The organism is Flavobacterium collinsii (assembly GCF_902804485.1).
GTDB classification, from domain to species: Bacteria; Bacteroidota; Bacteroidia; order Flavobacteriales; family Flavobacteriaceae; genus Flavobacterium; species Flavobacterium collinsii.
Window position 1 is genome coordinate 1 of the sequence record NZ_CADCST010000072.1, and the last position, 115343, is coordinate 115343.

Annotated in this window: 107 protein-coding genes and 2 tRNA genes (1 of these 109 running past the window's edge); 63 read left to right on the forward strand and 46 right to left on the reverse strand. The window is 35.4% G+C overall.

Annotation, left to right across the window (positions count from 1 at the left end; translation table 11 throughout):
* The 3 genes from FLA105534_RS07535 to FLA105534_RS07545 all read left to right on the forward strand — a co-directional run.
* Positions 1–2068: T9SS type B sorting domain-containing protein (locus tag FLA105534_RS07535; RefSeq protein ID WP_173965410.1), on the forward strand; the 2068-nt coding region annotated here is incomplete at its 5' end.
* A gap of 49 nt (positions 2069–2117) precedes the next feature.
* Positions 2118–3023 (forward strand): PorP/SprF family type IX secretion system membrane protein, encoded by a 906-nt coding sequence (locus FLA105534_RS07540; RefSeq protein WP_173965411.1) that lies wholly within the window; start codon positions 2118–2120, stop codon positions 3021–3023.
* An 11-nt stretch (positions 3024–3034) separates the two neighbouring features.
* On the forward strand, positions 3035–4975 hold the full coding sequence (locus FLA105534_RS07545; protein ID WP_173965412.1) for an OmpA family protein: 1941 nt from the start codon (positions 3035–3037) through the stop codon (positions 4973–4975).
* 363 nt (positions 4976–5338) lie between these two features.
* On the opposite strand, the gene FLA105534_RS07550 is transcribed toward FLA105534_RS07545, so the two are convergent.
* Complete coding sequence (locus FLA105534_RS07550) at positions 5339–5668, reverse strand: hypothetical protein (protein WP_173965413.1); 330 nt, start codon at positions 5666–5668, stop codon at positions 5339–5341.
* A gap of 1088 nt (positions 5669–6756) precedes the next feature.
* On the opposite strand from FLA105534_RS07550, the gene tnpA reads away from it, so the two are divergent.
* The 17 genes from tnpA (at position 6757) to FLA105534_RS07635 (ending at position 28184) form a co-directional block, all read left to right on the forward strand.
* Positions 6757–7209: an IS200/IS605 family transposase gene (gene tnpA / locus FLA105534_RS07555; RefSeq protein ID WP_173965414.1), complete on the forward strand. Its 453-nt coding sequence runs from the start codon at positions 6757–6759 to the stop codon at positions 7207–7209.
* 710 nt (positions 7210–7919) lie between these two features.
* Positions 7920–8345, forward strand: a complete 426-nt coding sequence (locus tag FLA105534_RS07560; protein ID WP_173965415.1) for a CBS domain-containing protein — start codon at positions 7920–7922, stop codon at positions 8343–8345.
* 159 nt (positions 8346–8504) lie between these two features.
* Positions 8505–10796, forward strand: coding sequence for an NADP-dependent malic enzyme (locus tag FLA105534_RS07565; protein ID WP_173965416.1), 2292 nt, complete (start codon positions 8505–8507; stop codon positions 10794–10796).
* A 77-nt stretch (positions 10797–10873) separates the two neighbouring features.
* Positions 10874–11455: a Holliday junction branch migration protein RuvA gene (gene ruvA / locus FLA105534_RS07570; protein ID WP_173965417.1), complete on the forward strand. Its 582-nt coding sequence runs from the start codon at positions 10874–10876 to the stop codon at positions 11453–11455.
* A 24-nt stretch (positions 11456–11479) separates the two neighbouring features.
* Positions 11480–18697, forward strand: a complete 7218-nt coding sequence (gene sov, locus FLA105534_RS07575; RefSeq protein WP_173965418.1) for a T9SS outer membrane translocon Sov/SprA — start codon at positions 11480–11482, stop codon at positions 18695–18697.
* Between the two features lie 86 nt (positions 18698–18783).
* A complete protein-coding gene (gene gcvH / locus FLA105534_RS07580; protein ID WP_173965419.1) occupies positions 18784–19164 on the forward strand; it encodes a glycine cleavage system protein GcvH in 381 nt (126 codons plus the stop codon).
* A gap of 4 nt (positions 19165–19168) precedes the next feature.
* Positions 19169–19540 carry a VanZ family protein gene (locus FLA105534_RS07585; protein WP_246253190.1) on the forward strand — a complete coding sequence of 124 codons (372 nt, stop codon included), beginning with the start codon at positions 19169–19171 and terminating at the stop codon, positions 19538–19540.
* A gap of 397 nt (positions 19541–19937) precedes the next feature.
* Positions 19938–20681 (forward strand): deoxyribose-phosphate aldolase, encoded by a 744-nt coding sequence (gene deoC / locus FLA105534_RS07590; RefSeq protein WP_173965564.1) that lies wholly within the window; start codon positions 19938–19940, stop codon positions 20679–20681.
* Entirely contained in the window at positions 20682–22823 is a 2142-nt protein-coding gene (locus tag FLA105534_RS07595) for an energy transducer TonB (RefSeq protein ID WP_246253191.1), read from the forward strand.
* Positions 22824–22982: 159 nt separating this feature from the next.
* Positions 22983–23885, forward strand: coding sequence for a heme o synthase (gene cyoE, locus FLA105534_RS07600; RefSeq protein WP_173965421.1), 903 nt, complete (start codon positions 22983–22985; stop codon positions 23883–23885).
* Between the two features lie 2 nt (positions 23886–23887).
* Entirely contained in the window at positions 23888–24487 is a 600-nt protein-coding gene (locus FLA105534_RS07605; RefSeq protein WP_173965422.1) for a cytochrome c oxidase subunit 3, read from the forward strand.
* A gap of 42 nt (positions 24488–24529) precedes the next feature.
* Positions 24530–25516, forward strand: a complete 987-nt coding sequence (locus FLA105534_RS07610; protein ID WP_173965423.1) for a cytochrome c oxidase subunit 3 — start codon at positions 24530–24532, stop codon at positions 25514–25516.
* An 18-nt stretch (positions 25517–25534) separates the two neighbouring features.
* Positions 25535–25885: a cytochrome C oxidase subunit IV family protein gene (locus FLA105534_RS07615; protein ID WP_173965424.1), complete on the forward strand. Its 351-nt coding sequence runs from the start codon at positions 25535–25537 to the stop codon at positions 25883–25885.
* 78 nt (positions 25886–25963) lie between these two features.
* Positions 25964–26605 (forward strand): hypothetical protein, encoded by a 642-nt coding sequence (locus FLA105534_RS07620; RefSeq protein ID WP_173965425.1) that lies wholly within the window; start codon positions 25964–25966, stop codon positions 26603–26605.
* A 10-nt stretch (positions 26606–26615) separates the two neighbouring features.
* A complete protein-coding gene (locus FLA105534_RS07625; protein WP_173965426.1) occupies positions 26616–27305 on the forward strand; it encodes an SCO family protein in 690 nt (229 codons plus the stop codon).
* 2 nt (positions 27306–27307) lie between these two features.
* Entirely contained in the window at positions 27308–27889 is a 582-nt protein-coding gene (locus FLA105534_RS07630; protein ID WP_173965427.1) for a DUF420 domain-containing protein, read from the forward strand.
* Entirely contained in the window at positions 27882–28184 is a 303-nt protein-coding gene (locus FLA105534_RS07635; RefSeq protein WP_173965428.1) for a hypothetical protein, read from the forward strand. Before FLA105534_RS07630 ends, FLA105534_RS07635 begins: the two co-directional genes overlap by 8 nt.
* A 73-nt stretch (positions 28185–28257) precedes the next feature.
* Here the strand turns inward: FLA105534_RS07635 and FLA105534_RS07640 are convergent, their stop codons facing one another.
* Positions 28258–29664: a DUF4403 family protein gene (locus FLA105534_RS07640; RefSeq protein WP_173965429.1), complete on the reverse strand. Its 1407-nt coding sequence runs from the start codon at positions 29662–29664 to the stop codon at positions 28258–28260.
* Positions 29665–29844: 180 nt separating this feature from the next.
* Between FLA105534_RS07640 and FLA105534_RS07645 the strand changes: the two genes are divergently transcribed.
* The 7 genes from FLA105534_RS07645 (at position 29845) to tsaB (ending at position 37678) form a co-directional block, all read left to right on the forward strand.
* A complete protein-coding gene (locus tag FLA105534_RS07645) occupies positions 29845–30546 on the forward strand; it encodes an ABC transporter ATP-binding protein (protein ID WP_173965430.1) in 702 nt (233 codons plus the stop codon).
* Complete coding sequence (locus FLA105534_RS07650) at positions 30539–31783, forward strand: ABC transporter permease (RefSeq protein ID WP_173965431.1); 1245 nt, start codon at positions 30539–30541, stop codon at positions 31781–31783. The genes FLA105534_RS07645 and FLA105534_RS07650 overlap by 8 nt, the downstream gene beginning before the upstream one ends.
* Before the next feature lie 2 nt (positions 31784–31785).
* A complete protein-coding gene (locus FLA105534_RS07655; RefSeq protein ID WP_173965432.1) occupies positions 31786–33051 on the forward strand; it encodes an ABC transporter permease in 1266 nt (421 codons plus the stop codon).
* Between the two features lie 40 nt (positions 33052–33091).
* Complete coding sequence (locus tag FLA105534_RS07660) at positions 33092–34207, forward strand: efflux RND transporter periplasmic adaptor subunit (protein ID WP_173965433.1); 1116 nt, start codon at positions 33092–33094, stop codon at positions 34205–34207.
* 81 nt (positions 34208–34288) lie between these two features.
* Entirely contained in the window at positions 34289–35671 is a 1383-nt protein-coding gene (locus tag FLA105534_RS07665) for a TolC family protein (protein ID WP_173965434.1), read from the forward strand.
* Between the two features lie 6 nt (positions 35672–35677).
* Positions 35678–36970: an efflux RND transporter periplasmic adaptor subunit gene (locus FLA105534_RS07670; protein WP_173965435.1), complete on the forward strand. Its 1293-nt coding sequence runs from the start codon at positions 35678–35680 to the stop codon at positions 36968–36970.
* A gap of 33 nt (positions 36971–37003) precedes the next feature.
* Positions 37004–37678 carry a tRNA (adenosine(37)-N6)-threonylcarbamoyltransferase complex dimerization subunit type 1 TsaB gene (tsaB, locus tag FLA105534_RS07675; RefSeq protein WP_173965436.1) on the forward strand — a complete coding sequence of 225 codons (675 nt, stop codon included), beginning with the start codon at positions 37004–37006 and terminating at the stop codon, positions 37676–37678.
* Positions 37679–37685: 7 nt separating this feature from the next.
* Here tsaB and FLA105534_RS07680 read toward each other — a convergent pair whose 3' ends face one another.
* The 3 genes from FLA105534_RS07680 to FLA105534_RS07690 all read right to left on the reverse strand — a co-directional run bounded on the left by FLA105534_RS07680 (position 37686) and on the right by FLA105534_RS07690 (position 40055).
* Positions 37686–38498 (reverse strand): mechanosensitive ion channel family protein, encoded by an 813-nt coding sequence (locus FLA105534_RS07680; protein WP_173965437.1) that lies wholly within the window; start codon positions 38496–38498, stop codon positions 37686–37688.
* 87 nt (positions 38499–38585) lie between these two features.
* Positions 38586–38993 carry a YtxH domain-containing protein gene (locus FLA105534_RS07685; protein ID WP_173965566.1) on the reverse strand — a complete coding sequence of 136 codons (408 nt, stop codon included), beginning with the start codon at positions 38991–38993 and terminating at the stop codon, positions 38586–38588.
* A 162-nt stretch (positions 38994–39155) separates the two neighbouring features.
* Positions 39156–40055: a NifU N-terminal domain-containing protein gene (locus tag FLA105534_RS07690; RefSeq protein ID WP_173965438.1), complete on the reverse strand. Its 900-nt coding sequence runs from the start codon at positions 40053–40055 to the stop codon at positions 39156–39158.
* Positions 40056–40198: 143 nt separating this feature from the next.
* Between FLA105534_RS07690 and FLA105534_RS07695 the strand changes: the two genes are divergently transcribed.
* Both FLA105534_RS07695 and FLA105534_RS07700 read left to right on the forward strand, forming a co-directional pair.
* Positions 40199–41188: a PorP/SprF family type IX secretion system membrane protein gene (locus FLA105534_RS07695; protein ID WP_173965439.1), complete on the forward strand. Its 990-nt coding sequence runs from the start codon at positions 40199–40201 to the stop codon at positions 41186–41188.
* 9 nt (positions 41189–41197) lie between these two features.
* Positions 41198–41716, forward strand: a complete 519-nt coding sequence (locus FLA105534_RS07700; protein WP_173965440.1) for a gamma carbonic anhydrase family protein — start codon at positions 41198–41200, stop codon at positions 41714–41716.
* 86 nt (positions 41717–41802) lie between these two features.
* Here the strand turns inward: FLA105534_RS07700 and FLA105534_RS07705 are convergent, their stop codons facing one another.
* The 5 genes from FLA105534_RS07705 to FLA105534_RS07725 form a co-directional block, all read right to left on the reverse strand.
* The gene (locus FLA105534_RS07705) at positions 41803–42519 is read right to left on the reverse strand and encodes a LytR/AlgR family response regulator transcription factor (RefSeq protein WP_173965441.1); all 717 of its coding nucleotides are present in this window, start codon (positions 42517–42519) and stop codon (positions 41803–41805) included.
* Positions 42520–42686: 167 nt separating this feature from the next.
* On the reverse strand, positions 42687–43793 hold the full coding sequence (locus FLA105534_RS07710; protein ID WP_173965442.1) for a sensor histidine kinase: 1107 nt from the start codon (positions 43791–43793) through the stop codon (positions 42687–42689).
* Entirely contained in the window at positions 43794–44126 is a 333-nt protein-coding gene (locus FLA105534_RS07715; protein WP_173965443.1) for a DUF4907 domain-containing protein, read from the reverse strand.
* Positions 44116–45120 (reverse strand): Kelch repeat-containing protein, encoded by a 1005-nt coding sequence (locus FLA105534_RS07720; RefSeq protein ID WP_173965444.1) that lies wholly within the window; start codon positions 45118–45120, stop codon positions 44116–44118. The genes FLA105534_RS07715 and FLA105534_RS07720 overlap by 11 nt, the downstream gene beginning before the upstream one ends.
* Before the next feature lie 16 nt (positions 45121–45136).
* Entirely contained in the window at positions 45137–45979 is an 843-nt protein-coding gene (locus FLA105534_RS07725) for a DUF6268 family outer membrane beta-barrel protein (protein WP_173965445.1), read from the reverse strand.
* Positions 45980–46211: 232 nt separating this feature from the next.
* On the opposite strand from FLA105534_RS07725, the gene FLA105534_RS07730 reads away from it, so the two are divergent.
* On the forward strand, positions 46212–47540 hold the full coding sequence (locus tag FLA105534_RS07730; protein ID WP_246253192.1) for a DUF4270 family protein: 1329 nt from the start codon (positions 46212–46214) through the stop codon (positions 47538–47540).
* Positions 47541–48776, forward strand: a complete 1236-nt coding sequence (locus tag FLA105534_RS07735; RefSeq protein WP_173965446.1) for an aromatic hydrocarbon degradation protein — start codon at positions 47541–47543, stop codon at positions 48774–48776.
* Between the two features lie 4 nt (positions 48777–48780).
* On the opposite strand, the gene murI is transcribed toward FLA105534_RS07735, so the two are convergent.
* From murI to FLA105534_RS07775, 8 genes are all read right to left on the reverse strand, one after another.
* Entirely contained in the window at positions 48781–49557 is a 777-nt protein-coding gene (murI, locus tag FLA105534_RS07740) for a glutamate racemase (RefSeq protein ID WP_173965447.1), read from the reverse strand.
* Between the two features lie 1354 nt (positions 49558–50911).
* A complete protein-coding gene (locus FLA105534_RS07745) occupies positions 50912–51415 on the reverse strand; it encodes an OmpH family outer membrane protein (RefSeq protein ID WP_173965448.1) in 504 nt (167 codons plus the stop codon).
* Positions 51416–51430: 15 nt separating this feature from the next.
* A complete protein-coding gene (locus FLA105534_RS07750; RefSeq protein WP_173965449.1) occupies positions 51431–52447 on the reverse strand; it encodes an OmpH family outer membrane protein in 1017 nt (338 codons plus the stop codon).
* Positions 52448–52491: 44 nt separating this feature from the next.
* Positions 52492–55239 (reverse strand): BamA/OMP85 family outer membrane protein, encoded by a 2748-nt coding sequence (locus FLA105534_RS07755; RefSeq protein WP_173965450.1) that lies wholly within the window; start codon positions 55237–55239, stop codon positions 52492–52494.
* Entirely contained in the window at positions 55172–55912 is a 741-nt protein-coding gene (locus FLA105534_RS07760; RefSeq protein ID WP_173965451.1) for an isoprenyl transferase, read from the reverse strand. Before FLA105534_RS07760 ends, FLA105534_RS07755 begins: the two co-directional genes overlap by 68 nt.
* Positions 55913–55917: 5 nt before the next feature.
* Complete coding sequence (gene porG / locus FLA105534_RS07765; protein ID WP_173965452.1) at positions 55918–56607, reverse strand: type IX secretion system protein PorG; 690 nt, start codon at positions 56605–56607, stop codon at positions 55918–55920.
* A gap of 173 nt (positions 56608–56780) precedes the next feature.
* A complete protein-coding gene (locus FLA105534_RS07770; RefSeq protein WP_173965453.1) occupies positions 56781–57668 on the reverse strand; it encodes an NAD kinase in 888 nt (295 codons plus the stop codon).
* A 114-nt stretch (positions 57669–57782) separates the two neighbouring features.
* Positions 57783–58442, reverse strand: coding sequence for a CBS domain-containing protein (locus FLA105534_RS07775; protein ID WP_173965454.1), 660 nt, complete (start codon positions 58440–58442; stop codon positions 57783–57785).
* 116 nt (positions 58443–58558) lie between these two features.
* Here FLA105534_RS07775 and FLA105534_RS07780 point away from each other — a divergent pair, with 116 nt between their 5' ends.
* The 8 genes from FLA105534_RS07780 (at position 58559) to FLA105534_RS07815 (ending at position 65585) form a co-directional block, all read left to right on the forward strand.
* A complete protein-coding gene (locus tag FLA105534_RS07780) occupies positions 58559–59272 on the forward strand; it encodes a pyridoxine 5'-phosphate synthase (protein ID WP_173965455.1) in 714 nt (237 codons plus the stop codon).
* 162 nt (positions 59273–59434) lie between these two features.
* On the forward strand, positions 59435–60199 hold the full coding sequence (locus FLA105534_RS07785) for an alpha/beta fold hydrolase (RefSeq protein ID WP_173965456.1): 765 nt from the start codon (positions 59435–59437) through the stop codon (positions 60197–60199).
* Positions 60200–60238: 39 nt separating this feature from the next.
* The gene (locus FLA105534_RS07790) at positions 60239–60730 is read left to right on the forward strand and encodes a YdcF family protein (RefSeq protein ID WP_173965457.1); all 492 of its coding nucleotides are present in this window, start codon (positions 60239–60241) and stop codon (positions 60728–60730) included.
* A 39-nt stretch (positions 60731–60769) separates the two neighbouring features.
* Positions 60770–61114, forward strand: a complete 345-nt coding sequence (locus FLA105534_RS07795; RefSeq protein ID WP_173965458.1) for a phage holin family protein — start codon at positions 60770–60772, stop codon at positions 61112–61114.
* Between the two features lie 118 nt (positions 61115–61232).
* Entirely contained in the window at positions 61233–62555 is a 1323-nt protein-coding gene (locus FLA105534_RS07800) for a trigger factor (RefSeq protein WP_173965459.1), read from the forward strand.
* 237 nt (positions 62556–62792) lie between these two features.
* Positions 62793–63467, forward strand: coding sequence for an ATP-dependent Clp endopeptidase proteolytic subunit ClpP (gene clpP, locus FLA105534_RS07805; RefSeq protein WP_089054473.1), 675 nt, complete (start codon positions 62793–62795; stop codon positions 63465–63467).
* Positions 63468–63641: 174 nt separating this feature from the next.
* The gene (clpX, locus tag FLA105534_RS07810; protein ID WP_173965460.1) at positions 63642–64874 is read left to right on the forward strand and encodes an ATP-dependent Clp protease ATP-binding subunit ClpX; all 1233 of its coding nucleotides are present in this window, start codon (positions 63642–63644) and stop codon (positions 64872–64874) included.
* Between the two features lie 105 nt (positions 64875–64979).
* Positions 64980–65585: a murein L,D-transpeptidase catalytic domain-containing protein gene (locus tag FLA105534_RS07815; RefSeq protein WP_173965461.1), complete on the forward strand. Its 606-nt coding sequence runs from the start codon at positions 64980–64982 to the stop codon at positions 65583–65585.
* Between the two features lie 162 nt (positions 65586–65747).
* Here FLA105534_RS07815 and FLA105534_RS07820 read toward each other — a convergent pair whose 3' ends face one another.
* The gene (locus FLA105534_RS07820) at positions 65748–66713 is read right to left on the reverse strand and encodes a GlxA family transcriptional regulator (protein ID WP_173965462.1); all 966 of its coding nucleotides are present in this window, start codon (positions 66711–66713) and stop codon (positions 65748–65750) included.
* A 169-nt stretch (positions 66714–66882) separates the two neighbouring features.
* Here FLA105534_RS07820 and FLA105534_RS07825 point away from each other — a divergent pair, with 169 nt between their 5' ends.
* From FLA105534_RS07825 to serB, 6 genes are all read left to right on the forward strand, one after another.
* Entirely contained in the window at positions 66883–67287 is a 405-nt protein-coding gene (locus FLA105534_RS07825; protein WP_173965463.1) for an SRPBCC domain-containing protein, read from the forward strand.
* Positions 67288–67340: 53 nt separating this feature from the next.
* Complete coding sequence (locus tag FLA105534_RS07830; protein ID WP_173965464.1) at positions 67341–67745, forward strand: SRPBCC family protein; 405 nt, start codon at positions 67341–67343, stop codon at positions 67743–67745.
* Positions 67746–67836: 91 nt separating this feature from the next.
* Positions 67837–68244, forward strand: a complete 408-nt coding sequence (locus tag FLA105534_RS07835) for a VOC family protein (protein WP_173965465.1) — start codon at positions 67837–67839, stop codon at positions 68242–68244.
* A 1-nt stretch (position 68245) separates the two neighbouring features.
* The gene (locus FLA105534_RS07840; protein WP_173965466.1) at positions 68246–68683 is read left to right on the forward strand and encodes an SRPBCC family protein; all 438 of its coding nucleotides are present in this window, start codon (positions 68246–68248) and stop codon (positions 68681–68683) included.
* A 32-nt stretch (positions 68684–68715) separates the two neighbouring features.
* The gene (locus FLA105534_RS07845) at positions 68716–69156 is read left to right on the forward strand and encodes a VOC family protein (RefSeq protein WP_173965467.1); all 441 of its coding nucleotides are present in this window, start codon (positions 68716–68718) and stop codon (positions 69154–69156) included.
* 252 nt (positions 69157–69408) lie between these two features.
* Positions 69409–70638, forward strand: a complete 1230-nt coding sequence (gene serB / locus FLA105534_RS07850) for a phosphoserine phosphatase SerB (protein ID WP_173965468.1) — start codon at positions 69409–69411, stop codon at positions 70636–70638.
* A 214-nt stretch (positions 70639–70852) separates the two neighbouring features.
* Here serB and FLA105534_RS07855 read toward each other — a convergent pair whose 3' ends face one another.
* The 4 genes from FLA105534_RS07855 to FLA105534_RS07870 are packed head-to-tail and all read right to left on the reverse strand — an operon-like array spanning position 70853 to position 73885.
* On the reverse strand, positions 70853–71098 hold the full coding sequence (locus FLA105534_RS07855; protein WP_173965469.1) for a redox-active disulfide protein 2: 246 nt from the start codon (positions 71096–71098) through the stop codon (positions 70853–70855).
* 45 nt (positions 71099–71143) lie between these two features.
* Positions 71144–71734, reverse strand: a complete 591-nt coding sequence (locus FLA105534_RS07860; RefSeq protein ID WP_173965470.1) for a matrixin family metalloprotease — start codon at positions 71732–71734, stop codon at positions 71144–71146.
* Positions 71731–72336: a hypothetical protein gene (locus FLA105534_RS07865; RefSeq protein WP_173965471.1), complete on the reverse strand. Its 606-nt coding sequence runs from the start codon at positions 72334–72336 to the stop codon at positions 71731–71733. Before FLA105534_RS07865 ends, FLA105534_RS07860 begins: the two co-directional genes overlap by 4 nt.
* 40 nt (positions 72337–72376) lie before the next feature.
* The gene (locus FLA105534_RS07870; protein ID WP_173965472.1) at positions 72377–73885 is read right to left on the reverse strand and encodes a GH3 auxin-responsive promoter family protein; all 1509 of its coding nucleotides are present in this window, start codon (positions 73883–73885) and stop codon (positions 72377–72379) included.
* 249 nt (positions 73886–74134) lie between these two features.
* On the opposite strand from FLA105534_RS07870, the gene FLA105534_RS07875 reads away from it, so the two are divergent.
* Positions 74135–74929: a DUF2797 domain-containing protein gene (locus tag FLA105534_RS07875; protein ID WP_173965473.1), complete on the forward strand. Its 795-nt coding sequence runs from the start codon at positions 74135–74137 to the stop codon at positions 74927–74929.
* A gap of 242 nt (positions 74930–75171) precedes the next feature.
* Positions 75172–76251 (forward strand): glycosyltransferase family 9 protein, encoded by a 1080-nt coding sequence (locus FLA105534_RS07880; protein ID WP_173965474.1) that lies wholly within the window; start codon positions 75172–75174, stop codon positions 76249–76251.
* Between the two features lie 46 nt (positions 76252–76297).
* Here FLA105534_RS07880 and FLA105534_RS07885 read toward each other — a convergent pair whose 3' ends face one another.
* The 3 genes from FLA105534_RS07885 to sppA all read right to left on the reverse strand — a co-directional run bounded on the left by FLA105534_RS07885 (position 76298) and on the right by sppA (position 81784).
* Positions 76298–78892 (reverse strand): AsmA family protein, encoded by a 2595-nt coding sequence (locus FLA105534_RS07885; RefSeq protein ID WP_173965475.1) that lies wholly within the window; start codon positions 78890–78892, stop codon positions 76298–76300.
* A 173-nt stretch (positions 78893–79065) separates the two neighbouring features.
* Positions 79066–80013, reverse strand: coding sequence for an alpha/beta hydrolase (locus FLA105534_RS07890; RefSeq protein ID WP_173965476.1), 948 nt, complete (start codon positions 80011–80013; stop codon positions 79066–79068).
* A 13-nt stretch (positions 80014–80026) separates the two neighbouring features.
* Positions 80027–81784, reverse strand: a complete 1758-nt coding sequence (gene sppA / locus FLA105534_RS07895) for a signal peptide peptidase SppA (protein WP_173965477.1) — start codon at positions 81782–81784, stop codon at positions 80027–80029.
* A gap of 202 nt (positions 81785–81986) precedes the next feature.
* On the opposite strand from sppA, the gene FLA105534_RS07900 reads away from it, so the two are divergent.
* Positions 81987–83177, forward strand: coding sequence for a carboxypeptidase-like regulatory domain-containing protein (locus tag FLA105534_RS07900; protein ID WP_173965478.1), 1191 nt, complete (start codon positions 81987–81989; stop codon positions 83175–83177).
* Between the two features lie 58 nt (positions 83178–83235).
* On the forward strand, positions 83236–84375 hold the full coding sequence (folK, locus tag FLA105534_RS07905) for a 2-amino-4-hydroxy-6-hydroxymethyldihydropteridine diphosphokinase (protein WP_173965479.1): 1140 nt from the start codon (positions 83236–83238) through the stop codon (positions 84373–84375).
* A gap of 91 nt (positions 84376–84466) precedes the next feature.
* Here the strand turns inward: folK and FLA105534_RS07910 are convergent, their stop codons facing one another.
* Positions 84467–85003, reverse strand: coding sequence for an RNA methyltransferase (locus tag FLA105534_RS07910; protein ID WP_173965480.1), 537 nt, complete (start codon positions 85001–85003; stop codon positions 84467–84469).
* Positions 85004–85080: 77 nt separating this feature from the next.
* Positions 85081–85503 carry a DUF1573 domain-containing protein gene (locus FLA105534_RS07915; RefSeq protein ID WP_173965481.1) on the reverse strand — a complete coding sequence of 141 codons (423 nt, stop codon included), beginning with the start codon at positions 85501–85503 and terminating at the stop codon, positions 85081–85083.
* A 156-nt stretch (positions 85504–85659) separates the two neighbouring features.
* Between FLA105534_RS07915 and mutS the strand changes: the two genes are divergently transcribed.
* The 4 genes from mutS to FLA105534_RS07935 all read left to right on the forward strand — a co-directional run bounded on the left by mutS (position 85660) and on the right by FLA105534_RS07935 (position 89096).
* Entirely contained in the window at positions 85660–88266 is a 2607-nt protein-coding gene (mutS, locus tag FLA105534_RS07920; RefSeq protein ID WP_173965482.1) for a DNA mismatch repair protein MutS, read from the forward strand.
* Between the two features lie 151 nt (positions 88267–88417).
* A tRNA-Gly gene (locus FLA105534_RS07925) sits at positions 88418–88490 on the forward strand.
* Positions 88491–88504: 14 nt separating this feature from the next.
* A tRNA-Leu gene (locus FLA105534_RS07930) sits at positions 88505–88590 on the forward strand.
* Between the two features lie 131 nt (positions 88591–88721).
* On the forward strand, positions 88722–89096 hold the full coding sequence (locus tag FLA105534_RS07935) for a DUF1508 domain-containing protein (RefSeq protein WP_173965483.1): 375 nt from the start codon (positions 88722–88724) through the stop codon (positions 89094–89096).
* 158 nt (positions 89097–89254) lie between these two features.
* Here the strand turns inward: FLA105534_RS07935 and FLA105534_RS07940 are convergent, their stop codons facing one another.
* Together FLA105534_RS07940 and FLA105534_RS07945 are read right to left on the reverse strand one after the other, a co-directional pair.
* Complete coding sequence (locus FLA105534_RS07940; RefSeq protein WP_041517585.1) at positions 89255–89467, reverse strand: PG1828 family lipoprotein; 213 nt, start codon at positions 89465–89467, stop codon at positions 89255–89257.
* A gap of 348 nt (positions 89468–89815) precedes the next feature.
* Positions 89816–91045, reverse strand: coding sequence for a 3-deoxy-D-manno-octulosonic acid transferase (locus FLA105534_RS07945; RefSeq protein WP_173965484.1), 1230 nt, complete (start codon positions 91043–91045; stop codon positions 89816–89818).
* A gap of 135 nt (positions 91046–91180) precedes the next feature.
* Between FLA105534_RS07945 and FLA105534_RS07950 the strand changes: the two genes are divergently transcribed.
* The 4 genes from FLA105534_RS07950 (at position 91181) to FLA105534_RS07965 (ending at position 93993) form a co-directional block, all read left to right on the forward strand.
* On the forward strand, positions 91181–92314 hold the full coding sequence (locus tag FLA105534_RS07950) for a DegT/DnrJ/EryC1/StrS family aminotransferase (protein WP_173965485.1): 1134 nt from the start codon (positions 91181–91183) through the stop codon (positions 92312–92314).
* A 44-nt stretch (positions 92315–92358) separates the two neighbouring features.
* Positions 92359–93372, forward strand: coding sequence for a UDP-glucose 4-epimerase GalE (gene galE / locus FLA105534_RS07955; protein ID WP_173965486.1), 1014 nt, complete (start codon positions 92359–92361; stop codon positions 93370–93372).
* A 118-nt stretch (positions 93373–93490) separates the two neighbouring features.
* On the forward strand, positions 93491–93688 hold the full coding sequence (locus tag FLA105534_RS07960) for a hypothetical protein (RefSeq protein ID WP_173965487.1): 198 nt from the start codon (positions 93491–93493) through the stop codon (positions 93686–93688).
* Positions 93676–93993, forward strand: a complete 318-nt coding sequence (locus FLA105534_RS07965; protein ID WP_173965488.1) for a hypothetical protein — start codon at positions 93676–93678, stop codon at positions 93991–93993. Before FLA105534_RS07960 ends, FLA105534_RS07965 begins: the two co-directional genes overlap by 13 nt.
* Before the next feature lie 92 nt (positions 93994–94085).
* On the opposite strand, the gene fabD is transcribed toward FLA105534_RS07965, so the two are convergent.
* Complete coding sequence (gene fabD, locus FLA105534_RS07970; protein WP_173965489.1) at positions 94086–94961, reverse strand: ACP S-malonyltransferase; 876 nt, start codon at positions 94959–94961, stop codon at positions 94086–94088.
* A 71-nt stretch (positions 94962–95032) separates the two neighbouring features.
* A complete protein-coding gene (locus tag FLA105534_RS07975) occupies positions 95033–95395 on the reverse strand; it encodes a DUF983 domain-containing protein (RefSeq protein WP_173965490.1) in 363 nt (120 codons plus the stop codon).
* A 185-nt stretch (positions 95396–95580) separates the two neighbouring features.
* On the opposite strand from FLA105534_RS07975, the gene FLA105534_RS07980 reads away from it, so the two are divergent.
* Positions 95581–96444 carry a helix-turn-helix domain-containing protein gene (locus FLA105534_RS07980; protein ID WP_173965491.1) on the forward strand — a complete coding sequence of 288 codons (864 nt, stop codon included), beginning with the start codon at positions 95581–95583 and terminating at the stop codon, positions 96442–96444.
* A gap of 139 nt (positions 96445–96583) precedes the next feature.
* On the opposite strand, the gene FLA105534_RS07985 is transcribed toward FLA105534_RS07980, so the two are convergent.
* The 4 genes from FLA105534_RS07985 to FLA105534_RS08000 all read right to left on the reverse strand — a co-directional run bounded on the left by FLA105534_RS07985 (position 96584) and on the right by FLA105534_RS08000 (position 100187).
* Positions 96584–97117, reverse strand: coding sequence for a YceI family protein (locus FLA105534_RS07985; RefSeq protein ID WP_173965492.1), 534 nt, complete (start codon positions 97115–97117; stop codon positions 96584–96586).
* Between the two features lie 258 nt (positions 97118–97375).
* On the reverse strand, positions 97376–97606 hold the full coding sequence (locus FLA105534_RS07990; protein WP_173965493.1) for a (4Fe-4S)-binding protein: 231 nt from the start codon (positions 97604–97606) through the stop codon (positions 97376–97378).
* Positions 97607–97780: 174 nt separating this feature from the next.
* Positions 97781–98497 carry a pirin family protein gene (locus FLA105534_RS07995; protein ID WP_173965494.1) on the reverse strand — a complete coding sequence of 239 codons (717 nt, stop codon included), beginning with the start codon at positions 98495–98497 and terminating at the stop codon, positions 97781–97783.
* Positions 98498–98705: 208 nt separating this feature from the next.
* A complete protein-coding gene (locus tag FLA105534_RS08000; RefSeq protein ID WP_173965568.1) occupies positions 98706–100187 on the reverse strand; it encodes a helix-turn-helix domain-containing protein in 1482 nt (493 codons plus the stop codon).
* Between the two features lie 197 nt (positions 100188–100384).
* Here FLA105534_RS08000 and aceB point away from each other — a divergent pair, with 197 nt between their 5' ends.
* Positions 100385–101986, forward strand: coding sequence for a malate synthase A (aceB, locus tag FLA105534_RS08005; protein ID WP_173965495.1), 1602 nt, complete (start codon positions 100385–100387; stop codon positions 101984–101986).
* 119 nt (positions 101987–102105) lie between these two features.
* Positions 102106–103386 (forward strand): isocitrate lyase, encoded by a 1281-nt coding sequence (gene aceA, locus FLA105534_RS08010; protein ID WP_017497777.1) that lies wholly within the window; start codon positions 102106–102108, stop codon positions 103384–103386.
* Positions 103387–103494: 108 nt separating this feature from the next.
* Here the strand turns inward: aceA and FLA105534_RS08015 are convergent, their stop codons facing one another.
* The 7 genes from FLA105534_RS08015 to FLA105534_RS08045 all read right to left on the reverse strand — a co-directional run bounded on the left by FLA105534_RS08015 (position 103495) and on the right by FLA105534_RS08045 (position 109471).
* Positions 103495–104070, reverse strand: coding sequence for a Crp/Fnr family transcriptional regulator (locus FLA105534_RS08015; RefSeq protein WP_173965496.1), 576 nt, complete (start codon positions 104068–104070; stop codon positions 103495–103497).
* Positions 104070–104387 (reverse strand): DUF6370 family protein, encoded by a 318-nt coding sequence (locus FLA105534_RS08020; RefSeq protein WP_173965497.1) that lies wholly within the window; start codon positions 104385–104387, stop codon positions 104070–104072. Before FLA105534_RS08020 ends, FLA105534_RS08015 begins: the two co-directional genes overlap by 1 nt.
* Before the next feature lie 2 nt (positions 104388–104389).
* Positions 104390–105550 carry a formate-dependent phosphoribosylglycinamide formyltransferase gene (gene purT, locus FLA105534_RS08025; RefSeq protein WP_173965498.1) on the reverse strand — a complete coding sequence of 387 codons (1161 nt, stop codon included), beginning with the start codon at positions 105548–105550 and terminating at the stop codon, positions 104390–104392.
* Between the two features lie 201 nt (positions 105551–105751).
* Entirely contained in the window at positions 105752–107626 is a 1875-nt protein-coding gene (locus FLA105534_RS08030; RefSeq protein ID WP_173965499.1) for a peptidase U32 family protein, read from the reverse strand.
* 138 nt (positions 107627–107764) lie between these two features.
* Positions 107765–108229, reverse strand: a complete 465-nt coding sequence (locus FLA105534_RS08035; protein ID WP_173965500.1) for a hypothetical protein — start codon at positions 108227–108229, stop codon at positions 107765–107767.
* A 55-nt stretch (positions 108230–108284) separates the two neighbouring features.
* Positions 108285–108830: a dihydrofolate reductase family protein gene (locus FLA105534_RS08040; protein WP_173965501.1), complete on the reverse strand. Its 546-nt coding sequence runs from the start codon at positions 108828–108830 to the stop codon at positions 108285–108287.
* Positions 108831–108970: 140 nt separating this feature from the next.
* Positions 108971–109471: a nuclear transport factor 2 family protein gene (locus FLA105534_RS08045; protein WP_217427693.1), complete on the reverse strand. Its 501-nt coding sequence runs from the start codon at positions 109469–109471 to the stop codon at positions 108971–108973.
* Between the two features lie 322 nt (positions 109472–109793).
* Here FLA105534_RS08045 and FLA105534_RS08050 point away from each other — a divergent pair, with 322 nt between their 5' ends.
* Entirely contained in the window at positions 109794–110852 is a 1059-nt protein-coding gene (locus tag FLA105534_RS08050; RefSeq protein ID WP_173965502.1) for a serine hydrolase domain-containing protein, read from the forward strand.
* A 57-nt stretch (positions 110853–110909) separates the two neighbouring features.
* On the opposite strand, the gene FLA105534_RS08055 is transcribed toward FLA105534_RS08050, so the two are convergent.
* Positions 110910–112100, reverse strand: coding sequence for a pyridoxal phosphate-dependent aminotransferase (locus tag FLA105534_RS08055; RefSeq protein WP_173965503.1), 1191 nt, complete (start codon positions 112098–112100; stop codon positions 110910–110912).
* A 68-nt stretch (positions 112101–112168) separates the two neighbouring features.
* Entirely contained in the window at positions 112169–113263 is a 1095-nt protein-coding gene (locus tag FLA105534_RS08060; RefSeq protein WP_173965504.1) for a fatty acid desaturase family protein, read from the reverse strand.
* Between the two features lie 107 nt (positions 113264–113370).
* Between FLA105534_RS08060 and rsmG the strand changes: the two genes are divergently transcribed.
* On the forward strand, positions 113371–114000 hold the full coding sequence (gene rsmG / locus FLA105534_RS08065) for a 16S rRNA (guanine(527)-N(7))-methyltransferase RsmG (protein ID WP_173965505.1): 630 nt from the start codon (positions 113371–113373) through the stop codon (positions 113998–114000).
* Positions 114001–114066: 66 nt separating this feature from the next.
* Here rsmG and FLA105534_RS08070 read toward each other — a convergent pair whose 3' ends face one another.
* On the reverse strand, positions 114067–114798 hold the full coding sequence (locus FLA105534_RS08070) for a hypothetical protein (RefSeq protein WP_173965506.1): 732 nt from the start codon (positions 114796–114798) through the stop codon (positions 114067–114069).
* Between the two features lie 477 nt (positions 114799–115275).
* Here FLA105534_RS08070 and FLA105534_RS08075 point away from each other — a divergent pair, with 477 nt between their 5' ends.
* Positions 115276–115343, forward strand: the start of a protein-coding gene (locus FLA105534_RS08075; RefSeq protein WP_173965507.1) for a sensor histidine kinase. The gene runs 988 nt beyond the window's last position; the window shows 68 of its 1056 coding nt (coding positions 1–68); the start codon lies at positions 115276–115278; the stop codon falls past the right edge of the window.

The window sequence follows — 115343 nt, forward strand, 5'->3', positions numbered from 1 at the left end:
AACAGCAGCCAATACCAGTGTAACCCCAATCAAAACAGGTCCATTGAGCATTGATGCAGACGGAGTATTAACCTTAGATCCAAACACTGTATCGGGCACGTACCAAATCACTTATACTATTTGTGAAGACGGTGCAACCCCTGTAAATTGTTCAACCACTACTGCTACAGTTGAAGTTAAAAATCCAATCGTAGCCAACATTGACAATACCTACCCAGTTCAAACACCGGGTACAACAACGGCAACGACAGTTGGAAATGTAACAGCAAACGATACCCTAAACGGACAGCCGGTAACAGCAGCCAATACCAGTGTAACCCCAATCAAAACGGGTCCATTGAGCATTGATGCAGACGGAGTATTAACCTTAGATCCAAACACTGTATCGGGCACGTACCAAATCACTTATACTATTTGTGAAGAGGGTGCAACCCCTATAAACTGTGCAAGTGCTACAGCGACAGTTATAGTTGGAAATGGAGCGATTAAGGCATTGACGGAAACTACACTTTCGGTAAATGGAAGTATAGGAGGAACTACAGCTTCATTAATAAATAATGATACTTTGAATGGAAATCCGGCAATAATCAAAAATAATGTTGGAGGAGTAATCTTAAAGGCAATAAATGTTCCGACAGGATTGACTTTAAATGCAGACGGAACTGTAACCGTAAAAGCGGGAACTCCGATAGGAAGATATGAAGTAGAATATAGTATTTGCGAATATCTAAATCCAACAAACTGTGCGACTGTAAAAAGTTATGTTCCGGTAACAGGTGCAGTTATAAAAGCAAATAATGATAATGCCGGAACTGTTGACAGCAGTAAAGGACAAAGTTCTCCAACAAGTATTTTTCAGAATGATACTTTAAACGGTGTGTTATTGAATCCTTCGACTGTTATCTTAACTACCATTGTTCCAAATCCGAATTTAATTTTAGAAGCTGATGGTACAATTGAAGTAAAACCAGGAACGGCATCAGGAACTTATGAATTAACCTATCAAATTTGTGAAGCTTTAAACCCAACTAATTGCAGTCAGGCTGTTGCGAAGATTACAGTAATTAACGTTGTAGATCCAGATCCTCCAATACCTTTTGTGAAGATTGTGATTGTAAATGATGGTATTATAAATGTCGATGGTATAAATGGTTCTCTCGAATTTATCAATGTTTTGGACAATGATTTATTGAAAGGTTCACCAATTAATCCTTCAGAAGTTACATTTACCGATCTTTCAAAAAGTCCTTATTTTGAATTTAATTCTGACGGAACCGTAAATGTAAAACCAAACACTCCTGGCGGAAATTACACCTTAAATTATCAGGTTTGCGAAAAAGCACATCCAACTAATTGTGGTACCGCTACGCTAACTATTTTTGTTGAAGTTCCTGCTATTGCAGTAATTAAAACAGCAGTATTTAATGATGAAAATGGAAGTGGATTTGCAAATGCAGGTGAAACTATTACATACAAATTTAAAGTAACCAATACTGGAAACGTTCCATTAACAGGTGTTATGATTTCTGATCCTTTACCAGGAGTTGTAGTTTCAGGACAGGCAATTGATTTAGATGTAAACGAATCTGATGAACACAATTTTACCGCTACTTATAAAATCACACAAAATGATATCAACAAAGGTAGCGTAAGCAATCAGGCAAGCGTTCAGGGACGAAGTGGTAAAGGAGTTGTGGTCGATGATATCTCCGATGATGAAAGTAATCTGGAGGACAAACCTACCTTATTGCCTTTAACCGGATGTGTTATAAAAGTCTTTAATGCATTCTCACCAAATGGAGATGACAAAAATAGCAGATTCTATATTCAGGGCTTAGAATGTTATCCAAGCAACACGGTTGAAATTTATAACCGTTGGGGAGTTTTGGTATTTGAAATGGACAACTACAATAACGAAGATCGTGTTTTTAAAGGTTTCTCTGAAGGTCGTACCACTATAAAACAATCTGAAGGATTACCGGTAGGAACTTATTTCTACATTCTGAAATACAAAGACAACGCATCAAATCCGCATGAACAATCGGGTTATTTATATATCAACAAGTAAAAATTACGGCGGCCTGGTACTTTCGGGCCGTTTCTTAAAAGCCATTTAAATGAAAAAGATAATTTTAATGTTCCTGTTTTTTTCGGTTGTGTGTTCTGCTCAGCAAGATGCTCAATACACACAATACATGTACAATACCATCGCAATAAATCCTGCTTATGCGGGCTCTCGTGGTGCATTAAGTGTTTTTGGGTTGTACCGTACACAATGGATTGGACTGGACGGAGCACCCGAAACAAGTACTTTCTCCATCAATACACCTCTAAACAACAGTAATTTAGGATTAGGAGTTTCTTTGGTAAACGATAAAATTGGCCCTACCAACGAGAACACTTTATCAGCCGATTTGTCTTATAGTGTTCCAACCTCAGAAACTTTTAAGCTTTCTTTTGGAATAAAAGCCACAGCGAATCTTTTTAATCTGGACATCAACAAATTGAATCCAGAAAATCAAGGCGATCCGCAGTTTCAGAATCTAAACAATAGAATTACCCCTAACATTGGAGCCGGGGTTTATTGGCATTCTGACAAAGCGTATTTGGGATTGTCAATTCCGAATTTTATCGAAACCAATCGTTTTAATGATGATGATACGGCTATTTTTAAAGATAAAATCAACTACTATTTAATGGCAGGCTACGTTTTTGATCTGAATTATTACATCAAATTCAAACCGGCAATATTGACTAAAATGGTTCAGGGAGCACCTTTACAAGTAGATGCTTCTGCTAACTTTATGTTCGATGATAAATTTGTCGTTGGACTGGCATATCGTTGGAGCGCCTCGCTTAGTGCAATGGCTGGTTTTCAGGTAACAGATGGTTTATATATTGGTTATGGCTACGATCATGAAACCACTAATTTAAGAAGATACAATTCCGGATCACATGAAATCTTCCTGCGTTTTGAGTTTCTTAATAATTATAATAGAATTACCTCACCAAGATTCTTCTAAAACGTTCCTCTATGAAAAGCCAAAAAATACTATACACCTTATCATTTTTATTTCTTTTTTTTAATACAATTGCACAGACCGGCAGAATAAATTATGCCGATACCAAATACGAAAAGTACGCTTATATCGATGCCATAAAAATATACGAAAATGTGGCTGACAAAGGATATAAAGATGAAAAAATGTTTCAGCGTCTTGGGAATTCCTACTATTTTAACGGGGAGCTGGTAAAAGCTTTAAAGTGGTATGATGAATTGTTTGCAATGAAGGAACAGCAAGAGTCGGAATATTTGTACCGATATGCACAATGCCTTAAAGCTGCCGGAAATTATACTAAAGCAGATGCGACATTAGAAAAATTCAATCAAAAACTGACATCCGATAAAAGAGGGATTTTATTCGAATCCAATAAAAATTATTTGAACGAGATAAAAGCAAATTCAGGACGATTTGAAATTGCCGATGCCGGAATAAACTCTAAGTATTCAGATTATGGGAGTACTATTTTTGATAATAAACTAGTTTTTACATCTGCACGAGATACTGGCGGAGTCGCAAAGAAAAATTTCAAATGGACCAACAGCTCCTTTACCAATTTATACACTGCGGAGATGCTTCCGGATGGCAGTATAGGAACGCCAGAACGTTTTCAGAAAAAAGTAAATACAAAATTTAACGAATCAACACCTGTTTTTACAAAAGATGGGCGAACCATGTACTTTACCCGAAATAATTTTTTAAACGGAAAAAGAGGTAGAAACGATAACAAGGTCACCTTATTAAAGCTGTACAAAGCAAATTTAATAGAAGGAGAATGGAAAAATATCGAAGCACTTCCGTTTAACAGCGATCAGTATAGTGTAGCGCATCCAACTTTAAGTGTAGATGAAAAAACACTCTATTTTGCTTCAGATATGCCGGGAACGTTAGGACAGTCGGACTTGTTTAAAGTTGCCATAAATGACGATGGAACTTTTGGAAAACCTCAAAATTTAGGGGTAGGAATCAATACAGAAGGAAGAGAAACCTTTCCTTTTATTTCCGAAGATAATGAACTTTATTTTGCAACAGATGGAAGACCCGGATTGGGCGGACTTGATGTATTCGTAGCAAAAATAAATAAAGAAGAAACCTTTGAAGAAATACAAAATATTGGAGAACCAGTAAACAGCCCACAGGATGATTTTGCTTTTATAATAAACAGTAAAAACAGAAACGGATTCTTCTCTTCCAACAGAGATAATGGCCACGGACTTGATGATGTTTACCGATTCACAGAAAGAAGAAAACTGAATTGCGAGCAGGAATTAATAGGTACTATAACCGATTCGGAAACCAACACAGTTCTTTCAAATACGAAAGTAGCATTGTTCGATGAAAATTTCCAGGCTGTTGCAGAAGTTGTTTCTGATGAGAAAGGAAATTATATTTTTCCGAATGTAAAATGTGGTAAAAATTATTCTGTTCGAGCTTCAAAAATGGATTATGAGAGCAAGGAAACTCCGGTAACAATAAAAAGAAATTCTGGAAAAACGACTTTATTGATTCAGCTGGAAAAGAGAATTAAACCCATTGAAGTGGGAACAGATCTGGCAAAGACACTTGACATTCCTATTATCTATTTTGATCTCGACAAAGCCACTATTAAAAAAGAATCCGCTTATCAGTTAGAGAAAATTGTCGAAATTCTAAAACAATACCCAGCCTTAAAATTGGATATCCGTTCCCATACAGACAGTCGACAAACCTTGCAATACAATCAGGTTTTATCCGACAAGAGAGCCAAATCAACCCGAAACTGGCTGATTCAAAAAGGAGTAGACCCAGCCCGATTAACCGCAAAAGGATACGGCGAAACCCAATTGGTAAACCAATGTTCTGATGGAGTAAAATGTACCGATGAAGAACATGAACGCAACCGAAGAAGCGAATTTGTAATCACCAATTTGTAAATAAAAAGTAATAGTTTAAAGCTCTTTTCTAAATTTTAGAAAAGGGCTTTTTTCGTTGTTATCAAATTATTCGCAATCTTGTCATCCCGAGGAACGAGGGATCACACTAGTAATTCGACAAAGATTGAAGCAGGTTATATTCGCAATCTTGTCATCTCGAGGAACGAGGGATCACACTAGTAATTCGACAAAGATTTACGATATTAAGAATAGAGTTTAGAATGTATTTACTTCGTCAGTCGTTATCGCTCGAGTTTCCTTCGTCAAAAGGACCAAACGATGCGTAAAATACAAATTGGTACCAAACAACCCACAACAAAAACTTTGCACCTTAGCGTCTTTGCGAGCAAAAAAAATAGTAATTTATTCATTGGCAGGGTGGGAATTCATAGCAACCATCGGGCTAATTTCACTTAAAAAATCAAATTCATCCACGGGAAATATCTGGAGAACAGTTTCTAAAATGAGACCTACATTAATGCCAGTCTCTGAATTTTCATATCGATTCTGATTCAATGCGAGAACGCATAATTTAAGCATTTCGGTAATCACACTGCCTAACTCAGAATAATTTGCAAACTTAATTTGAGCCATACTGGTTTCTGCATTATCATTGGCCGATTTTAGAGTGTGGAAATATCGGGCGGTTAGTTTTTGTAGTTGCTCTAGATTTTTAAATTCATTTGTTTCCATGATAGCATCTTTGATATATTAAGTTCTGTTTTTTTGCGAAATAAATGTATTAAACTATTGGCGTAAATAGCACGACACTTATGTCGTGTTAATAAAATATTGTACTCTTTCTAATCTTAAGTAAGTTGGGTTTATTATTTTTTAGGTTTTTTCTTATGAAAAATAACTAGATTTGCGATTGTAAATAGTTAGGAGTTAAAAAAATGGGCTGAAAGCCCCTAAAGCATTAGCGTAGTGCATCGCACTACGATTAAATAGACAAGTACCGCCCTGAAAGGGCAAAAGCAAATTAAAAAACGTAGTTCCAAAGAAGAGTTGGGGGCATTTTTAAATAAATATCATGTAGCTTATGATGAACGTTTTCTATGAGATTAGTGCTTTCGCCCTTTCAGGGCTTAGAGAGGCAATCGTTTTTATATTCGTAGTGCGATGCACTACGCTATTGTTAAGGCTCTTTCAGAGCATGTTCGGGACGTTTATGATTTGAGGCCCTGTTTATAGTAAACTAAAATATTTTTAAGTGATATTCATAATCATAGATTTATAATGATAAGTACTTAAAGTCTATAAAAATGGGCTGAAAGTCCAAAAGCATTAGCATAGTGCGTAGCGCTATGAAATTAGCGTAGTGCGATTAATTAGACAATGAGTACCGCCCTGAAAGGGCAAAAGCAAATTAAAAAACGTAGTTCCAAAGAAGAGTTGGGGGCATTTTTAAATAAATATCATGTATCTTATGATGAACGTTTTCTATGAGATTAGTGCTTTCGCCCTTTCAGGGCTTAGAGAGGCAATCGTTTTTATATTCGTAGCGCGATGCACTACGCTATTGTTAAGGCTCTTTCAGAGCATGTTCGGAACGTTTATGATTTGAGGCCCTGTTTATAGTAAACTAAAATATTTTTAAGTGATATTCGTAATCATAGATTTATAATGATAAGTACTTAAAGTCTATAAAAAGGGGCTGAAAGTCCAAAAGCATTAGCATAGTGCGTAGCGCTATGAAATTAGCGTAGTGCGATTAATTAGGCAATGAGTACCGCCCTGAAAGGGCAAAAGCAAAAGACAACAGTAAATAAAAGAGCATTATGCCACAATCATTATCAAAAGTATATGTTCATTTAGTATTTAGTACTAAAAGACGTTATCCCTTTATTGACAATGTCATACAAGAGCGTTTATGGGAATATCTTGGCGGAATTTGTAAAGGATTAGAATGCAATCCAATTCAGATAGGAGGCTATCAAGATCATGTACATGTACTGTGTTTACTATCTAAAAAAGTCACCCAAATGAAATTGGTTGAAGAAGTAAAAAAGCAATCCTCAAAATGGATAAAAACAATAGACGATCGTTACGCGAAATTCTATTGGCAGGATGGTTATGGTATATTTTCTGTCAATCCATCAGAGCTAGAGAGAGTAATACATTATATTAAGAATCAGGAAGAGCATCATAAAAAACGTGGCTTCAGAGAAGAGTTGGTGGCATTTTTAAATAAATATCAGGTAGTTTATGATGAACGTTTTCTATGGGATTAGTGCTTTCGCCCTTTCAGGGCTTTGGTGATAATCGTTTTTATATTCGTAGTGCGGTGCACTACGCTATTGCTAAAGCTCTTTCAGAGCATGTTCGGAACGCTTATGATTTGAAGTTCCTTTATTATAAAAACAAAATATATTTAATTGATTATTCATAATGATATATTTATAATGATAAGTACTCAAAGCCTTTAAAAAAAGGACTGAAAGTCAAAAAACATTAGCTTTCAGGGCTTAAGGTAGGAGTCATTTTTTATTTGTAATGGTAGATTGCGCTGTTACTAAGCCTCGTTTATTATAAAACAAAACACATTTAATTGATTTATTCATAATCATAGATTTATAATGATGAGTACTTAAAGTATGTAAAAAAGGGCTGAAGGCTCAAAAGCATTAGCATAGTGCGTAGCGCTATGAAATTAGCGTAGTGCACCGCACTACGATTAAATGGACAATGAGTATCGCCCTGAAAGGGCAAAAGCAAATCTTCAACAGATTTTTTTATTTAGAATAAATCTGACAATCAAAAAAACAATGCGCTTTTCGTAAAAAAAGATTAGAATTCGATCCTTTCTTTAAACTAAAATTTATAAAACATAAAATATTAGTTATTTTGCTTAAAATGAATGTTTTATGGTTTTAAAAAACTGTTTTTCATTGTGGTGTATCTACATTTTTTTCTAACTTTATAAATCTAAAATTTTTCAGATATGACTGTAGATCAAATACTAAACACAAAAGGGAAAAATGTTTATTCAGTTCTTTCAACGACAACGGTTTATGAAGCCTTAAAGGTGATGGGAGAGAAAAACATAGGAGCCATTCTTGTTATTGATGGTTCCGATTTAAAAGGAATATTGTCTGAGAGGGATTATGCTCGAAAAATTGTTTTAAAAGATAAATCATCGAAAGAAACCTTTGTGCATGAAATTATGGAAAGCAATGTTTTCTCGGTAAAACTTTCAAATAAGATTGAAGATTGTATGGAACTGATGAGTACCAAAAGAATCAGGCATTTACCGGTTTTAGAAGATGGAATTGTAGTGGGAATTATATCTATAAGTGATGTAGTTAAGGCCATTATAGAAATTCAGAAAGATACTATTAATCATTTAAACTCTTATATTTCGCAATAAAACAACCGAAAAATAAAACATATTAAAAAAATGGTCCAAATTATTTTGGGCTATTTTTTTTTCGTCCCGAATTTTATTTTTAAGAAAAGAAACTGGTAAAAATATGCCATTTTAAAACAAGACTTATATCTTTGTAAGCTAGAATAAAAGCTAAAATAAATGAACAAAGAGAGTAAAAGAAGAGAAGCGTTACTGTACCATTCAGAACCAACTCCAGGAAAAATTCAGGTAGTTCCAACAAAAAAATATGCAACCCAAAGAGATTTATCTTTGGCTTATTCGCCGGGAGTTGCAGAGCCATGTTTAGACATTGCAGCAAACGTAGAAGACGTTTACAAATATACAGCAAAAGGAAATTTAGTTGCCGTAATCTCAAACGGTACCGCAGTTTTAGGACTTGGGGACATTGGTCCTGAAGCTTCTAAGCCTGTAATGGAAGGAAAAGGATTGTTATTCAAGATATTCTCTGACATTGATGTTTTTGATATTGAAATCGGTACAAAAGATATTGAAGAATTTATTCAGACCGTAAAAAACATTGCCCCAACTTTTGGAGGGATAAATCTGGAAGATATTAAAGCACCGGAATCTTTTGAAATCGAAAGAAGACTGGTAGAAGAATTAGACATTCCGGTAATGCACGATGATCAGCACGGTACCGCAATTATTTCGTCAGCGGCTTTAATTAATGCACTTGAATTAGCAGGAAAGAAAGCAGAAGATGTAAAAGTTGTAGTTTCGGGTGCAGGTTCTGCCGCGATTGCTTGTACAGATTTATATGTTTTGTTGGGAGTTCAGGTTAAGAACATCAAGATGTTTAATAGTAAAGGACTTTTAACAAAAGATAATTCTTCACTATCAGAACTGCAATTGAAGTATGCTGTTGATGGACCTAAAATTGAATTGGCTGAAGCGATAAAAGGAGCTGACGTTTTCATCGGATTATCTTCAGGTGACATCTTGACGCCTGCAATGTTATTGACAATGAAAGAAAATCCGATTGTTTTTGCTATGGCAAATCCAAATCCGGAAATCGATTATAACTTAGCTACAGAAACTCGTAAAGATGTTATTATGGCTACAGGACGTTCAGACTTTCCTAACCAGGTAAACAACGTTTTAGGTTTTCCATATATCTTTAGAGGAGCATTAGACGTACGTGCTACAAAAATAAACGAAGCTATGAAAATGGCCGCGGTAAAAGCATTAGCTATCTTGGCAAAAGAGCCGGTACCGGAGCAGGTTAACGTAGCATACGGAGCAACAAAATTAGGTTTTGGTAACGATTATATCATCCCTAAACCATTTGACCCTAGATTGATTACTGTGGTTGCACCTGCAGTTGCAAGAGCAGCAATGGAATCGGGAGTAGCAAAAAATCCTATTACCGACTGGGCAGCTTATGAAGATGTGCTTCGCGAACGTATGGGGAATGACAATAAAATGGTACGTTTGATTACCAACCGTGCTAAAGTGAGTCCTAAAAGAATTGTTTTTGCTGAGGCAGATCAGTTAAATGTACTTAAAGCAGCACAAATTGTACATGAGGACGGAATTGGTTTCCCAATTTTATTAGGTAACAAAGAAGTTATTTTAGAGCTTAAAGAAGAATTAGGTTTTGATGCTGAACTTGAAATCATCGACCCTAAAACGAATGAAGAAGAAGGAAGACGTAACCGATTTGCAAATTCTTACTGGGAAACAAGAGGAAGAAGAGGCGTTTCGTTACTTGATTCACAAAAATTCATGCGCGAAAGAAACTATTTTGCAGCTATGATGGTAAATGAAGGTGAAGCAGATGCTTTGGTAACAGGACATACAAGAAGTTATCCAACCGTAGTGAAACCAATGTTGCAATTGATCGAAAAAGCACCGGGAGCCTCATTAATTGCTACGGCTAACATGATGTTGACTTCACGCGGACCAATGTTCTTGTCGGATACAGCAATCAATATCAATCCTTCGACAGAAGACTTGATTAACATTGCAATCATGACGGCTAAAACAGCTAAAATGTTTGGTGTAGAGCCTGTTATTGCAATGGTTTCTTATTCAAATTTCGGATCTTCAACAAGCCCGAATGCATCAAAAGTGAGAGAAGCAGTAGCATATTTGCATAAAAATCATCCTGACATGATTGTTGATGGAGAGATTCAGGCTGATTTTGCATTGAATCAGGAAATGCTTGCAGAAAAATTCCCGTTCTCTAAATTAGCAGGTAAGAAAGTGAATACTTTGATTTTTCCTAATTTAGATTCGGCTAACATTACTTATAAAATGCTTAAAGAATTATACAAAGTAAATTCTATCGGGCCAATTATGATGGGAATGGGTAAGCCGGTTCACATTTTCCAATTAGGAGCAAGTGTTGAAGAAATGGTGAATATGGCTGCAATTGCGGTTATTGACGCTCAGGAAAAAGAGAGTAAAAAGATTAAATTAGCAAAATAGTATAGATAATAAGGTTCCAATAATATTGTCGTATTTTTAATGCATTTTTATTATATTTGACCTTAATAAATTATACTATGATAGCACATTTACAGGGGAAATTAGTAGAGAAAAATCCAACAGAAGTCGTAATTGAATGCGGCGGCGTGGGGTACCAGGTAAACATTTCTTTACATACCTTTTCATTAATTCCCAATGTAGAAAATATAAAATTGTATACGCATCTTCAAATCAAAGAAGATGCGCATACATTATTTGGTTTTGTAGAAAAATCAGAGCGCGAAATATTCAGAATGTTATTGTCGGTTTCCGGAATTGGAGCGAACATTGCCAGAACAATGTTGTCTTCTATAGAACCAAGACAAATTATCAATGCTATTGCCTCGGGAGATGTAGGCGTAATCCAGTCCATAAAAGGAATTGGAAACAAAACAGCACAAAGAGTTATACTTGATTTAAAAGAAAAAGTGTTAAAATTGTACGATTTGGACGAAGTTTCAGTCGTTCAAAACAATACAAATCGAGATGAAGCGTTATCTGCTTTGGAGGTTTTAGGTTTTGTTCGTAAAACTTCTGAAAAAGTAGTTGAGAAAATCGTAAAAGAAGATCCCGAAGCTACGGTGGAAACCATCATCAAAAAAGCATTAAAAAGCCTATAAAACCAATTTATTTAAACCAAGAGTATGCGTAAAATTTGTATTTTTTTACTGTTTTTATTTTGCGGTAATGTTTTGCGTGCGCAAGTAACCCCAACAGTTCAAGATACAACTAAAACACAATTCTCAGTTGGTAAAGTAGAGTTAGGAAATCCGCCAAGCATCCTTTCAGCGTATCGGTACGATCCCATAACAGACCGATATATTTATACCAGTTCGGTAGATGGATTTTCAATCAATTATCCTATTGTATTAACTCCTAAAGAGTATGAAGATTTAGTTTTGAAAGAATCCAGAAGAGATTATTTCAGAAAAAAATCAGATGCTATAGACGGTAAAAAAACAGGAAGTGAAGCTAAGAAAAAAGATTTGCTGCCCCGATATTATATTAATTCAGGACTTTTTGAAAGCATCTTCGGTAGCAATACGATAGACGTAAAGCCAACAGGGTCAGTAGAAATGGATTTAGGGGTTCGATATACCAAACAAGATAATCCCGCTTTTTCACCTCGAAACAGATCGAGTCTTACCTTTGATTTTGATCAGCGAATCAGCATGAGTTTACTGGGGAAAGTAGGAACCAGATTAGAAGTAAATGCTAATTATGATACGCAGTCAACCTTTGCTTTTCAAAACTTATTTAAGCTTGCATACACCCCTTCAGAAGATGATATTGTTCAAAAAGTTGAAGTAGGTAATGTGAGTATGCCTTTAAACAGTACACTTATTCGTGGGGCTCAAAGTTTGTTTGGGGTTAAAACCGTGTTGCAATTTGGTAAGACAACCGTTACCGGTGTTTTCTCAGAACAGAAGTCGCAAACCAAGAGTATAGTTGCAGAAGGTGGCGGTACAGTTCAGAATTTTGATTTGTATGCGCTGGACTATGATAATGACAGACACTTCTTCTTATCGCAGTATTTCAGAAACAAATACGACGCCTCTTTAAAAAAATATCCTTTTATCGAAAGCCGAGTTCAGGTGACAAGAATAGAAGTTTGGGTAACCAACAAACAAAACAGGGTAGCAACCAACAACAATAACTTACGTAACATTATCGCGCTTCAGGATTTAGGAGAAGCACAGGTTACGGGAGTTCCGGACAATCAGGTGGTGGTGATAAGCAATCCGGTTGGATTTTTTAATAACCCTATCGATACACCAACAAACAACACCAACAATAAATACGATCCGGCTACTATTGGAAAACCCGGAGCCTACCTAAACTCTAATATTAGAGAAATCGTAACTGCGAAATCTGGATTCAATAATGCCAATACCAGTGAAGGAACAGATTATTCTGTATTGGAAAATGCCAGAAAGTTAACCGCAAACGAATTTACTTTCAATGCACAATTAGGATACATCTCTTTGCAGCAGCGTTTGGCTAATGACGAAATTTTGGCCGTAGCATTTGAATATACAGTTGGAGGGAAAATTTATCAGGTTGGAGAATTTGGTAGTGACGGAGTTGACGGGACAGTAGTTACCGGAAATAACAACGCAAATAAAGCGATCATCACACAAAGTTTAGTATTAAAAATGCTGAAAAGTAATTTGACAAATGTTCAGAATCCGGTTTGGAATCTGATGATGAAAAACGTTTATCAAATCCCTCAGGCTTATCAAATCAAACAAGACGATTTTAGATTAAATATACTTTACACAGATCCTTCTCCAATTAACTACATTACACCAGTTCCTGGAACCACTTTCCCTGCAAACCCAACCGCAGATAATAAAGTAGACCAGACACCATTATTGAATGTCTTTAATTTGGACCGATTGAATTACAACAATGATCCGCAAACCGGGGGTGATGGTTTCTTTGACTATATCCCTGGAGTTACAGTAGATGTCCAGAACGCACGAATTATTTTCACCACAAAAGAGCCTTTTGGAGAACTATTGTTTAGAAAGTTAAATACAGGTACAGGAGAAAATTATGACGATCCAAATTCCTATAATGCCAACCAGAAAAGATACGTTTTTAGGAACATGTATCGTAACACACAATCCGGAGCTTTACAGGACAGTGATAAAAATAAATTTTTATTAAGAGGAAAATACAAATCATCCGGAAGTAACGGTATTCCAATAGGAGCGTTTAACGTTCCTCAGGGATCTGTTGTCGTGATGGCTGCCGGAAGAAGACTGGTAGAAGGGATTGATTATAGCGTCGATTATCAATTAGGTCGCGTTCAGATTCTGGATCCTTCGCTTCAGGCTTCGAATACACCAATCGAGGTATCGCTGGAGAATAATTCAATTTTCGGACAGCAAACCCGAAGATTCATTGGTTTTAATGTTGAGCATAAAATTTCAGATAAATTTATCGTTGGAGGAACCTATTTGAAAATGAGTGAAAAACCATTTACTCAAAAATCAAGTTATGGCCAGGAATCTGTAAACAATGCTATTTTTGGATTCAATGGAAATTACTCCACCGAAGTTCCTTTCTTCACCCGATTAGTAAATAAATTACCGAACATCGATACGGATGTTCCTTCAAATCTTTCGATAAGAGGAGAAGTAGCTTTCTTAAAACCGGATGCTCCAAAAGCCAGTGATTTTGAAGGAGAAGCTACTATTTATGTAGATGATTTTGAAGGATCACAGTCTACCATTGATATGCGATCAGCATATGCATGGAGTCTGGCTTCGACACCATTTGTAAATTCTATAAACGACAATACTTTTAATGCCAATTCCAATACATTAGAATATGGTTTCAAACGTGCAAAATTAGCCTGGTATACAATTGACCCTGTTTTTTATGCTTCAAAACCATCCGGTATTTCAAATGATGACTTGTCATTAAATACCACCAGACGTATTTATAGCAGAGAATTATATCCAAATACAGACATTGCTCAAGGACAGATTCAGGTGGTTAACACATTAGATTTAACGTATTATCCGTCTGATCGTGGACCTTATAATAACAATCCAAACTTTGCTACAAGCCCTGCCAGTTCTAATTTTGGAGGAATCATGCGTGCGTTGAACTCGACCAATTTTGAGCAGGGAAATGTCGAATACATTCAGTTTTGGGTAATGGATCCTTATGTAGGTAATGGACAAGCGGCGGTTAACAATACCGGAAAAATTTATTTTAACTTAGGAGAAGTTTCAGAAGACGTATTAAAAGACGGAAGAAAACAATATGAAAACGGATTAGGTCCGGATCAGATCATGGTGAACCCGCGACCATTATGGGGAGACGTTCCGGCATCGCAATCTTTAATTTATGCCTTTGATAATAATGCGGGTAATCGTAGCAATCAGGACGTTGGTTTAGACGGTTTGCCAAATGGAAAAGAAGCTTCGGTATATACAAATTACGGAGGAGAAGAAGATCCCGCTGCAGACGATTATACCTATTATTTAAATACAGATGGAGGCGTTTTAGAGCGCTACAAAAATTATAATGGTACTGAGGGGAACTCGCCTGTAAGTATAGATTCTCCTAACCGTGGATCAACAACATTGCCGGATGTGGAAGACATTAACCGTGACAACACCATGAGTACGATCAATGCCTATTATGAATACAGTATTGATGTAAAGCCGGGAATGCAGGTAGGACAAAATTTCGTTACAGATATTCGTGAAGTTAGTAATGTTGAATTGCCAAACGGATCAACTACAACAGCAAGATGGATTCAGTTTAAAATTCCGGTTTCTCAACCGAAAAATACCATTGGAAACATCACCGACTTCAGATCGATTCGTTTCATGCGTATGTTCATGACAGGTTTTAGTAATCAAATGACCGTTCGTTTTGGAGCCTTAGATTTAGTTAGAGGAGAGTGGAGAAGATACACCGGTTCACTAGATGCCAACGACACTAATCCAGCTGATGACGGAACAGAATTTGATGTTTCGGCCGTAAACATTCAGGAGAATGGTACAAAGTGTCCTGTGAATTATGTAGTGCCGCCAGGTGTTCAGAGAGAGCAACTGTATAATAACAATACAATTATCAATCAAAATGAGCAAGCTTTGGCATTGCGCGTAGGAGGGTCTGGTTTGCAATATACAGACGCAAGAGGAGTTTTTAAAAATGTAAGTGTAGACATGCGTCAGTATAAAAAACTAAAAATGTTTTTACACGCAGAATCATTACCAAACGAGAATACTTTATTAGACGATGAAATGATTGGTTTTATTCGTTTTGGAAATGATTATACTCAAAACTTCTATCAGGTCGAAGTTCCGTTAAAAGTTACAAGAACAGGAGGGTCTTGTGCTATAAGTCCGGATCAGGTTTGGCTGGAAGAAAATAATATTGATTTGGCACTGGAATTATTGACCAGAATGAAAATTAAGGCCATGAGTATCGATATTAATTCTGACAAAAGAGATGTCAACGGAATTTATTATCCGGATGATGATTTAAGTATCAATGGAGGTGACGGAGACGGTAGGTTAAGATTGGGAATAAAAGGAAATCCTAATTTTGGATTAGTTAGAAATTTAATGGTAGGGGTTAAGAGTAGGGCAGATCATAAAGCGATAAAAGGAGAGGTTTGGTTCAATGAACTTCGAATGTCTGATTTGGAAAATAAGGGCGGTATGGCAGCCATCTTAAATATCGATACCAATATGGCCGATTTTGCTACTGTATCTGCTACGGGTAAGAAAAGTACAATTGGTTTCGGATCTTTAGAACAAGGAGCAAACGAAAGAAGTCGTGAAGATATTCAGCAGTATAATATTGTGACCAATTTGAATTTGGGTAAATTATTACCGCAAAAATGGGGGATTAACCTACCGTTTAATTATGCCATTGGAGAAGAAGTAATCACGCCGGAATACGATCCGTTCAATCAGGATATCAAACTAGATCAGTTGATCAGAGAAACTACTGATCCGGCAGAGAAAGACAACATCAGAACCAGAGCTATTGATTATACAAAACGAAGAAGTATCAATTTTATCGGAGTGAGAAAAGACAGAGCGCCGGAACAGAAGCCGCATGTTTATGATGTAGAGAATTTGACTTTCTCGCAATCGTATAATCAGGTAGAACGTCACGATTATGAAGTAGCAGACTATGTAGACGAACAATCTAATACAGCTGTGAATTATGCTTACACCTTTCAGCCTAAAGAAGTAGTGCCTTTCAAGCAGACGAAATTCATGAAGAAAAGTGAGTACTGGAAAATGTTAAGTGATTTTAATTTTAATTATTTACCCTCTAATATTTCTTTTAATACAAATGTTTTAAGACAAAGCAACCGCCAGCAATTTAGAGAAGTTGAAGTACAGGGAATCGGTCTGGATCCTTTGTACCGACGAAATTTTGCATTTAATTATCAGTACGGATTTGGTTTTAATCTGACAAAATCCCTGAAAATTAATTACACGGCGGCATCCAATAACATCGTAAGGAATTTTCTAAACGATGATAATACGCCAAAACAGGATTTTAATATCTGGGACGACTATTTTGATATCGGAACACCAAATCAGCACTTACAGCAATTAGTACTGAACTATGATATTCCAATCAATAAAATTCCGGTTTTAAGCTTCGTAAAAGCGACCTATTCCTATACCGCCGATTACAGCTGGCAGCGTGCTTCGACAGCATTTTCTCAATATGTTGATAATAATGGAAACGAGTTTGATTTAGGGAATACCATCCAGAATGCCAACTCAAATACGCTTACGACAACACTTAACATGAATATGCTGTACAAGTATTTAGGATTAACTCCCGGAGCAAAAGCAGGAGCAAAACCTAAAGCAGTTGCACCTCCAAAACCTGGAGAAAAAATTGTGAATACAGCAAAACCGGTAACCAGCAGCAGTCCGTTTTACGATGGCATGATTGGTATTCTGACAAGTGTAAAAAACATTCAGGTTAATTATACTAAAAATAGCGGAACGGTTTTACCGGGTTATACTCCTGGTGTTGGTTTCTTCGGAACGTCAAGGCCTACTTTAGGATTTGTTTTCGGAAGTCAGGATGATGTTCGTTTTGAAGCTGCGAAAAGAGGGTGGTTGACCACTTATCAGGATTTCAATCAAAGTTTTACGCAGGTAACAAATAAGCTCTTGAAAGTGACTGCGAATATCGATTTACTGCCGGATTTAAAAATTGATCTGAATATGGATCGCGCTTATTCTGAAAATAATTCAGAGCAGTATAGTGTTGTTAAAAATAATCTTACAGGAGATTTAGATTATAAGGCTTTGTCGCCGTATAATTATGGGATGTTCTCTATTTCAACAGTGCTTATCAAAACAGCATTCTCAACCAGTAGTGCAACAGAGTCCGCTGCATTTGATGATTTCAGAAACAACCGTTTGATTATAGCAAACCGTCTGGCGGAGGACCGTTATGGTGCAGGAGCTGCAATTCCGAGATATGGAGATGCTAATAACCCGATTCCGGCACCAACAGATCCTAATTATAAAGTATATGTTGCTAATGAAGGGTATCCAATAGGGTTTACCAAAAGCAATCAGGCTGTTTTATTGCCAGCATTCTTAGCGGCATATTCCGGAGGTAATGCGTCAAGCAGTTCGACAGATATTTTCAGAAGTTTCCCTATTCCAAACTGGAGTGTTAAATACAATGGTTTGATGCGTTATAAATATTTTAAAGACAAATTCAAGCGTTTCTCTTTACAGCATAACTACAGGGCGTCGTATACGATCAATCAGTTCCGATCAAACTTTGACTATAATGAAAAACCTAACGGGCAAGATGTGAACACCAATTTCTTTAACAAAACGATCATGTCAAACATTAACCTGGTGGAGCAGTTCAGTCCGTTAATCCGAATGGATTTTGAATTGAAAAGTTCATTGCGTGTACTTACAGAGATTAAAAAAGACAGAGCATTGTCTATGAGTTTTGACAATAATTTATTGACAGAAGTAAAAGGAATGGAATATGTTATTGGTCTGGGTTATCGTTTTAGAGATGTTATCTTCTCCTCGAGACTTGCAGATACTCCAACTGGAATTATTAAAAGTGATATCAATATTAAGGCTGATTTCTCGTATAGAAATAACGAAACATTAGTGCGTTATTTAGATTACGATAATAATCAGTTGGCAGCGGGACAAAATATTTGGTCGTTAAAACTTACGGCGGATTATGCTTTCAGTAAAAACCTGACCGCAATATTCTATTACGATCACTCCTTTTCAAAAGCTGTAATCTCGACATCATTTCCTTTAACCAACATTAGATCAGGATTTACACTTCGCTATAATTTTGGAAATTAATTTTTGGTTTCTAAAGGGGATTTTATTAGAAGATTATTACATTTGTGCCTCAATTATTAAATTACCAATTTTCAAACACAACTATTATGAGCATACCAGCAAATTTAAAGTACACAAAAGATCACGAATGGATTAGCATCGAAGGAGATGTTGCAACAGTAGGAATCACTCATTTTGCACAAAAAGAGTTAGGAGATATCGTGTATGTTGAAGTAGAAACTTTAGATCAGACACTTGACAAAGACGAAGTTTTTGGAACAGTTGAGGCTGTAAAAACAGTATCAGATTTGTTTTTACCATTAACAGGAGAAATCATTGCGTTTAATGACAGTCTTGAAAGTGCACCTGAAACCGTTAATTCTGATCCTTATGGAGATGGTTGGATGATTAAAATTAAAATTGCAGATGCATCAGAAATAGATTCATTATTATCTGCTGACGCTTATAAAGAACTTATAGGTGCCTAAACAATTGCTCTTAATCTGGGCAATTATCTGTTCAGGAATTATTACCTATTTTTGTTTGACGGATTCAAGTAATATTCCGGCAATAAATTTTCCGAGTATAGATAAGATTGTCCATTTTTGTTTTCATTTTGGATTTACAATTTCCTGGATTTTGTTTTTCAAAAAAGAGCTGAAAGGGAAAGCACCAGACGATTACAAAGCCTATTTAATTTCATTTATATTTTCTGTTTTTTTCGGAATTACAATCGAAATTCTGCAAGGTGTTTTAACGGTTACACGAGCATCAGATGTAACAGATGTTTTAGCCAATGCACTTGGAGCTATTTTTGGTATTTTTGCCGCAATAGTTTTTAAAAAACAAATAGATAGAATTTAGAAATATAGAAACCCACTTCGGTGGGTTTTTTTGTGCTCTAATTTTAACGCTTTCCAGGTTGGTCAAAACTTTGCGGCTTCGCGAGTCTGTGAGCAATGTTATTTAGTTAGGAAAAAGTGGATAAAAAAAATTAGATTAGCAAGTTTTGATTTCAGATGTTTGAGTTGGTAAAAAACGAGGATTAAACTATTGGGAAAGATTAGATCAAAAAAAACAGTAATTGTTAATCTTCATTCAAAAATCCATTAATTTAATGGTAGGACGCTGTCAGATTATTTTTAATGTTGTTTTGTTTTAAAAGAAACCAGTGTCGACTTTATGTAAATCTTCGCGGCCATGACTGTTAATTTTAATTTAAAATGTATTTTTGTCACAATTCTCAGAACACCCACAAATCATGAATGTTAAGCAATATTTGGACTCTACTTATTTAAAAACCGCTTCGCAAGCGGGATTGTCGGAAGCAGAAAACACCCTTGTGGTTAAAGATGCTATTGAAGAGGCAATTCGCGAAGGTTTTAAATTAATCATGATTCGGCCGGAACATGTAACTTTGGCTAAAGAAATGATTCATAAAGCCAATTCGACTTTGCTGGTGGGCACCGTTATTGACTTTCCTGAAGGTAGCTCAGATTTAGAATCTAAATTAAAAGAAGCAAACAAAGGAATTGAAGACGGAGCAGATGATCTGGATTTTGTTTGCAACTACACTGCTTTTAAAGAAGGTGATATCGATTTGGTAAAACAAGAGATCCTGGTGGGAACACAAATTGGTCTTGCAAATAACAAAACAGTAAAATGGATTATTGAGGTTGCGGCCTTAAATGATACGCAAATAATTCAGCTTTCGGCACTGATTAAAAATGTAGTCATGTCGCATTTTAAAGAAGAAAACTATGCTTCGGTTTTTGTGAAATCGTCTACCGGCTTTTATAAAACCGAAAATAATTTGCCAAACGGAGCAACGCTGTCAACAATTATAATGATGTTAGAAAATGCATCGCCTTTACCAGTTAAAGCGGCCGGAGGAGTCCGGTCTTATGAAGATGCTATAGAAATGATTCGTTTAGGAGTAAAACGAATAGGAACCTCTGCCGCAAAAACAATTGCAGATGGAGGAAATACCCCAAATCAATATTAAATGAAAACCCCAATTTACGTGAATAAGATTTTCCTGTCTTGTGTTTTAACCTTAGCTACTTTGTTTGCTTTTTCGCAGGAAAGTACAAATACCTCTATTAAGCCCGGTTTTACCGCAGAACAATTTCCGGTTTTCCCAAATTGCGAAAATCTTCAGTCGAAACAACTGGAAAATTGTTTTTATAAAGAAGTGCAGGATTTTGTGTTTCAGAATTATCAGGTGCCCGCAAATCTAAAACAGGCGAATTATAAAGGAGAAGTAAAAGTGCTTTTCGAAGTAGATGCAAATGGTGAATTCAAAGTAATTTATGTAAATGCAGTAAATGATGCTTTATCAGAAGAAGCTAAACGTGTTTTTAAAAAATTCCCTAAAATAAAACCTTCAACATATAACGGAAAGCCAACCTATTCCAAATACACCATTTCAATAGATATTCCATTAAAAAGCGCAAATCAGCTTGCTGAGGAAGCATTGGCAGCAGCTCAAATTTTAAAACCTCTTGAGAAACCAATGACTGAACTGGATAGTATTGTGTACAAAAAATACAACAATCCGGAGTTTGAAAGTCATCTAAATATCCCGTTTTCACACAGCTATTATGCGCAGTTTGATGGAGCGATGAATCAGGTAGGGAGCAACAATCACACTGCGTCTAAGCCTTATACGTATACCGAAGTTTCGAAATACTACAATTTAAAAGCGGTAAATCAATCGCTTCAAAAAAATGTTTCTACCTGGCTGGGAAGAAAATTTTGGAATGAAAACATGGTTCAGATTCAGGGGGAAGATTATTGGCTGTCCCTAAATCCAATTCTGGACTTGCAAATGGGTAAAGCATCGGATTTGGATGCTTCATACACCTACGTAAATACACGTGCCTTGAATTTTAGAGGAGGATTGGGAAAGCAAATTAATTTTACGACAACCATCTTTGAAAGCCAGGGAAGATTTGCAGGTTATTATAATGATTTTGCCGAAACATTAAAACCGTCTGGAGGAAATCCGGCAATTATTCCGGGAATGGGAATTGCCAAACGATTTAAAACTGACGCTTATGATTTTCCTTTAGCAGAAGCAAACATAACCTTTGCGCCAAGTAAAATCTTTGATCTGCAATTGGGTTACGGAAGAAATTTTATTGGTGACGGATATCGTTCTTTGCTGGAAAGTGACGGAGCAAGTCCGTATCCGTATTTTAAAATCAATACCACTTTCTGGAAAATAAAATACACAAATACCTATATGTGGCTTAAAGATGTTCGTCCGGATGTTACATTGGAAAAAACCTATGCGACAAAATTCATGGCCAATCATTATTTAAGTTGGAACGTTTCGAACAAACTGAATTTAGGTTTTTTTGAATCAGTAGTCTGGACAGATACAAATAACAGAGGCTTTGATATTAATTTTGTGAACCCAATTATTTTCTATCGTTCCGTTGAATTTGCTTCATCGTCAAGAAGTGGAAATGCATTATTGGGGTTGACCTCTAAGTACAAATGGAACAATAGTGTTAATTTATATGCTCAGTTTTTATTGGATGAATTTTCATTAGGAGATATTAAAAGCGGAAACAATAGCTGGAAAAATAAATTTGGATACCAGATTGGAGCGAAATATTTCAATGCTTTTAAAGTGAAAGATCTGTTGTTGCAACTGGAATACAACCATGTGCGTCCATACGTATACTCACACAGTGCGGTAATTACCAACTATGGGCATAACAATCAGAGTGTCGGGCACCAATGGGGCGGAAATTTTAAAGAACTAGTGGCGATCGGACGTTACCATAGAGGGCGTTATTTTGCAGATGCCAAGTTTACCATTGGAACAAGAGGGCTGGACTTTGATACTGCCGAGGATGGTTTTAACTACGGAGGTAATATTTACAAAAGTTATGATGACAAACGTCCGTACGATAGCGAGGTAAAAGTAGGGCAGGGAAACAAAACAAGCGTTTTTATTGCTGACATACAAGGAGGTTATCTGATAAACCCGATGAGTAATTTGAAACTATTTGGAAGTTTCTTATACCGAAACTTTGATCCTACAAAAGATACGGCGACAACTTTTAAGCAAAGTACGACTTGGTTTTCTATCGGATTGCGTTCTGATATCTTTAATTGGTATTTTGATTACTAGGGTTTTTAATAAGATTTTTCGAAATAATTGTGTTAAAGATTTGCAAGTCCTTATTTTGTAAAGGTTTTATTGAAAAAAATCTAATTTTATAGGTCTGGATTCTACAATCTAATTTGTACATTTGCACCACTCAAAAAAAACATACAAACAATTACCGTATTGAACGCTACTAAAAATACATTTTCAATAAAATCAATATTTACCGATTTCAAAGAGATTACTAAAGCTGGTTTGGCGATCAGTGTATTGTTCTCTTCTGTTGCCGGATATTTATTGGGAGTTAATGAGGAACATCCTTTTAAATGGAGTGTTTTGGCAGTTTTGGCAATTGGAGGTTATTGCATGGTTGGAGCTTCAAATGCTTTCAATCAGGTGATCGAAAAAGATATCGATGCTTTAATGGACCGAACTAAAAATCGTCCGGTTCCCTCAGGGCGCATGTCTCCGAAAATGGCTTTGTTTGTAGCGAGTTTGCTTACTATTGTGGGTATTGCTTTGCTTTACACCATAAATGCGAAGTCAGCAATGTTCGCTGCGATCTCTATATTTTTATATACCAGTATTTATACCCCTTTGAAAACGGTAACCTCGTTATCTGTTTTTGTGGGTGCTTTTCCCGGGGCAATTCCTTTCATGTTAGGATGGGTTGCTGCTACAGGGGAATTTGGGATCGAAGCCGGAACGTTGTTTTTGATTCAGTTTTTTTGGCAATTTCCTCATTTTTGGGCTATTGGATGGTTTTTGTATGAAGACTATGAGAAGGCTGGGATCTTTATGCTGCCAACCGGAAAAAAAGATAAAGGAACCGCTTTGCAGATTATTTTATATACAGTTTGGTTAGTTATTGCTTCGTTACTGCCGGTTTTAGGGTATACAGGGCAATTATTTATTACACCAATAGCAGCAATTTTAGTGTTTTTGTTAGGATTGTGGATGTTGTTTTACGCGGTGCGTTTGTATCAGTTAAGAACGGCAAAAGCTGCGAGAACCTTAATGCTTGTAAGTGTTTCGTATATATCGTTGCTGCAAATCGTATTTATAGTAGATAAATTTTTAAGATAGTTATGGAAATGACAATAACAAAAACAGAAACGGCTGGTGAAGAAAAGCTAAGGAAAGCCAAATCGGCGAAACTTATCCTGTTATTCGCAATGGTAAGTATGACCATGATGTTTGCCGGACTTACAAGTGCTTTTGTAGTAAGTAAATCAAGAGCTGACTGGTTGAAAAACTTTGAATTGCCAACAGCATTTTATTACAGTACGGCAGTTATTATAGCATGCAGTGTCACTTTTTACCTGGCTAAAAAAGCTATTCAGAAAGACAATAGAAGCGCTACTACGGCATTGCTTTTGGGAACTTTGGCTTTGGGGATTTTATTCGTTGTGCTGCAATTTGCAGGTTTCGGACAAATCGTAGAAAGCGGGTATTATTTCACTGGAGAAGGTAGTTCAATTACTACAACATTTTTGTATGTAGTAACCGTGACACACTTGTTACACTTGGCCGGAGGGTTAATTTCACTTTTAATTATAATTTATAATCATTTTAAACAAAAATACAATTCGACTCAAACTCTTGGTATAGAACTAGGTGCGATGTATTGGCACTTTTTGGATTTATTATGGTTGTATTTATTTTTATTTTTATATTTCTTTAAATAAGAAAAAAACGTAAATTTGGGAACTTTTTAACGAATATCTTTTATGGGAGCGACAGTTACTACTGCAAACAACGACGAAAAAACTTGGGGAGGCGGTCATGAGATTCAGCCACTAGGATCAAGTTATGGTAAAATGATGATGTGGTTTTTTATCGTATCGGATGCCTTAACATTCTCTGGATTCCTTGCCGCTTATGGCTTTTCTAGATTTAAATTTATTGAAACCTGGCCTTTGGCTGATGAAGTGTTTACTCACTTTCCATTTATGCATGGCGTTGCGGCACCAATGTATTATGTGGCCTTAATGACTTTTATTTTGATTTTCTCATCTGTAACAATGGTTTTGGCTGTTGACGCAGGTCACCAATTGAAAAAAACAAAAGTTGCAATTTACATGTTCTTAACGATTATTGGAGGTTTTATTTTCGTGGGTTCTCAAGCCTGGGAATGGAAAAACTTCATTAAAGGTGAGTACGGAGCAGTAGAAACAGCGGGCGGAAGTTTATTGCAGTTTGTTGATAAAGATGGTAAAAGAGTTGCTCTTGCTGATTTTGCAGTTAAATTACCGGAACAAAGAGAAGCTTTAACAAGAAGTCATTCAACTTGGTTTATGGAAGATGCTCAGGCACAACCAACCTATACAGTTGCAGAAATTCAGGCAGGTTTTAAAGCTCATCCGGAAGTTTTGATCAGAACAGAACAACTAACGGATAAAAAGAAAAAAACAGTTTTATCAAGAGAAGAATCTGAAGCTCGTTTAGCAAGCGCTAAATATGTTGTAGAAGGTGCTAATTTGATTAGAAACGAATACGGAAATAAATTATTTGCTGATTTCTTTTTCTTCATCACAGGATTCCACGGATTTCACGTATTTTCAGGAGTTATCATTAATATCATTATTTTCTTTAATGTATTATTGGGTACTTATGAAAAAAGAAGAAGCTACGAAATGGTAGAGAAAGTTGGTTTATACTGGCACTTTGTCGATTTAGTTTGGGTATTTGTATTTACAGTTTTCTACTTAGTTTAATTTTAGATTTTAATTATTATGTCACACGAGCACGTATCAAATACAAAAAGAATCTGGTTTGTTTTTGCATTACTATCAGTAGTAACTACAGTAGAAGTTATCCTTGGTATTTACAAACCTGGAGTATTAGAGTTTAATCATTTTGTAGGTTTGAATTTGTTGAACTGGATATTTTATATTCTGACAATATTCAAAGCATATTATATAGTATGGGCATTTATGCACATGGAAGGTGAAAAAAGCAGTCTTAGATGGTCTGTTGTAGCACCAGTTATTTTCCTAGTTTTATATTTATTGTTTATTCTATTGACAGAAGGACATTATATTTATGGGGTTTTTAAAGATTCTACTATTAAATGGAATTTTTAACATGATATTAATTCGAAAAGAGGCTCCGTTTAACGGAGCTTTTTTTATTTTTGTACCTCAATAACTTCTGCACATATAATGAAAAAAAATATAGTTCTCTTTGTACTTTTTGTTTTGCCAATTGTAGCCTATTTGTTTTTTGCTTCCGGTGTTAACAGCTTCACTACGCTTCCCGTTATAACGCCTAAAATTACTGATTTTGGTAATTGGAAATCCCTCAGCGGTAAGAGAGTTTCATTAGATAAAAAGATCACGGTTTTGGGGTTTTCAGGATCTGAGATTTTAAGTAATCGAGGGAATTATTTTAACTTAAACGAAAAAATCTACAAACGTTACAATGGTTTTGAAGATCTTCAGTTTGTAGTGCTTTGCCCGTTAGGAACAGAAGCTGATGCACAGAAGGTATTAGATGCTCTTAAGCCGTTTACGGATGTGAAAGGCTGGAATTTTGTTTTTGCTTCACCTCAGGAAATTCAATCATTTTACGAGCAGTTGCATTTAAAAGGAAAATTAGATCAGAATCTTGGAACTCCAAATGTTTATATTATCGACAAAGAACGAAATCTAAGAGGAAGAAAAGATGCAGCTGAGTATAAAGAAGGGTATGACACTTTTCATCCTTCGGAGCTAAGCAATGAGATGCTGGATGACTTTAAAATCATTTTATATGAATATCGTGCTGCTCTAAAAAAGAACCACAACGCAACTAAGCAACTTTAATCCTTTTATTATGTTTAAAAATAAATCATATATCGGTATTTCATTTATCATTTTAATATTTGGAATTTATGCCGTTCCTAAAATCGTTGACAGAGTTAAAAATGGTGAGATTGTAAAAGGAAATCGTTTGGACAATGTTGGAGCGAAAACATCAAAGTCTGATGGTAAATTAATGAAGATTGGACCTGCTCCAAAATTCGAATTAACCAATCAGGACAATAGTAAAGTTTCGAATGAGACTTATAAAGGGAAAGTGTATGTTTTGGAGTTTTTCTTTACAACCTGTCCGTCAATATGCCCTAAAATGAATTTGAGCATGTTGGAAATTGAGAAAACGTTCTTCGGAAATCCAAATTTCGGAATCGTATCCATTACAATCGATCCAAAACACGATACACCGCAAGTTTTAAAAGAACATGCGAAGTTGTTAGGAGTAAAATCATCTACCTGGAATTTCTTAACGGGAGATAAAACGACTATCATGGAACTGTCTAACAAAGGCTTTAATTTGTATGCCGGAGAGAATGAAAAAGTAAGCGGTGGTTTTGAACATTCTGGCCTGTTCGCTTTAATTGATAAAGACGGAAATATCCGTTGCAGAAAAGATGAATTTGGAAATCCAAACATCTATTATGACGGATTAGATAAAAAAGGCGTTAGAGACATACAGGAAGATATTAAGATATTATTAGAAGAATAGAAATGGAAGATCATTCATTAGAAAAAAAATACAATAAATACATTATTGCGGTTTCAATCTTAATACCAGTTGTAGTGGGTATTTTATTTGTAATTAAATTAAAAGATTTTGGAATCAATGTTGAGCCTCTATCGTTTTTGCCGCCAATATATGCTACTACGAATGGTTTAACAGCAATTGCTTTGGTTTTGGGAGTTATTGCAATTAAAAATGGAAAGCAAAAACTTCATGAACGATTAATGACTTCGGCAATTGCTTTGTCTTTGGCTTTTTTGGTGATGTATGTTGCATATCATATGACGGCTGATTCTACTAAATTAGGCGACTTAAATCATGATGGGATTGTTGATGCGGTTGAAAAAGCAAAAGTCGGTGCTGTTAGATATTTGTATGTTTTTATTTTACTTACACATATCGTTTTATCAGTTGTAATTATTCCTTTCGTTTTGGTTACTTATGTTAGGGCACTTTCAAAGCGTTTTGACAGACATAAAAGAATTGCTAAAATAACCTTTCCGCTTTGGTTGTATGTTGCGGTTACTGGTGTTATAGTTTACCTAATGATTTCTCCTTATTATGCTTAAAATGGAAAATAGAATAAAGAATACAGAAAATAGAAGGGCAAATAAAAGTAGAGTAGTGAATTTTTTTTCAACCAAATACTTCTATGTTCTTTTGTCTATTTTCTTTTCTCTTAGTGTAAATGCCCAATGCGCAATGTGTCGTGCAGCGCTTGCAGGAGATTCGAATATCAAAAAAGCGGAAGCAGTAAACAATGGAATTGTTTATTTAATGGTTATCCCGTATTTACTGGTGGCGGTAATAGGTGTTCTGATTTACAGAATGTACCAGTCAAAAAAGAAAAAGTCAGACAATTAGTCAATTCGATAATTAGATAATGTGTCAATTAGTTAATTATCGAATTGACTAATTGACACATTTTATTTGACTATTATTTTAATCCGTTAACCGATACATTCACCGTTCCGTTTATTTTGATAAAAGCAATAATGGCTTGATTGGTCAGTTGAATTTTATCAAACTGAATATCTTCCATTTTTCCATTGACAAAAACACCCGGCATTGGAGAATAGTTTTTAAGATAGGCAGCCATGTTTTTTTTGCCCTCCTCTAAATTGGGTTGTATTGAATAACGGCAGCTTGCTTCCATTTTTCTTAAAATAAAGCCTTGTCCTAGCCAGCTTGCCGTACGCATTAATTTGCTTTTTGTATCTAAAACATAGTCGAGTTTTTCAAAGTAAATTTCTTTCGTCTGAGGATTGTATTGAGGGAATCCGTTTAAATAAAGAGTTCCGTTTATCGATCCTAAAACATCAAGTGCAATTACCATCTTTCCGTTTTTATGCCAGATCGATACATTTTTTACCGTCACTTTTTTAGTGCCGGAACCAAACTCCTGGCCGGCAAAATTCTTTGTCATAATTTTTGAGGCATCGATATAAGTAGATATGGCTGCTATGTTTGCCGAAATCTGATTTGGGATTTTAGCGACAGGTTTTAATACAATTTTGTTGACGCTGAATTTAGATTCGGGTTGTTTGCCTACTATAGTTTCCATATTACATTTCATTCCCATATCCAGCACAAACTGATCGTTTTTTAGTTTGGCATTTGTTGAATAAACTTCTACGGGAACAATTCTGAGCCAGCTTTCATATGTGTCACTTAGTTGAAATGGCGTGCATATCTTTTCTAATGCCGCTAAAACATTTGGTTTAAAATCCATGGATTTCTCGATGGCTTCATCAATTTTCTTTTCAATCTTAGATTTAAAAATAGAAATCGCTGGATTTACGAGATAAGTAATAGGCATGCTTTTTCCAAAGATTAGCATGGTTGGACTTTCGCTCCAGTCTAAAGATTTAAACTCTGTTTTTGTATTTAATTTCCAGTTCGTCAATGCCACTTCACTAGAAAGGGTAATAACGCCATTGAGGTTGAATTCCCTGGTATCGTATAAGTCAACGCCTAACTTCTTGGTGCCAATACGATATTTAATTGTCGCTTTTAGTGGCAAAATTGTTTTTATCTTTTTGTCCGGGCTTGCGGGATCATTTTGGATTCTTATGGGGGCTTGCTTCCAGATTTTCATCTCGATATCGTCATCGTCGATCGTATTGTCTTCGTAAATCAATCCATTTAGAAGGGAGTTTGTTTGATTTTCAATGTCGGTAAGCTTTACCGTGATAGGCAAATTGATAAAGGAAGGGTTTGCTTCATAAACTAATGGACTAGCATCATCCGGTTCCGGTTTTAAGGTTTCCAGTTTTTGAGCTGTAGAGCAGCTTGTAAGTGCTGCAACTAGTGAGAATAAAGAGATAATGGAAGAAAACTTCATCGTTAAGATTTTTTTTTGTCTGACAAAATTAAGAAAACAATTATATTATAGTGAAAATGTGTAACAATTAGCAAGAAAGCGAGTCTTATTCCAAGAACAAAGGCTAATTATTAACGTTTTCTTACCATAAAAAGGTTAAGAAAAATGTTATTATTGTTTTAAAATTTAACAAATATCACCATGATCGAGATCAAAGATTTGCACAAGTCCTATAAAATGGGCAATTCGGAGTTGCATGTGTTAAAAGGAATTAATTTTAATATTGAAGAAGGTGAGTTGGTTGCAATTATGGGATCATCAGGGTCCGGAAAATCAACACTTTTAAATATATTAGGAATTCTGGATGAGGCCGATTCTGGTAGTTATATTTTAGATAAAACGCCTATTAAGAAATTAAACGAAACAATAGCGTCTAAATATCGTAATAAGTTTTTGGGATTTGTGTTTCAATCTTTCAATCTAATCAACTATAAAACGGCTCTCGATAATGTTGCAATGCCTTTGTATTATCAGGGAATCAAAAGAAAAGAGCGTTATGACATTGCGATGAAATATTTGGAGAAAGTTGGGCTAGGTTCACATTCTCACCATTTACCTAATGAGCTTTCCGGAGGTCAGAAACAACGTGTTGCTATTGCCAGAGCTTTGGCTTCAAATCCAAAAGTTTTATTGGCGGATGAGCCCACAGGAGCTTTGGATACCAAAACGTCCTATGAAGTTATGGAATTGATTCAGGGAATTAACGATGAAGGAAAAACGATCCTTATTGTAACTCATGAACCTGATATTGCCGCAATGTGCAAAAGAAATGTGGTCCTGAAAGACGGATTAATTATCGATGATAAAAAGGTAGAACAAGTTAGAGCTTCATCTTATGTTTAATATTGAGCGTTGGCAGGAAATATTTGAGGCAATCTCTAAAAATCGATTAAGAACGTTCCTTACCGGAGTTTCTGTAGCGTCAGGGATTTTTATTTTAGTGATTTTGCTTGGAGCGGGTAAAGGGCTTCAGAACGGAATTGAGAAGCAATTCGAGCGTGATGCTGCCGGAATTATTGAAGTTTGGTCAGGAACCACAACAAAAGAGTACAAAGGTTTAAATCCGGGAAGACAAATTCAGTTTAGAAACAGTGATTATTCTCAGTCTGTTCAGAAATTTAATGATAAACTGGAGTTGAAGGCGGCAACGCAAAATTATTGGGGAGGGACATTTACCTATGGTAAAGAATCCGGAAGTTATCAATACAGAGGAGTAGATCCGGATTATTCAGGAATAGAGAATCTTACTGTTGTTCAGGGACGATACATAAACAGTAGTGATTTAGCCAATAATGAAAAAGTAGCCTGTATTGGGATGAAACTCAAAACAGATTTGTTTAAAGACAAAGATGCTCTGGGGAAAGAGATCGCGATTAACAATATTAATTTTAAAGTAGTCGGAGTCTTTACTGATCCGGGAGGAGAAAGAGAAGAAACCAGAGCTTACCTGCCAAAAACGACAGTTCAGAGAGCGTATGGTGGTGGGGATAAAATTAGTAACCTGTTTTTTACTTTAAAGAAAACGAATGATTACGATGAAGCTTTGGCGCAGTCTGAAAAATTTACACAAGATTTAAAGAACCTTTTAAAAAGTAAAAATGTAATCGCTCCCAATGACGATAGTGGAGTTGGAGTCTACAATTCAGTGAAAGATGCAAAGCAATTTTATGATTTAAATTTATACATACGATTATTCTTCTGGTGGGTAGGTATTTGTACCATCATTGCCGGAGTTGTTGGGGTAAGTAATATCATGTTGATTATTGTAAAGGAAAGAACAAAGGAAATCGGAATACGAAAAGCACTTGGAGCTTCTCCGTTTTCAATCATTTCGATGATACTTCATGAATCTATTTTTATAACCACTATTGCTGGTTTTGTTGGTTTATTGGCCAGCTTGGCTTTACTGGAATTTGTGGGGCCAATGGTACAAAGTGAGTATTTTAGAGATCCTGAAGTCGATTTTAGTGTAGCTTTAACCACGCTTGCTTTGCTTGTATTTGCCGGCGCTATGGCGGGATTTTTCCCGGCATACCGAGCAGCCAAAATTAAACCTATTGTAGCACTTAGAGACGAATAATTATGTTTAAAAAAGATAATTGGGACGAGATTTTACAGGCTTTGACGGCCAACGTTTTCAGAACGATTCTAACTGCTTTTGGGGTGTTCTGGGGGATCTTTATTTTGGTCATTTTACTGGCAGCTGGAAATGGTTTGGAGAATGGTGTGAAAAAAGATTTTGACGGAATTGCGACAAATACCATGTTTATGTGGAGTCAAACAACATCAAAAGCTTACAAAGGTTTGCCTAAAACACGTCGTTATGATTTTAGAAATAGTGATGTTGGTGCTTTAAAAGCAGCCTTGCCGGATTTGTTATATGTGTCACCACGAAATCAGCTGGGGGATTTTAACGGGAGTAATAATGTGGTTCGCGGTACAAAAACTTCGGCATTTACCATTTACGGGGATTACCCGGAGTTGATCAAACAGCAACCGATGGATATTATCAAAGGACGATTTGTTAATCAACAGGATATTCTTGAGAGACGAAAAGTTGCAGTAATTGGTAAAGGTGTTATCAGTGAGCTTTATGGAAAAGGAGAGGAAGCAATTGGGACATATGTGAAAATCAACGGAATCAATTTTATGGTTGTAGGAGTTTATAATTCAAAACAACAAGGAGGAAATGCAGAACAGGAACAGAAAAATATATTTATTCCCTTTACCGCTTTTCAACAAGCCTTTAATTATGGGGATAAAGTTGGCTGGATGGCACTTACTGCAAAAGATGAAACTTCGATTACCGATTTAAAGCCAAAAATTCTGGAAATCATTAAAGCACTTCATTCTGTAAATCCTACAGATGAGCGTGCTGTAGGTAATTTTGATTTGTACGAGCAGTTTAATAAAGTGCAAAGTTTGTTTAATATCTTGAAAATCATTGCTTATTTTGTGGGAACATTGGTTTTGATTTCGGGAGTAATTGGTATTTCAAATATTATGCTTATTGTAGTTAAAGAACGTACCAAAGAAATAGGTATTCGCCGGGCTTTAGGGGCTACCCCTGCTGCTATTCGAGGGCAAATTTTAGCTGAATCTATATTTTTGACGATCATTTCAGGTATGCTGGGTATTGCAGTGGCAACCGGAATTATAGCAATTCTAAACATGGTTTTAGATTCGATGCCTCCGGAAAGCAATATGATGTTTGCTAATCCAAGCGTCGATTTAGGAGTTGTATTTGTGGCTTTAATCATATTAGTAGGATCTGGTTTGCTAGCGGGATTTATTCCGGCACAGACCGCAATTAATGTAAAGCCGGTAGATGCTTTGCGAACAGAATAAATTATCAATCAGAATATAATCGAATTAAACTGAAAACACAATGAAAAAAGGAGTAACCGTAACCATTTTAATCTTTATTGCTATAGTTTTTTTTGGCGCACTATATTACTTGTACGCTAAGAACCAAGAATCTCCGATTGTTTTTAAAACGGAGAAAGCAGAGATTAAAACGATCGTGAAGAATACAATTGCAACGGGTAATATTCAGCCTAATGAAGAGGTCTTAATCAAACCAAACATCTCAGGTATTATCGAAGAAGTGTATATCAAAGCAGGAGAGAAAATTAAGGCAGGCGATATGATCGCAAAAATCAGAGTTGTAGCCAATGTTTCTAATGTTAGTAGTACCCAAAATCAGGTACAGACAAGTAAAATTGCTTTAGACAATCAGGAGAAAATTTACCAAAGACAAAAAATATTATTTGACAAAGATGTAATTTCTGCAAATGATTTTGATGCTGCACAATTGGCATACAAACAGGCAAAACAAAACTATCTTGCTGCCAAACAAAGTTTGGATATTGTAAAAACAGGAACAACAACATCACTAGGAAATTATGCCAACACTTTAATTCGTTCAACGGTAAATGGAATGGTATTGGCGGTTCCGGTTAAAGTAGGAAATCAGGTTATTGAAAGTAATAATTTTAATGAAGGAACTACTATTGCAAGTGTTGCAGATGTAGGAAGAATGATTTTCATTGGAAAAATTGATGAATCTGAAGTAGGAAAGATCAAAGAAAGAATGCCAATTGAGATCACAGTTGGAGCTATCGAAAACAAGAAGTTTGATGCAGTTCTGACCGATATAGCTCCTAAGGGAGTTGTGGAAAACGGAGCAATCCAGTTTGAAATTAAAGCGGCTTTAGAGAATAGAGATGCGACTTTTATCAGAGCAGGTTTAAGTGCTAATGCTTCGATTATCTTAGAAAAAGCAGATAAAGTTTTGGCAATCAAAGAATCATTGGTGCAATTTGATAAAAAAACGCAAAAGCCATACGTTGAGATTGAAACTACTCCTCAAAAATTTCAAAGAAAAGATTTGGTTTTAGGAGTTAGTGACGGAATTTATGTTCAGGTGAAAAGCGGAATTAAAGCTTCGGATAAAATTAAAATCTGGAATCAGGGATTGATTACTGAAACAGAAAAGAAATAATTGGGACAAATAAAGAGTTTTTGGTTTTTAAAAAAATGTTAAATTTGCGTAGTAGGGTTACTATGCTTTCATTCAAAATATATGAAAATAAATAAATATAATAGTCTGGTTTTTGCGATGTTATTTGGGTTTGGCTTATCTGGCCAGGCGCAGGCAAAGAAATGGACCTTGGAAGAATGTGTTCGTTATGCATTAGAAAATAATATTACGATAAAGTTGTCAGAACTGGATGTTCAAAATGCAGCGATTGACAAAAGGGCTGCCTTTGGAAGTTATCTTCCGTCAGTAAGTGGTAATGCATCACATTCCTGGAACATTGGTTTGAATCAGGATCTTACAACCGGTCTTTTGCGTAATCAAACGACACAGTACTCTTCTGTAGGTTTAAGTGCGGGAGTTGATATTTATAAAGGTTTGCAAATTCAAAATACGTATAGAAGAACAAAACTTGCCATCATAGCTTCACAATATCAATTGCTGAAAATTCAGGAAGATATTTCACTGAATGTGGCCAATGCCTTCCTTCAGATCCTTTCGAATAAAGAAGATTTAAAAATAAAACAAGAACAGCTAACCATTGATGAAAAACGTTTGGCACGTTCTGAAGAAATGGTTAATGCCGGGACTATTCCCAGAGGTGATTTGTTTGATTTAAAAGCAACTGTGGCAACTGACAAACAAAATATCACCGTTTCAGAAAATAATTTCTTAATCTCAAAATTGAGTTTGGCCCAACTTTTACAACTAAAAGAATTTACAGATTTTGATGTGGTAGATGATACTAACGCAAAAGATGAAAATAACATTATGGCTCAAACTCCGGATGAGATTTACAACAAAGCAAAAGAAACAAGAACTGAACTAAAACTGGCGCAAACCAATCTTGAAATTGCACAGAAAAGTGTTACTATTGCAAAAGGAGCTTATCAGCCAACATTAAGAGGATTCTATGGATTCGATACCAGAGCGAGTTACAGTGACCGAACCAGACTGGATGAAAATAATAAACCCTATTCTGTAGGGCCGGATCCAATATTTAAACAGTTCAGTGATAATAAAGGACATAATTTTGGTTTTCGTTTAGATGTGCCAATTTTTAATGGTTTTTCAATTCGAAATAATGTAGAGCGCAGTAAAGTAAGTTTAGAAAAATCTAAAATAGATTTAGAGCAAAAAAGTTTAGATTTGCAACGTAATGTTTATACAGCTTTTACAAATGCGAAAGGAGCTTTAAATACTTACGAATCGTCTACCGTAACATTAGAAGCAAGACAGCAGGCCTATAACTATGCGAAAGAAAAGTATGATGTAGGTTTAATGAATTCTTTTGATTTTACTCAGGCACAAACATTGTTAACAAATGCGCAGTCCGATGTGATCCGAACAAAATACGATTACATATTTAAAATAAAAATATTAGAATTCTACTTTGGAATTCCAATTGTTCCAATTGTTACAAAATAATTTATTATGTCTAAAAAAACGATTTATCTTTTAGTAGGTGGCGCAGTAGTGCTTATAGCAGTTTTAGTTGGTCTTTCGAAAGCAGGAGTTATTGGGAATAAGGATGAAGGAACAGAAGTAGAAATTTCAAAAGTAGTAGCTTCAACAATTGTTGAAACAGTTTCTGCCACGGGTAAAATCCAACCTGAGATAGAAGTTAAATTATCGTCAATGGTTTCGGGTGAAATTATTGCGTTAAACGTAAAAGAAGGTCAGGTGGTTAAAAAAGGAGATTTATTGGTAAAAATAAACCCTGATTTGTATACCTCAGGTTTAGAACGTTCTGTTGCTAACTTGTCTGGTACTAAGGCTGGTTTAACACAGTCCCAGGCTAGTTTTAAAGAAGCAAAGGCAAGTTACGATCGTAATAAAACGCTATATGAAAAGGGAGTAATCTCAAAATCGGATTGGGATAAAGCAATTTCGACTTATGAAGTAGCCAAGGCGACCCAACAAAATGCGTATTATAATGTTAAGAGCGCTTCGGCATCAGTAACAGAAGCCAGAGACAATTTAGGACGTACTTTAATTTATGCTCCTGCTGATGGAACAATTTCAGTTTTAAATGTTGAATTGGGAGAGCGTGTTTTGGGAACGCAGCAAATGGCAGGAACAGAGCTTTTGCGTGTGGCGAACCTTAACAATATGGAAGTAGAAGTGGATGTAAACGAAAATGATATCGTTAAAGTAAAAATTGGCGATGAAGCAAACGTTGAAGTTGATGCCTATTTAAAAAAGAAATTTAAAGGTACTGTAACTAGTATTTCTAATTCTGCGAGTACAGCGTTAACTTCAGATCAGGTGACGAACTTTAAAGTGAAAGTGCGTATCCTGAAAGAATCTTATCAAGACTTACTGGAAGGACAACCCAATACCTATTCACCTTTCAGACCCGGAATGACCGCTACAGTCGATATTATTACCAAAACTAAAAAGAATGTTTTGGCAGTGCCTATTAGTTCAGTTGTTGTGAAATCAGATACTACTGCCGTAAAAGACTTTAAAGTAGATGATCCGAACGAAGACAAAAAAGCAGCTCCGAAAAGCGATAAGAAGTTTGAGTGTGTTTTTGTAAGAGTAAGAGATAAGGCTAAAATAAGAGTTATTAAAACGGGTATTCAGGACGATACTAATATCGAGGTAATGTCAGGACTAAAATCGGGAGATGTTGTGATCACAGGGCCCTATACTACCGTTTCTAAAGATTTAAATTCTGGAGATAAAGTAAAGCTTAAAACAGCAGATGCTCCTAAGAAATAATTTATATTACTATCAATTTTAAAAATACACACATTGTCTTTTATTCTCAATATTGAAACAGCTACTAAAAATTGCTCCGTATCCATTGCTAAAAATGGAGAAACAATTATATGCAGGGAAATAGCCGAAGAAGGTTATTCGCACGCCGAAAAACTACATGTTTTTATCGAAGAAGTAATTGCTGAAGCGGGTATCGCAGTTGAGGATTTGGTGGCTGTTGCTGTGAGCCAGGGACCAGGTTCTTATACCGGCCTGCGCATTGGTGTTTCGGCAGCCAAAGGATTATGTTTTGCTTTAAACATTCCGTTGATTGCGGTTGATACTTTACAAACCTTGGCGTCACAGGCCAAAGTTGCCGAAGGAAAAATTATTCCGATGCTCGATGCCAGAAGAATGGAAGTTTATAGTGAAGTGTTTACAGCGGATTTAAAAGTAGAAAGAACGATTCAGGCTGAAGTTATTACTGAAGACTCTTTTAAAGAGTATACAGAGGCTGTTTATTTTGTGGGAGATTGCGCCGATAAATGTAAAACAGTTTTAACCCAGCCGAATTTTGTTTTTTTAGAAGAGATCAGATATCCTTCTGCTGCTGCAATGAGTAAAATCAGTTATGATAAATATCAAAAAAGCGACACTGTTGATGTCGCTTATTTTGAACCTTACTATTTAAAAGATTTTATGATGGCGCCTCCATCAAAAAAAGGCTAAAACCTTTTTATTTTTGAAGTGTATACGGCTGAACTGAAATTCCGGCTTCATCTAAAGCTGCTTTGCAATTTTCTAAAGTCTCAGAAAAGACAGCTCCGTAATTAGCATTTTTTGCCCATGGACGTACTGCGAACTCTACTGAACTGGCTGTTAGGTTTTTAACAAAAACTTCTGCGGCAGGCTTTTTAAGCACTTTCGGATTGTTGTTTAAAACGTTCAGCAGAATGTCTTTTGCCTTTTTGATATCAGAATCATAAGAAACGGCAAAAGTAAGATCTGCTCTACGTTCCCCCTGCATCGAATAATTGATAATCGTTCCGTTTGATAAAGCCCCATTAGGCACAAAAACTGTTTGATTGTTGGCTGTTAACATCTTGGTTACAAAAATCTGAATTTCTACCACTGTCGCAATAATTCCACCCGAGGTTTCGATTGTATCGCCAACTTTGAAAGGTTTGAAAACAATAATTAGCATTCCTCCTGCAAAGTTTGAAAGTGACCCTTGCAAAGACAAACCTACCGCAAGTCCCATGGCTCCTAATATGGCAACAAAGGATGACGTTTCTATACCCAATTTTGAAATAAAAGTCACAAACAATAAAATTCGGAGTGCCCAAATTAAGATGTCAGAAAGGAATCGGGTTAAAGTAGGATCCAAATTTCTTTGCACCATTATTTTTGTAATGATTCTGTTTATTAATCTGATGGCATAGATTCCGACAAATAAAATGATGAATGCCGAGATTAATTTTGGAGAATAATCAATTAATACGTTAATAAATTTAGTAGCATAATTGCTAATCTGTTCTGAATTGTACATATTTTTAGAATAAAAAAACCTTCCCAAAGAGAAGGTATATTAGTTTTGCAAATATAAAGATATTTCCCGGTATAAGAAAAAGGAGTTTTATTCCTTCTTAGGAGCTTCGTCAATAACTTCATCTGCTTTAGTGACTGCTTTTTCGCTGATATCGGCTACAGTTTCTGAAACAATTGTCTTGGTTTCCCCGGTAAGTTCACTTGTTTTTTCTTTTACGGTATCGATTACATCGCCTATAGAGTCGGACGCTTTCTCAACATATTCGCTAACAATGTCTTTCGCCTGGTGCGCATACTCCGTTGCCGTTTCAATCAGTGGCTCTGATGCTTCTTTGGCTTTTGTGAAAGTTTCTTCGGCAAAGGTCTCTGCTTTATCAATATAGGGAGCAGCAGCTTCTTTGGCCTGTTCAAAAGTAGTTTCGGCCTGGTGTGCCAAATCAGTAGCAGAATCTTTGGCTGTGCCAAACAAATTCTTAAAGAATGAAGATAATCCCATAGTTTTGATATTGATTAGTTTAGAATACAATATTAACTATTTTTAAAGAATTACAACATTTTTACAGTAATAATTTGTTGATAATAAGTGAGATATGTTTTTTTATAAAAAAAGCGCCTACCATTGACAGACGCTTTTTGTTCTTTTTATCGTATAAAAAAATTAAGCATTTAAAGCTTCTACTTTAATCCCTTCATCGTTTAACATGCTTTTCAGCATATTTTCGATTCCACTTTTTAAAGTGAAAGTAGAAGATGGGCAACCACTACAAGCTCCTTGTAGAATTACCTTTACTGTTTTATCCTCTTCATTATAAGAGTCAAAAGCAATATTTCCACCGTCAGCAGCAACTGCAGGTTTTACATACTCCTCTAGAATGTTTATGATTTGTTGTGAGGTAACATCTAATTTATCAAAAGCTTCGTCTTTTGTAATATCATTTTTAGTGGCTACTTCAATAAGGCTTTCGTCTAAAACAGTTCCTCCATTTTCAATAAACTGCTTAATAAAAGTTCTTACTTCAAGCGTAATTTCCTGCCAGTCGTTGATGTCGTATTTGGTTACCGAAATGTAGTTTTCATCAATAAAAACTTCTTTCACATACGGAAATTTGAATAATTCTTTGGCTAATGGAGAAGAAGCAGTCTGATCGATGTTTTTATACTCAACAGCATTTCTGGTCAGCATTCTGCTCACCACAAATTTTAGAGCTGCAGGATTTGGAGTTGTTTCTCCATAAACCGTAATAGGTTGCTTTTTGGCTTGGGTTTCTTCAACTTTAATGATTACGCCTCCCTTGTCTACAAATGATGTAATTTGTTCCGCAACAGCGTCTTTTACATCGTCCCATTCTACAATACTATATCTTTTGATTGCGATAAAGTTTCCTGAAATATAAACGGTTTTTACGAACGGTAAATAGAATAATTGTTGTGCTAAAGGAGATGCTTGTGCTTCGTCAATATTTTTGAATTCAAAACTTTGATTCTGAGTAATGAAATCCTCAAATTCGAATTTTAATATCGTAGGATTCTGAGTTTCTTTTATGGTGATTTTTGTCATGATTTGTAATTTTTCACAAATTTACTAAAGTTATTTTCTACTAATACCTATATTTGATTTTTTAATAAAATAATTAAGACTCTTTTCAAATTAATCGTATTAAATTAGAAGAGTGTAAAATATATTCGGTCAATATTGTCTTTATGAAATTTAGAATCAGGGTTTTATTGTTTTTTCTAATTGCATCAGCCTATTCTTATTCACAAGAAGGAATACCGGTTTACTCTGATTATTTGTCAGATAATTATTATTTGATTCATCCGTCGATGGTAGGAGCGGCAAATTGTGCCAAAATAAGGCTGACCGCCAGGAAACAATGGTTTGGTCAGGAAGATGCTCCATCTTTGCAAACTTTGACTTTTAATGGCAGGATAGGAGAACGATCTGGTGCCGGGATTATTGTTTTTAATGATAAAAACGGTTACCATTCTCAAAAAGGGATAAAACTTACCTATGCGCATCATATTATGTTTTCAAGGGATGAATTTGATTTAAATCAGTTGTCATTTGGTATTAGTGGAGGAGTGATTCAGAGTCAATTGGATGAAACTAAATTTGGAAGTACTTTTGATCCAATCGTTTTCGGTTCCATTCAAAAAGATTCGTACTTTAATGTTGATATTGGAGCATCGTACAATTATCTTGATTTTTATGCTCATGCAACGGTTCAGGGGCTGCTGGAAACTAGAAGAGAATTATATACAGAATATGAGAGTAATAATCTGAGAAAATTTCTGTTAAGCGCAGGATATGTTTTTGGAAAAAAAAGTAAAGTAACCTGGGAACCTTCGGTATTGTTTCAGGTGTTCGATAAAACCAAAGAAAAATCTATTGACGTAAATCTTAAAGCATACAAAAATATGGACTTTGGAAGTTTATGGGCTGCCTTGTCTTACCGAAAAAGTTTTAACGGTACGCAATACAGCAGTACAAGTGGAGTAGCTGCACAAAAGCTGCAATATATTACACCGATCATTGGTGTAAACTATAAAAATTTTATGTTTGCCTACACTTATTCGCAAGTTACAGGCGATGTGAAATTTGATACAGGTGGTTATCACCAAATTACGCTGGGAATCAATTTATTTTGTAAAAAGGAACGTTACGACTGTAATTGTCCTGCAATTAACTAAAAAAATAGTATGCTAATTAAATCTGTAAATGGAAAAACACCTTTGATTCCAGAGGATTGTTATGTTGCTGAAAATGCTACAATTGTGGGTGAAGTTACTTTTGGAGCTTCTTGCAGTGTTTGGTTTAACGCCGTTATTCGCGGTGATGTTAACTTTATTACAATTGGAAATAAGGTGAATATTCAGGATGGGGCTGTTATTCATTGTACTTATCAAAAACACCCTACTATTATAGGAAATAATGTCTCGATAGGACATAATGCTATTGTTCATGGCTGTACGATTCACGATAATGTTTTGATCGGGATGGGTGCTATCGTTATGGACAATTGTGTTGTCGAAAGCAACTCAATTATTGCGGCTGGTGCTGTTGTTACCCAAAATACAGTAATTACTTCAGGAAGTATTTATGCGGGTGTTCCGGCTAAAAAAGTCAAGGACATCGATCAGTCAGATTTTGCAGGTGAAATTGAACGTATTTCAAACAATTACGTAATGTATTCCGGTTGGTTTAAAAATGAAGAATAAAAAAAATAATCAAAAAAATAGAAATTCCAAATTTCAAGGTTTGACACTTTTGGAATTTGGAATTTCTATTTTTGGAATTTAATAAATTATAAATTTATCCTTTCGAAAAAAGCTGTTTTATAACTTTCGCTAATTGGAATTCGTTTGTCACTAATCAAAACTTTATTTTTTTGAATGGATTTTACATGTTTTATATTGATGATATAAGAGCGGTGAATTCGCGAAAAACCTTTGTTTGAAAGCAGGTTTTCAAGTTTGATTAAACTAATTAGGGTAAGTGTAAATTTATTATCAATAGTATATATTTTTACGTAATCTTTAAGTCCTTCGATAAATAGTATATCAGAAAAATTCATTTTTACATTTTCGTATTCTGCTCTTACGAACATAAAATCCTGTTCTGTTTCAGCTCCGGCAGTGTTTTCAGAAATAGCCTGAACCGTTGTGGCCGGGTGTAAAACCTGCTGTGCCCGTACGACCGATTTTAGAAAACGATGGAACGGAATGGGTTTTACCAGATAATCTACTGCACCCAGATTAAAACCTTCTACAGCATAATCAGAAAAAGCGGTTGTAAAAATAACCAAGGGTTTCTTTTCAATCGTATTTAAAAAATCAATTCCGGAGAAATGGGGCATCTGTATGTCCAGAAAAATCAAATCAACATTGTTTTGATTGATAAAAGAAACAGCATCAATAGCATTGTTAAAAGTATGGACTAATTCCAGAGAATCTACTTTTCGAACAAAATCTTCCAGTAACTCAACCGCTAAAGGTTCATCGTCTATAATTACACATTTCATCTGCTGAAGTTTTAATTTTAAAAATTTTGTTTAGAGCCAAAAGTACTTTTAAACCAGTAAAATAAGTTTTAAAATTATCATAAAATACGGGCCATATTTTAAATGCCTCTTCTGTCTTCGGGGTCTTGTTATGAGGGAATTTTTTATGAAATTGTAATTCATCATATTCAATTAATTGCAGTTTGAATTTTATCTAATTCCAGATTCAAATGCACACGAAAATATTTGTCATCCTGCGTTATATCAAGTTTGTGCGCATTGGGATAGAGTAAATCCAGGCGGTTTTGGATATTCACTAATCCGATACCTGAATTTCCGGGATCTTTAATATAGTTTTCAATTGTATTTTCGATCCAGAAATCCAGACTGCTGTTCAGAATGAATATCTTAATTTTAACATGGGCTGCACCTTTATAATCTGTTCCGTATTTGAATGCATTTTCGACAAACGAAATCAATAACAGGGGCTCAATAAACTTGTTTCTGGTGTCTCCATGAACATTGATAACGATGTCTTCAATATTGTTTAATCTTAGTTTTTGTAGTTCAATGTAGTTTTGGATATAATTGATTTCTTTTTCTAAATCAACTGTTTTATTATCGGTTTCATACAGCATATACCGCATTAGTTCAGATAAGGTAACGATGGCATCAGGAACTAAATCAGATTTTTTGTGTGCCAGAGAATAAATACTATTTAAAGAATTGAATAAAAAATGCGGATTGGTTTGTTTGCGCAAATAAATTAATTCTGTATTTGTTCGATGGGTTTCGGCAATTAATTTGTTTTGCTGATTGTTGTAAAATTCTGTCAGTGTTCTGATAATAGCACTGATGGTGATGATTAAAATATAAAAAAAAGAGGGGCCAATTTTAAAAAACAAAGGCTGTCTTGTCGCTAAGACCGCTCTTACTCTTGTTCCTCTGTACATTAATTTAAGATCTCCAGGAGGAGGTAAATTTTTTAGAGGTCTTGCCTGACTAAAATCAGGAATAAAATAATTGATTCTGATAATCATAAAAAGCAAAATCAGGACAAATACAAACACAAAATAGAGCCAGTATTTTTTCTCTAGAAGTAAAACAGGAACCAGATAAAAATAGTTCAGATAAAACAAAACAATTCCCGTACTCCACTGCACATAAAAATCAGTACTGACTTTAAACGGACTTTCATAAAATTGAATTAATGAAGTCAGAATAAAGAAAACCCAGATGATAGCATGAAGCAAAATTTTGTTTGAACTTGTATTTCTGATTGTATCGAGTTTCATTTATAATTTTATTTTTAATAAAATTAAATCATTTTTGGTTACTGTTGGCGATCTATTTTGATTGAGCCTGATTACGACTAAATTTGCCACTTTTAAAGCATCACTTTCTGTTACAAAACTTTTAGAGTCGTTAATGACGGGAATAATAGCCTGCTTGATAATGATTTTGTTCTTTAAAGCAATCGAATAACCCCAACCTGACGTAGTTTTGAAGGCTTCGATTTTAAAAGTTTCATTTTTCGCACAGGCTAAAAATTGTAAAATGAGTATCATAAGTAATACATTCTTCCAGATTTTACTCCAGAAGAACTGCATTTTTATTTTAGTTGTCATCACTTGTTTGCTCCTCTAAAGGTTTAAATTCCCAGGCATCGTCAAAATAAGTGGAGCCTGTTCTTCCCAACATATAAAAACCACGATTGTTGATCGCAAAACCTACAGCATCTGTTCGGCTGGCGCCTTCCATGGGTGTTTTTTCTGCCCATAAATCGGTAGTTGGATTATACTCCCAGATCGTTTTGATGTTTTCACCGCCTACAACATATCCTAAACCGTTCATTGTAAAACTTGAGGCATTTGAGCGAACAATAGCATAATCGTCATTGTAAGAGTTGTCATCATCGGTATCTTTATCGATGTCGCGTTTTCTGGTCCACACATCGGTTGCGGGATTAAATTCCCAAAAGTCTTCCTGATAAACACCGTTATTACTTCCTGTTCCAAGATAAACTTTATCGGCAATTACAAAAGCAGTTGCGTTACGTCTTTTATTTCCGCTAAAACCATTTACAAGAGTCCAGGCATTGGTCTGGTCGTTGTATTGATAGAAATCTTTCAGATAATTTCCGTCATAACCAGTCCCAAAATAAGCTTTTCCACCGGCCTGAAAACCTACTGCTGCGTAACGGCCCGTTCCGGCGAAATCAGTTTTTTGAGTCCAGGTATTGTTGGTGGGATTGTACTGATAAAAGTCTTTTAATTTATTCGTTCCGTCATAGCCCAAACCAATATAACCTTTTTGATTTAGAGCAAAAGCCGAGGCAGAACTTCTTCCGATGCCTGGGAAATCAGCTTTTTGTTCCCAGTAATCTCCGGTCGAATTGTAAGACCATAAATCTTTTAAATAGACATCTCCGGTATAACCTGTTGTTACATAAGCATAATCGCCAATTACAAAACTAGTTGCACTGGATCTGGCAGGTCCGTCAAATGCGGACTTTTTAATCCAGTTTCCTATTAAATCTTCGTCGCTATCGTTGCTGCAGCCTATGAAAAAGAGGCTTGAAAACAACGCTGCGAATACTATTCCTTTTTTAAAATTATTCATAATGTATTAAGTTTATTTAGTGTTTGTATTTGATGCCAATTCCCAAGACATATCCGTTACCAGGATTAAAATCGTAGACTTTATGATTGTCTCTGTCAATCAGGTTGTATTTTTTGTTAAAATCATATCCGGCTTTAAAATTGAGAAACCAGTTTTCGTCTACATTTCTTTCATATTCAAATGCTGTAGTCATTTGTGATAAAGTAGTTTTTACAGCATTGTTAATCGATTGATTTGTGGCATTTAAATGATAAAAACTACCATTAAAACTATTGGTCAGTCTAAATTTGTTGCGGACAGTATTCGAGTAGGTAATCTTTGAATCCGGAAAACCAATTTGCAAACTGTTTTCATTGTTAAATGTATAGAGGAAAGACACTATAGGTAAGAACTTAGCATTGCCCAGTGCAGTCGATCTCGCAATTCCAATCTTAAGGCTTGCTCGTGAATTGAACTGTTGACTCATTTCTAAACTTCCCAAAAGAGAAAGATCGCTCAGATCCGCATTACTTTGAAAATTTAGCGTTGGGGTAATCAAAAAATTCAAATTCATTGTATTTGAAAGATCATGTGAAATCTCAAATTTGTTTTGAATTTGATTGAATTGTTCTTCATCTTCTCTCGTTTTGTAACTCTCTAATTCATAATTCGCACTCAGATTCGAATATTCTAATGTGTTTGTTATTTTGGTTTTACCATCCAATTTATTGCTGTAGAAAATGTCAATACTGCTTTGGGTGAAATCAATTTTATTTGTTGGTTCCGTTTTTAAACTAAGGTTAATTTCAATTTGCTCCTGAGCTTTCATACTAAAAAACGAAATCAACAGAATCGAACTAATTAGGATTCTTATTTTCATTGTTTATTTATTGGTTCAAAAGTAGGAGGCTAATAGTTTTAAAAAAAAGAAGATATATGTATGGCTATTTTTGATAGACTAAACAGCCGTTTTTACGGCTGAATAGGGTATTGACTGGTGATTGATCTGTTATAGATGATTTATGGCTGTTTATAGTGCAAAAAAGCAGGACTGTATATGTTATGATGCAGCGCGAAAGAGGGGCGTTTATATTTGTTCAAAAAATTAGATTATGCACAAGTATATATTGATGTTGTTTTTAGCGATCGGCCTGTTTTCATGCGGAACCGATTCGGATGCAGGCGAGTTTGTGGTTGGATCCGATTATCTGGCTGTAGGTAATAAGGTTATTTTGATTGATACCATGAGTGTAGAGGTGTCAACAATAAACTTTGACTCTTTGGTTACTTCCAATCAAAAGCGGATTTTGGTTGGGAATTATGAAGACCCGATTTATGGAAAAGTAAAATCGAACAGTTATTTTCAACTGGCTTCAGATTCTTATACTTTAAAAAATGACGGATCTGATACGGAAACTACCAACTATGTTTTTGATTCCATTTCGATGATTCTTAAATACGATAAGTACTATTATGGGGATACCACCAGAGTGCAAACATTTCATATTCATCGACTGATTCAGAAAGTAAAACCCAATACTGAGAATTACAATTTTTATAACAATTCGGTTTTAAGTTATAGTGATGAAAGTCTGGGCGCTATTTCATTCAAACCCAGACCAGTTGAGAAGGATTCTGTTAATATTAAGATGAGCAGTGCTTTTGGAGCCGCACTTTTTCAGAAACTCAAGAAGAGAGAAATCACAGATTTTGATAGTTTTAATGAATATTTAAAAGGGCTAGTTCTTGTTCCGTCTACTTCAAATTCAGGAAGTGTTATTGGCTTTCATGTGGCGACGAGTAAAGTGCGGCTGTATTATTCAAAATATCAGGCAAATACTGAGGAAATTCCGTACATCATTGATTTTGAAATTTCAGATGCACAAAAGCAATTTAATTCTATTTCTTCGGATAAAACCGGGACAATAATTCAAAATTTGCCGGCCTCGAATAGTAAATTATCAAGTTCATTGACCAATCGACAGGGGTTTATTCAAGCTGGTACCGGAGTCGCTTGTAGGATTGATTTTCCAAACATTAAACAATTGAAGAATATTTCGGCTAATGGGGCAATTGTTGATGCGCAATTGGTTCTAAAAGCGGTTAACAATACCTACTCAGAAAAATACCCACTGGCAGATTCTTTAAAAATTTATGTAAGCGACAACTTAAACCGAATTAGTACTTCATTGGTCAATTCAGCCGGAACTGCAGTATTTGGTCTTTTGAATAAGAAGAGTGATGAGTTTAATGAAAATGTTGGTTATTCGATTCCGATTGGTTATTTCCTGCAGAAAGAAATGTTGAAACAATCTAATATCAGGTCCTCTCTTATTCTCACCTTACCCGGAATTTCCAAAACAGTGAATCGGATTGTTTTAGGTGATCAAAAACATTTGAACAATAAACTTCAGCTTAAAATTTATTACATCTCTTATTAAATGAAAACTAAAATTATCTGTTTAAGCTGTCTCATTTTGATGTCGCTTACTTCGTTTTCTCAAAGTATTTCAAGTTCTCCTTATTCGTTATATGGTCTAGGAAGTGTGTATGACTCCGATTTTGGAGATATTCCGTCTATTGGATCTTCGGGAATTGCTTTACCGTCTGCTACTTTTATCAATAATCTAAATCCAGCTTCCTTAGGGTATCTGCCACAGTACCATTTTATGTTTGATATTGGAGGAAAAGCCATTTCGACCACTTATCAAGGCAGTTCACGAAGCGAAAGTCGTAATAATTTTCAATTTTCACATTTGGCGTTTGCTTTTCCGGTAACTAAAAATTCAGGATTTACTATCGCGATACGTCCATACTCGAGTGCGGCTTTTAAAATTTCGAACTTAAAATTACCAATAGGAAACAGTCAGGATTTTTATTATTTAACTGCGGCAGGTTCCGGCGGATTAAATAATTTAGATTTGTCTTATGGCTACCGATTCGGTAAGAAATTATCCGTTGGAGCTTCGGCATCTGTGCTGTTTGGAAATACAACCGACAACAGAAGTTTTTTAATCATGAATTCCGTCACAAGCATTCAAAAAAAAACAAATTACAATGGTCTGCGTGCAACATTAGGTGCTCAGTACCAAATTGATTCTACTTTTACCGTTGCAACAACTTTTAAAGTGCCAAGCCAGATAAAGGCGTCCAAAGTACAAACCGTTCAGACCATTGCCGATGATGTAGTGACAACAATAGAGTCTAATGTAGTTTCGGATACAGATGATTATTATATGCCTTTAGAAATGGGTATCGGAATCAGTAAGCGTTTTAGGAGCAATTTAAACATGACGCTGGATTATGAAAAAAGCCTGTGGGGTAATACCAATCAATCGGAATTGTACGGTAATTTTGTAAACCAGGATCGATTTGCTTTGGGATTTACCTACAGTGGGAGAAAAAATATCCGTAAATACTGGGATAGGGTTCAGTATGCTGCGGGAGCAAACTTTGATACCGGTTATCTGGAAATCGACGGAAAAAGAATCAACAATGCCGCAATTTCGATAGGGCTTACTTTACCCATCGAAAATACAAATTCATCTTTAAATATTTCTTATTCGTACGGACAAAGGGGAAGGATTTCGGATAATCTAATCAAAGAAAACTATCATAAAATATCTCTTAATTTATCTTTGGACGGAATTTGGTTCGTCAAACGAAAATTTGAATAAGGCTTTAAAAATCCTTTTCGATCACGGGATATTTGTATTCTAAAATCGATTTTAAAACTTCAGGATTTGAATTGACGTAAAATACAGGTTCACTTTTTGGGTTGGTGGTAAAACCAACTGTCTCACGCAGGATATTTTGCGTTTGTCTTGCAACAGCTTCTCCCGAATCAATGATGCGGATGTGTTCAGGAAGAATTTTTTTGATTTGCGGAATCAAATAGGGATAATGACTGCAGCCCAGAACAAGATAATCGATATTGGCATCAATCATAGGTTGTAGGTAGGATTCCAGTAATTGAGTCATTTCCGGAGAATATAAGTTCCCGTCTTCAATAAGCTGAACGAGTCCGTAGCCCACTTGCTCAATAATAGTAGTATGTTGGAACATTTCGGCAGTTTTATTAAACAATTCACTGTTTAAGGTTCCTTTGGTCGCTAATATTCCGATGACCTGTGTTTTCGAATTGGTGGCAGCCGGTTTAATAGCCGGTTCAATTCCGATAAAGGGAATATCATAATCAGCGCGAAGCTCACGAATTGCATTGGTTGTTGCCGTATTACAGGCTACAACAATTAGTTTACAGTTTTGTTCCAGTAAAAAATCAACATTTTTTTTACTTAAAGCAACAATCTCTTCTTTTGTTCTTTGACCGTAAGGAGCATTTTTACTGTCGGCTAAATAAATGGTCTTTTCGTTTGGAAGTAACTCATGAATGGCGTTCCAGATGGAAGTTCCTCCAATACCAGAATCAAAAACGCCTATAGGATTGTTGTTTGTCATAGTACAAATTTAATGTTTTTTGAAATAAATGCGGATGTCAATTAAAAGGAAATCTTAGGATGTTTTGTTTTTTTACTCGCAAAGACACCAAGACGCAAAATTTGTTTTTTGTGGTAGTGCTGATGAGGTTTTTACTGCGGTATGGTTTAGTCCCTATGGGACATCTTTGTTTTGTTTGAGTTTTTTGGTTACCGATATTTGACTCCTAAAGGAGTAGAGTATGGGATATATCTCGGAGAGATTACATGTTTGTGAACAAGTCTGTCTAATGTGGGGGTTCTGAAGGGATTAGATTGGGTTTGCCTTACTACATTTTCTTGTAGTATGGTTTAGTTGCTATGGGACATTTTTGTTTTTTGAGTTACCGATATTTGACTCCTAAAGGAGTAGAGTATGAAGGGGGATATATCGGAGAGATTACATGTTTGTGAACAAGTCTGTCTAATATGGATGTTCTGAAGGGCTTAGATTGGGTTTGCCTTACTACATTTTCTTGTAGTATGTTTAGTCCCTATGGGACATTTTTGTTTTTTGAGTTACCGATATTTGACTCCTAAAGGAGTAGAGTATGGGATATATATCGGAGAGATTACATGTTTGTGAACAAGTCTGTCTAATATGGATGTTCTGAAGGGATTAGATTTGGTTTGCCTTGCTACATTTTCTTGTAGTAAGGTTTAGTTCCTATGGGACATTTTTGTTTTTTGAGTTTTTTGGTTACCGATATTTGACTCCTAAAGGAGTAGGGTATGGGATATATCTTGGAGAGATTACATGTTTGTGAACAAGTCTGTCTAATATGGATGTTCTGAAGGGATTAGATTGGGTTTGCCTTACTACATTTTCTTGTAGTATGGTTTAGTCCCTATGGGGCATTTTTGTTTTTTGGTTACCGATATTTGACTCCTAAAGGAGTAGAGTATGGGATATATCTCGGAGAGATTACATGTTCTTAAACAAGTCTGTCTAATGTGGATGTTCTGAAGGGATTAGATTGGGTTTGCCTTGCTACATTTTCTTGTAGTAAGGTTTAGTTCCTATGGGACATTTTTGTTTTTTGGTTACCGATATTTGACTCCTAAAAGAGTAGAGTATAGGGGGTATCTCGGAGAGATTATATGTTGGTGGCCAGGGATTATAGTCTACTTGCACAAATGTCCCGTAGGGACTAAACTTTTGTTCGTTTTTGTGCCGTAAGATACATTATGAAGGATGGTAGTTTTTTCGGCTTAATATAGCTCACTGTGTAAAACGTGCCTAGATCTGCAGGTTTTTTACGGTTGGAGTAGATTGTATAAAAAAACGGTCCGTACTTTAAGTGTACGGACCGTTTTTTATGTAAAGAATTCGTTTATTAGAATCCTAAATCTTTTTTTACATCAGCAGTGATGTTTGGACCATCAGCTAATAATAAAGTAGAACCGTCTAATACGTATTGGAAACCTTTTGCTTTTCCAACTTTTTGGATAGAAGCTCTTACTTTTTCCATTAATGGTTTTACGATGTCAGTTTCTTTTTGTTGTAATTCTTTTTGAGCGTTGTCTCTGTAGTCAACAATTCTTTTTTGCATGTCCTGAACTTCTTTAGAACGTTCTCCGTTTACAGCGTCAGTTACAGTTGCAGCTTCTCCTTCGTATTTTTTGATTTTTACTTGATATTCGTCAACCATTTTTTTGTATTCAGCATCATATGTACCACTTAATTTTTGTAGTTGATTTTGAGCATCTAGCATTGCAGGCATTTTCGACATAATCTCGCTAACATCAACGTGAGCTACCTTAGCTTGCGCATTCATTGTGTTACTTGCTCCTAAAACTAGTATTGCAGCAATTAGTAAAGTTTTGATTTGTTTCATCATTTTTAAAAATATTAATTAATTATTGGTCGTATTTGATTTTTGCATTTCGGCTTCTTTTGCTTTTTTGGCCGCTTCTCTTTCTTCTAAAATTTTCTTTCTTCTGTCTTCTAATTCTTTTTTACGTTGTTCGTAAAGTTTTTGTCTTTCTTCAGCTTTATTCACTGCCGGTTGAGCCGGTGTTGTTCCTTCAGTTGGTGTGACAGTGGTAGTAGCAGGTTTAGCTGTTGTACCTTCTGTTTTGACTGGTTCTGTTTTCGCAGGTTCAGAAACCGTGCCATTTTTTTTGGCATCTCTTTCAGCTGCTAATGCTTTTCTCCTGTCATCGTATTCTTTTTTCTTGGCTTCCTGCTCAAGTCTTCTGTCTTCAAGCAATTTTAATCTGGCAGCTTTTTTATCATCCAACGTTTTTTGGCGGTTAGCCATCTCTGGATTCTCATCAATTGCGTTTTCCAGTTTTTCTTTAGTTTCCTGATCTTTCAATTGTTTTTTAGACAGCTGTTCGCGTTTTTCAGTTCGGTTCAAAATACGAATAACCTGATCGCTAATGTCGTACTTTTTATTGCTAAAGAGCATTGTTAAATCAGATGATTTGTCAAATATAAAATCGTAATTTTTTGCTTCGGCAATATCCTGCACGGCTGTAAAAACCTGATCTTGTATAGGCTTTGCTAATCCTGCTTTCTGATGCATTAAATTACCGTCAGAACCAAATTGCTTTTGCTGGTAATCCATCATTTCAGTTTCGAGAAATTTAATCTCTGTTTCTTTTTCGTCAATAAGCTCTTTTGTCAGTAAAGCTCTTTCGGCTTTAAGACTTTCTTTAAGATTATTGATGTCTATTTTTTTTGTTTCTATTTCTTGTTTCCACTTTTGAGCCTTTAGCTCTAATTGTGCTTTTGCTTCTTTGTAATCAGAAACATTTTCCAAAATATACTCCATATCGATGTAGCCAATCCTTGTCGTTCTTGTTTGAGCCTGACTTGTATTTGCTACAATCAGGGCTAAAAATATAAATAAAAATTGTTTTCTCATAACATTACTTTATTTGAAAATTTTTAACCAACTATTGTTTTTTTTTAAAATTGTTGTCCGATAATAAAGTGAATTTCTTTACCATGCGCCTTAGTCTCTCCCGGTTGAGGATCGAAACCGTAACCCCAGTCAATACCCAATAATCCAAAGGCCGGCATGAATACACGTAAACCAACACCCGCAGAACGGTTCAGATCAAATGGGTTGTAAGCTTTAAAAGTTGGGTATGATGAACCCGCTTCTAAAAATGCTAATGCATAGATCGATGCAGAAGCTTTTAATGTAATCGGATAACGCAATTCCATAGAGAACTTGTTATAGATTGTAGCTCCAATCTGATCTCCATTTGCATTTACCGGAGTTAGAGAGTTGTCGTCGTAGCCTCTTAATCCAACATTTTCTCTACCGTCCATTGAATAGTTCTGCTGCCCACTTCCTCCTAAGTAGAAACGTTCAAAAGGTACAACACCTCTTGCCTGATTGTATGCTCCCAAGAATCCAAACTCTGTTAAAGTTCGCATTACTAATTTACCATAAAGTTTGGTATACCATTCTCCTTTAAATTTAATTTTATAATATTCAAGCCAATTGTATCTTTTTTGATCCACTTTACCCTGGTCAGTATCTGCACTTGCATAATCAGAACCTACACTGACCATTCCCGGTTGTCCGTTTACTGTTTCTGTTTTGGTGTAATCTCCGGTGTTCAAAGGTCTTCCGTCTGCACCAGAAGTTGGGGCTCCAGTATATTGTGTTTTGTATTCTTTTTGATTTTTTAAATCACCGTAATCAATTCCGTTAAACAACGAATAAGGAGGGGTTATTTTTGCAGAAATACTAAAGTCTGAACCATAGGTTGGGAATATTGGGTTAACCCCTTTATTACTTCTCGATAGTCCAATAGTATATGCTAAGTTTCTTGACGCTCCGTTACCAAAGGTAAACAATCCTGTATTATAATTGTTCAAATCATAGTGTTGGTAACTTACAGATTGTGACAATACGAAGTAATCGTCCGGCACAGTAAGTCTTTTAGCTAAACCAACTTGTAAAGTTAAGATGTTAAAACTTTTGCTTTTATCTACGCTTCTGGTAGCGAAATTGTTTAGGAATTGCTTACTATATGAAATAGAAGAACTAAATTGTACAGGTTTTTTTCCTCCAAACCATGGCTCCGAGAACGATACACTATAAGTTTGAAAGTAAGTACTTCCTTGTAAACGAAGTGCTACTTTTTGACCGTCTCCCATTGGTAATGGTTTGTACGATTCTTTGTTGAAAAGGTTTCTTGCTGAGAAGTTGTTAAATGATAATCCCAGTGTTCCGATGAAACCTCCACCGCCATAACCTCCTTGAAGTTCGACCTGGCTGGATCCTTTTTCTACAACATGGTATTCAATGTCAACAGTTCCTGCTGAAGCATCAACATTTTTGAATTTTGGATCAATGGCTTCAGGATCAAAGAATCCTAATTGTCCAATTTCACGAATTGTTCGTACTAATTGTTCTTTACTGTATTTTTCTCCCGGTTTAGTTCTTAATTCGCGATAAATAACGTGATCGTTTGTTTTATCATTTCCTACAACCGATATTTTGTTGAAGTAGGCGATAGGACCTTCTGTAACTCTAATTTCAAAATCGATAGTATCGTTAACTGTTTTTACCTCTACAGCGTTGATGTTAGAGAACAGGTAACCGTTGTTTTGATATAAGTTTGTGATGTCTTCTGCATCAGGTTTTGTCTTGTCGGCGATACGTTTTTCCAATAAAACACCATTGTAGGTTTCTCCTTTTTTGATTCCTAAATAACGGTTTAATAATTGATCAGAGTAAACAGTATTTCCTAAGAATTTGATGTTTCCGAAGTAGTATTTGTTTCCTTCTTCCACATTAATTTTGATGGCCAGCATATTTTTCTTCTTGTCGTATTTAACAGAATCAGAGATAATACGGGCATCACGATATCCTTTTTCTTTATAAGCAGCAACGACTTTTTCTAAGTCAGTTTTGTATTTTTCAGGGATGAATTTGGAAGATTTTAAGATACGGAGTATGTTTTTTTGTTTGGTATCTTTCATTGCAGCTCGCAACTGATTTCCGCTAAGCTGTTTATTTCCGGTGAAATCGATACTGCTAATTTTGACCTTATCTCCTTTATCTATCCGTACAAGCATGTTTACATGATTACCTGCAGTACTGTCAGGAGTATTGGTAATGGTAACTTTGGTGTTATAAAAACCTTCTTTTTTATATTTATTTTCAATATAATTTTTGGTTGTCGTGATTAAGTTTTCGTTGACAATTTTGTTTTTGGTCAAATTGTTGTCCTTAATTAATCCTTCGATTTTATTTTTCTTAATACCAACAAATTTGACTTCATTTAGTTTGGGAAGTTCGACAATGTTCAGATCCAGATAGATACTGTCGTTGTCGATTTTGTTAATATAAAAAGAGATTTCGTCAAAAAGGCCAAGTTTGCCTAATTTTTTAATAGCGCCACTGATTTCTTCACCCGGGACTGCTATTTCTTGTCCTTTTTGAAGGCCAGAGAAAGTAACAACGGTTTGTTCGTTAAAGCTTATTTTACCAACAACAGAAACTTTAGCAAGAATATATTTTTTTCCCTGATCAAAAGGAACTCTTTCTTGTGCTTTAATTTGTGAAAAACTACCCAAAAGAAGCAGGGTAAAGACTATTTGTATTCTTTTTTGCAACACTAAAATATTATTTAATTTGTTCACTGGTTTTTCCAAATCTACGTTCTCTTTTTTGATAACTAATAATAGCCTCATATAAATCTTGGTCTTTAAAGTCTGGCCATAAGACATTAGTAAAATATAGTTCTGCATAGGCGATTTGCCATAGCAAAAAATTACTTATTCTATGCTCTCCACTTGTTCTTATTAATAAATCTACGTCAGGTAAATTTTGCGTGTAAAGATGCTCATTTATAATTGAATCGTCAATAGCGTCTATTGAAATTATATTATTTTTAACTTTATCACTGATGATTCTCACGGCATTTACCAATTCTTCTCTTGATCCGTAACTTAAAGCCAGGGTTAAGGTAAGACGGGTGTTATTTTTTGTTTTGTCGATTACATCCAAGAGCTCTTTTTGAGCTGATTTTGGTAATTTCTCAAGATTCCCAATTGCATTAAGTTTGATGTTGTTTTCCTGCAGGGTTCCAAGTTCTTTTTTTAATGAATTGATCAAAATTTTCATCAATGCTTCGACTTCCAGTTTCGGACGATTCCAGTTTTCTGTCGAAAAAGCGTATAGTGTCAGGTATTCAATACCAAGTTTGGCACATGTTTTTATGGTGTTTTTTACAGATTTTGTTCCATTTTCGTGACCAAATGCTCTTAAAAAACCTTGTTGTTTTGCCCAACGGCCATTCCCGTCCATAATTATGGCCAGATGTTGAGGTAAATTTGTTTGATCTATTGATTCTATTAAATTCATTTTTATTATTCTGCGCAATAGCAAGGTTTTTCTCCAAAGGTATAAGTTAAAGTAATACCAGAGAAGACATACCAATCATTATTATTTAAATTTCCAAACTGTAATATGTTTGTGTTTTTTGTATTTGGATTGCTGGAGTCCATAGCATCTGTAAAAGTATATCGTGCTCCAACTTCAGCTGCCAGAACAATACTTGGAGTTATGTTTGATTTTATACCTAATATAATAGGTATGGCAAACGAACTTGAACTTATAGATTGTGTTACGGTTGGACTTGATGTAAAGCGATACAATTTGTCGTACATAAAGAAGTTAAGCCCGGAGAAGATATACGGAGTTACTTTTCTGTGATAATCATGCAGATTAAAGTCGAAAAAATTGAATTCCAGACCAGCTGAAAGTTCTTTTACATTATTTTTAAAGCTATAGCCTCTTCTGTTTCTTCCTGTTTCAGATGAATCGAAATCGTTTCCTGTAACGGTTGATTGTGTATACGAGAAACGATAGGAGTGACGCGGACTTTTATTCCATTTGTATAAGACACCAAAAGCCAGTTTTTCCGGTGCAATATAGGTAGTTTTGCCTACATCTCCTACAAAGTTACTTCCGCCTAAAAAAACACCAATCTCATTGATTTGAGCATTTAGTGTAATAAAGGGGAAAAAACATAACAATAAATTAAAAATTTTCTTCATTTAATTCAAAATTGCGTGCAAATATAATAATTATCGATTCGAATCAAAGTTTGTTTAGATAAATGTGCTTTTTTTTCAATTTACAATATGATTTTGAGCTATTTAATGATGATTCGCTATATGAAGAACGGGAAAATGTAGCATTATCGTATAGTGCTAATTCAGAAAACAGTTTAATTTCTTTTGTCTTCTCCCCAAAGCAGCTTGTTCCTCAAGGTTTTTAAGAAAGTTTCGCCCGGTATTTCTACCATTTTTATTTTAAAATCGGTCTTTTTGATTTTTAAAACGGATTCATTTTTTATAGAAGTGATTCTGGAATCTAAAGAGACTAAATATTGATCTTCTCTTCCGGTAACGCGAAGTTTGATTTCGGTATTGTCCGGGATTACCAATGGTCTGGCGTTTAAATTATGAGGCGCAATAGGAGTGATTACTAAGCTTTCGACATTTGGGGTCAAAATAGGGCCTCCGCAACTTAAGGAATAGCCTGTTGAACCTGTAGGTGTTGAGATTATTAAGCCATCTGCCCAATACGAATTTAAATACTCATTGTTTAAATAAGTTTCAACTGTAATCATAGACGTGGTGTCTTTTCGGCTTACTGTGACTTCGTTCATTGCAAAGTTTAAATCGTCTTCTATGGCGTCGTTTTTAGGATCGCAAGTTAAGCTTAATAAAGTTCTTTCGGAGATGGTGTAGTTTTTGTCGATGATAAATTGTAGAAAATTATCAATACTTTCTTTTGGAACGGTTGCCAGAAATCCTAATCTTCCTGCGTTGATACCTAATATAGGAAGGCCTGAATTGCGTACCAGAGTCGCAGCTCTTAAAATGGTTCCGTCACCACCAATACTAATAAGCATTTCAAAACTATGATCTAACGAGGTAGTAGAAGAAAAGGTTTTGTATTCTTTTTTAACGATGTTTTTTTCGTAAAGCATCTTCAGGAAGTTTTCTTCAATTACCATTTCGACATTATTGGAATTGAAAAAAATAAAAATGTCTTTAATAATAGGCTCTGTACTGTTTTGGTAATACTGCCCGTAAATGGCTACTTTCATTCTTTGTAATTAGATAATGAGGGAATTAGATAATGAGTCAATGTGTTAATTAGATAATTAGTCAATGTAAAGATTATTAAATCAACTAATTTGCTCATTGGCACAGTAATACTTTTATATATTTAGGTATTTGTCCAGATAATCTGAACGTTCTTTTAAGCTGTTGATATAGGCGTCTTCCTGATGTTCTGAGATGATTTCGTAATTGTATCGTCTAAACGTCTGAATAATTTCATTCATCGGTCCAATGCCAATTTTTATGGTGATCTGAACATTTTCTAAATCAGCTTCAGAGATAAAACAACCTAGGATCTTACCATTATTGCTTTCTATAATTTGAGTAACTTGCCCCATTGAGTAATCCAAAAGTCCTTTTTGAACGATAATAATACCGCCTTGCTCTTTTAAGAATGGAGTTTCATGAAAGAATTTCATGATGTCCTCTATTTCATAATAACCAATATAGGCATTGTTTTCGTCAAGCACTGGAACTGTATTGGTGTGGTTTTTTGCAAATACTTCTAAAACATCGAGCCATATCATCGATTTTCGGGCAAAATAACGTTCTAAAGTGTATTTGTAGTCAATTGCTTTTTTGTCTGTGTCAAAAGTTTCGACATCATCAGCGGCAATACTTCCAATAAAAATTCCGTTTTCCAAAACCGGAAAATGCGAAAAATTCAAATCAGCAAAAAAGTCCTGAACCGATGCTATCGTTTCCTGACTATCAATCGCTCTGAAATCATTGGTGATATAGTTTGTAATTTCTGTCATAGATCTATTGAAGATATTTCATGCAAAATAATCAAAAAATAGCAAAAAACGCTACGTTTTACTTTGTATTTTTGTCGTAACAAATATAGTGTTACTAGAATTAATTATCTATTTATATGACAAAGTTAAGTGTAAATATCAATAAAATTGCAACGTTGCGAAATGCACGTGGCGGAAATGTTCCTGATTTATTAAAAGTTGCGACCGATATTCAGAATTTTGGAGGGCAGGGAATCACGATTCATCCGCGTCCGGATGAGCGTCATATTCGTTATCAGGATGCACGCGATTTAAAAGCAATTGTACATACCGAATATAATATTGAAGGAAATCCGCAGCATAATTTTATCGATTTGGTTTTAGAATGTAAACCAACACAGGTAACTTTGGTTCCTGATGCTATTGGAGCCATTACCTCGTCGGCAGGCTGGGATACTGTAGCTAATCAATCCTACTTAACCGAAGTTATTCAGGAGTTTCAGCGCAACGGAATCAGAACTTCGATTTTTGTTGATCCGGTGCTGGAGGTTATTGAAGGAGCAAAAAAAACAGGAACAGATCGTATTGAATTGTATACAGAGGCTTTTGCGCATCAATATGGCTTAGGGAATAAAAAAGGAATTGATGCTTATATTGAAGCTGCAAAATTGGCGAATGAGCTGGATTTAGGAATTAATGCAGGTCATGATCTGAGTTTGGATAATATCCAGTTCTTTAAACAGAATATCCCGGGATTATTGGAAGTTTCTATTGGTCATGCTTTAATTTCGGAAGCACTTTATCTTGGTTTGGATAACGTAGTAAATATGTATCTGAATAAGTTGAAGTAATTGAAGTAATAATCCGTGGTTAATTTTAGAATCTAAAAATTGGGCACGGATCTTAGAAAGGTGTTTTTTTTCTGATAAAGCTGCCTTATGAAGCCTAATTAGTTTAAGGATTGCTACATAAACTTTTTTTACCTTTGTGAGCAGTTTTTAAAATCATAATAAATGTTATATTCGAAAATAGAAGGGGAAGGAAAACCTTTCGTCATCATGCACGGATTTTTAGGGATGTCTGATAACTGGAAAACACTTGCTGGACAATATGTCGATGCCGGTTTTCAGGTTCATCTTTTGGATTTAAGAAATCACGGCCGCAGTTTTCATTCAGACGAATGGTCTTATGAGGTGATGGTACAGGACGTGTTTGAATATTGTCAGGCCAATCATTTGAATAAAATAGATCTTTTAGGACATTCAATGGGGGGGAAAGTAGCCATGCTTTTTGCGACTACATATCCTGAAATAGTTGATAAATTAATTGTAGCCGATATTGGTCCAAGATTTTACAAGCAACACCATCAGGATATTTTGGCAGGCTTAAATGCGGTGGATTTTTCGGTAAAGCCAAGCCGTAATGATGTTGAGGCAATCGTTGCTCAATATGTTCCTGATTTTGGTACCCGACAGTTTTTATTGAAAAATTTATATTGGGCAGCACCGGGGCAGTTGGCTTTTAGATTCAATCTGGCTGTTTTTAATAACAATCTGGATGCTATCGGAAAAGCACTGGCTGATGGTTTGGTTTTTGATCAAGATACCTTATTTATTAGAGGAGGAGATTCAGGTTATATTTTAGATTCGGATTTTGACGCCATACGGAAGCATTTTCCAAATGCGAAATTCGAAACCATTCCTAACGCGGGACACTGGCTGCATGCCGAAAATCCGAAATTGTTTTTTGAATTGACAGCTACCTTTTTGAAAGAGTAGGTTCTGATTTCAGGCTGTAAATTCTGTTTCATTTAAAAAATGATGAAAGTTGTAATTGTATTAGGATCTCCAAATTCAGAAGATGGAGATTTAGGTAAAATTGCTTTAGACAGACTAAGTTATTGTCTGGATATTTTTAAGACTAAAGAGCATTGTGTTATTTGTACAGGCGGTTTTGGAGAACATTTTAATAATGCTCCCCGTCCGCATGCTGATTATGCTATGAGGCATTTACTAAACAACGGGCTTAGTTTGGAAAATTTTTTAGAACCGGCATTGTCCGCTAATACGGTTGAAGATGCTGTACTGTCAAAAGAAATAGTGTTAAAGCATGGTTTAAATTCAATTGTTGTGATTACTTCTGACTATCATGTGGAAAGGGTGAAACTTATTTTTGATGAAATTTTAGGATTTGATGCTATAGAATATGCAGGAGTACAACACGATATGCCTGATGAGGAAAAAGAGAAATTACTGGCTCACGAAAAAAAAGCCATCAGCGGAATTTTAACTAAAGGTTTATATTATTAAATTTTACTACTTTTAAATAAAATTTTAAATCATAAAAATATGAAACTATTACTTAGACTCCTTGTTACCGCAGGCTTGGTGTTGTTAATCGCTAAATTTCTACCTGGCGTAATTGTTACCAGTTTTGGCACAGCAATAATTGTTGCGATTGTTTTAGGATTGTTGAATCTGTTTATAAAACCAATATTAATCATCTTAACATTACCTGTTACACTTATTACTTTAGGTTTGTTTTTGTTGGTTATAAACGCGATTATTATTATGTTTTGTACCAATATTGTCAAGGGGTTTGCTGTTGATTCGTTTTGGACAGCATTGTTCTTTAGTGTCATCTTGTCTATCCTTCAGTCTATTACTTACAAAATAGTAGGAGACGACAATTAAAATAAATAGAGAGAGCGTGATGAAAACGTATTCAAATACAATAGATTAAAAACTTGGTTGGGTTGCAAAAATTTTATAATTTTGCAACCCAATTTTATTATGTAAATTAAAGAAGAAGATGGATATTAAAAGAATAGCAACAGACGCTGTGAATGAAACAATTGTAATGACAGTTGTTCACATGGATTATAAAGGTCAGGTAGCAAAAAGAATAAACGAAAAAATGCCATTGGCTACTGTAAAAGGTTTTAGAAAAGGACAAGTTCCTAAAGACCTTGTTGAAAAACAATATGGAAAAGCTATTAAGCAAGAAGAAGTTAAAAAAGTAGTTGATTTGGCTTTAGAGCGTTTTGTTCAATCTGAGAGATTAAATCTTTTAGGAACTCCACTTGCTAAAGTAAACGAAAACTTTGATTGGGATGCTGAAGAATTAACTTTTGAATACGAAATTGGTTTAGTGCCAAACTTCGAAATTGATTTAGAAGCTAAAAACAATATCGTAAAATACATCGTAACTGCTGACGATAAATTAATCGACGGTCAGGTAGAGCGTATCCAAAAACAATTTGGAAAAGCAATTCCACAAGAAGCGGTAGTTGCTGATTCTGATTTGACAGGAACTTTCTCTAACGAAGAAAAAGGAATCGACAATACAACTACAATTGCTTTATCTACATTCAACAAAGCGACTGCTGATAAATTCATTGGTAAAAAAGTAGGTGATGTTGTAGCAGTAAGTACAAAAGGTTTATTCGAAGACGATCACCAATTAATGGATTACTTAAAAGTAGGTCATGATGATGTTCATGGTTTAGATATCGAAGTAAACTTTACTATCAGTGCCATCAACGGAGCTGAATTGGCAGAATTGAACCAAGAATTATTTGATAAACTTTTTGGTGAAGGAAAAGTAGCTTCTTTAGAAGATTTAAAATCTAAAATTAAAGAAGATGCTGAAGCTCAATTCGCACAGCAAGCTGACCAAAAATTATTGTTAGACGTTCAGGACTTCCTAATCGAAAGCACAAAATTTGATTTACCGGCTGAATTTCTTAAAAAATGGTTGCAAACTGTTGGAGAGAAAAAACTTTCTGCAGAAGAAGCTGAGGTTGAATACGCAAGATCTGAAAAAGGATTACGTTTTCAATTGATTGAAGGAAAAGCTATGGCTCAAAGCAATATCCAAATTACATTTGAAGATTTGAAAGCTTTTACAACAAACGCAATCAGACAGCAAATGGCTCAATTTGGACAAACAAATCCAACTGACGAAGAAGTTCAGGGAATTGTTGCAAGAGTTTTATCTAACCAGGAAGAAGTGAAAAGACTTTCTGAGCAGGTAGTAGCTGAAAAACTATTGGAAGTGTTTAAAGAAAAAGCAAATCCAACAACAAAAGAAGTAACTTACGAAGAATTTATTGCCGCTTCATACGGAGAATAATTTCTAAAAAATAAGTATATTTGAGCGTCAGGAGTTTTTCTGACGCTCTTTTTTGTTTTAAGTTTATTCTGTTTCACGTTCCGGGTTTTTGTTGGAACGAATGGTAGATAACCTGAAACTTGAAACCTGAAACAAAAAAGTAAGACAAATTGGCATCCTTTGTAAAAAGGTATGAACTTTGTCTTATCCGTTTAAGTCACTTTCTGACTTTAGATTTTCAAACTTTAAACTAAAAATATGAACTACGGTAAAGAATTTAAAAAATTTGCTACAAAGCACCAGGGAGTAAACGCGATGTACTATGATAAAATCATAGCTGCAATGAACCCAACTAATATGACTCCATACATTATTGAAGAGCGTCAGTTGAATATTTCTCAATTAGACGTTTTTTCGAGATTAATGATGGACAGAATTATCTTTTTAGGAACAGGTATCGACGACCAGATTGCGAATATCGTTCAGGCACAATTATTATTTTTAGAAAGTGCTGATGCTTCAAAAGACATTCAAATTTATCTAAATTCTCCTGGAGGAAGTGTTTATGCAGGATTAGGAATTTATGACACCATGCAATATATTAAACCAGACGTAGCAACAATTTGTACCGGTATGGCAGCTTCTATGGGAGCGGTATTATTATGTGCAGGAGCAGCAGGTAAACGTTCGGCTTTACCACATTCAAGAGTAATGATTCACCAACCATCAGGAGGAGCTCAGGGAGTTGCAACGGATATGGAAATCAATTTACGTGAAATGTTGAAACTGAAAGATGAATTGTATAACATTATTTCTCAACATTCAGGACAAACTTTTGATAAAGTACACAAAGACAGTGAACGTGATTACTGGATGATTGCTGATGAAGCAAAAGAATACGGAATGATTGATGAAGTATTAAGAAGAGGATAATTTTTTTAAGACTCAAAGTTGCTAAGGTTCTAAGATTAACTTGAAACTTTGAAAATTGAAACAAAATTACACTTGAAACAAAAAAATAAAAAGTTAAGAGGTTGCTAAGTTTTTAAGGTTTTAGTAATAAATCTCAGAAACTTAGTAACTTTGCAGCTTAGTAACTAAAAAAGAATGGCTAAAGTAGTATTAGAATGTTCGTTTTGTGGAAGAAAAAAGCCAGAAACCAATTTATTGATTGCAGGTATTAATGCACATATCTGTGATAAGTGTATTGAACAGGCACATGGAATTGTATTAGAAGAATTAAAATCAAGCGGAAGCGCAAAACTTGTTGGGGACTTAATTTTAAAGAAACCAAAAGAAATCAGAGCTTTCTTGGATCAATATGTTATTGGCCAGGATCAGACTAAAAAAGTAATGTCGGTTGCTGTTTACAATCACTACAAACGTTTAATGCAACAGCAATTAGACGACGAAGTAGAGATTGAAAAAAGTAACATCATCATGGTGGGACAAACCGGAACAGGAAAAACATTAGTGGCGAAAACGATCGCTAAAATGTTAGATGTTCCTTTGGCTATCGTTGATGCAACTGTGCTTACAGAAGCAGGGTATGTAGGAGAAGATGTTGAAAGTATTTTGACACGTCTACTACAAGCCGCCGATTATGATGTAACCAAAGCCGAAAGAGGGATAGTGTTTATTGATGAGATTGATAAAATTGCCCGTAAGAGCGATAATCCATCCATTACGCGTGACGTTTCCGGTGAAGGAGTGCAACAGGCTTTATTGAAATTATTGGAAGGAACCGTTGTAAACGTACCACCAAAAGGAGGACGTAAACATCCGGACCAAAAATTTGTTGAAGTAAACACACAAAACATCCTGTTTATTGCAGGTGGTGCTTTTGATGGTGTTGAACGTATCATCTCTAAACGTTTGAACCGTCAGGCTGTTGGATATTCGACTTCTAAAAATGTAGATAACATTGATAAAGACAATTTATTGCAATACATCATTCCAAAAGATATTAAAGATTTTGGATTGATTCCTGAGATTATAGGGCGTTTACCGGTTTTAACGCATATGGATCCGTTAGATAAAGAAACATTGCGTGCAATTCTGACACAGCCTAAGAATGCCTTAGTAAAACAATATCAAAAATTATTCTTAATGGATGATGTTGAGTTTACAATCACAGACGAAGCATTAGATTTTATTGTCGACAAAGCATTAGAATACAAATTAGGAGCACGTGGATTGCGTTCGTTATGCGAAGCAATTTTAACCGATGCCATGTACGAATTGCCAAGTTCAGATGATAAAGTTTTAAGCATCGACAAAGATTATGCAAAACATACTTTAAATAAAAATCTATTGAAACGCATGGAAATCGCTTCGTAAGTTTCTAAAATTAGATCAAAAGTAGTTTATTAAAACCTGTTCGTTAATTCGGACAGGTTTTTTTGTTTTTTTGAAATTGTTTTCATTTTTATGTAAATTGGCGACATGAAAAAAATATTGTGCCTAGTCATTATGTTGGTCTTGTTTTCTTTTAATAAAAAAGAGAGACTTCGCAGCGAAACCAAAGAAATCAATTACAGTGCTTATTATAAAGAAGCACAACAATATTGCAAACATAATAATCTAAATCAGGATACATTTTTCTTAATAGATTTAGGTGTTCATTCCGGTCTCAAGAGATTCTTTGTTTATGACTTTAAGAAAAATAAAATAGTACAATCATATATGGTAAGTCATGGTTGCGGTGATAACAACTGGGGAGGAACTTCATCAAAAGATAATGCGGTTATAAGCAATAAATTCGACTCGCATTGTTCTTCAACAGGTAAGTTTGTTATTTTAGATCGCGGAGTAAGTCAATGGGGAATTAAAGTCAATTATATATTACAGGGAAAAGAGAAGTCAAATTCAAATGCCAGAAATCGGGCGATAGTTTTGCATTCCTGGGATGCCATTTCAAGCCATGAAGTTTACCCGAAAGGAACACCCGAAGGTTGGGGTTGTCCAGCTGTCTCTAATGAGAATATGAAGGAAATTGATGGACTTTTGAAAGCAAATAAAAAAGTTTTGATGTGGATTATTAAATCCTAAGCTTTCAAAAGATTTTGTCTTTTGGTTGTAATGAAATTGAAATGGTTAAAATAGCCCTGATCGAAACGGTATCCTTTTACTGCGGTGTTCGCAGTAAAAGATATAGTGTAGAGCGGGACAACGGGTTGTTTTGAAAAATGATTTTTCTGCTCCTGAAAAAGATTACTGCACCCTAAACTTCTCCCGATACTCAATAGGTTTCATGCCCACCATTTTAAAAAATACTTTTCTAAAGGCTTTGGGATCATTGTAGCCTGTTTTCTCAATAATCTCAGAAATCGAAAGTTGGGTTTGTTCCAGATATTTTTTAGAGCTTTCCACTCTTATATTTTGCAAGTACTCAATTGGCGGGATACCCGTAACTTGCTTGAACCGTCTAGTCATGTTACGAGTGCTCGTAGGGATGTCTTTTGTAATTTCTTCTAGTTTTTCGATTGTATGGTATTGGCTTTCTATTTTTTGCTGCAGCATGGCAACTAAAGTATCATTGTGCAAATGGTTGGGTCTAAAGGTGCTGAAATAACTCTGCTTGTATCGGTTTAGGTCGATCGAGAAAATCTTCGCAATTTGAACCGCAATTTCATTTCCACAGTATTTTTGAACTAGAAGAATCAGTAAGTGAAAGGTTGAGGTAGAGCCTCCGCTAGTGTATAAACTGCCATCTGCGGTTAAAGTCTCCTCTGGTTTTAATTTTACTAGCGGGAATGCTTTGGTAAAAGCGCTGCAGGCATCAACGTGTGTTGTGGCTAACTTTTCGTTGAGCAAACCCGAAGCTGCAAACAAAAAGGCACCGGTACAAAAACTGGCCAGTTCGGCTCCGGACTGGTGGTGTTTTTTCAGCCAGGGAATAAAGTTTTTGTTCTTTGCAATCATTTCGCTCATATTATCAGTAGTAAAAGCGGGGATCAAAATAAGTTCGAGGATTGTATTAGAATCTTCAATCGGATTAACCTTATACCCAAACAAATGTCCTTCATTGATTTGTTCTGTCGATTGAAATACCATAATCTCAAAAGGCTTCTCGTTTTCTTTAGAGAGTTTATTAGCGGTTTCAAAAACTTCTAAAATGGCCGCTATACTTAGTAATTTATAGTCGTGCGGAACAATTAATCCTACTTTCTTAGTCATGATAGTACTTGTTTTTAGAAAAATGATAGTCTACAAAAGTAAGTATTTTGTCTTAAATGACCCTAAAAATGACTTTTAATGTAACTTAAAGCTAATCTTAAAAAATTAAATTTGCTTTAAATAATTTGTAATTTTATAAAGAAACATCTTTGATTTTAATAAATAAACAATGATAACAGTACAAAGCACCATTAATACAACTGTAAACAAAGCTTGGGAATTTTGGACAAAGCCGAAACACATAACAAAATGGAGTTTTGGTTCTCCAGACTGGCATACAACTTATGTTGAAAATGATTTGAGAGTTGGAGGTAAATTCAAATATACGATGGCTGCGAAAGACGGAACTGCCACTTTTGATTTTGAAGGAGTTTATACGAGGGTAGAAACTTTTTCAGAAATAGAGTATCAACTATCTGATAACAGAATCGGAAGTGTTCATTTTGAAGAAAATGATGAAAAAGTAATTCTTACAGAAAAATTTCAACCTGAAACAGAAAATCCTGAAAACATGCAAAAGCAATGGTGTCAGGCCGTGATAGACTGTTTTAAAAACTATGTTGAAAATAACTAAATAAAAAACGGAACAAGAACCAATTTAAAAAGTATAACTAAAAAAGCAATAAAATGATAACAGTACAAAACACGATTAATGCATCAGTAGACAAAGTTTGGGAATTTTGGACGGCACCGGAACACATTACAAAATGGAATTTTGCTTCTCCGGACTGGCATACACCTCATGCTGAAAATGATCTGAGAGTAGGAGGGAAATTTTCATCGACTATGGCTGCAAAAGATGGTAGTATGAGTTTTGATTTTGGAGGCGAATACATTGTAGTAGAAAAAAATAAAGCAATTGAGTATGTTTTAGAAGATGGAAGAAAAGTAGAAATTACTTTTAAAGAAACAGCAAACGGGGTAGAGGTCATTGAAAGTTTTGATCCTGAAACGCAAAATCCGGAAGAAATGCAACGCGGTGGCTGGCAGGCGATCATGGATAATTTTAAAAGTTATACGGAGAGCAATTAGTTTTTTTAAGGTTCAAAGAGGCAAAGTGACAAAGTGACAAAGGCGCCGATTGACATCACAGAGAAAGAATTTAATTTTAAAAGCAGTAAGAATGACAAAGCAAATATGGCTGAATTTGCCAGTAAAAGAGGTGGCAAAATCAAAAGCTTTTTTTTCAAAAATAGGATTCTCTTTTAATGAAGAACACGATACAGAAAGTTCGACTTGCATGGTGGTTGGAGAAGGAAAATTTGTAGTGATGCTTTTTGAAGAAGCATTGTTTGCCAGTTTTTCTCAAAATAAACTTACCGATACCCAAACAAGTTCAGAAGTTTTGATCTCGATTGATGCCGAAAGTATTGCCGAGGTCAATGAATTGGCTCAAAAAGTTAAAGAGGCCGGAGGAACTGTTTTTGCTCCAGCAGCAGAAAGTCAGGGCTGGATGTACGGTTGCGGTTTTGCGGATTTAGACGGTCATCGTTGGAACGTATTATTTATGGATTTTAGTAAACTATCATAGTATGGAAACTTTAGAATTTAAAATTAGAATTAAAGCTCCGGTACAGAAAGTCTGGTCGGTTTTATGGAATGAGGAAACGTATAGGAAGTGGACAGGATCTTTTTGTGAAGGTTCATACGCAATAAGCGAATGGAATCAGGGGGATAAAATACATTTCTTGTCTCCAAATGGAGAAGGAATGAATAGTGTTATTGAAACGAAAATTCCAAATGAGTATATGGCTTTTAAACATATAGGCGAAATCAAAGACTTTCAAGAATTGCCTCTTGATGAAGAAACCAAAAAGTGGACAGGTGCCATGGAAACGTATCGATTAACAGCCGATGACGAATTTACCGATTTAGTTGCTCAGGTAGATGTAGTCGAAAAATACATCGATTATTTTAAAGAAGCCTTTCCTAAAGGACTGGAAACAGCCAAAGAACTTTCAGAACAATAAAAAACAAACAACAAACAAAAAAAACAAATATCATGGCAACAGCAGTAAATCCTTATTTAATTTTTAACGGAAATTGTGAAGAAGCATTTCTATTTTATCAATCCGTTTTTGGAGGAGAATTTCCGTTTCTTGGAAGATTTAATGAAATGCCGGCAGGTGAAGAAGGATGTGGTCCGGTATCTGAAAAAGATGGCAACCGAATCATGCACGTTTCTTTGCCAATTGGTAATACAATCTTAATGGGAAGTGATAGTAGTGAACAATCAGGAGATGTAGTTTTTGGTGGGAATTTTTCAATCTCGATAAATGTTGACAGCGCAGCAGAAGGAGATCGAATTTTCAACGGACTCTCAGCAGGAGGAGCCGTTTTTATGCCAATGGCGAAAACCTTTTGGGGAGCTTATTTCGGAATGTTTAAAGATAAATTCGGTGTAAGCTGGATGGTAAACTTTGACGAAAATATGCAGGGTTAATAGATATCTCTAATTTTATCCACAACCAAAAAGATTTCAAGGATTCAGTATTCTGATCCTTGAAATCTTTGGTAAAAAAAAACAGATCTTAGATTAAAAAAGTTAGGTTATTTTGATCCCGGAACATAATTGTTAAATTACTCCAAAAAGCACATTCTTAGGTGCTTTTTCTTTTTAAAAAACAATCAATATCTTTTTTTATCAACTTTAGATTGTCGATTTTTGTCACTTCGAAAAATCAATAAAGATAAAATGGTAACAGAAGATAAAGAGATTATTTTATTAAAAGTTTCAGGACATGATAAAATAGGAGTGACGGCAGGTTTGACTGCTGTATTGGCAACTTACGATGCTAATATTTTAGATATTGGTCAGGCCGATATTCATGATACACTTTCTCTGGGGATTTTATTTGAAATTCAGGCTGGTTCCTCCTCGGGCCCGGTTTTAAAAGACTTGCTGTTCAAAGCTTATGAATTGGAAATTAAAGTAAAATTTATTCCGATCTCTATTGACGATTACGAAAACTGGGTAAAATCACAGTCCAAACAGCGTTACATTATCAATATACTGGGAGAAAAACTGACCGCTTCTCAGCTAGCCGCAGTGACTAAAATAATGTCAGACCAGCATCTGAACATTGATTCTATTATAAGATTAACAGGGAGAACCTCTATTGTAGAAATAGAAGAATATCCGCGTTCCTGCATACAATTATCTGTGACCGGCGAAATTGTAGATAAGATCCATATGACGGCAAGTTTCATGGAGATTTCCAGAACTCTGGATGTCGATATTTCATTTCAGGAAGACAATATTTACAGAAGAAACAGACGTTTGGTTTGCTTCGATATGGACTCGACTTTAATTCAGACCGAAGTAATTGATGAGCTGGCTGAGCTGAACGGAGTAGGAGATGAGGTTCGTGCCATCACTGAATCGGCAATGAATGGCGAGATTGATTTCAACGAAAGTTTCAAACAGCGTATGGCTTTGCTCGAAGGGTTAAGCGAAGATGTTTTGCAAAATGTTGCCCTCAATTTACCCATTACAAAAGGAGCGCATCGCTTGATGAAAGCCTTAAAATATTACGGATATAAAACGGCAATATTGTCTGGGGGATTCACCTATTTTGGAGAGTATTTACAGAAAGAATTGGGTATCGATTATGTTCATGCGAATCGATTGGAAATCAAAGACGGTAAGCTAACCGGTAAATACATAGGCGATATTGTAGACGGTCAGAAAAAAGCCGAATACCTTAAAGCAATCGCCGAAAAAGAAGGAATTCACATCAATCAGACCATAGCGGTCGGAGACGGTGCCAATGACTTACCAATGCTAAATTTAGCAGGTTTGGGAATTGCTTTTCACGCCAAACCAAAAGTAAAAGAAAACGCTGCAACCTCAATTTCAAGCCTGGGTCTTGACGGAGTTTTATATTTATTAGGATACCACGACAGGTACATCGATATGATGTAAACCTATCGTCAGGCTGAGCGAAGTCAAAGTCCTTTTACTCGACAGTTGAAATAAGTCAAAAAAACCTTAGTTTTTATAAAAGCTAAGGTTTTTTTATGGGCATGTCCCGCTGAAAAAGCGGGTCGGGCTATACGCTTCAATCTTTTGTGCCGAACCCCAGCACAAAAGGATTTTCACTTCTATCCCTCATGCGATTCGGCAATAGTATTGGGTCTTATTTTTCTCTGGATTTTAATTCAGTTTTAATGTCTTTGGAAGTCTTAAAAATTAAGAGAAGTAGTGGCAGTAAGGCAATAGGAACAATTTGAATAGCACTAAATCCTTTTAAAAATACAAGGTAGATGTTAGCGATAAGTAATAAAAGAAAAATTACGACAAATGCATACGCGGCTGATTTTGATATTTTTTCGCTTTTACGTAACTCTTCAGTAGTCATTTCACTAAATTTTTTGTTGCTCATTTTATTTTGGTTTTTGGTTAATTCGGAAGTTTGTATGGTGAGTTATCAGGTGGTAAGATTACTTAGGTTCCACCCTTTTTCAATTAAATAGTTTTTACATTTTAAGCAAAAGGCGTTTTCTTTATCTACATGATTTTTTCCTTCAGCATCTCTCATTAAACATGTTTTTACAGAACAATGAGGCAAACCTTCGGTGTGACCTAACTCATGCAGAACAACCTTATAGAATTGTGCTTCTTTGTTTCTTTTGCTCAGTCTAAAATCAGAAACCACGCAGGATTTGCCTGGATGATAGCCCAGTCCCATAACGCCCCAATCTTTGTTTTTACCTTTGGTAACGCTAATGTCGCTGTTGGATAAACCCACGATTACAGAATCTTTACCCACATTATCTTTGATGGTTTTAATAATAGTGTCGGCACGATACCTGTTTCTGGCCGGGTAAAATGCATTTTCCGGGAAGGGAATGTTGGTTCTTAAAACAACATTAGGGTTAATCGTTTGTATTTTATGGTAAACATTTTTTGCCCGCTCTGTTTTGAAATCCCCCAAAGGTTGAAGAACAATTATTTTTGAATGCTGTTCTTTGGTACAGGAAACGAGAATAAACAGTAAAATCAAAAGTGAACTTTTCATTTTGCAGATTTGAAGTTTGTTAACTCAATATTTTTAATAGATCCGAGAGGAGCAATTTTGATCGCATTATTTTTCGGAGTCAGATAAAAATAATAAGCGCTGTTTACATCTATCAAAAAAATGGCTTCGGTTTCGCCTGTATTAAAGGTAAGTTTTTGCTCGTATTTCAGTTTATTAAGTCTGATTTTCTCTGCAATTTTATGACCTTCGCCAATTCCCAAACCAAGAAAAAAACTAAGCAATCCAATTCCAATAGAAACTAGAAAAAAATGTTTCAGCTTGCTCTTGATCTCTAAGTCTGAAAATTTATCGCCATCCGGTTTAGTGCCGATTAATTTTTTTGCCCAGCTTTTGTTGCGATCCTTGTAGCACAAACTCAGAAAAACTAAGATAAGAACGGCGAAAACAATTAGACTTAAAATGATAATCGGATTTGCAGTTAGATCAGCAATGGGGCTGATAAGAATATCCATAATGGTTGAATATTTCAGAATGTTTATTTTCAATTGGAAAAAGAAAACACATTCTTTTAAAATTCCCAGCACGACAAGAAACAGATAACCTATTGGAATTAAATTCTGAATTTTTTCTGTTGATTCCATTCTAACTAACGTGGTATTTCATTAAAGTTTTTATAAAAAACTACATTTCTTTCAATTGCTCCAAATAATCCCTCTGATTCGAAAGCCTTGGAATCTTATGCTGTCCGCCTAATTTGTCACGCTCTTTTAGCCAGTCGTAAAACAAGTTCTCACGCGCCACATTAATCACCAAAGGATTTAAAGTCATATTGTTGTGACGTTTGGCTTCGTAATCAGAATTTAAAGTTTGTAGTGTTTCATCCAATACTTTTTGAAAAAGCCCCACATCAGCAGGTTTTTTCTTGAATTCGATCATCCATTCGTGAGCTCCTTTTTCCTTGTCCTGCATAAAAATAGGCGCAACGGTATAATCGATCACTTCGGTGTGCGTCAGTTGACAGGCTTTGGCAATGGCCTGATCGGTATTTTCGACCATTAGTTCTTCTCCAAAAACGTTAATATGATGTTTGGTTCTGCCTGTTACTCTGATTCTATAAGGGTTTAGAGAAGTAAAACGAACCGTGTCTCCAATCAAATAACGCCATAAACCGGAATTTGTGGTAATGACAATCGCATAGTTTTTATTCAATTCAACATCGGCCAAACGGATTACTTTTTGATTCGGAGTTCCGAATGTATCCATTGATATGAATTCGTAGAAAATACCATAATCCAGCATCAACAGTAAATCGCTCGAATTGTTTAAATCCTGAATAGCAAAAAAGCCTTCCGACGCATTATAGATTTCGTAGTACCTGAAATCTTTGCTTGGTAGAATTTTTTTGTATTGTTCTTTATACGGAGAAAAACTTACGCCTCCGTGAAAATAAACTTCCAGATTTGGCCAAATATCCAAAAGACTTTCCTTTCCTGTATTTTCTAAAACTTTGTTCATTAAAACGAGCATCCACGACGGAACGCCTGCAAAACTGGTTACATTTTCGTTTTTCGTTTCATTTATAATCGCAGCAATTTTGGATTCCCACTCGCTCATCAGCGAAGTTTTACTACTTGGAGTACTGCTAAATTCAGCCCAAATAGGCATATTTTCAATCAAAATGGCAGATAAATCACCAAAGAAAGTATTGTTGTTTTCGTAGATCTGTGAACTTCCACCCAGACGAAGACTTTTGCCCAGAAACAATTCCGAATCCTCATTGTTGTTGAGGTACAGACAAAGTAAATCTTTACTCCCTTTATAATGACAATCCTCTAGGGCCTCATTACTCACAGGAATAAATTTACTTTTTGCATTTGTAGTTCCGCTCGATTTAGCAAACCATTTTATAGGAGTTTCCCAAAATACATTTTGTTCCCCTTGTCGGGTACGTTCAATCAAAGGTTGAAGCTCTTCGTAGGTAGCAATCGGCACCCTTTCGGCAAAAGTTTGATAGGAATTGATCGACTCAAAATCATACTGTTTCCCTATAATAGTATTTTCTGAAGCTGTCAATAAATTGTGCAGCAGCTCTTCCTGAACTTCATTCGGATATTTTAGAAAAAGTTCTATTTGATGTATCCTTTGTTTTAGGACCCAAGAAGCAAAAGAGTTGATTATTGATAAGGGCATGAGTGAAATTTATATTTTAGATTGCTGATTGTAGATTTTAGATTTTACAATTCGCGTAAAATCAGGAACCTTAAAATTTGAATATCGAAAGACAAATACTAACTTTGCCGTTGTATCAAAAATAGTGTTTTTTTGTAAAAAATAACATTCTATTTTTATTAAACATTCCGGTTCAGCTGAATTTTAATTCTTAAAATTCAGAATTCAGGCAGGCAAATCTAAAATCTACAATCAGCAATCTCAATTCTAATGACATATCAAGGCGTACTTACAAAAATGCAAACTGAAATAGGGGCTCCAATTCAGTATTATTTGGTTTTCGAAGACAGTTTTCTAAACATGAATCAATTACTAAACAAGGAAATTGAGATCAGTTTTGTGGGATTTGAATGTCTGAACTGCCATAAGAAGAAAAAGATCTACCGACAAGGGTTTTGCTACGAATGTTTTTATTCGAGTCCTGCGGTTGGTGATTGGATTATGCGTCCGGAACTGAGTACGGCGCATCTGGGAATTGCAGACCGGGATTTGGAGTACGAACAAAAAGTACAGCTTCAGCCTCACGTTGTTTATCTGGCTTTGGCAAGTGAGGTAAAAGTTGGGGTAACTCGTAAAACTCAGGTGCCAACACGCTGGATCGATCAGGGAGCAACTCAGGCCATTGCGATTGTTGAAGTTCCAAACCGATATTTGGCAGGAATTACAGAGGTCGCACTAAAAGACCATTATACCGACAAAACAAACTGGAGAAAGATGCTTCAGAATACAGGGGAAAGTTTTGATCTGCTTGCCGAGAAAGCAAAAGTGGAAAGCTTAATTCCGGCAGAAGTACAGGAATATTTTTATGCTCAAAAGAATGATTTGTATGAACTGCACTATCCGGTTTTAAATTATCCGACCAAAGTAACAAGTCTGAATCTGGATAAAACCCCAACTTTTCAGGGTAAATTAACTGGAATTAAGGGGCAGTATTTAATCTTTGAGAACGGAACGGTTTTTAATGTAAGAGGTTCGGAAGGTTATGTGGTTAGTATTGCAGTTTAACATTTAAAGGAAGAAAAACACTTTGTAAGGAATTGTTTATTAGTGTTTTAGTATATTTATAATACAGTTTTAGTAAAATTGTAATTTGAATGTTGAAACATTTGATTACAATTTTATAATAATTATTTATTAGAAGATTTTAATTTTAAATCTAAAGAGAACCTAGTTTAGCAAAAAGCGAAATGAAAGTTTTTTTTTGAATTTCCAAGGACAAATATTTAATTAATAAATGAATTATAAAGATGAGTGTTTTAAAACGAATAAATGTGGTCAGGCGCAGCGTAATGCACCGTCTCACTAAGAACATTGGAAAGCCAAGATCAGAGCAGCATATTGTTTTAGTGGATAAAACAGAAATTAGGCGGGTCCTGATTTGCAGGCCAAATGCCAGACTCGGAAACTTGTTATTGATTACGCCGCTTGTTCAGGAAGTCAACGATATGTTTCCAAATTGTAAAGTCGATTTGTTTGTTAAGGGAGCTTTAGCTCTGGTAATTTTTGGAAATTATCAAAACATCAACAAGGTAATTGGTTTGCCTAAAAAACCGTTCAAAAGCTTATTGGAATACCTGAATGTCTGGATTTCAATAAAAACACAAAAATACGATGTTGCGATCAACGTAGATCAAAACTCTTCTTCAGGACGTTTAGCAGTCCAATTCTCTAATGCTAAATATAAATTTTACGGAGATTCAAACGATGAATCTCAACTTGTAAAAAAAGACTACGATCATATTGCGAAATATCCCGTTTATAACTTCCGACATTATTTAACGAAACTTGGATTAGCAAAAAGCAATAAAAAAATAGCCCCGATTGACCTTAGATTGTCTTCTTCTGAAATTGTCGAAGGAAAGAAAATCTTAAATGATTTAGTACAAAACTGTAAAAGAACAATTTGTATTTTTACTTATGCAACAGGCGCAAAATGCTTGTCAGAGGAGTGGTGGGAGAACTTCTACGCACAACTAAAGGAAGAATATAAAGATTATAATATTATTGAAATTCTGCCAGTAGAAAATGTTTCGCAGATTGCATTTCAGGCCCCAACATTTTACAGCAAGGATATCCGCGAAATAGGATCTGTAATTGCCAATGCCGACTTGTTTATTGGAGCTGATAGCGGAATTATGCATTTGGCCAGCGCAGTGCAGACTCCAACGATTGGGCTTTTCTCGGTCTCCAACCTTAAAAAATACGAACCTTACGACAATTGCAGCATCGGAATAGATATTAATTTACACACTAAAAAGGATTATGTGAAAATCATAAACTCCATACTGAATAATGGGAAAGTTAGTGGTATCCAACAAGCAATTTAAAAATATAAGAACAACAAAAAAGGCATCCGTAGATGCCTTTTTTTATTTAGTTTTTCTTCTTAAATAAGCCATTGATTAAGTCACTGGCTTTTTTAGTAACTTCCTGAGTTTTCTGCTCTTTTTCGGTTGCAGCTGCTTTTGTGGTGTCTTTTGCCTTTGTATTTTTATTGATAAAATCATTAAGGGCCGAAGTTCCTTTTTGAGTCAGTTTGTCTCTTTGTTGATTCGCAACTTGTGTCGCCAGACTCGTCACTGCACTTTTCATATCCGTTGTTATTTTTGGATTCGAAAAATTACCGCTAACAATAGCATTTATCGGAATGTTTTGCAGTTTTGCAGCATCCGCAGGAGACATTTTTGCCAGGAAAGCATTGGCTTCATTTCCTAAATATTTTGCAGGAACGTCTAATTTTAAATTGTAATTCATCGTTTGGTCAAAACCATGTGTACCGCCAACTGTAATCTTAATGTCCTGATATTTGATGTCAAATGGTTTTACACTCACTTTTCCGTTATCAAACGTTAAGGCTGCTTTAATATCATTCAGATTTATTTTATTAGGATCAATAAATTTCAGGTTTGAAGTTAAGGCATTTAAAACCGTTGAATTTTTAGAATTTACAGTAGTCGAAAGCAACTGACCAATCAAATCTCCTGAAATCGATTTTAAGTCCGGAGTTAACTCTTTGTCGTCTAAGTTTCCGTTTAATTTTATAGTCGAATTTAGTTTTCCGTTAATGATTCCGGCCAAAGGAGCAATCTTTTTCATCATGTCTAATTGCGTAAAAGTTTGCGCAATATCCACCTGATTGAAACCTAAATTCATATCAAAAGTAGGTACCTTTGTTTTGGTAGAAACAGCTCCGTTAAGACCAATTGTTCCTCCAAAAATCGATGTTTTAAAGTTTTCCAAAGTTGCTTTTTCATCCTTCACAATCAACTTGCCCGAAACGTCTTTTAGTTTTAGATTGTCGTATAAAACCGTAGTGGCTTTGGCATTTAAAGTACAATTTAAAAAAGCAGGAATCTTCATAGCCTCAGATGGTTTTGCAGCCGTTTTCTCTGTTGCAGCCGTTCCCGAAGTCATAAAATCATCAACTGCTAACTGGTTTGAACTCATATTGAAATTTCCTCTCAGCTCTTGTTTTTTGAACATAAAACCATAGAAGTTTTCCAGTACACCATTAATACTTAAGTCACTTTTTCCGGTCGTAGCATCAAATTTCTTCAGGTTTATGGTACTCGGATTAAACTCAACCAATGCCGTGCTAATGTTCATCGATTTGTTGTTCTCGTCCGTATATTTAAATCCTGACAAACTCATTGTTCCAGAGTTTTTAATATTCTGATATTGGCTTTTTTCAACAGAAGCCATATCAAATTGTGTGTTAACATCGGCTTTTAAAATACCTGCAAGAGGTTTGTCCATTTTAATAGGGTACGCTTTAGAAAGATTCGACAGGTTGATCGTTCCTTTTAAAGCTGCGTTCACCATAGGATTTTGTGTTATGTTTTTGATGTTGGCTTTGGCGTTAAAAACATCCTGATCAATTCGGAAGGAGAGTTTATCCAGATTTACATAAGTATCATTCAAAATCCCTGTTTCGTTAATGATTTTCGTATCAATTACAATATTCTGAACCGACTTTGGCAGGTTTGGATATTGAAACGAAGCATTATTTGAAGCAATCGCAATATTGAATTTAGGAACCGTAGTATCTGTCAGTTCCCCTTTAGCAAAACCGGCAACTGTAAAATCTCCAGTAGTCTTTACACCATCCAGACTTGCGGCGTAAGCCGAAGGGATCAGTCCTAAGAAGTTTGTAAAAGCCGAAGTGGGAGTCTTAAACTTTAGATCATAAATCTGTCCGGCATCTGCCATCTGAATAAATCCGTCAAACTCTAAAGGCAGCTGATTGATTAAAGCTTTATTCTCTTTAAAGGTATATTTGCTTTTTTCAAGGTCAATTCCTAAGACAGCGTCTAAAGTCAGTTTTACATTTTTCATGTAATTGATTTTATCCATATCCAAAGAAACGTTGGCGGTAGACTTTGTGGTCAAATCTAATTTTGAGTTGGTAAAATCACCTGTTCCTTCATGGTTTAAGCTGTCAATCACCATTTTTATTTTAGATCTCTGATCAATATACCTGAAAGTAAATTGTTCAATTTTATAATTTTGAATTTTCAGCGAAAGCGGCTTACTTTTGTCGTCTTTCACTTCTTTTTCTTTGTTTTTTAGGGCAATATCAAAATTGCCAACACCATCTTTGTTAAAAATAATATTAATCAGACCATTTGTAGAACTGACTCCCTGTATGTTTAAAGGTTCGTCTTTTCCTTTAAAAAGCTCTTTAATACTCATCTTTAAATTCAGTTCGCCTAATGAAACCAAAGTGTCTCCTTCGAAAGGAGCTTTGTTGATAATCACCAGTTTTTCGATTCCCACTGTGGCGTTCGGAAAGTTTCTAAACAAACTTAAATCGGCATCTGTAAAACTTACTTTCGCATCAACGCTTTCGTTAATAGCTTCTGAAATTTTGGCTTTTATTTGATCTTTAAAGAAATACGGAATGGCAAATAAGGCCGCTACTAGGACCACAAGAACTATGGCTGTTATTTTTAAAACTTTCTTTAACATATAAATAAATTGAGGGGTTAAATTGCTAACTGATTGCTGCAAAAATAGTTTTTTTTGGTGGAGTTCGTATATAAAGTTTTTGTAAAACATAAGAGTATACTCCTGTTTCTTAAAAACAAAAAACCGTCTGAATTATATATTCAAACGGTTTTTTAAGCTTTTTATGATTGGAATTATTTTTTAATGAAAGAAATAATCTTATCGATCATGATTTCTGAGACAGGTAAACTTTCATTTTTATAACTTTCGAGATTGGTCTGATGGTCTCCGTCGACAATTTTCATGATATGATTCATTTTATCAATGATCAGGAGTTCCGCATTTTTATTGGCCTGTGATAGAAGCTCAGCATCTTTTACGGTTACTTGTAAATCCTGATTTCCCTGAACGATTAAAATAGGAATGTTTAACTTTTTGATTTCGGTTTTCGGATCGTATTTAAACCATGAAATTAAATAGGGCTGAATGCTTGGTCTAAAAAGAGAATTCAGCATTGGATCTACTTTGTTCACAGTATGGCCACTTTTTAGGCTATCAATAATAGGGAAAGTCATTTCCTCTATTTGTTTGTTTGATTTAGAGGCGATTTGTGTTTTGATTAACTTGTCAGCAGATTCTCCCGCCCCTGCAATGGAGATAAATTTATTAGCTTTTGCTCCGGCAATCATTCCAATTAAGGAACCTTCGCTGTGTCCGATTACAATAATCTGAGAGAAGCGAAGGTCTTGCTTTAACAAATTGATCCAGCTTTTGGCATCTTCAGTGTAATTCTCAAATACAAGAGTTTGCTCTGAAATGGCTGATGGTTTGCTTTCCCCAATTCCTCTTTTATCGTATCGCAATGAGGCAATTCCGTTTTTTGCCAGGGCTTCTGCCAGCATTTTCAAAGAATTGTTTTTCATCATCGGATTATTTCCGTTGCGATCCGTAGGACCCGAACCCGAAATGATTAAGGCTACCGGGCATTTTGTTTTCAAATCAGGCATTGTTAACGTGCCAAAAAGCTGATCGATGTTGATTTTTAAAACGATCGGTGTTTCTGTAAAAGGAACTTGCGTTTTATTTTGAGCATCTACAAAACTCAAAAACAAAAGAGCAGCAAGCACAAATAATTTTTTCATTTTTAAAATGGAATTATTTAATATTTATTCCAAAAGGAAGCATCGCCTGAACACCTTTTTGTTGCTGAAGCCTTTTTACCTGCTCGATAAGCATATAGTTTTCTTCTCCAATTTCTTCCTTAATAAAGGCTTCTTTTGATTGTGCAAAAGGCAAACTTGAAAGAAGGTCGTTGAATGTTTTTTCGTATTCAGGATAGTTTTGTGTACTATACGTTTTGATTTTGGCAATTTTCGCAGCTTCAGCAATCGCATCATTCAAACCTCCGATTTGATCCACTAATCCAATTTTTAACGCTTCACTCCCTGACCAGACTCTTCCTTGTGCGATAGCATCTACCTGAGCAAACGTCATTTTTCGGCCTTCCGCCACATGTGTTACAAAAGTGTTGTAAATGTGTTCTACACCTTCTAAAGTAAAGGCTTTAAATTTTTCGTCAACAGGTACAAACGGACTGTAATTTGCTGAGTTTTCATGTGTTTTTACCTGCTCAGTGTTTATTCCCAGTTTATTGGCTAAAGGACTAAAATTTGGCAGTATTCCAAAAACACCTATAGAACCTGTAATCGTATTGCTTTCTGCAAAAATTTTGTTAGCGTTACAGGCAATATAATAACCACCCGATGCAGCATAATTCCCCATAGAAACAACAATCGGTTTTACTTTTTTGGTAATCTCAATTTCTCTCCAAATCAGATCAGAAGTTAAGGCGCTTCCTCCTGGACTGTCGATTCTTAAAACAATTGCCTTTACATCTTCATTTTTACGGGCTTCCTGCAAAGAACGTCTCATAGAACCTTCACCAATTACAGTAACATCTCCTTCACCGCCTTGTATTTCGCCCTGAGCATAAATAATAGCAATCTGGTCGGTTGCGGTATTGGTCAAAGCAGTTGTAATGTTATTTTGAGTATAATCTAAAATAGAAATCTTGTTGTAATCGTCATCTCCCTTAACTTTAAGGGCTTTTTTGATTGCATTATGGTAAACGTCCTCATAAGCAATAATATCTACCAGATGTTGGGTTTTTGCCATTTCCGGAGTTCTCGCTAATAAACCATTGGCGATTTCATTTAGTTTAGGGAGCGGAATATTTCTGCTTTTTGAAATATCAGTCGAAACAGTAGTCCAGATTGAGTTTAAAAGTGCGGTTACTTGTTCTCTGTTGGCATCACTCATCTTATTTTCAAGAAAAGGTTCAACAGCACTTTTATACTTTCCGTGACGAATTACTTCCATATGAATGCCTGATTTATCTTGAAAATCTTTGAAAAACATCACCTCAGACGAAAGACCTTTAAAGTCTAAATCACCTGCTGGATTCAAATAAATAGTATTGGCTACAGAATTCAGGTAATATTCTTTTTGGGAGTAGGTATTGGCATAAGCCCAGACAAATTTCCCTGATTTTTTGAAACTTTCAAGCGCGTTTCTCAAATCTTTATATTGTGCCAGACCTAAAGAAGATTCATCGTTTAAAATAGAAATCCCCTTAATATTATCATCTGTTTTTGCAGCTTCGATGGCATTAATCACATCTGTTAGGCCGATGCCTTTTTTATCCGAGAAAACAGTTACCCAAGGGTCTTTGTATTTTCCCGCATAATCGTTTTGAATTTGTTTTAAGTTTAATTCTATTACAGAATCACTTTTGACAGAAACGGCGTCGTCTCCTCCAAAAATTGCTCCAAGGAGAATTACCCCAAAAAAGAAGAGGATAATAAACACAAAAATTCCAATAACGGTGGCTATTATATTTCCTAAAAACTTCATAAGTGTATTTTTTTAATAAGTATCGAAAAACGTTGGTTTGTTACAAAAGTAAACTAAAAACAAATTAATTCGAATACAGGATTCGATGAAATATCTGTAACTGCCATGTTTTGGGGCATTAAATTAAAGATAAGATATTTAGTAAGATAAATATTGTTTGAACTTAGAATATTTTATATTTGATGAAAACTATTGTTGTACTATGAAAGATAAAGTGATCTTTTTAACTCTTTTCTTTTTCTTTGGTTTTTATGCCGAAGCTCAAAAGATGCAAACCAAAAAAGTAGTGGTCGATAAACTGACAAGGCTTCCCTTAGAGAAAGTAAATGTTTACAATCAAAAAGACAACTCGATAACAAATGAGGAAGGTGTTTTTTCTTTTATTTCCGATCAAAATGAATTAAATTTTAGCTTGATTGGATATGAAAATCTGAAACTCAGCTTTACCGAAATAAACAAACAGGATACGATCTTTTTGCAAAGTAAAACAATTGAACTTGATGAAGTAGTAGTGGGAGAAGAAATGGCTATAATGAAAAAAGTATATGCCAAAATGAAAGAGAATTATATTTTCGAACCTTACAATGAAAACTTCTTCTTGCGATGTGCCTTGAAACGAAATGATGAATTAGAAAGATTACAGGATATTTATGGTAAAGTATCAAGAAAAAGCATCTTTAAATCAAAAACACAACCGGACAATAAATGTGAAGTTGAGATTTTGAATATGAGGAAAGTCGGAATAAAAGATAAGGCTGATTTTGTGTATTTTGAATTTCAGAGTTTCGAAAAGTTATTTGATATAAATGCTATGATCTCTATTAAAATTGAAGATTTTGAACTTACCAAGGAAAAAAATGTAGCAGGTGATTTTTTTAAAATTAGTTTTATCAAAAAGTCAGAAAATAGAATTGAACAAAAAACCAGTGGCTATTTTATAATTAATAAGTATGACTATGCTATTGTAGAAACCTATTTTGATCTTTATGATAATGGAGAAAAAGTACCATTTCAAAAAAAGGACAAAGTAGAATATCGAACCACCAGTTTTAAAACCACTTCAAATTATAAGAAGAGTGCCAGCACCAATAAATATTATTTGAATAACGCAAAATCGGATGTTAGGGTAGAATTACTTGTAAGTGAAAAAAATATAAAAGCTTTTTATGATTACAGTACCAATTTTTTTGTAACCAATAGTTTTATTGCTGAAAAAGCAAAGTCGAATTTATCGATGGATAAGGATATTTTTAAAGTGAAATTTCCTTACTCAGAGCAATTTTGGAAAAGCCAGAACCAACTACCCTTAACAAGCGATTTAAGTGCATTTTTGAAGAGGGTTTCAGAAAACAAAGAGAACAAGAAAGAGTTTGAAATAGTTGGAAACTTCTAAGTCTTGAATCAAATAATGTAGTTAATTCTAAAATAGTTTTAGTTAATTTGCATTAATTATGAAGTCACAGCATCAAATCGTTTTATCAATAGGCAGCAATCAGGGAAACAGGTTAACAAACATCGAAACGTGTATCGATTTGATACATAAAGAAGTGGGGACTGTAATCAGGGTTTCAAAACTGTATGAAACTCCTGCCTGGGGGTTTGAAAGTGATGCTTTTTATAATTGCGCATTGGTTTTGCATACCTATTTATCGGCTCAAAAAGTATTAAGTCAGGTTCTGAAATTAGAAAAAAAATTAGGCCGAATCAGATCTGAGGAACAAGGGTATCAGTCCCGAATTATCGACATTGATCTGATTACTTATGATGATGAAGTTATTGAGTCTGAAAAATTGCAGATTCCACATCCGTTAATGCAAAACAGAAAGTTTGTTCTGCTTCCTATGCAGGATTTAGGTGTAGACTGGGAACATCCTGTTTTTCAAAAATCGATTACAGAATTAATTGCAGTCTCGCCTGACGATAGTGTTTGTGAAGTAGTTCAGGAATTGAAAAATCCGATACGCGAAATTGCGTTGGAGAACTTCAATTACATTGCTTTTGAAGGGAATATTGGAGCAGGAAAAACTACTTTGGTGCAAAAAATAGCCGAAGACTTTAATGCAAAAATGGTTTTAGAACGTTTTGCCGACAATCCTTTTTTGCCTAAATTTTACAAAGACCAAAATCGCTATGCTTTTCCGTTGGAAATGTCTTTTCTGGCTGATCGCTATCAGCAGTTATCAGATGACTTGGCACAGTTTGATTTGTTTAAAGATTTTATTGTAGCCGATTATCACATCTTTAAGTCCTTGATTTTTGCTAAAATCACCCTTGCAGAAGATGAATATCGTTTGTATCGAAATTTGTTTGATATTATCTATAAAGAAATGCCAAAACCTGATTTGTATGTTTATTTGTATCAGAACTCGGAAAGGTTGCTGCAAAATATCAAGAAACGGGGACGGAATTACGAGCAGAATATCGAGGCAGGTTATCTGGATAAAATCAATAACGGTTATTTGGAATACATTAAATCCCAAACCGATCTGAACGTGCTGATTATTGATGTTTCTGATCGCGATTTCGTGAAAAACCATAAAGATTACCTTTTTATCTTGGACGAAATCCAGAAGAAGATTTTGATTAGATAATTCGTAAATGTGTCAATTAGATAATTGGATAATGTGCCAATAAACAATTTTCTAATTCTCTAATTACCACATTATCTAATTGACTCATTGTCTATTTCGGCCAGTTTAATTTCTGAAACAAATCCCAAACAACAATTCCGGCACTTACGGCAATGTTTAAAGAGTGTTTGGTGCCTAATTGTGGAATTTCAATACAGCCATCGCAAAGTGCAACGGCTTCCTGAGCAACACCGTAAACTTCATTGCCAAAAACCAATGCGTATTTTTGATTTTTCTCTGTTTTAAAATCCTGAAGAAAAATAGCACTTTCAACCTGTTCGATGGCAAGAGTCAGCGTGTTTTCTTTTTTAAGATTTTCGATCACCTCCAGAATGTTCTCGTGATGTTCCCAAGCTACAGTTTCGGTAGCACCAAGAGCTGTTTTGTGAATTTCTTTATTGGGTGGAGTAGCAGTAATGCCACACAGGATTATTTTTTCGATTAAAAAAGCGTCAGCGGTTCTAAACACAGATCCAATATTGTGCAGACTGCGGATGTCATCTAAGACTAAAATTAAGGGCGTTTTGTCTGATCTCTTAAAGTCTTCGATTGATTTTCGATCCAGTTCGCTATTTTCAAGTTTTCTCATATTGATTGTATTCAGGTCATAAAAAAAGCCTCCAAAGATAAGGAAGCTTTTTTAATTATTTTATTTTGTTTTTCAGATTAGCTTTTTACCGGATCTGGTAAAACAGTACCTTTAATAGTAAGAACTTTTGTTGGTTGTCCTTCAGCATTAGAAGTAACAGTTACAGTTTTTGTAAAAGCACCAACTCTGTCAGTAGCATATTTTACACCAATGATACCTTTAGCACCTGGAGCGATTGGCTCTTTTGGAGTTGTTGGTACAGTACAACCGCAAGATCCTGTTGTATTTGTGATGATTAATGGTTTAGTTCCGTTGTTTACAAAAACAAACTCACGTTTTCCATCTGCATTGTGAGCGATAGTTCCATAATCAATAGTTTCTGTTTCGAAAGCCATTCCAGCACCTTCAATTTTAGCAACTTTACCTTTTTTACTGCTTTGAGCATTAGAAGCTGTAATTCCAACTACAGCTAACATAGCGATTAAAATTATTTTTTTCATCTTTTAGAGTCTTTTTTAATTATGACAAATCTATGTAAAATTCTTATATCTCAACTTAAAAAAAGCTTAAAATATTTTAATTTTTGAACGACTTCGATATTCCTCCAAAATATCATAAATTCGCTGTCTTAATTTTTTCATTTAAAATACAATAATTTGGCAGCGAAAGAGAAAGTGGTAAAAGAGACACCTTTAATGAAACAATACAATGAAATCAAGAGAAAATATCCTGATGCATGTTTGCTTTTCAGAGTAGGGGATTTTTATGAAACCTTTGGAGAAGATGCTATTAGAGCCTCAAAAATTCTGGGAATAACGTTAACCAAAAGAGGTGCAGGTTCTGAAACAGAAACTGCGTTGGCTGGTTTTCCGCACCATTCTATTAATACGTATTTGCCAAAATTGGTCAAAGCCGGACTTCGTGTGGCTATCTGCGATCAGCTCGAAGATCCAAAAATGACCAAAACCATCGTGAAACGTGGTGTAACAGAACTTGTAACTCCCGGAGTTTCGTTAAACGATGAGGTTTTACAATCTAAATCAAACAACTTTTTAGCATCGATTTATTTTGCTAATAAAAGTATCGGAGTTTCCTTCCTGGATGTTTCTACGGGAGAGTTTTTAACGGCTCAGGGGAATGCCGAGTATATCGATAAATTGTTACAGAACTTTAACCCGAGCGAGGTTTTGGTTCCGAAAAACAATAAGGGCGATTTTAAAGCTGCTTTTGGAGATGATTTTCATAGTTTTTATTTAGAAGACTGGATTTATAAGGAAGATTATGCTTTAGAAACCCTGACGAAACATTTTCAGACTGTTTCCTTAAAAGGTTTCGGAGTTGAAGAATTGAAAGAAGGAATCATTGCTTCCGGAGCAATTTTGTATTACCTGTCGGAAACACAACACAACCGTGTACAGCATATTACGGCTATTCAGCGTATTGCTGAAGATGCTTATGTCTGGATGGATCGTTTTACGATCAGAAACTTAGAATTGTATCACAGTTATAATCCAAATGCAGTAACCCTATTGGATGTGATTGACAGAACGCTTTCGCCAATGGGAGGGCGTTTGTTGAAACGCTGGTTGGCTTTACCTTTGAAGGATGGTAATAAAATAAAAGGGCGTCATGATGTTGTTTCATATTTAAAATCCAATTCTGAAGTTTTGCAAAGTATTCAATACCAGATCAAGCAAATTTCGGATTTAGAGCGTTTGATTTCTAAAATCGCAGCAGGGAAAGTTTCGCCGCGTGAGATTGTTTATTTGAAGGAATCTCTGGATGCGATTATTCCAATAAAAACATTGGCACTCGAAAGTCCGCAGGAAGCGGTAAAGGTAATTGGGGATAGTTTGCATGCCTGCGATTTGTTAAGAGAGAAAATAGGGACCACCTTAAATCAGGATGCGCCGGTGGCTGTGGCTAAAGGAAATGCCATAGCAAAAGGAATCAGTGAAGAACTGGATGATTTGCGTGCTATTTCGACTTCCGGAAAAGAATATCTGGAGGGTATTGAAAAAAGAGAATCAGAACGTACAGGAATCTCTTCACTTAAAATTTCATTCAATAATGTTTTCGGGTATTATATTGAGGTTAGAAACACACATAAAGATAAAGTTCCTGTGGAGTGGATTCGTAAGCAGACATTGGTTAATGCAGAACGTTATATCACAGAGGAGTTAAAAGAATACGAAACCAAAATTCTGGGAGCTGAAGAGAAAATCTATAAAATAGAATCGGAACTTTTTGAGCAATTGGTCGCCTGGATTGCAACTTATATCAAACCTGTTCAAATGAATGCCAATTTAGTGGCGCAGTTGGATTGTTTGTGTTCATTTACGCAATTGGCGATAGAGAATCAATATGTGTGTCCGGAGATTGATGAGACTTTTGAACTGGAGATCAAAAACGGACGCCATCCTGTTATTGAAAAACAATTGCCGGTTGGGACTCCTTATATTGCGAATGATGTTTATTTGGATAGGGAGACCCAGCAGCTTATTATGATTACTGGTCCTAACATGTCGGGTAAGTCTGCTATTTTAAGACAGACTGCTTTAATTGTATTGTTGGCTCAAATGGGAAGTTTTGTTCCGGCTGATAGTGTTAGAATGGGGATCGTGGATAAAATTTTTACCAGAGTAGGAGCGTCGGATAATATTTCGATGGGAGAATCTACTTTTATGGTGGAGATGAATGAAACGGCTTCTATTTTGAATAACATCTCAGATCGCAGTTTGGTGCTTCTGGATGAAATAGGACGAGGAACCAGTACGTATGACGGTATTTCGATTGCCTGGGCGATTGCCGAATTTTTACACGAACACCCGGGAAGACCTAAAACCTTGTTTGCAACGCATTATCATGAATTGAATGAAATGACAGAATCGTTGCCAAGAATTCAAAATTATAATGTTGCGGTAAAAGAGTTAAAAGACAATGTGCTTTTTATTCGTAAACTGGTAAAAGGAGGAAGTGCTCATAGTTTTGGAATTCATGTAGCAAAAATGGCCGGAATGCCTCAGATTGTAATTTTGAGGGCGCAAAAGATGTTGAAAAAACTGGAGAAAAACCACTCAAGTGAAGCGTTAAATGGCGTAAAGTCTGAAAATGATGAAATGCAGATGAGTTTCTTTAATTTAGACGATCCTTTGTTGGAAGAGATAAAAGAAGAAATTCTGGGGCTTGATATCAATGCGATTACACCAGTTGAAGCACTGATGAAACTGAACGAGATTAAAAGGATGTTGGTTCGAAAATAAATTTCATTTTTAAAGTTTAGGTTATCAGAAAGTTATAAAATAAGTAGATTTTTTTTTTGAAAAACGCTTGTGTAATTGAATAAATGTCCTAAATTTGCACTCGCAATACAGAACAAGTCAAGTATTGTAGTTCTTAATTAGAATTTGAAATGCGAAAATAGCTCAGTTGGTAGAGCGCGACCTTGCCAAGGTCGAGGTCGCGGGTTCGAGCCCCGTTTTTCGCTCAATATCAAATAATGCTCGGATGGTGAAATTGGTAGACACGCTGGACTTAAAATCCAGTGAACAGCAATGTTCGTGCGGGTTCAAGTCCCGCTCTGAGTACTAAAGCCTCTTCTTTTGAAGAGGCTTTTTTTATGGCGTAAACTCACGCGCTTTAAAAGAGGTTTGTGAAGTAAATTTCTTTTAAAGGATCTAAGAATCTGAAATCAACAATCTAAAATCTAAAATAATATATGGGTGCCTTTGTAATTAGTAAGCGGTTTAATGATGAATATAAATTCGTGTTTACTTCGAGGAAGGGTAAAGTGATATTTACAAGTCTGAGTTATGAATTGAAGTTTGAGTGCGAGGAGGATGTTGAGAAATTTAAGGTGAATATTGAAATGGCCAGGTTTTTAAAGTTTAAAGGTTCTGGAGGGAAGTATTTTTTTAAGTTGATGTTGGGGGAGGTTCACTTCGCGACGAGCCGAAAATACACTACTGAATTGCTTTTGCAAAAAGGAATTAAGGAGATTGTTACTTATGCTTCGAAATCGGAAATTTTGGACTTCTCGTCGAGTGAGTCGATTTTTGAAGATGAGGTGGTTTTTGAGGAAGAGGAGGGGTAGGTAAAAGGAATTTCAATAAAAAAAATCCAAATTCCAATAATGCGCTATGTATTGTTGGAATTTGGATTTTTTTTATTGGTTTTTTTTATGTCAAATTTTTGGCATAAAAAAAAACCATCACAAGGATGGTTTTAAAATTTTTAGAACTTAGGTTCTAATTATTTTTTTACTTCTTCTACTTTAGCAGCAGCAGAGTCAACTTTAGCAGCAGCAGAATCAACAGTTGCAGCAGCAGAATCAACTACAGCAGCAGCAGAATCAACAGCAACAGCAGTAGAATCTACAGCTTCAGTAGCTGCAGCGTCAGCTTTTTTACAAGATACAACAGTTAAAACAGCAACAACAGCTAAACTTAAAAATACTTTTTTCATCTTACTTTATTATAAAAGGTTAATTATTAATTCGTGGCAAAGATATAAATTTTTTAATATGTAAAATATTTTTTTAATTTTTTTTTAAAATATTTTCATTGCTCACGATTATCTTATTTATCAAATAATGTGCCAAAATAATAAAAATATGTTAAATTGTTGTATGTTTTGCCTAGTTTATTTTTTGTTGAAGATTCCATAAGAGAATTGGGGGTTTTTGTTCTCTTAGTTGCGGTTTGTTTTGTTTTTTGCGCATTATGGAGTTGTATCGGGAAAAACAAAAAGAGCTTATCTAAGCTCTTTTGTGTGTAATAATGTTGTTAGACTTCATATGATTTGAAAAAACGGTTAAGCAACGATATTCATAATGCTGTCGGTAGCGCCTGTGTTGTCCTGAATATACGATTTGCAAATCTGACTTTTTTCTTCTAAATATTCTTTATCATGAAGCAGGCGATCAAGATTCTGTTTTAGTTCAAGAGGATTAGAGATTACCAGGCATCCTCCAAGTTTGACCAGTTGAATAGCTTCGGCAAAATTGGAGTAATTGGGTCCAATCACAATTGGAATTCCAAATGTCGCGGGTTCCAGAATGTTGTGGATTCCCGGGTTTCCAAAACCACCTCCTACATAGGCGATTGTTCCATAACTGTAAATTTTAGTCAGTAATCCTATGGTATCTATAATAAAGACATTGTAGCTGGATAGGTCTTTGTCTTTTTTTTCTGAGAATAAAACAGTCGATTTTGTGATTTGCGCTTTTAGGCTTGCAATCTGATCGGTTTTAATATTGTGCGGTGCAATGATGAATTTTATATCTTCGCCTGCCTGATTGATATATTCGGCTAGTAATGCTTCGTCTTTAGGCCATGAACTTCCTATAACTATGGTCGGAGTATTGTTTTTGAATTGTTCTATAAAATCCAGTGTATTGTCTCTTTCTAGAATAGCATTTACGCGATCAAAGCGGGTGTCGCCTGAAACTACAACATTTTGAAAACCGATACGTTCTATTTTTTCTTTTGAGCTTTTATTCTGAACAAAAAAGTAAGTGAATGCTTTTAGAGCTTTTCTGTAAAAACCACCATACCATTTAAAGAACATCTGATTGTCTCTGAAAATTCCGGAAATCAAATAAGTTGGAGTCTGACTCGTTTCTAATTGGCTTAGATAGTTCAGCCAGAATTCATATTTTATGAAAAAAGCCAGCTCGGGGTGGGCTAGTTTTAAAAATTTTTTTGCATTGCTTTTGGTGTCGAGAGGAAGGTATAGTGTAACATTTGCAATAGTATTGTTTTTGCGCACTTCGTAACCGGAAGGAGAGAAAAAAGTAATAATGATTTTGTGAGTGGGGTATTTTTCTTTGATTTTTTCAATTACTGGCAAGCCTTGTTCATATTCGCCAAGGGAGGCAGAATGAAACCAGATTGTTTTGTCTGAAGGTTTTATTTTTTCTTCGAGAATACTGAAAACGTTTTTGCGGCCCTCGATAAAAAGCTTAATTTTCGGACTAAAAAGCGCTACAATTTTCAGAAAAAAGCCAGCAATAGAAATAACTAAATTATAGAGAAAAAGCATCTGTTTGTTTTTGTGGCTAAATTACGGTTCTTTCGATTATTTTCATTGGTTTGAAGGTATTAAATAACTATTTTTGTTCCTCCTTTTAGAGACGCTGTATGAAATGCAAGTCTTTAATTTTAAAATATATTGAAAATGAAAAAAATTCAAATGGTTGACCTAAAAAGTCAATACGAAAAAATAAAAACTACAGTTGATGCCTCTATTCAGGAGGTTTTGGATACCAATACTTATATTAATGGGCCTCTTGTACATCAGTTCCAGAAAAATCTGGAAGACTATCTGGGAGCAAAACATGTGATTCCGTGTGCAAATGGAACAGATGCTTTGCAGATTGCCATGATGGGATTGGATTTAAAACCGGGCGATGAGGTGATTACTGCCGATTTTACTTTTGCAGCTACAGTTGAAGTTATTGCTTTATTGCAATTAACTCCTGTTTTGGTTGATGTGGATGTGGTAAATATGAACATCGATATCGAAGCAATTAAAAAAGCAATTACACCTAAAACAAAAGCTATTGTTCCAGTACATTTATTTGGACGTGCAGCGAACATGGATGCCATTATGGAAATTGCTGCCGAGCACAATTTATATGTAATCGAAGACAATGCGCAGGCAATAGGAGCAGATTATATTTCTAAATCGGGAGTAAAAAGCAAAGTTGGGGTAATTGGTCATGTAGCGGCTACTTCTTTTTTTCCATCTAAAAATTTAGGTTGTTATGGAGATGGAGGAGCAATTTTTACTAATGACGATAAATTAGCGCACATTATCCGTGGAATCGTAAATCACGGAATGTACGAGCGTTATCATCATGATGTTGTAGGTGTGAATTCACGTTTGGATAGTATTCAGGCAGGAGTTTTGAATGCGAAATTGCCATTGTTGGATGAGTACAATGCAGCGCGTCGTTTGGCGGCTACAAAATACAATGCGGCTTTTGCAGGAAATACACATATTATTACACCTGAATTTGATGCAAACGAAAATGATCATGTTTTCCATCAGTATGTATTGAGAATTATTGATGCAGATCGTAATGCTTTGATGCAGCATTTATTGGATAAAGCAATTCCTTGTGCTATTTATTATCCAATTCCATTGCATTCGCAAAAAGCTTATGTAGATTCTCGTTATAAAGAAGAGCAGTTTCCGGTAACCAACCAATTGGTAAAAGAAGTAATTGCTTTGCCAATGCATACAGAACTGGATGATGAGCAAATTAAATTTATAACGGATTCTGTTTTGGAATTTTTGAATAAATAAATAAAGATTAAACCAAATAAACAACAACACAAAATAACCACAAAATGAAAGTATTAGTAACAGGAGGATTGGGATTTATCGGTTCTCATACTGTAGTCGAATTGCAAAACGAAGGATTTGAAGTAGTAATCATTGATAATCTTTCCAATTCTACAGAAGATGTTTTAAAAGGAATCACAGCCATTACAGGTAAGACACCTTTATTTGAAAAATTAGATTTAAGGGAAAAAGCAGCTGTTCGGGAGTTTTTTAAAAAACATAGTGATGTTACAGGAGTAATTCATTTTGCGGCTTCAAAAGCAGTTGGAGAAAGTGTTGAGAATCCATTGTTGTACTATGAAAACAATATTGCTTCATTAGTATATTTATTGCAGGAATTACAACAAAAACCAGAGGCAAGTTTTATTTTTAGTTCATCTTGTACGGTTTATGGTCAGGCTGAAAAAATGCCAATTACGGAGGATGCTCCGGTACAGGCGGCAATTTCTCCTTATGGAAATACGAAACAAATAGGGGAAGAGATTATTACAGATACGGCCAAAGTTACCAATATCAGTGCTATTTTGTTGCGTTATTTTAACCCGGTTGGGGCTCATGCTACAACTGAAATTGGAGAATTGCCAATCGGTGTTCCTCAAAACTTAGTGCCTTTTATTACGCAAACAGGAGTAGGATTACGTCAGGAATTATCGGTTTTTGGAGATGATTATCCAACTCAGGACGGAACAGCAGTTCGTGATTATATTCATGTGGTAGATTTAGCGAAAGCGCACGTAATTGCGTTGCAGCGTTTGTTTAATAAAAAGAACTTGCAGAAAGTGGAAACGTTTAATTTAGGAACTGGAAAAGGAAGTTCGGTTTTGGAAGTGATTCATAGTTTTGAAAAAGTAAGCGATAAAAAATTACCCTATAAAATTATGCCGCGTCGCGAAGGAGATATTACCGAAGCCTACGCAAATACAGATAAAGCAAACAGTGTTTTGGGCTGGAAAGCACAATTAAGTTTAGACGAAGCCATGGCAAGTGCCTGGAAATGGGAACAGAAAGTTCGTTCTTAATTTTTTTCAGACGAAAATAAAATATAAGAAAACCCCCAAATAATCTAAAAATTATTTGGGGGTTTTATTTTTGGCTTAATTTATTTTTATAAATTTGTAAGAATAAATTGTAGGAATTATGAAGGGGAAAAAAGAAGAAGTTAGAGCTAGCAAGGTGGAAGAGCCTGCTGTAGAATATGAAGTTCAAAAATCTAAATTTAAAAGAATTGATCAGGAAACTTTTGATTTTGATGCCGAGTTTGCAAAAGGACTGACTCCAGAGGAATTTAAAGCTGAAATGTTTAAGAGGATTCAAGCTTATCCGTGGAAAAAGTAATTTTTGAAAAAGAAGTTCTTGACTATTTTGATGATTTAGTTTTTGCACTTTTTAAAGAGGAGTATTTTGGTTTTCCTGAATCAGCTCAGAATTATGTAGATAAGATAGTTGTTTTTATTATTTCAGATATTTCGAGTTTTCCTCACAAGAAAACACCAAAAATACTCCAATATTTAGGTTCAAATTATATTTTTTACAAACCCAATGCCAAAACAATCTGGTATATCTTCTTTGAAAAAAGAAATCAAAATTATTTGATAACCGGAATTGTAAATAATTACAGTGCAGAAGCAAAAGGGTTATAAAAAACAAAATCCTCATAAACAATCTTGTTCATGAGGATTTTTTATTGATATAGTTTTTCAACTGATCACTAAAAACGGAGACTGAATACTAACTATGCATTCGCAGTAACCGCTTCTTTATCAATTTTGTTGATCAAGCCTGCTAATACTTTTCCTGGACCAACTTCAGTAAATAAAGTAGCGCCGTCAGCGATCATTTGCTGAACAGATTGTGTCCATCTTACCGGAGCAGTCAATTGTATAATTAAGTTCTTTTTGATTTCATTTGCATCAGAAACAGCATTTGCGGTTACGTTTTGGTAAACCGGACAAACAGGAGTTGAGAATGTAGTTGCTTCAATTGCGGCAGCTAATTCTTCTCTTGCTGGTTCCATCATCGGAGAGTGGAATGCTCCTCCAACAGGTAAAATTAGAGCGCGTTTTGCTCCGGCAGCTTTCATAGCTTCACAAGCTTTTTCAACTGCAGAAGTTTCTCCTGAAATTACCAATTGTCCCGGGCAGTTATAATTTGCTGCAACAACGATTCCGTCAATAGAAGCACAAACCTCTTCAACGATATTATCAGCCAAGCCTAAAACCGCAGCCATTGTTGATGGAGTAATTTCGCAAGCTTTTTGCATAGCTAAAGCACGTTGAGAAACTAATTTAAGACCATCTTCAAAAGATAAAGTTCCGTTTGCAACCAATGCTGAAAATTCTCCTAAAGAATGTCCTGCAACCATTTCAGGTTTAAAATCTTCGCCTAAAGTTTTTGCTAAAATAACCGAATGTAAAAATACTGCCGGTTGTGTAACTTTAGTTTCTTTTAGTTCTTCGGCAGTACCTTCAAACATGATATCTGTAATTCTAAAACCTAAAATTTCATTAGCTTTTTCGAACAATTCTTTGGCTAAAGCCGATGTTTCATATAGGTCCTTGCCCATTCCTGTAAATTGTGCGCCCTGACCCGGAAATACGTATGCTTTCATTTGTCTAATTTAAAGATTGAATTTTTTGAATTGAAAATTAGTTTCAATTGAAAGGCAAAAATAGCATTTTTTTATTTCGTATAATCTTTAAACATGTAAATCCATGCTAATCTTGAAAATCGAAGATTAAAAGAAGTGAGCAGGGTAATGACGATAGCGATAATTGGAATAATTCTTAAATCGAAGTTTTTTTCGAAGAAAAATTGTGCAATACAATACGTTGCAATTCCCTGAGCGACTGTTAATCCGTAGTTTACATACATAGCGCCAAAGAAATAACCAGGTTCTTTTTGAAATTTGTAATTACAATGACTGCAAAATTCGTTCATCTTTGGAAGGCCAAAAGTGAAAAAAATATTTTTATCTGTAAAAACTTTTCCTTTATGACAAATAGGACATTCGTTGCTTAAAATATGAGTTAATGCACTTGACATGATCTTGTTGTTTTTTATTTATACAAAGGTAATCCAGAGTAGGATTAAAGTCTTTTTTATATCTTCGCTACTTATAGCACAATAAAGACATTTATTGTGACATCGCCTACCTTAAACGAATTTGTAAACGAAAAACATGATTGGGCGATCGGATATGTAACCAATAAAAAATAAATTCTACAGATATGAAAAAATACCCGGTTTATAGTGTTCAGAATTTTAGCTGCAATGATATTCATCGTGATTTTTATGTCAATACCTTCAAAGAGCATTTAAAAAGTCACAGTTTTGTAGAGGAGCCGCACCGGCATGATTCGTATCTTATGGTGTTTTTTACGAAAGGCTCGGGACAGCATGAAGTTGATTTTGATCAGTTCGAAATCAAAAAAGGAAGCTTGTTTGTGTTGCAGCCCGGACAAATGCACCATTGGAGCTTATCTGAAGATATTGAGGGCTTTGTGATTATTTTTTCACAGGAATTGTATAATTTATATTTCGGACAGAAAAATATTAACGAGTATAATTTTTACCATTCGATTCACAATCGGCCGGAAATGGTTTTTGAAGAAAAAGGAATTCTTAAAATCAGGCTTTATTTTGATTTGTTAATTCAGGAGAGTGTTCAGGACAACAGGTATCAACTCGATAAAATGCTGAATTTATTAGATTGTATTCATATTGAAATTGCGCGTAAGTACAATGAGACTTACTCGCATCAGGCGCATTCGTATAATATAAAAATTGATAAGTTCGAAATGCTTTTAGAACAATATTTTAAACAGGAAAAATTACCCTCTTTTTATGCGGAGAAACTAAGTATCACTTTAAAACATCTAAATCGGATCTGTAATGAAATTCTACAAAAAACCGCAACAGAAGTTATTACGGATCGAGTGATTTTGGAGATAAAAAGAATGTTGATAGATAAGCAATTAGCAGTTAATGAAGTTGCCTTTAAAGTGGGTTACGAAGATTACTCTTATTTCTCTAGATTCTTCAAAAAACAAACCGGAATGTCGCCTACAGAATTTCGAAATACTGTGCGATAAGCTTTTTCTGCCACGAATTCACGGATTATTTTTAAGCTTTGTGTAATAAAAATTCGTGAATTCGTGGTAAACAAAAAAATCCTGTACTTGAAAAGCACAGGATTTTATAACCAATCAAATTAAATCTATTTTTGAAGAATTAAGCTTGTTTTGCAAACTGTAGTTCAATGTTCAAACGGACTTCTTCGCCTACCAAAACGCCTCCTGTTTCAAGGGCTGAGTTCCAGTTTAAGCCCCAATCTTTACGATTAATTTTTCCTTCGATGCTTAATCCTGCTTTTGTGTTTCCCCATGGATCAGTCATAATTCCGCTAAATTCTACCGGAAAAGTTACTGATTTCGAAACACCTTTGATGTTTAAGTCTCCGGTTAATTCATAAGCACCATCATTGATTTTTTTGAAAGAAGAACCTTTAAATGTCAGTTTTGGATGATTTTCGGCATCAAAGAAATCGCTGCTTCTTAAGTGATTGTCTCTATCTGCATTTGCAGTATCGATAGAAGTGATGTCTCCTGTAAATTCGATTGCAGCATTTTCGAAGTTGTCTCCATCTGTATTGATTGTTGCATTGTAAGTTCCGAATTTACCTGAAACATTTGTAAACATCATATGTTTAACTTTAAAACCGATTTCTGAATGTGTTGGGTCAATTGACCATTTTGTAGTTGCCATAATTTTATTTTTTAAATAATTAATTTCATTTTGATAGGACAAAGTTACGGCAGTAGTGAGAGTAAGGGACTTAACCTAGATTAAGAAACAAAAAATGCGATGACTTTTTTGAGTATCGCATCTTTTATTGTTGCTTTGAGAGCTCCCGATTAGAGGGAAGAGTCTTGTTTTTTTGCCACGGGTTAAAGGATTTTCATTGATTAGTATGTTTCAATTCAGAAAAAATCTTTTTAATCTATATAATCTGTGGCTAGAAAATTAGCTTTTGTTGTTCATGTAAAAAGTCAAAGCGCCCGAAGGACATTTTTGAACCGTTTGTATTATTTTTTCGGTGGTAGACTGTTCAGGAAGGATCCATGGTTTTTCTTTTGGATGAAAAACATCAGGATTGTTTTTTACGCAATTGGCAGAATGAATGCATTTTCCGGATTCCCAGACAATGGTAACTTCTCCATTAGTGTATTCTTTGATAAGGTTGTTTGGATTCATGGTTGAAAATTTTTGCAGTTAATTTTTCTTTTAAATTCAGGCTAATTTTCTCCCGTAAAATTACTATTTCTTTTTGGCTTTATTAGAGATTTAAGTAAAAAAAGAAGCGATAACAGGCTGTTGTTCAGTGTTGTTGTCGCTTCTTTTAAAAAGGTGTAAGTTGTGTTTTATGAATTAATAATTCATAGGAACTTCCATCAACAGAAATTCGGCATCTGTATTTGCTTTGATATTTAAAGTTTCAAAATCAGAGATTCCCATTGCGTCACGAGTGTCTAATTCCTGACCGTTAATCGTTATATTTCCTTTTAAAATGAAAACATAAACTCCGTTTCCTTCTTTTTTTAGTTTGTAAGTTGTCGCAATTCCGGCATCAAAATTTCCCATATGAAACCAGGCGTCCTGGTGAATCCAAACTCCTTCATCATCAGCGTTTGGAGATAAAACCTGAGACAGTTTATTGTGTCTGTCGGCAACATCCAAAGTAATTTGTTGGTAGCGCGGTGTTACATTTCTTTTGTTAGGAAACAGCCAGATTTGCAGTAACTTAGTTTGCTGATCGGCATTTGGGTTAAATTCGCTATGTTGAATTCCGGTTCCGGCACTCATGACCTGAATATCACCATTTTTAATGATTTCAGTATTTCCCATGCTGTCTTTGTGCGCTAAATCACCTTCTAACGGAATTGTGATAATTTCCATATTATCGTGGGGATGTGTTCCAAAACCCATTCCGCCCGCAATAGTGTCATCGTTCAAAACGCGAAGTGCTCCAAACTGAATTCTTTCCGGATTGTACCAGCTAGCAAAGCTAAAACTGTGATAGGCATTAAGCCATCCGTGATTTGCATTTCCTCTTGTTTCTGCCTTGTGTATTATTATGTTTTCCATGATGCTAATTGTTTTGTTATTTTTATAGTACAAATTTACGATCAACATGCATGAAAAGCACTTAATGTAGATTAAGAAAAGGTTCTAAGGTTCTGAGTTGCTAAGGTTCAGAGGCTCAGAGGTACAAAGGTACAGAGGTTTTGCGGCGACTGAGATTGGCTGGATCTTCGTGTTTATGATCTAAACATTCTAAGAAGTCTAAGGAAGTCTAACTGTATTGCGAAATAAACTGTTGCACAACGGCATCTGTGTTTTCGTGGCGTTTCTTCTTTTCAAGCGCAATTGGCGGTGCGGCTCTTTCAAGGCAGTCTTTTACATCACAGGTTTCACAGGTGACGCCTACTATTCGTTTTACAAGGGGTTTTCCTTCTATAAATTTGAATTTCTTTTTCATGGTTGGATTAATTAAAATGCCAACTGAAATACTGCGTATGTTGTCTTTGATAAAAGGATCTTTTGTGGCCGACGAAAAAACCAGATATTCATTTCCACTATGCACGTAACTTGAGATCTGAGCATCAAAAAAGTGTGGTTTGTTTTGTTTGATGGCCTCGTCTATAGTTTTTACCGAAACCCATCTTCTGCAATAATGCTCGTTGGTTTCGTTTGCATGCGGTTCTTGTTGATTGGTAATGTGTAGCTCCTTTTTGATCTGATAAAAATCAGAACCAATTTTATGTGACATTCTTAAAAAGAATAAGTTCTTCAGATGGAAGTCTTTAGGAAGCAAGTTGGTCAATCTTTGGTAAAAAGATTCCGGCGAAACTTCAAAGCTTTCGATCAGCGTTACAAATTCTTCCGGATTTGGTTTTTCGTTATTTAAAAAATCATTGATTTTACCCACGATCAATTGTCTTGGTAATAATAAAGCACCTGCAAAGTAAGAGGCGTAGAAATTATGCAACACCTGGTCGAAGTTTTCAAACTTAATCCAGCTGAAGGTCAGTAAGCGATCGGATAAATTCAGGTAATTATAAGCAATTTCTTTGGCTAAAATGAAAGCTTTCTGCGGATCGTCAATCTCGGTTGAAAGTAACAGGGTTTTGCTTTTTGGGACGTATATGGAACGTAGGTCTTCTAAAGCTTCCTGATCGGTAAAGGCAATTTCTTTTATAGTATAATCAAATTCCTCTTTAAGAATCGCTTCCAGTTCTTTAATCGTAATCTTGGAATCTAAATTAATCTGAAAGGATTTAGAAAAAGCAATTACTTTATCTTCTAAGTCTTCAAAATAATTACTGTGTGCTTCCTGATAGGAACGTAAAGCGGCTAAGAAAAAACTCTCCCGGCTCAGATTATAATGCTGTGCAATTTCGATAATGGTACTAATAAACGCATTGACCTTGGCGGGGGCATTGGCGATAATATCAATTAAATCTGCTTCCTGAATACCAAAAAGTTCAAGGGGAATCTCTTTTAAAATACCGGATTTTAAGATTTCCCCAATCGGAGCGAGGTTATTATCGAGTTTTAGCGAAACCATTTGGTCGTAAGTAACGTCCAGATGTTCGCATAAAAGTAAAATTTTATCTGTTTTGGGATATTTTTTTCCTTTCTCAATCTCGTTTAAATACGATTTTGAAAGATTGGTCAATTTGGCCAGGCCAAAAAGAGAAAGGTTTTTCTGGGTGCGGACCTGCTTGAGTTTTAGCCCAAAAATCAGCTTTATATAGTCTTTTTCGATATCCATAATATCAAATGTAAGTAATCTAAAAATAATCGCCAAAAAAATATTTTTCAAATTTAGCGAACGTTCGCTTGTTTTGTAAAAAACTTTTTTCTAATATTGTGGTGTAGAAAATATTAACTGTCAGATTGTTATAGTAAAAGCTGTTTTGTATTAACAGAAGACGATCAACAATTGATAACTAATTAAAAGCAGTAGCTATGAAAAACCAATTAGAGATTACCGAAACGGCAATGGAGTTTTTGGCCGAAAAGAAGCTTTCCTATCCAAAGATCTGGACAGAAGAAGCGATTGTTTTTATAACCGATTTACATCGAAAATTCGAGTCGCAACGAAAATTATTGTTGTTGCAGCGCGAACAAAAACAAGCCGCTTTTGATCAGGGAGTCATGCCGTCTTTTCCTTCAGAAACCAAAACCGTCAGAGAAAGTAATTGGGTGGCTGGAGAAATTCCAAAAGATTTACAGGATCGTAGAGTTGAGATTACGGGACCGGTTGATCGCAAAATGATTATCAATGCGTTGAACTCAGGAGCGAAAACTTTTATGGCGGATTTTGAAGACAGTACTTCTCCGACCTGGCAAAATTTAATGGACGGACAAGTGAATTTGATTGATGCGGTTAACAAAACGATCTCTTATACCGATTTGATTAAGCATAAATCGTATCACCTGAATGAAAAGATTGCGACATTGATAGTGCGCCCTCGTGGATTGCATTTACCGGAAAAACATCTTTCGATTGATGGGAATGCGGTTTCAGGTTCTTTGGTAGACTTTGGTTTGTATGTTTTTCATAATCATAAGAGACTTTTAGAAAATAACTCAGGACCTTATTTCTATATTCCAAAATTGGAACATTATCTGGAAGCACGCTGGTGGAATACGGTAATTGATTTCACCGAAGATTATTTGAAGTTAGAAAGAGGAACGATAAAAGTGACGGTTTTAATTGAAACGATTACGGCAAGTTTTCAGCTGGATGAGATTATTTATGAATTGAAAGAACATATCGTAGGGTTGAATTGTGGACGTTGGGATTATATCTTCTCTTACATTAAAAAATTCCGCAAGCATCCAAAGTTTATTGTTCCGGATCGCGATCAGGTAAATATGACTTCGCCTTTTATGAACGCCTATTCGAATTTGGTAATTCAAAGATGTCACAAACGCGGTATTCATGCAATTGGAGGAATGGCTGCTCAAATTCCGATTAAGAATAATGAGGAAGCAAATGCCGTTGCTTTTGCAAAGGTAAAAACCGACAAGGAACGTGAAGTGAAAAATGGTCATGATGGAACCTGGGTAGCGCATCCGGATCTGGTTTCGCTGGCTAAGAATGTTTTTGATGCCGGAATGCCAACGCCAAATCAAATTCATGTTAAAAGAGAATATCGTAAAATAACAGAAGCAGATTTGATAGAGCCGCCAATAGGGATTATAACAGAAAATGGTGTTCGTAAAAACATCAATGTTGGAGTGTTGTATCTGGCTTCATGGCTGAACGGACAAGGTGCTGCAGCTTTGCATAACTTAATGGAAGATGCTGCTACAGCCGAAATTTCGAGATCGCAATTGTGGCAATGGCTCCAGAATAAAGTGGTTTTGGATAATGAACGAAAATTAGATTTGGCGTATTATCACGAATTGGCTTTAGACGAGTTCAAAAAAATAAAAGATGAATTAGGAGAGGAAAATTACGAAAAACGCCAATTCCCATTAGCTGAAAAAGTTTTGGAAAGATTAGTAGTAAATACCGATTTCGTTGACTTTTTAACCCTTCCGTGTTACAAATATTTATGAAACGTTGCGTTGATAATTAAAAATCTGCGTAAAAAAATAAACCTTATATGAGTTTCAGTGAAAACTAAAAACTGCGACTGAAAACTATTTACTTACTAACCAACTTAACTATATTACTTATGAAAACAACAGAAGACAGAATTCAGGAATTGATTAACGATTGGATCACAAACCCAAGATGGAAAGGTGTTGAACGTCCGTATACCGCTACAGAGGTGGTTACGCTTCAAGGTTCTTATCATATCGAGCATTCTATTGCTAAAATGGGGGCGGAGAAATTATGGAGAAAGTTAAAAAGTCAGGATTATGTTGCTGGTTTAGGTGCTTTAACAGGAAATCAGGCGATTCAGGAAGTCGATGCTGGTTTAGAAGCGATTTATTTGAGCGGCTGGCAGGTAGCGGCCGATGCAAATTTAGCAGGAGAAATGTATCCTGACCAATCGCTTTACCCGGTGAATAGTGTACCGATGGTAGTTAAAAAAATTAATAGTGCCTTGTTGAGAGCTGATCAGATTCAGGTGGTAAACCAGGTTGAAGATAAAAAAGATTATCTGGTTCCGATTGTAGCGGATGCAGAAGCTGGTTTTGGCGGAAATTTAAATGCGTTCGAATTGATGAAATCGATGATTGAGGCAGGTGCTTCAGGTGTTCATTTTGAAGATCAATTGAGCTCCGCTAAAAAGTGTGGGCATTTAGGCGGAAAAGTTTTGGTACCTACTCAGGAAGCGATCAACAAACTGATTGCTGCTCGTTTGGCTGCTGATGTTATGGGAGTTTCGACATTAATTGTAGCCAGAACTGATGCCGATGCAGCTAATTTGTTAACGAGTGATGCCGATCCGAGAGATGCAAAATTTATTACAGGTGAAAAGACCAATGAAGGCTTTTTCTATGTAAACAGCGGAATCGATCAGGGGATTGCAAGAGGATTGAGCTATGCACCTTATGCTGATTTAATCTGGATGGAAACCAGTAATCCGGATTTGGTTTATGCTAAGAAGTTTGCGGATGCAATGAAAAAAGAGTTTCCGGGTAAAATGCTGGCTTACAATTGTTCTCCGTCTTTCAATTGGGCTGCAAAATTATCAGTAGCAGAAATGGAAACTTTCAGAGAAGATCTGGCAGCTATGGGGTATAAATTTCAGTTCATTACGCTGGCAGGATTCCATGCTTTGAATACCAGTATGTTCGAATTGTCTAAAGCGTATAAAGAGCGTGGTATGGCAGGATATTCTGAATTACAGGAAAGGGAATTTGCTTTGCAGCAAAATGGATTCAGAGCAGTAAAACATCAGGCTTTTGTAGGGACTTCTTATTTCGATGCGGTTCAAAATACGGTAACGATAGGAAGGTCTTCAACTACAGCAATGAAACATTCAACAGAGGTTGAGCAGTTTTAATTCTTTATTTTTACCATTAAGATATTAAGAAAGTTAAGCTTTGTGTTCTTAAAAAATAAGAAAGATTAAGTCTAGCTTAATGTATCTTAATATCTTAATGGTTTAATTTTACTTTTTTAAAAGCCTGGCTTTCATTTTGCTGAAAAATTCAGGTGTGACACCAATAAAAGAAGCGATTTGTTTTTGAGGAACTTTATAGACCAGTGTGCCATATTTAGCACAAAATTTCTCAAAGCGTTCTTCTGCTGTCAAACTTAAATTATCCATTAAGCGTTGTTGATTTGCAACCAGAGAGTTTTCGATTAGAATTCTGAAAAAACGTTCGAGCTTTGGGATGTCAAGATACAATTGTTCCTGATTTTCTTTGGACAGCGAAACGACTTCTGCGTCTTCTAAAACTTCTATAAAGAGTTGTCCGGGTTTCTGTGAAAAATAGCTGTACATGTCGCTCATCCACCAACCTTCGCACGAAAAAGCCAGAACATGCTCGACAATGTTATCGTTGATGTTGAAGCTTCTTAGAATTCCTGAATTTACAAAATACGAATGTTTGCAAACTTCTCCGGCACTCAGTAAAATTGTTTTGGCCTTGTAAGAATGAGTTTCCGTTTTAGATAAAAAATGAGCTTGTTCTTCAGGAGTCAGTGAAACGTGTTTGGCTATATTTTCAAGAATTAACGCCATTATTTTTCTTTTATCAAGGTGAAAGAGTTTGCTTTAAAACGGTTGTTTTCTACTTTTCCGGTTACCTTGGCTTTACGGACAGCATTACAAAAACCATCTTTAGCGTGTGCATCACCATGTTCGTCAATTGTTGTTCCGTCTACAAAGTAAGTTTTTCCATCAATTCGAACGGCTAAATCACAACTTTTGCCTTCCATTCCAAATTGGCATTCGCCACAGGCTGTTTCGACAATTAGAGGTTTTTCATCTGTTTTTTTATCCTGAGCCTGAGCTGTGATTCCTATAAACAGGAAGAGTGCAAATAATGCGTTTTTCATTTTTAAGAGTTTACGGTTATTAGTTTTGAAGTTGTTTTGGCGCGTTCTGTAATTTCGTCAATTGGTGTTGCAAGAGTATCATAGCTTAAAACAACGCCCATTCGGCGGTAAGGTCTTGAAGTAGGTTTTCCAAAAATCCTGAAATCAGTTTTGGGTAAAGCTGCTATTTTTTCAATTCCGGTAAAAGTTGGATTTGTGGAGTCTTGTGAAGCTAGGATAACAGCACTCGCGCCAGCTTTTTCAAGAGTGATTTCGAAGATTGGGAGGCTTAGAATGGCTCTCAAATGCAATTCGAATTCATTGAAATTTTGTGTTCCTGCTAAAGTTACCATTCCGGTATCGTGTGGGCGAGGGGAGAGTTCAGAGAAGTAAACACCATCGCTGGTTAAGAAAAATTCGACACCAAACAGCCCTGCGCCTCCCAGTGCTTCGGTAATTTTTTCGGCCATATCCTGTGCTTCATACAAATCGGCTTCAGAAATTTTTGCAGGCTGCCAGCTTTCCTGGTAATCACCACGTTCCTGACGGTGTCCGATTGGTGCACAAAACAGGGTTGGATTGTTATTTTGAGTAATCGTTAAAAGAGTAATCTCTGAGTGAAAATCAACAAATGCTTCTACAATAACTTCAATGACATCGCCACGTGAACCTGCAACAGCATATTGCCAGGCTTTCTCAATATCAGTTGTTGTTTTTATGGTGGATTGTCCTTTTCCGGAAGACGACATTAATGGCTTTACTACGCAGGGAATTCCAACTTCCTGAACTGCTTTCTGAAGTTCTTCTGCTGAAGTAGCATATTGATATTTAGCCGTTTTTAATCCTAGCTCTTTTGAGGCCAAGTCGCGAATCGCTTTTCGATTCATGGTAAAGTTGGCTGCTTTTGCAGATGGAACAACGGTAATACCTTGTTTTTCGTAATCGTAAAAGCGTTCGGTACGGATGGCTTCTATTTCAGGAACGATAAAGTCCGGCTGGTGTTTGGCTACTATTCGATCCAGTGCTTCACCATCGAGCATGTTTATAACCTCAAAACCGTGTGCTACCTGCATAGCCGGAGCGTTTTCGTAATTATCTACAGCAATTACGGTTTGTCCGATTCGTTGTGCGGCAATTACAAATTCTTTGCCTAATTCACCCGAACCAAGGAGTAGTATTTTCATTTTGGATTAATTGTGTTGTTGGAGAAGTAAAAGTAGCGAAAAAAGAGTTGAACCGCAAAGTATTGTATGCCTATGCAATTTATATTAACCGCAAAGAACGCAAAGTTTTTGATGTTCAGTTAAAAGAAAAGGTTCGCAAAGATTTAAAAAAATCTTTGCGAACCTTGCGTTGTCCTTTGCGAACTTTGCGGTTAGATATTATTAATGAAAATGATCTTCTTCTATTTCGAATTCTGCATCTTTTTCCCAGATTTCCATTTCACAAGGTTTACAATTGAATTTTAGTTTGTACTCTAATTCACCCTGCTTTAATACTAATGGTTCTTTTACCTTAACACCAACTATATCTTTTTGGTGTATCGGACATTTTTTTAATTCGTATTTGATGCAATATTTGGTCGTCATCACACGCGATTTTCCTGGATCCCACTGTAGTTCAAATGCTTTTTCGATTTCGGTAACGCCATGACGTTCGTAGAATTTACGGGCCGTTTTGTTGGAAACATTGTACATGAAATCCAATTTAGTTTCCGGATAAGGATGTGATGTTTTAACTAACTGGTGCTCTTCGCGTTTGTAATTTGCCAGACGAATTGCTGTTAACTGATCGTAAACGGTTCTTCTCATTTCGTTAATTTTTGAAATAGGAAGGAACCAGTTTTGAGAAAACATTACATTAATTTCATCAGCGGTATAAGGTGTAAAACCTGTTTTGGCCAATTGTGTTTTGATGTTTTCTTCGATTGATTCGCCAGTTTTAGTTTGCTCTTTTGCATGCTCAAGGGTAACAATACTTACATTTCCGTCTTCATCGGTTGCGATTAATTCGAAGCCTGTTTCAGTTTCAGTAAGCAATAAAGTTGTACTTAGCTTTCGAATAGCACTGTCTTCTCTCTCTACAACTTTAATGAAAGCAGCGTCGTTGTTACGGTAAATAAAAGTTCCGTCTTTTACTTCTTTTAAAACGTTTGGATAAATTTTTCCGTTTTCGGCTTTGTTTACATAGATTCCGTCGGCTTCATTGTTTTCGTTGATAAAACAAAGTCCGTCACCATTATTCAGTAGTTCACCGTTTTCGATTTCGTATGCGTTTCCAATAGTTCGGATTAATTTTCCAATATATTGACCTTTTGATTTTGGGCTTTCCCAAGAACCAATAGAGCTGTGTCTTTCGTTTACGAAATAATCCGTATAACCACGGTTGAAAGTTCTGTTTAAAGAAGAATCAAAGGTATAGGTGCATTTTCCGGAAGAAGCTTTGGTATATTTATCACTTCCTGCGCCTTCTAAAAAGCTGTCTAATTTTTGGCGTAAATAAGAAACGTTGTTTTTTACGTAAACGACATCTTTCAGTCTTCCTTCAATTTTGAAAGAAACGATTCCTGCTTCAATTAAGTTTGGGATCTGATCTGAGATGTCTAAATCTTTTATAGAAAGTAAGTGACTGTTTTTGATTAAAGTTTCTCCGTTTCCGTCTATTAAGTTATATGGTAAACGACAGTTTTGTGCGCAAGAACCACGATTGGCACTTCGTTCTCCGTTGGCCACACTCATATAACAGTTTCCACTGAAAGAAACGCATAAAGCTCCGGTTACAAAAAATTCTAGTTCAACATCAGCTTCGTCATAAATCGTTTTAATTTGATGCAAGTTCAATTCGCGGGCTAAAACCACACGTTTAATTCCGGCATCTTTTAAGAATTTTATTTTATCGGCATCACGATTATTGGCTTGTGTACTGGCATGAAGTACGATAGGAGGCAAGTCCATTTCCATAATCGCCATATCCTGAATGATTAAGGCGTCAACACCAATGTCGTACAATTCCCAAATCATTTTGCGACAGGTTTCCAGTTCGTTATCGTACAAAATGGTATTCATAACCACAAAAACCTGTGCATTAAAAAGGTGCGCATATTGTACCAATGCAGCTACATCTTCAATAGAATTGTTGGCATTCGAGCGTGCTCCAAATTGCGGTGCACCAATATAAACAGCATCGGCACCACTATTAATGGCTGCCATTCCTCCAATTAAATCCCTGGCAGGAGCTAATATTTCAATCTTCTTCTTCATTTTAAGTACTTTAGGCTTTTGTGGTGTTCACGGAAAAAAGTTTGCAAAGTTCTTATAAATATTTCGAGTTTGCTAATGCTGAGGTGATTTTTTTAGAATTGTTAACTTATATGGAATGATGATGATTTAGATTTCTGTTTATTGATGCATCGTATTAAATTCGTCTTTTTCATTATTAGAAAAATAAAATTTAAATCCAGTTTGTTTTACTGTTATACCGAAATCTCGTTGGATTGAAAAACTTGTTTCAAAAACTGTTGCAAATAAAATTTCAATACCAAATAATCCTCCTGCAATTACATAAAGAATTACTAATAATTTTCGTGATTTTATTTTAGATATAGATTCGGATATCAAAAACAAAATTGATGATATAATTGTAAAATATACAAGTAAATCAATTAATAATTCCATAATAAAATATTGTTGAGCCATCGAAGTATGAAATGCAGGAGATTTGTAAACTAATGGATATCCATACATGACGCAATCTGGCCCATCAATAACATCAACAATCCACCATTTTGTAAAAAGTATGAATATGATGACTGCTAGGGGGAAAGCTAAAACTAAAACTGCTTTCTTATTTGTATTTGAGGCCATCTTTTTATAGGAATAGTTGAGGTTACATGGGATGATGATAAATGATTTTTTGTTTTTATCGAATGGGTTCGTAAATAAGTTGTACTACTCCAGATTTAAAAGTGTTAGTGGTAACAAGTTTTAATTCTAGTCTTTCTTTTAAGTCTTCAAATAGTGGTTTTCCGTTTCCTAAAGCTACAGGATGAACAGATATTCTATAGGTATCAATAAGCTTCAATTGAATAAAAGTTTTAATAAGGCTTGCTCCGCCATATAGCCAGATATTTTTTCCTGATTGTTTTTTGATTTCGGTTGCCTTATTTATGATGTCAGAATTGATAAAAGAGGCATTGTTGTCTTCTCTGTTTTGACTGGAGAAAACGTATTTATTTTTGGAGTGTACTTCTTTCCAAAGTGATTTTTCGTCAGGACTTGCATTTTCATCGGGTTGGTAATTTCCCCACATATCATAGCTCACTCTGCCATAAAAAATAGTGTCTATGCTGGATAGGAAATCGTTAAAATCCATATCATCGTCCATGATGCACCAATCGGTTTCGCCATTAGGACCTTCAATAAAACCATCTAAAGTGACTGCCAGATCTAAAATTATTTTTCTCATTTGGGATTTTGTTTTTATATATTTTGACATAAAAATAAAGTTCTTTTTGGATGAATTTAATTGTTTGTGTGTTAAAATGGTTTTTATAGTAACAACGGTTTTAAATTTTTATTATTTATCTTTTATGCTGTTGTTTAATTTTAATGCCCATAGCTAATGACTCGGGTAATTTTCCAGCCTGTAGAGGTGTTTTTCCAGATATGAGTAAATTTATAGGTGCCACAGTTGATGAGTTCTCCATTTTCAAGTCGGCAGAATTTATGCAATCCGGTTTGTATGGCTCCATAATCTTTAATGGGGTAAACTTCAATGCTTCCTTCTACCAGAACTCTTCTCGTATATCCATAATTGGTAAAAATTCGCTGGAAGTTTTCCATTGTTTTTGTATAGTTGTCCAGCCCTCCCGTATCATGAAAGAATTCAAGGTCTTCTGCGAATAAAGTTTTTAATTTTTCTAAATCACCTTTGTTAGCAGCTTCAAAAACAACTCCGTCCATTTTTACAATGGTATCAAATAGCTCTTTAGATACAGGTGTGTAGGGTTTTGATTCGGTTATGGTTATTTTTTTAGTTACGGTACAGGATGTTACGAACATTCCTATTGTAAGCAGTAATACGATTGTAGAAATTGTATTTTTCATGTTTATTGTTTTGAAAGTGAACTTCTTAAAGGGCAGATCCAATAATTTTTTTATTGATTTGTTAAAAATACTAATAATACGATTTAAAAATACAGGGTTATTAGGGGAATACTAAAATGTAATTTGTTCTGCCGCAGCTTATTTTTTGGGTTAGGGATAGGAGCGACATCCTTTTGCTTTTTTCTTTAAAAAGCAAAAGATACAGCGGATAGCCCGGTTCGCCGCGGCGAAATCCCCTATAAATTCTAATAATATACTTTCTGTAACCTTTAGCTGATAGAAGCCGTCAAAGCTTTTATCAATCAGACTAAATAATCACAAAATGAAAATCTTCTTAAAATCGTTTATTGTTCTATTTCTAATGGGCTGTTCGGGACTGTCGGCCCAGAGTTTGGAAACCAAAATGGATCAATTAATTGCCTCAAAGTTTAAACCTGAAAACCCGGGAGCTGTTTTTCTGGCGGTTAAAAAAGGAAAAGCAGTGTATCGAAAAGCTTTTGGAATGGCCAATTTAGAAATGGGCATTCAAATGCAGCCCGAATTTGTTTTTGAAATTGGGTCGATGACCAAGCAATTTACGGCTGTTGCTGTTTTGATGCTGGCAGAACAGGGAAAGCTTAAACTTGATGATGAAATCACGAAGTTTATTCCTGATTATCCAACCAATGGAAATAAGATTACCTTGCATCATTTGCTAACACATACTTCCGGAATTAAAGATTTCACAAGTATGAAGGCTATAAAAGATATTGCTAAACGGGACTTGTCTCCAAAAGAACTGGTCGATTTTTTTAAGAATGAACCCGCTGATTTTAAACCTGGTGAGCAATACAAATATTGTAATTCAGGATATGTGCTTTTGGGTTATATTATTGAAAAGGTATCCGGACAAACTTATGAAGCGTTTGTAACCCAGCATATTTTTAAGAAAATCGGAATGGAAAATACGTATTATGCGAGTCATGATAAAATCATTAAAAACAGAGTTTCCGGTTATCGTGACCGCGAGGGATATGTAAATGGAAACTATATTAGTTTTTCTATTCCGTATGCTTCGGGTTCGATATTATCAACTGTTGATGATTTGCTGAAATGGCAATATGCAATAAATGCGAATACCTTGTTAAATCCCGCTTTTACAGAAAAAGCATTTGTAAATTACACGTTAAAAAATGGGACAAATATTGATTATGGATACGGCTGGCATTTAGAAAAAGTAAAAGATAAAATTGTTCGCGAGCATGGAGGAAGTATTTTTGGTTTTAAATCGATGGGTGTTTATGAGCCGACCGAACAAATTTATGTAGTTGGTTTGAGTAATTGCGATTGTAATTCTCCAACCTCTATTACAAGAGAGATTGCTTCGCTTTTAATTGACTAAATAAAAAAGGGCATTTTCATTCGAAAATGCCCTTTTAGTTATTGTTATTTTATGGTATTATGCAGTCAAAGCTTCTTTGATTCTGCGTAATGCTTCTTTTAAGATATCGTCGCTTGTGGCATATGAGAAACGGATACAATTTGGGTTTCCAAAAGCATCACCGGTTACAGTTGCTACGTTGGCCTCTCCTAAAAGATACATCGAAAGATCATTTGCATCTTTAATTTCAGTTCCTCTTAGAGTTTTTCCGAAGAAAGAAGAAACGTCAGGGAAAACATAAAAAGCTCCTTCCGGAACGTTAATTTTTACACCCGGAATTTCTTTTAACAATCCCACTACTAAATCTCTGCGGGTATGGAAAGCTTTAACCATGTGGTTTAATACACTTGGATCAGCTTCTACTGCTGTGATCGTTGCACGCTGTGCTACTGAGTTTGCTCCGGAAGTTACTTGTCCCTGAATTTTTACACACGCTTTTGCGATGAATTCAGGAGCTCCGATATAACCAATTCTGTATCCTGTCATGGCGAATGCTTTTGCAACTCCGTTTACAGTGATTGTTTTTTCTAGCATTCCCGGGATTGAACCGATGCTGCAGAAAGTTCCTGAGAAATTGATGTGCTCATAAATTTCGTCAGCAACTACATATATGTTTGGGTGTTTTTCCAATACTTTTGCAAGAGCAGTTAACTCTTCGCGGCTGTATACAGATCCCGATGGGTTACAAGGAGAACTGAACCACATCATTTTTGTTTTTGGTGTGATGGCAGCTTCTAATTGTGCTGGTGTAATTTTGAAATCAGTATCTACAGAAGTAGGAACTTCAACCGGTACTCCGCCTGAAAGTTTTACGATTTCGAAGTAAGAAACCCAGTATGGTGCTGGTAAAATAACCTCGTCACCGTCGTTTAACATTACTTGTGCAATATTGTATAAGGATTGTTTTGCTCCTGTAGAAACCACGATTTGAGATGGTTTGTACTCTAATCCGTTATCTCTTTTGAATTTCTTGCAGATTGCTTCTCTCAATTCTAAATAACCCTCCACCGGAGAATAGGTGCTATAGTTTTCGTCTACTGCTTTTTTAACGGCTTCTTTAATAAAGTCTGGTGTATTAAAGTCCGGTTCACCTAAACTTAAACTGATAATGTCTTTTCCCTGTGCTTTTAATTCACGTGCTAAAGCAGCCATTGCTAAGGTTTGTGATGTCGCTAAGTTGTTGATTCTGTCTGAAAGAATATGATTCATTATGAAATTTTTGAATGTCCTTAATTTCAACTTAATTAAGGATGGTTAATGATTAATAGTTTCTTATTTTATGCTAAACTTGGTTTCATACCAAGATCTTTTAGATGTTTGTAATGCGCTAGTACAGCTCCTCTCATGGTTTTGAATTCATGATAAGGCAAATTGCATTCGATGGCAGTTTGTTTTACGATTTCAGCAATTTTTCCGTAGTGGATGTGGCTGATGTTTGGAAAAATGTGGTGTTCAATTTGATGGTTTAATCCTCCTGTGAACCAGTTAATCACTTTGTTTTTTGGAGCGAAATTAGCAGTGGTATACAATTGGTGAATTGCCCAGGTGTTTTCCATTTCACCTTCTTCATTCGGAACCGGGTTTGAAGTTTCTTCAACTACGTGTGCCAACTGAAAAACGATACTTAAAATTAGTCCGGCAGTATAATGCATCACGAAAAATCCGATCACTACTTTCCACCATATTACACCTAAAATCATTGGTAAAGCCATCCAGATTAAAACATAGATGATTTTTGTGATTACCAGAACAGTCCATAATTTGGTTGGACTTTGTGGTGCTCCGTAGGATAGTTTTCTTTTGAGGTAATTTTTCATTTGCTTGAAATCGGTTGTTAGGGCCCAATTAAAAGTCAAAAGTCCGTATAAGAAAAAAGAATAGTAATGTTGGAATTTGTGAAAACGGTGCCATTCTGCATTTTGTGTAAAACGAATGATTCTTCCGGCATCAAGATCTTCATCATGACCGTGAATATTGGTATAAGTATGGTGCAATACGTTATGCTGTACCTGCCAGTTGTGCACATTTCCTGCTAAAATATAAATACTTCCCCCCATGATTTTGTTGATCCATGATTTAGAAGAGTAGGAGCCGTGATTTCCATCGTGCATCACATTCATTCCAATTCCGGCCATTCCAACTCCCATCAGGATGTTTAGCAGCAATTGCGCCCAGAAAGGCATGTTAAGTGTTAGAATTAAAAAGTACGGTGTTAGAAAAACGGCAAAAAGAATAACAGCTTTTAAATGCAGCTTCCAGTTACCTGTTTTCTGAATATTGTTCTCTTTGAAGTAATTGTTTACTCGTGAGTTAAGTGTTCTGAAGAACTTCAGATTGTCTTGCTTAGCAAATGTAGGCGCGGTGTTATTCATAATTATTTTAAATAGGTTTCAAAGGTAATTATTATAAATTTTCAATTTGCAAAATTGAGTTAAATATTTCAATCGTAAAGTAGTACTTTTGTTAAAAAATTAGAGCAATGGATGAGATATTGAAATATTTTCCGGATTTGACCGATCTTCAAATCGAACAATTTCAAAAATTAGACTTTTTATACCACGACTGGAATGAAAAAATCAATGTGATTTCAAGAAAAGATATTGATGCCTTATATACAAAACACATTTTGCATTCGCTTGGAATTGCAAAAATCATGAAGTTTGAACCGGGAGCAACTGTCCTGGATGTTGGTACCGGAGGAGGATTTCCGGGGATCCCATTGGCGATTCTTTTTCCTGAAACGCGTTTTTATCTGATCGATGTTATAGCAAAAAAAATTAAGGTGGTTCAAGGGGTTGTGGATGCATTAGAGTTAAAAAATGTAAAGGCAGAACAAAAACGTGCTGAGCTGGTAAAGGGCGATTTTGATTTTATTGTAAGCCGTGCCGTAACTAATATGCCTGATTTTGTTTCATGGATAAAAGACAAAATAAAAAAACAGCATAAGCATACTTTAAAAAATGGAATTCTGTATTTAAAAGGAGGAGACTTAACAGAAGAATTGTCCGCTTTCCCTAAAGCCACATTATACGATTTGTCAACTATTTTTGAAGACGAATTTTTCGAAACCAAAAAAGTAGTACACCTGCCTTTGAAGTTTACCGTTTAATCGCTGAAGAGAATAACCCAATAATAATTACTTATTTAAGTAACATTATTGGGTTTTGTACTAGAATCAGGAAACTTTTCTGGATAAATGCAAAAATTGATTTGCTTTATGGTCTAAGTTTTGAATGTATTTATGAGCTGCTTTTTCTGATGCTGTAATCGTATACTGAAACTTGGGATTAAAGAAAAAATCGCGGCAAATTAAAGGTTCGCTACATGAATCGTAAACTTTCTCATCTGTCTCGTCCAGGTTTTCATCTCTGTAAACACTAGGATACAAGTGGTTTAATTGTATTAAGGTCGTATTGAACCATTTGTCAAAAACTTTTCTCTTAGGTGTTACATGTCGGGCAAGTAACACAAGTCCTAAAACTTCATTTTGTAAAAAGTAAGATCCTTTTCTATATCTTACATCAATCATTCTCACCGTCATATGAGCGACCCATAACGGGCCATCGATGGCTCCTGAAGCTGGGATGTCAAAATTAGTATCAAATAATAAAGGGGTTGTTAATTCCGGATCTTTAATCGAACACCAAAGCGCTTCAATTCTTTTTTCTGTATCGTTGATACTCGTCTTTTGTCCGATAAAGCGCCAGTATATCCATTCCAGTAATGCAGCAGTAAGTCCCACTGTCGCCTTATGATTAATGTTTGACAATATGTTTTCGAGATCTTCATTTCCTTCTAACGGATCTAAGAATTTTTCCATCTTCTTTTTACTCCAGGTAAAGTCAATCGGGTGTCCGATGTGTTTTGAATTTAAGATAATCTGCGGGGCATTTTTTAAGCTTTTCATAAGTCAATTTGAATTTGTTAGTTGATTTCTTTTTTTGCTTTAGGTCTTATTAGTAATTGGTTATGAAGTTTATTTCTATTTTTTTAGTTAAGATTTCTAGTACTATTTTTTAACAATATGGCAAATTTATGTTGAGTTTTTCTTTTTTAATGTCAAAGGAGGACATATAAATAACACGATAAGACAAAAGCTTAATTTATAATTGTTCTAAATAATATTGAAAGAAAAAACGTGTTTATTTCGCTATTTAATGTATTTTGTGTAGGTAAATACTTTTAAAATAAAACATTTCTAATTTTGCCTAAATAAAAAAAGTCGAAGCTCTTTTAAGATTCGACTTTTTTATGTGCTTTGGGGTATGATTTCTTATCGAACTTCATTCGTCCCCAGTTATCTTTCGCTTATGTACTTTTATTTGCTCAGTCTCTGTTAGAGGGATATCTTTACTACAGCATAATAACTTTTGGCTTGAGAATAATGACAAAATTACCAACATATTGGAAAATTCAGCTCACAGGATGGATGGCAACTTCTTTGTATTGGGG

Coding starts and splice junctions, on each gene's coding strand:
- FLA105534_RS07540 (WP_173965411.1), top strand. CDS start 2,118: ATGAAAAAGATAATTTTAATGTTCCTGTTTTTTTCGGTTGTGTGTTCT.
- FLA105534_RS07545 (WP_173965412.1), top strand. CDS start 3,035: ATGAAAAGCCAAAAAATACTATACACCTTATCATTTTTATTTCTTTTT.
- FLA105534_RS07550 (WP_173965413.1), bottom strand. CDS start 5,668: ATGGAAACAAATGAATTTAAAAATCTAGAGCAACTACAAAAACTAACC.
- tnpA (WP_173965414.1), top strand. CDS start 6,757: ATGCCACAATCATTATCAAAAGTATATGTTCATTTAGTATTTAGTACT.
- FLA105534_RS07560 (WP_173965415.1), top strand. CDS start 7,920: ATGACTGTAGATCAAATACTAAACACAAAAGGGAAAAATGTTTATTCA.
- FLA105534_RS07565 (WP_173965416.1), top strand. CDS start 8,505: ATGAACAAAGAGAGTAAAAGAAGAGAAGCGTTACTGTACCATTCAGAA.
- ruvA (WP_173965417.1), top strand. CDS start 10,874: ATGATAGCACATTTACAGGGGAAATTAGTAGAGAAAAATCCAACAGAA.
- sov (WP_173965418.1), top strand. CDS start 11,480: ATGCGTAAAATTTGTATTTTTTTACTGTTTTTATTTTGCGGTAATGTT.
- gcvH (WP_173965419.1), top strand. CDS start 18,784: ATGAGCATACCAGCAAATTTAAAGTACACAAAAGATCACGAATGGATT.
- deoC (WP_173965564.1), top strand. CDS start 19,938: ATGAATGTTAAGCAATATTTGGACTCTACTTATTTAAAAACCGCTTCG.
- FLA105534_RS07595 (WP_246253191.1), top strand. CDS start 20,682: ATGAAAACCCCAATTTACGTGAATAAGATTTTCCTGTCTTGTGTTTTA.
- FLA105534_RS07605 (WP_173965422.1), top strand. CDS start 23,888: ATGGAAATGACAATAACAAAAACAGAAACGGCTGGTGAAGAAAAGCTA.
- FLA105534_RS07610 (WP_173965423.1), top strand. CDS start 24,530: ATGGGAGCGACAGTTACTACTGCAAACAACGACGAAAAAACTTGGGGA.
- FLA105534_RS07615 (WP_173965424.1), top strand. CDS start 25,535: ATGTCACACGAGCACGTATCAAATACAAAAAGAATCTGGTTTGTTTTT.
- FLA105534_RS07620 (WP_173965425.1), top strand. CDS start 25,964: ATGAAAAAAAATATAGTTCTCTTTGTACTTTTTGTTTTGCCAATTGTA.
- FLA105534_RS07625 (WP_173965426.1), top strand. CDS start 26,616: ATGTTTAAAAATAAATCATATATCGGTATTTCATTTATCATTTTAATA.
- FLA105534_RS07630 (WP_173965427.1), top strand. CDS start 27,308: ATGGAAGATCATTCATTAGAAAAAAAATACAATAAATACATTATTGCG.
- FLA105534_RS07635 (WP_173965428.1), top strand. CDS start 27,882: ATGCTTAAAATGGAAAATAGAATAAAGAATACAGAAAATAGAAGGGCA.
- FLA105534_RS07640 (WP_173965429.1), bottom strand. CDS start 29,664: ATGAAGTTTTCTTCCATTATCTCTTTATTCTCACTAGTTGCAGCACTT.
- FLA105534_RS07645 (WP_173965430.1), top strand. CDS start 29,845: ATGATCGAGATCAAAGATTTGCACAAGTCCTATAAAATGGGCAATTCG.
- FLA105534_RS07650 (WP_173965431.1), top strand. CDS start 30,539: ATGTTTAATATTGAGCGTTGGCAGGAAATATTTGAGGCAATCTCTAAA.
- FLA105534_RS07655 (WP_173965432.1), top strand. CDS start 31,786: ATGTTTAAAAAAGATAATTGGGACGAGATTTTACAGGCTTTGACGGCC.
- FLA105534_RS07660 (WP_173965433.1), top strand. CDS start 33,092: ATGAAAAAAGGAGTAACCGTAACCATTTTAATCTTTATTGCTATAGTT.
- FLA105534_RS07665 (WP_173965434.1), top strand. CDS start 34,289: ATGAAAATAAATAAATATAATAGTCTGGTTTTTGCGATGTTATTTGGG.
- FLA105534_RS07670 (WP_173965435.1), top strand. CDS start 35,678: ATGTCTAAAAAAACGATTTATCTTTTAGTAGGTGGCGCAGTAGTGCTT.
- FLA105534_RS07680 (WP_173965437.1), bottom strand. CDS start 38,498: ATGTACAATTCAGAACAGATTAGCAATTATGCTACTAAATTTATTAAC.
- FLA105534_RS07685 (WP_173965566.1), bottom strand. CDS start 38,993: ATGGGATTATCTTCATTCTTTAAGAATTTGTTTGGCACAGCCAAAGAT.
- FLA105534_RS07690 (WP_173965438.1), bottom strand. CDS start 40,055: ATGACAAAAATCACCATAAAAGAAACTCAGAATCCTACGATATTAAAA.
- FLA105534_RS07695 (WP_173965439.1), top strand. CDS start 40,199: ATGAAATTTAGAATCAGGGTTTTATTGTTTTTTCTAATTGCATCAGCC.
- FLA105534_RS07700 (WP_173965440.1), top strand. CDS start 41,198: ATGCTAATTAAATCTGTAAATGGAAAAACACCTTTGATTCCAGAGGAT.
- FLA105534_RS07705 (WP_173965441.1), bottom strand. CDS start 42,519: ATGAAATGTGTAATTATAGACGATGAACCTTTAGCGGTTGAGTTACTG.
- FLA105534_RS07710 (WP_173965442.1), bottom strand. CDS start 43,793: ATGAAACTCGATACAATCAGAAATACAAGTTCAAACAAAATTTTGCTT.
- FLA105534_RS07715 (WP_173965443.1), bottom strand. CDS start 44,126: ATGACAACTAAAATAAAAATGCAGTTCTTCTGGAGTAAAATCTGGAAG.
- FLA105534_RS07720 (WP_173965444.1), bottom strand. CDS start 45,120: ATGAATAATTTTAAAAAAGGAATAGTATTCGCAGCGTTGTTTTCAAGC.
- FLA105534_RS07725 (WP_173965445.1), bottom strand. CDS start 45,979: ATGAAAATAAGAATCCTAATTAGTTCGATTCTGTTGATTTCGTTTTTT.
- FLA105534_RS07730 (WP_246253192.1), top strand. CDS start 46,212: ATGCACAAGTATATATTGATGTTGTTTTTAGCGATCGGCCTGTTTTCA.
- FLA105534_RS07735 (WP_173965446.1), top strand. CDS start 47,541: ATGAAAACTAAAATTATCTGTTTAAGCTGTCTCATTTTGATGTCGCTT.
- murI (WP_173965447.1), bottom strand. CDS start 49,557: ATGACAAACAACAATCCTATAGGCGTTTTTGATTCTGGTATTGGAGGA.
- FLA105534_RS07745 (WP_173965448.1), bottom strand. CDS start 51,415: ATGATGAAACAAATCAAAACTTTACTAATTGCTGCAATACTAGTTTTA.
- FLA105534_RS07750 (WP_173965449.1), bottom strand. CDS start 52,447: ATGAGAAAACAATTTTTATTTATATTTTTAGCCCTGATTGTAGCAAAT.
- FLA105534_RS07755 (WP_173965450.1), bottom strand. CDS start 55,239: ATGAGGCTATTATTAGTTATCAAAAAAGAGAACGTAGATTTGGAAAAA.
- FLA105534_RS07760 (WP_173965451.1), bottom strand. CDS start 55,912: ATGAATTTAATAGAATCAATAGATCAAACAAATTTACCTCAACATCTG.
- porG (WP_173965452.1), bottom strand. CDS start 56,607: ATGAAGAAAATTTTTAATTTATTGTTATGTTTTTTCCCCTTTATTACA.
- FLA105534_RS07770 (WP_173965453.1), bottom strand. CDS start 57,668: ATGAAAGTAGCCATTTACGGGCAGTATTACCAAAACAGTACAGAGCCT.
- FLA105534_RS07775 (WP_173965454.1), bottom strand. CDS start 58,442: ATGACAGAAATTACAAACTATATCACCAATGATTTCAGAGCGATTGAT.
- FLA105534_RS07780 (WP_173965455.1), top strand. CDS start 58,559: ATGACAAAGTTAAGTGTAAATATCAATAAAATTGCAACGTTGCGAAAT.
- FLA105534_RS07785 (WP_173965456.1), top strand. CDS start 59,435: ATGTTATATTCGAAAATAGAAGGGGAAGGAAAACCTTTCGTCATCATG.
- FLA105534_RS07790 (WP_173965457.1), top strand. CDS start 60,239: ATGATGAAAGTTGTAATTGTATTAGGATCTCCAAATTCAGAAGATGGA.
- FLA105534_RS07795 (WP_173965458.1), top strand. CDS start 60,770: ATGAAACTATTACTTAGACTCCTTGTTACCGCAGGCTTGGTGTTGTTA.
- FLA105534_RS07800 (WP_173965459.1), top strand. CDS start 61,233: ATGGATATTAAAAGAATAGCAACAGACGCTGTGAATGAAACAATTGTA.
- clpP (WP_089054473.1), top strand. CDS start 62,793: ATGAACTACGGTAAAGAATTTAAAAAATTTGCTACAAAGCACCAGGGA.
- clpX (WP_173965460.1), top strand. CDS start 63,642: ATGGCTAAAGTAGTATTAGAATGTTCGTTTTGTGGAAGAAAAAAGCCA.
- FLA105534_RS07815 (WP_173965461.1), top strand. CDS start 64,980: ATGAAAAAAATATTGTGCCTAGTCATTATGTTGGTCTTGTTTTCTTTT.
- FLA105534_RS07820 (WP_173965462.1), bottom strand. CDS start 66,713: ATGACTAAGAAAGTAGGATTAATTGTTCCGCACGACTATAAATTACTA.
- FLA105534_RS07825 (WP_173965463.1), top strand. CDS start 66,883: ATGATAACAGTACAAAGCACCATTAATACAACTGTAAACAAAGCTTGG.
- FLA105534_RS07830 (WP_173965464.1), top strand. CDS start 67,341: ATGATAACAGTACAAAACACGATTAATGCATCAGTAGACAAAGTTTGG.
- FLA105534_RS07835 (WP_173965465.1), top strand. CDS start 67,837: ATGACAAAGCAAATATGGCTGAATTTGCCAGTAAAAGAGGTGGCAAAA.
- FLA105534_RS07840 (WP_173965466.1), top strand. CDS start 68,246: ATGGAAACTTTAGAATTTAAAATTAGAATTAAAGCTCCGGTACAGAAA.
- FLA105534_RS07845 (WP_173965467.1), top strand. CDS start 68,716: ATGGCAACAGCAGTAAATCCTTATTTAATTTTTAACGGAAATTGTGAA.
- serB (WP_173965468.1), top strand. CDS start 69,409: ATGGTAACAGAAGATAAAGAGATTATTTTATTAAAAGTTTCAGGACAT.
- FLA105534_RS07855 (WP_173965469.1), bottom strand. CDS start 71,098: ATGAGCAACAAAAAATTTAGTGAAATGACTACTGAAGAGTTACGTAAA.
- FLA105534_RS07860 (WP_173965470.1), bottom strand. CDS start 71,734: ATGAAAAGTTCACTTTTGATTTTACTGTTTATTCTCGTTTCCTGTACC.
- FLA105534_RS07865 (WP_173965471.1), bottom strand. CDS start 72,336: ATGGAATCAACAGAAAAAATTCAGAATTTAATTCCAATAGGTTATCTG.
- FLA105534_RS07870 (WP_173965472.1), bottom strand. CDS start 73,885: ATGCCCTTATCAATAATCAACTCTTTTGCTTCTTGGGTCCTAAAACAA.
- FLA105534_RS07875 (WP_173965473.1), top strand. CDS start 74,135: ATGACATATCAAGGCGTACTTACAAAAATGCAAACTGAAATAGGGGCT.
- FLA105534_RS07880 (WP_173965474.1), top strand. CDS start 75,172: ATGAGTGTTTTAAAACGAATAAATGTGGTCAGGCGCAGCGTAATGCAC.
- FLA105534_RS07885 (WP_173965475.1), bottom strand. CDS start 78,892: ATGTTAAAGAAAGTTTTAAAAATAACAGCCATAGTTCTTGTGGTCCTA.
- FLA105534_RS07890 (WP_173965476.1), bottom strand. CDS start 80,013: ATGAAAAAATTATTTGTGCTTGCTGCTCTTTTGTTTTTGAGTTTTGTA.
- sppA (WP_173965477.1), bottom strand. CDS start 81,784: ATGAAGTTTTTAGGAAATATAATAGCCACCGTTATTGGAATTTTTGTG.
- FLA105534_RS07900 (WP_173965478.1), top strand. CDS start 81,987: ATGAAAGATAAAGTGATCTTTTTAACTCTTTTCTTTTTCTTTGGTTTT.
- folK (WP_173965479.1), top strand. CDS start 83,236: ATGAAGTCACAGCATCAAATCGTTTTATCAATAGGCAGCAATCAGGGA.
- FLA105534_RS07910 (WP_173965480.1), bottom strand. CDS start 85,003: ATGAGAAAACTTGAAAATAGCGAACTGGATCGAAAATCAATCGAAGAC.
- FLA105534_RS07915 (WP_173965481.1), bottom strand. CDS start 85,503: ATGAAAAAAATAATTTTAATCGCTATGTTAGCTGTAGTTGGAATTACA.
- FLA105534_RS07935 (WP_173965483.1), top strand. CDS start 88,722: ATGGGTGCCTTTGTAATTAGTAAGCGGTTTAATGATGAATATAAATTC.
- FLA105534_RS07940 (WP_041517585.1), bottom strand. CDS start 89,467: ATGAAAAAAGTATTTTTAAGTTTAGCTGTTGTTGCTGTTTTAACTGTT.
- FLA105534_RS07945 (WP_173965484.1), bottom strand. CDS start 91,045: ATGCTTTTTCTCTATAATTTAGTTATTTCTATTGCTGGCTTTTTTCTG.
- FLA105534_RS07950 (WP_173965485.1), top strand. CDS start 91,181: ATGAAAAAAATTCAAATGGTTGACCTAAAAAGTCAATACGAAAAAATA.
- galE (WP_173965486.1), top strand. CDS start 92,359: ATGAAAGTATTAGTAACAGGAGGATTGGGATTTATCGGTTCTCATACT.
- FLA105534_RS07960 (WP_173965487.1), top strand. CDS start 93,491: ATGAAGGGGAAAAAAGAAGAAGTTAGAGCTAGCAAGGTGGAAGAGCCT.
- fabD (WP_173965489.1), bottom strand. CDS start 94,961: ATGAAAGCATACGTATTTCCGGGTCAGGGCGCACAATTTACAGGAATG.
- FLA105534_RS07975 (WP_173965490.1), bottom strand. CDS start 95,395: ATGTCAAGTGCATTAACTCATATTTTAAGCAACGAATGTCCTATTTGT.
- FLA105534_RS07980 (WP_173965491.1), top strand. CDS start 95,581: ATGAAAAAATACCCGGTTTATAGTGTTCAGAATTTTAGCTGCAATGAT.
- FLA105534_RS07985 (WP_173965492.1), bottom strand. CDS start 97,117: ATGGCAACTACAAAATGGTCAATTGACCCAACACATTCAGAAATCGGT.
- FLA105534_RS07990 (WP_173965493.1), bottom strand. CDS start 97,606: ATGAATCCAAACAACCTTATCAAAGAATACACTAATGGAGAAGTTACC.
- FLA105534_RS07995 (WP_173965494.1), bottom strand. CDS start 98,497: ATGGAAAACATAATAATACACAAGGCAGAAACAAGAGGAAATGCAAAT.
- FLA105534_RS08000 (WP_173965568.1), bottom strand. CDS start 100,187: ATGGATATCGAAAAAGACTATATAAAGCTGATTTTTGGGCTAAAACTC.
- aceB (WP_173965495.1), top strand. CDS start 100,385: ATGAAAAACCAATTAGAGATTACCGAAACGGCAATGGAGTTTTTGGCC.
- aceA (WP_017497777.1), top strand. CDS start 102,106: ATGAAAACAACAGAAGACAGAATTCAGGAATTGATTAACGATTGGATC.
- FLA105534_RS08015 (WP_173965496.1), bottom strand. CDS start 104,070: ATGGCGTTAATTCTTGAAAATATAGCCAAACACGTTTCACTGACTCCT.
- FLA105534_RS08020 (WP_173965497.1), bottom strand. CDS start 104,387: ATGAAAAACGCATTATTTGCACTCTTCCTGTTTATAGGAATCACAGCT.
- purT (WP_173965498.1), bottom strand. CDS start 105,550: ATGAAAATACTACTCCTTGGTTCGGGTGAATTAGGCAAAGAATTTGTA.
- FLA105534_RS08030 (WP_173965499.1), bottom strand. CDS start 107,626: ATGAAGAAGAAGATTGAAATATTAGCTCCTGCCAGGGATTTAATTGGA.
- FLA105534_RS08035 (WP_173965500.1), bottom strand. CDS start 108,229: ATGGCCTCAAATACAAATAAGAAAGCAGTTTTAGTTTTAGCTTTCCCC.
- FLA105534_RS08040 (WP_173965501.1), bottom strand. CDS start 108,830: ATGAGAAAAATAATTTTAGATCTGGCAGTCACTTTAGATGGTTTTATT.
- FLA105534_RS08045 (WP_217427693.1), bottom strand. CDS start 109,471: ATGAAAAATACAATTTCTACAATCGTATTACTGCTTACAATAGGAATG.
- FLA105534_RS08050 (WP_173965502.1), top strand. CDS start 109,794: ATGAAAATCTTCTTAAAATCGTTTATTGTTCTATTTCTAATGGGCTGT.
- FLA105534_RS08055 (WP_173965503.1), bottom strand. CDS start 112,100: ATGAATCATATTCTTTCAGACAGAATCAACAACTTAGCGACATCACAA.
- FLA105534_RS08060 (WP_173965504.1), bottom strand. CDS start 113,263: ATGAATAACACCGCGCCTACATTTGCTAAGCAAGACAATCTGAAGTTC.
- rsmG (WP_173965505.1), top strand. CDS start 113,371: ATGGATGAGATATTGAAATATTTTCCGGATTTGACCGATCTTCAAATC.
- FLA105534_RS08070 (WP_173965506.1), bottom strand. CDS start 114,798: ATGAAAAGCTTAAAAAATGCCCCGCAGATTATCTTAAATTCAAAACAC.